The following is a 115343-nucleotide window of genomic DNA, read 5'->3' as shown; positions in this document are numbered from 1 at the left end:
TCGTAACACAACACCGTTTTCAGCTGACTCAGCGTTTCTGTTGCTGGCGCATGACTGACTTGTCCTTTCACTTGTCCCATTGGTAGGGAAGCGGTTTGACTCAATGTCTGGAACTCATGGCCGTTCGCAATTACAACCGTTGAGTGCTCAAATGTTTGACCACTCGCCGTTAGTAGCCAGAACTGACGCTTTTCATCCCAATCTAATGCCTCAACATGGTGTTCAAACTTCGTTGAGAGTAACGACGTCTTCTCCAATTGTTTAATTAACCCGCGAGTTAACTCGGCAGGGCACAGCCACCCTCCCATTGGGTAGTGCACAGACGCCATATCAATAGGTAACCCGATAGTGTTCGCAGTCTCCTCGGCGGACAGCTTGTGAATGAGCTCTGGAGTGAAGTTACCCGCAAGCATTTTCTCCAGTTTGTCTGTGGATTTGTCATCCCACATCAACTGAGTTACGCCACACCAGTCATGATCAAAATCGATCTCTTGTGCTGCTTGTTCAACAAACTGACGTGCGAACAAAAATGCAGGAGCAAACACTCGTGAAACACCCGTGTGCGGGCCATTAAGCAGTGGATAAACGGCTCCTTGTCGATTGCCTGAAGCTCCTTTGGCTGGTTGTTTGTCTTTACAGTAAAGGGTGACGTTTTGGCCACGACGAACTAACGTTTTCGCTAACGCCGCGCTAGCTATACCACCACCAATGATGGCAATCGAATCAAGATTGCTAGATGCTGAGCGATTGAACCAAGGGAGATGGTTCGACTGCTTTTCACGTTGCTCCATAGAGCCGGCGATCATTTCTCGCTTAGTGCCGAAACCTTTCACCTTTTTCATTGTAAAGCCAGCTTCGTTCAAACCACGACGTACAAAGCCTGCTGCGGTAAACGTGGCAACTGTACAATCTTGCTTGGCTAGCTTTGCCATGTTGTTGAACAGGCCTTGGTTCCACATTTCTGGGTTTTTGCTTGGCGCGAATCCATCTAAGAACCAAGCATCAATCAAACCTTGTTCGTTGTATGGAACTTGCGGCATGCAGTCTTTAATGTCACCAAACCAAAGGTCGAGTGTGATTGCACCGTCTTCTAAAACAATGCGATGACACTCCGGCACAGCGGCAGGATAGTGCTTTTGTAACTTTTCCGCGTACTCAGCTAGCTCAGGCCAAGCTTCATGCGCCTTCTTTAAATCGGCTTTGCTTAATGGGTATTTTTCAAAGCTAATAAAATGCAGCTCTTTCAATGTTGCGTCCGGATGCTGACGACGAAACTCACTAAACCACTGGCATACTGCTAAGAAGTTTAATCCCGTGCCAAATCCTGTTTCACCAATGACAAAACGTCTTTGGTCAAATTCCTGCCATCTTTCTGGGAGATGATTTTGTTTTAAGAAAACGTAGCGTGTCTCTTCAAGACCGTTTACGTTAGAGAAGTAAACATCATCAAATTGGTCTGAAACCGGAGTACCAGCTTCGTTCCAACCAAGTTCTGCGTTTTTTATTGAAGTCATAATGGTGCAAATTTGTGATTTGGCGCGGTAAGAATGGGGCGATTGTACGAATTTATGGGAAAGCTGACCACTTTTGTTGACTATCTTAGTTATCATCTAGCGGATTTTTGAATTATAGGAATGTCATAATGAAACGAGTCGTAATCACCGGTATGGGTATTGTTTCAAGTATCGGTAACAACGTCGAAGAAGTTCTAGCGTCTCTTAAAGCGGGCAAATCTGGCATCACTGCATCTGAGCAGTTCAAAGAACACGGTCTTCGTTCGCAAGTATGGGGTGATCTAAAAATCAACCCGGCGGAACACATCGACCGTAAGCAGATGCGCTTTATGGGTGATGCGGCTGCTTATGCATACCTATCAATGGAGCAGGCAATCGCAGACGCTGGTCTTACAGAAGAGCAGGTTTCAAACGATCGTACCGGTATCGTTGCAGGTTCTGGCGGTGCTTCTGCATACAATCAAACGGTAGCGACAGACACGATGCGCGCCAAAGGCGTAAAGCGAGTTGGTCCTTACATGGTTCCTCGTACTATGTCTTCTACTGTTTCTGCCTGTCTTGCTACGCCATTTAAGATTCGTGGCGTGAACTACTCAATGAGCTCTGCATGTGCAACATCTGCACACTGTATCGGCCATGCTATGGAGCTTATTCAACTAGGCAAACAAGATATTGTTTTTGCTGGTGGCGGCGAAGAGCTAGATTGGTCTCAAACTATGATGTTTGATGCGATGGGCGCACTGTCAACCAAATACAATGACACGCCAGACAAAGCATCTCGTACATACGATGCAGACCGTGACGGTTTTGTTATCTCGGGCGGCGGCGGCATGCTGGTTATTGAAGAACTAGAGCACGCACTGGCACGTGGTGCGAAAATCTACGGTGAAATCGTAGGTTACGGTGCGACATCAGATGGCTACGACATGGTAGCGCCATCAGGTGAAGGCGCAATTCGTTGTATGAAGATGGCGATGCAAGACGTTGATGGTGTGGATTACATCAACACGCACGGCACATCGACACCAGTTGGTGACGTGAAAGAGCTTGGTGCTATCCAACAATTGTTTGGTGAGAACAGCCCTGCAATCTCTGCAACAAAAGCAATGACTGGCCACGCACTCGGCGCAGCGGGCGTGCACGAAGCAATTTACTCAACACTTATGCTAGACAAAAACTTCATTGCTCCAAGCATCAATATTTCAAACTTGGACGAAGCAGCACAAGGTCTGGACATCGTGACAGAAGCACGTGATGCAGAGCTAACGACCGTAATGTCAAACAGCTTTGGCTTTGGCGGCACAAACGCAACTTTGGTTATTAAAAAGTACCAAGGTTAACTGAATTTGTTGGCGCCTTGCGAGAGTACTGTAAACGCCAACAATCCAGTTTCCAGAGCTTGATCAGTCACACTGATCGAACAGACGCAGACTCTATCCCATGGAGAGCGGGATAGGATCCTTTTGTTCTGGAACTTTGCCCGGCTATTTAGCCGGGCTTTTTCTTTTCTCTGTTTCTGCTTTTCTCTAGGCTTCCCGTCAATCGATTCTATAGGAGTTACCTCCTTGAGGTTTATTGGTGTTATATCTTGAGATTTTTCGGGAAAAGGGCACAATCGCTTTAGTTTCGCATCTTGCGAATAAACGAACTCTTACAAATGGATGTTAGAACGCTGGCGTTATGAAAATTATTGTTGATGAAAATATGCCGTATGCTGAAGAGCTATTCAGCCAACTCGGTAACGTAATTCTAAAACCAGGTCGTACACTGACCGCCGATGATTTAGTGGATGTTGATGCCCTAATGATTCGCTCAGTCACCAAAGTGAATGCTGACCTGATCAGCAAAGCAAACAAGCTGAAGTTTGTTGGTACGGCCACGGCAGGCATGGATCATGTTGACCAAGCACTTTTAAAAGAGAAAGGTATTTTCTTCACTGCGGCGCCAGGGTGTAACAAAGTGGGTGTGGCGGAATACGCGTTCAGCGTGATGATGGTGCTCGCTCAGCAACAAGGTTTCTCGGTATTTGACAAGACGGTAGGTATTATTGGTGCAGGCCAAGTAGGTAGCTACCTAGAGAAATGTTTGAAAGGCATGGGTATGAAAGTTCTCATCAATGACCCATTCAAACAAGAGTCTGGTGATCCTCGTAGCTTTACTCCGTTGACAGAACTGATTGAAAGCTCAGACATCATTACACTACATACGCCAATCACCAAAGATGGCCCATACCCAACGCATCATTTGATTGATGAGAAGGTATTAAATGGTCTCCGCAGCGATCAAATTTTGATTAACGCGGCTCGAGGTCCCATCGTTGACAACGCTGCTTTGAAGCAACGTCTTTTGAAAAATGATGGCTTTACAGCGGCACTCGACGTATTTGAATTTGAACCAGAGGTTGATATGGAGCTTCTGCCTCTGCTAGCATTCGCAACCCCTCACGTTGCAGGCTACGGCTTGGAAGGGAAAGCTCGCGGTACAACGATGATTTTCAACAGCTACTGTGAGTTCTTAAATAACGAATTACGTGCGCATGCCAGCGATTTACTGCCAACCGCGCCTGTTCCTACTATGGTATTGGACAGAGCTTGGGACGAAGCAACACTGCATAACATCACGCAGTTAATCTATGATGTGCGTAGAGATGACGCTCTTTTCCGCCGTGAAATCAGTAAGCCAGGCGCTTTTGACCTGATGCGTAAAAACTACTGGGATCGCCGTGAATACAGCGCTGTCACGCTAGTGGGTAACAAAACATGTAACCTTGCTCCATTAGCAGAACTAGGTTTTCAGATTGAGGTAAGTCAATGAGCCAGCAATATAATGTTGCCATTTTAGGTGCGACCGGTGCGGTCGGTGAAACAATTTTGGATGTGCTTCAAGAGCGCAAATTCCCAGTAGGCGAAATCTTCCTACTCGCGAGTGAGCGCAGCGAAGGCAAGACTTATCGCTTCAATGGTAAAACGGTACGCGTTCAAAACGTAGAAGAGTTCGATTGGTCTCAAGCGCATATCGCACTGTTTTCTGCTGGTGGTGAGCTATCAGCCAAGTGGGCTCCAATTGCCGCTGATGAAGGCGTGATTGTTATCGACAATACATCACACTTCCGTTACGAGTACGACATTCCTCTTGTTGTGCCAGAAGTAAACCCAGAAGCGATTGCAGAGTTTCGTAACCGTAACATCATCGCGAACCCGAACTGTTCAACCATCCAAATGCTGGTGGCACTAAAACCAATTCACGATGCGGTGGGCATTGAGCGTATTAACGTATCAACTTACCAATCGGTGTCTGGTGCAGGCAAAGCGGGTATCGATGAGCTAGCAGGTCAAACGGCGAAGCTGCTAAACGGTCTGCCTGCAGACAAGAAGCAATTCTCTCAACAGATCGCGTTTAACTGTATTCCACAAATCGATCAAATGATGGAAAACGGCTACACCAAAGAAGAAATGAAAATGGTGTGGGAAACACAGAAGATCTTTAACGATCCATCAATCACAGTCAATCCAACGTGTGTACGTGTTCCTGTATTCTACGGTCACGCAGAAGCACTTCACATTGAGACTCGTTCACCTATCGATGCACAAGAAGTCGTTAACTTGCTTGAGCAAACTGACGGTATCGAAGTGTTCCACGGTGAAGACTTCCCTACACAAGTTCGCGATGCGGGCGGTAAAGACCATGTAATGGTTGGCCGTATCCGTAACGATATCAGCCATCATAGCGGCGTAAACCTGTGGGTTGTTGCTGATAACGTGCGTAAAGGCGCGGCAACTAACGCGGTGCAAATCGCAGAAGTTCTGATCCGCGATTACTACTAAGTCGCTTACAGTTCATTTCAAAGCCTCGCACAGTGCGAGGCTTTTTTGTACGAACGAAACAAAATAGTGTGAGATTAGTACGAATATGGCGAGAGCCACACATTTTTTATTCTCAACGCTATAGTTTTGCATGCGATATCCGATATATTTAACCGATCACCATTTCAAATTGTATTTAGCACAAAACTGAGCCTTCTATGCGTCAAAATTATAAGCGTTTGTTAGCAGCCCTTGTGTTGATGAGCGCGACTCAGACATCATCAGTGGTTCAAGCCGAAGGAATTCGTCTTGTTGGACCGTCTGGTGAAGTGCAATCATCTCCGAGCTATGCTGAAGATATTGAGCGAGCATTACCTGCTCCTCCTGCGAATACTCAACCGTCACGTTTCTTTGGTCCGACTGGTGAAAATCAAACACTATGGTCGATCGCTTCAGAATTACGACCTTCACGCGGTGTTACCGTTCAACAAACGCTTCTTGCCATTTACCGAATTAACCCTCAAGCGTTTGAGAACCAAAACATTCATGAATTGATCCCAGGTAGTCGGCTACGAGTACCTTCTCTAGAGCAAGTGCAAAGCGCGACCACAGCGCAAGCTGTTGCGATTATGAAGGCGCATGAAGCTAAGTTAAAACAGCCGAAGCCGACAAATAGAGCGACGCCAGCACAACGAGTCACCGAGCAACCAAAGCCACAAATTAAAGTAGAACCCAAGCCTGCGACTAAGCCAGAGACAGTGGCTGCAACGGAGCCAAAACCAACTCCGAAAACAATACCCGTCATCCCTGCGCCACCAGTAACCACCTCTCCGCAGGGAGAAAAGCAGGTCAGTGCGCTAAAGGACAAACTTCAAGGCTCACAAAGTGAATTAGAGTCATTAGAAGAGAAGAACCATCGTCTTCGATTGATGCTGTCAGAAGTGCAAAGCGAAGTCGAAACTTTGAAAAGCGAACTGAATGACGAAGAACGCATTCGCTCAGAAGTCGAGAAACTGCTTGCTGAAGAGCGCCAGCGCCTTGCTGAACAACAACGCATGCAACCAAGCACCATGGACAAAATTTTGTCTAATGGTTGGCTTGTTGGTCTTGCGGCATTAATTCCTGGTGCTTTGATTGCGTTGCTAGTTGTTATGCTTCTTGGTCGACGCTCTAAAGTGAAAGAGGAAGAAGCGGCTGAACAGGAACAGCAAAACGTTGATCCTCTTGCAGCGCCAATCGGTTTAGCGGCGGCGGATGAGCTGGATGAAGAGCTCACGCTTGATGATGAATTGTTTGCAGATGAAGATATCAACACACAGTCTTTACAAGAAGAGAAGTCAGATTTAGAAGAAGACGTCTTTGCTAACCTCGACGATGAAGAACTTGATTTCAATCTGGAAGGGGACGATGACCCATTTGCAGATATTGGCGATGACGGTGACCTAGATGTTGGTCTGGATGAGTTTGAGTCATCGAACAATGGTATCCAAGTCAACGGCGAAGAAAAAGCGCTTGGTTTAGAAGAAATGGAGCGAGCCTTAGATGAGGTTGCTCCAGAACTAGAAGTGCTCGATGACGATGAGTCTGGCTTCGATCTTTCGGATGATGCGAATGAGAAATCAGACTCGCTTTCAGACGACGCATTTGCCGAGTTACTTGCAGCCGATGAGCCGTCAGAAGAGTTACCAAGTGACACTGTCGACCAGGATATGCTTGATGACTTGTTTGCTGAACTTGGCAATGATGACTTCGATTTAGATACTGATGAGCCTGAGTTAAAACAGCCCGTTTCGGATGATGACTTTAGTGTAGGAGAGGCATCTGACGACGATATCGATAAGCTATTGGCCCAGTATGAACAACCGGCTAGTGAATCGGAAGTTCGAGAAGCTGACGCCAATGAAGGTCCTGTTCTAGATGAAAACAGTACAGAGCTACTCGATGAACTCATTGATTTTGATGAAGATGATACAGACGAGTTTGATCCATTAAACGAGCTAGAAGCAATCTCTGGTTTTGAAGGTGATGACTCGATCGAAGAGTTAGACGCAGATAGCACAGACTTACTGGATGAACTCATTGATGATGTTACCTCTGAACTTGATGAAGAGACTGAAGCTGATTTAGATCCGTTTGATGATCTGATTCGAGAGGACGAGAGCCCAGAGCAGAATAAATCGGAAGAGGAAGAGTTACTGAAATCACTTGGTTTTGGTGAGCCAGACGCCGACGAAAAGCCATCTTCCGTAGTTGAGTCAGAACAAACTCATGAAGATCAGGACATTGAGTCTGGATTGGACATCGACGCTTTATTAAGTGAAAGCCAACCAGACACGCAACAAGCTGCAAAAGAGCAACCATTAACCGAGCCAGAGGCTGCTTCAGAGCCATTTAGCAGCGATGAATTTCTTGGTGATTTAGAGGACCTCTCACCAGAGAATGATCCTTTAATGAGCGAGCTAGACGACCTATTTGAGTCAGACAGTGAAGAACTTCTGCCAACAGAACAAGAAAAAGCGGATTTTTCTGCTGAACTTGACGCTCTATTTGATAGTGAAGACGATTTACCGCAGCAAGTTGAAAAAACACAAACGGAGATAGAGGAAGCTTCATCACTACAACAAGAGGCTACCGATACTGATTCAACACAAGAACCATCCGTGGAGTCCGATGCTGAGGTACAGCCTCACGTTGAGCGAGAGGAAGACATTCCAGCCTTCACGCCGACACCAAATACAATAGAAAATGAATTCGGTGTTCCACAAGAAGAAGATTGGCTACTGGATGAACCTGAATTGGAGCCGGAAACTGAGTCGACCAACGATTCAGAAGATGAATTCAATTTTGATGAGCTAGATCTTCCAGAATTCAGCGAAGAAGATGCTCTAGCATCTATGGCTGGCGAACCTGCGTTAGAAACGTCCGAGTCCGTTGAACCAGAACAAATTGAAGCCGACTTGCCAGCTGAGTCCGAAGAAGAGTTCAATTTTGACGAGCTGGATCTTCCTGAGTTTAGTGAAGAAGACGCATTGGCGTCTATGTCGGATGAGCCGGAGTTAGAAACGTCCGAGTCTGTTAAACCAGAGCAAGTCGAAGCTGACTTACCAGCTGAGTCCGAAGAAGAGTTCAATTTTGATGAGCTGGATCTTCCAGAATTCAGTGAAGAAGACGCATTGGCGTCTATGACGGATGAGCCGGAGTTAGAAACGTCCGAGTCCGTTGAGCCAGAACAGGTTGAAGCAGACTTGCCAGCTGAATCAGAAGATGAATTCAATTTTGATGAGATCGATTTGCCAGAGTTCAGTGAAGAAGATGCACTGGCGTCTATGGCTGGCGAACCTACGTTAGAAACGTCCGAGTCCGTTAAGCCAGAACAAGTTGAAGCCGACTTGTCAGCTGAGTCCGAAGAAGAGTTCAATTTTGACGAGCTGGATCTTCCTGAGTTTAGTGAAGACGACGCATTGGCGTCTATGGCTGGCGAACCTGCGTTAGAAACGTCCGAGTCCGTTGAGCCAGAACAAGTTGAAGCCGACTTGCCAACTGAGTCCGAAGAAGAGTTCAATTTTGATGAGCTCGATTTGCCAGAGTTCAGTGAAGAAGATGCACTGGCGTCTATGGCTGGCGAACCTGCGTTAGAAACGTCCGAGTCCGTTGAGCCAGAACAGGTTGAAGCCGACTTGCCAACTGAGTCCGAAGAAGAGTTCAATTTTGATGAGCTCGATTTGCCAGAGTTCAGCGAAGAAGATGCCTTGGCGTCGATGGAAGAAGAGCCAGAATTACCGAGCTCTGAGACTGCAGATATAGAACCAATCTCCGGTGAGGATGAAGAGTTAAGTTTTGACGACCAAGATCTTCCAGAGTTCAATGAGGAAGATGTTCTCGCGTCAATGAACGAGGGTGCGCCAGAGAGCCCTAAGGTTGAAGCAGAGACATCGAGACCAGCTATTCAAGCCGATAACGATCATGATGCTTTGTTTGAAGTATTTGCGCAGCAAAACGGCTTTGATACTGACCCAGAAGTGCAGCCAACAGCGACAGAGGGTGAGCCGCTCAGTAATTTGGATGATGAATCATCAATGGCTAACCTTCTTGCGGAAGACGCAAACTCAGAAGTATTTGAAGGTAAACTAGACAGTGACACCATCGCAAGTGCAGGTATGGATTTTGAAACCATGCTTGATGTTGGAGATGATTGGGATGGCTTTAAACCCGCTGCTGATAACGTAAGTTCTACTGAAGAAGTGCCTGAGGACCAGCGTGATGTTTGGAATTCGAGTGATGCACTAAGTCAGCCAGAGATCGCGCAAGAAAACTGGGCAGAGCAAAGCGACTTGGATGACTTCGACCCGAAGAAAAATCAATTTATGACGATTGATGAATTGATGGCTCAGGTCGACAGAGAAGGTGGTGAGTTCGAAGAAGAAGACCTTAAGCTCGATGTCGGATTGAACGAGTTTCCAGATGTTATCGGTGAGATCGGCGATATTGACGTAGATAGCAATGCTGAAGCGGCTGGGAAACTGGATTTGGCTAAAATCTATCTCGAGATGAACGATTCTCAAGGGGCGATTAAACTACTAGAAGAGGCGATTGTTTACGGTGAGGATGATATTCGCCGCGAAGCAAAAAGCCTGATTGACGCCATTAATGGCCGATAAACCGAAACAAAAGGGTAGCGTTTGCTACCCTTTTTGTGTCCCGTTAGTATGATGCTACCTTTATGTCACCCTTGGTGAAACTGGCAACTTGAGGTGACTTGAGTATATACTTCCCGCCCCATTTTAGAGTTCGAAGGTTAAGATGAGAATCGCATTAGGTATCGAGTACAACGGTACAAACTACTTTGGTTGGCAGCGCCAAAGAGAAGTGAAAAGTGTCCAAGAAGAGCTAGAGAAAGCATTGTCCGTCGTCGCTAATCACCCAGTTGAAGTTCAGTGTGCTGGTCGGACAGACGCAGGCGTGCATGGCACGGGACAAGTTGTGCACTTTGATACCAACGTTACTCGAAAAATGGTAGCTTGGACCATGGGCGCAAACGCGAACATGCCAAGCGATATAGCGGTTCGTTGGGCTAAGGAAGTTTCAGATGATTTCCATGCAAGATTCTCAGCGACAGCGCGCCGTTATCGTTACATTATTTTCAATCATGCTTTACGTCCAGGCATCTTAAACTCGGGGGTTAGTCACTATCATGGTGAGCTCGACGAGCAAAAAATGCATGAAGCAGGGCAGTTCCTGCTCGGCGAAAATGATTTTACGTCGTTTCGCGCGGCGCATTGTCAGTCTCGCAGCCCATTTCGAAACTTGATGCACCTGAACGTTACGCGCCATGGAAACTATGTGGTTATTGATATTAAAGCTAATGCGTTCGTGCATCATATGGTTCGTAATATCACAGGTAGCTTGATAAAAGTTGGACGTGGCGAAGAGAGTCCTGAATGGATCAAGTGGTTATTAGACGCCAAAGATCGCAAACTAGCGGGTGCGACAGCGAAAGCGGAAGGTCTGTACCTGGTAGATGTAGACTACCCAGAAGAGTTTGGGTTACCTGAAGTGCCGATCGGTCCACTGTTTTTACCAGATAATTTGAACTAATTTTACAAACTTATTTCAAAATATCGGTAGTGTTTACATTGAATGTGAACGGAAAACATACGCTATTTACGATATCAAAAATAGGTACAACCAGTTTTTTATCTACAGTAGCTGCAAGATATGGTTTAATCCGTCGGTATTATGTCGAATTTATATCTTTCGCAATGAAGCGGAAGAGTTGAGAGAAAAGGTCTTCCATGAGTTGGCTTGAAAAGATTTTAGAGAAAAGCAATCTAGTAAGTTCACGCAAAGCTTCTATCCCAGAAGGTGTGTGGACTAAATGTACCTCTTGTGAACAGGTTTTATACCATGCTGAACTAGAGCGTAACTTAGAAGTTTGTCCAAAGTGTAACCATCACATGCGTATGAAAGCGCGTCGTCGTTTGGAAACATTTTTAGATGAAGGTAATCGAGTTGAATTAGGTTCTGAACTTGAGCCACAGGATAAACTGAAATTTAAAGATTCTAAGCGATACAAAGAGCGTATCTCTGCTGCACAAAAAAATAGCGGTGAGAAAGATGCGCTAGTTGTGATGCAGGGTGAATTGCTTGGTCTGCCGCTTGTGGCGTGTGCGTTTGAATTCTCCTTTATGGGTGGTTCAATGGGTTCAGTCGTTGGTGCTCGCTTTGTGAAAGCAGTGGATGCAGCCATTGAAAATAACTGTGCGCTTGTTTGTTTCTCAGCAAGTGGTGGTGCTCGTATGCAAGAGGCTTTAATGTCTCTTATGCAAATGGCAAAAACCAGTGCTGCGCTTGAGCGTTTATCAGAAAAAGGTCTGCCGTTTATTTCTGTTCTAACTGACCCTACAATGGGTGGTGTATCAGCAAGTTTGGCTATGTTGGGTGATATCAACATCGGTGAACCTAAGGCCCTCATTGGCTTTGCTGGTCGTCGTGTAATCGAGCAAACTGTACGTGAAGATCTTCCTGAAGGTTTCCAGCGTAGTGAGTTCCTGCTTGATCACGGTGCTATTGATATGATCGTTGACCGTCGTGAAATGCGTCAGCGCGTGGGTGGTCTTATCGCTAAGATGACTAACCACAAGTCTCCTTTGGTGGTTTCGGTTAACGAATCTCCAAATGAAGAGCCATATTCTGTACCAGAAGCGGACGAAAAAGGGTAAAGTATCAACTAACATAAAAACCAAAGAATTTAATGGTTAAAGTTAGATGACCCAAAACCCAATTCCTCAAGCCACATCTTCATTAGAGATGTGGCTTGATTATTTAGCAAATATTCATTCCTCAGCAATTGATCTAGGCTTAGACCGTGTCCAAGCGGTAGCAAACAAAGCCAATCTTACCAAACCAGCTCCAACCGTAATCACCGTTGCCGGAACCAATGGCAAAGGCTCAACGTGTGCGTTAATGGAAGCCATTTTACTTGATGCTGGCTATTCAGTCGGTGTTTATAGTTCTCCGCACCTGATTCGTTACAACGAGCGTGTACGCATTAATGGCGTTGACGTTGTAGATGCCAAGCACTGTGAAGCATTCGATTATGTAGAAAAGCAGCGTGGTGATGTTAGCCTTAGCCTCTTTGAATTCGGTACGCTTGCTGCGCTACGTATTTTCCAAGTAGAGAAAGTTGACGTTGTCTTACTTGAAGTAGGACTTGGCGGCCGTCTAGACGCCACTAACGTTGTTGACCATGATGTTTCTGTTATTACGAGCTTAGCGATCGATCATGTGGATTGGCTTGGTGATGACATCAATGTTATTGGTTTTGAAAAAGCGGGCATTTACCGTTCAGGGAAGCCAGCAATTTGTGGTCAACCGACGCCACCAGCGACCGTGGCGGCTCATGCTGACGATATTGGTTCTGAGTTCTTCCAAGTAGGTATTCAGTACGATTACCAACTAACTGATAATGGTTGGAAATGGAGCAGTGGGGCATTTGAGTTAGAGGATTTACCAATCCCATCGCTACCATTACAAAATGCAGCCACTGCACTGATGGCACTAGGGGCTTCGGAATTGCAAATCACTGACATAAATATTGTCAATGGCTTGAATAATGCGCGTTTGGCGGGGCGTATGCAAGTACTGCATCACGAACCTGAAATAGTCCTTGATGTCGCTCATAACCCGCACTCTGCTGAGTATTTGGTAGAAAGAGTGAAGCAACAATATCTGGGTAAGAATATCCATATTGTGGTTGCAATGCTGCATGACAAGGACATTAAAGCAACCATTGAAGCGCTAACTCCAGTTGCAACACAATGGTATCCAGCGTCGCTTACTGGACCGAGAGCGGCGACCGCTGATGAATTGTGCCAATACTTACCTGATGGGCAAGTTCATTTTGAAAACCCTGTTGACGCCTTCGAGAGTGCGAGAAGCCACGCAAAGGCAGGAGACGTTATTCTGGTGGTTGGCTCATTCCATACCGTCGGAGAGGTATTGGAACATTGGCAATCAAATAATAAATAAGTAAAGGTATTTTGATGGCAAGTAAATTCCAAAGTCGTTTAGTCGGCACCATCATTCTAGTCGCAGTCGGAGTCATTGTTCTTCCCGATGTGCTAGATGGTAAGAAACTGCACTACAAAGAAGAATTTGCCAGTATTCCTATCAAACCAGAACTTGATAGTGATGTGGAAAACTTCGAAATATTAGAGCCAGTGGAAGACGACATTACGTTACCGGATTCTCCGGTTGAAGCTGTAGTGCAAGAACGTGAGGATGCTCAAGTAGCCGTTTCTGAGCCCGAGCCAGTGCCAACATCTAAACCTGAGGTCATCAAACAACCAGAGCAAGTTGAGGTCGTCACTCGTCCTGTTCAAGAGAAAAATCAATATGAAGATTCAGCTTGGATCATTCAGTTGATGGCACTTAAGAATCACGAAAATGCTGTCGCGCTTGTCGCGGATTTGCAAAAGCGTGGTTATCAAGCTCACACAAAGAAAGAAAACGAGTTTACGAGAGTGATTGTTGGCCCTGATGTGTCAAAAAGTAAACTTGAACGACAAGTTCAAGAATTACAAAAAATTACAGGCTCAAAAGGTCAATTGCTTAAATTTAAGCCATTAAATCCATAAGAAAACGTTTGCGTCAGCATTTTTTCTGTTAAAATGCGCGCCAACTTAAGATGAAGAAAAGATGAATTGGATAGATTTTATCATTTTAGGTGTGATCGGATTTTCAGCTCTGATCAGTTTAGTTCGCGGTTTTGCTAAAGAAGCTTTGTCTTTGGTGATTTGGTTCGGAGCGTTTTTTATCTCCAGTAATTACTATGCCAAATTGGCGGTGTACTTCACCAACATCGAAGATGATATGTTTCGTAACGGAGCGGCGATTGCGGCGTTATTTGTCGCAACCTTGGTAGTTGGTGCAGTGGTGAATTACGTCATTGGTCAACTGGTACAAAAAACAGGGCTATCAGGTACGGACCGAATTCTCGGGATTGTATTTGGTGGTCTACGCGGAGTCTTAATTGTTTCTGCGGTGCTGTTTTTTATGGATGCGTTTACTGCATTCCCAAGCTCGGATTGGTGGAAAGATTCACAGTTGATCCCTGAGTTCAGCCGTATCATCGCCCCATTCTTCGAGCATTTACAAGCAACATCAAGTTTTCTGTCTGGCACTATCTAGTAGTGCCAGCTACTGTCGCAAATCGAGGATTAGGACATGTGTGGTATTGTTGGAATCGTGGGCACAACGCCTGTAAACCAGTCTATTTATGACGCGTTAACGGTGTTACAGCATCGTGGCCAAGATGCCGCTGGTATTTGTACCATAGAAAGCAATCGTTTTCGTCTACGTAAGGCGAACGGTTTAGTCAAGGATGTATTTGAAGCAAGACACATGCAACGCCTGCAAGGCGAGGTCGGAATTGGTCATGTTCGTTACCCTACAGCAGGCAGTTCAAGCGCTTCAGAAGCTCAACCTTTCTACGTAAACTCTCCTTTCGGTATTACACTTGCCCACAACGGTAACTTGACTAACGCTAACGAAGTTCGTCAGAAGCTGTTTGAAAAAGATCGCCGTCATATCAATACCACTTCAGACTCTGAAGTATTACTAAATGTACTGGCGCACGAAATTGACTCAGTAAAAGGAAATGTCACGACCGAAGACGTATTCCGCGCAGTCACCAATGTTCATCGCACAATTCGCGGTGCTTATGCTGTGACAGCTATGATCATTGGTCATGGTATGATTGCATTTCGTGACCCACACGGTATTCGCCCGCTGTGTTTAGGTAAGCGTGAAGTTAACGGCAGAGCAGAGTACATGGTTGCGTCTGAATCGGTGGCATTGGATGCGGTCGGTTTTGATTTCGTCCGTGATGTTGCACCTGGTGAAGCGATTTACGCAACGTTTGACGGTGAGCTTTACACGAAGCAGTGTGCAGATAATCCTAAGCTCAACCCTTGTATTTTCGAGTTCGTGTACTTTGCTCGTCCGGATTCGTTCATCGATAAAATTTCGGTATACAGCGCTCGCGTTGAAATGGGTAAAAAGCTGGGCGAACGTATTCGTGAAGATTACGCAAACCTTGATATCGATGTTGTCATTCCTATCCCTGAAACGTCTTGCGACATTGCACTGCAAATCGCTCAAGCGATCGATATCCCTTATCGCCAGGGTTTCGTGAAAAACCGTTATGTTGGACGTACGTTTATCATGCCTGGCCAGCAACAACGTAAGAAATCAGTACGTCGCAAGTTGAATGCTATTCGTTCGGAATTCAAAGGTAAGAACGTGTTGCTGGTGGATGATTCTATTGTTCGTGGTACAACGTCAGAGCAGATTATTGAGATGGCTCGTGATTCTGGTGCCAAGAAAGTGTACATGGTCTCAGCGGCTCCTGAAGTTCGTTTCCCGAACGTATACGGCATTGATATGCCAAGTGCTACAGAGCTTATTGCCCATGGCCGTGACAACGATACAATTTGTAAGCAGATTGGTGCCGATGCGCTTATTTATCAACGTCTAGAAGATTTGGTAGAAGCTGTAGGTCTTGGAAATCAAGACATTACTCAGTTCGATACTTCCGTGTTTAACGGTGAATACGTAACGGGTGATATCGACCAACAATACCTAGATTTTTTAGATGGTCTTCGTAACGATGATGCGAAAACACAACTTGAAATCCAACAGGACTTAGCAAACCTAGAGCTTCATAACGAAGGCGCATAGGATGCGCTTTCTTAAGTCGTAAAAAAACCAGAGCTTCGGCTCTGGTTTTTGTTTTCGCTATCTAATTAGTGAATGTTATAAGCGATCACAAAGTCAATAAAGAGGCGAACTTTCTCTGGCAGGTGATCTTTGTGGTTGTAAAGCATATAAATGTCGCGCGGGTTTGCACTCCAATCTGGCAGTATGCGTACCAAATCGCCGCTCTCGATGTACTCTTTGATCATGACATCTGGCATTAGTGTGATGCCTAAACCTTCGGAACAAGCGCTGCGCACCACATTGAGCGCGTTTGCTTGAAAACGACCACGATCAACATTCACCACAGACTCGCCTTTGCTATTAATCAAGGTCCACTTAATAAGCGGGTACCCTTTTAGCAATGAATGGTTAGAGAGCTCTTCTGCATGATGTGGCGCAGGATTCGAGGTTAGATAGTCAGGGCTTGCAACGAGAATATCCTTCACTTCGCCAATCTTACGCGCGATGAGGCTAGAGTCGCGTTGCGGTCCCACTCGAAAAATTACATCCCATTCAGTAGGGTCAAGCTTGTCCGCATTATTCTCTGTCGTTAGCTCAATGTTGATGTCCGGGTACTGCTTCATAAAGCTGTTGAACATCGGCATCATCATTCGTTTAGTTAAGTTGTAAGGCGCGGATATCTTAATTTTGCCGGATGCTCCTCGGCAGTCGTCAGTGATTTCCTCTGCTGCGGTTGTTAGCCTTTGTAGTAAAGGAGAGCACTCATGGTAAAAACGTTCCCCTGCTTCAGTGAGCGAGAGTTTGCGAGCATGACGGTTCAATAGTCGAAGATTGACAGAGTCTTCTAGCGCTTGAATGCGTCGGGTGATGGTCGCAACCGGGATCATGGTTTTTCGCGAAGTTGCGGTGTAGCTCCCATTTTCGACAACCAGTCGAAACAGGTTTAAGTCATCTAATTTCATATTTCCAGACACATTAAATTACCGATTACGGTTAATTTATAATTAACTTTGTGATCAAAGCTTGCTTTAAGTCAACATGTTGCATCATTTGAACACAGCAACCCTGTTTGAGTAAATACTGTTATACGCCGTAATATTTGTATTAATGCAGTTTCCGAGCTAAGTTTTATAACAAGGCGAAGCGGCCTCAGGTCTTGCTGTGACACGTTTTGCTGGAAGTAAACACAACAAAAATAATGACTTAATAATAAATCTGTTTTTTTGACTGAGCTTTGTGAGGGATAAAGGTATGTTTAAGACTCACAGTCAAACGGCAATGGTCTCGGCACAGGAAGTGATTAATCAAAAACTAATAATGTTGGTGGACGATGATCCAATATTTCGTAAAGTAACCAATGCCTATTTAGAAAGTCAGGGTTTTAAAGTAGTAGAAGCAGAAAACGGCCTAGAAGCGCTTCAACAACTCAGGGAATGCCAACCCGATCTTATCTTATGTGATTTATCGATGCCGGTCTTAGATGGTATCGAGTTCGTCGAAGAAGTTAGTCTCGAATATCCATATATGCCGCTTATCGTGGTATCAGGCACGGATGAAATGTCCGATGTCGCGAAAGCGTTGCGATTTGGTATTAAAGATTTTCTTCCTAAACCGATAGGTAATTATGAGCACCTATCTCAGGCGATAGAGAATACGCTGGAAGATACCGATAGCCACTTCTCAGAACAACGTGACTTTTCAAGTCAGTGGTTCAGGGTTGATGATGGTGGTGAAATCCCGGATGAACAAGAGCTGTATTGGCATCTGGAATATTTGCAACAGAATCCGAGTGCGGCAAGAGATTTACTGCAAGCTCTATTGCCAGAGAAGGATGCTGCTCAGGGAGATTGGCGCTGCTCGTACCGTTTATTGCAATCGACGGATGTGATGCCCTTGGTTTTCGATTATCGTTGGTTAATGAATGGTCAATTTGCGTTTTATCTCGTTGATTCTGCTTCCCAAGCTAATGATGGAGTTGCGACGACATTGCTCGTTAGGGCATTGTTTGACGATTATCTCCGTAACTTGAAAAGTTTCAGTGCTGATCTCAAGGACATGGTAGGGATCATTGAAAAAGGAATTGAGTGTTCGGAGTGTGCGGGTGCAGTCAATGCTGTGTTTGGTGTCGCCGACCTCGCTTCATCCTCGGTCTCTATATTGCCTGCGGGTTTAGATAGCCATTGGTCTGACGGAAATACGAATCAACACATCGCAGCAGGTAACCGTTTAGGGGGAGGAAGTATGAAAAACTTCATCACCCGCGATTTACCGCTTAGTGTTGCAGGACAGTTGTCTATCGGGTGTTTAGGTTCTTCAAGTTTTAGTTTAAGTATTACCCGGAAATCCCGACTAGTATAATTATGACTTGCAAACCAATAAGCAGCGTCCTTACGCTGCTTATTATCTTTTTAGAACCACCAAAACAACATACGTTTAGTTTAATAACCTTACTTTTTACTGGTGTTTAGATTTGGCTGTTTAATGTATAGTCAGCGCTTAAAACAATAATGACCCATTTGTGCAACGATAATTTAACGCTGTGCCTTGGGAGAAGCAAAGTCAACTAGTGAGAAGACACATCATGGCAGACAAAGATTTTAAAGAGCCTTATAATATTTTTTACTTTTTAGGTTTTATTGCAGTTCTTTTGATCCCAACACTTCCTGCAACGCTAACCTGGCTTCGTGTAATGAATGGTTACGCAGGCTTTTAATCTAGCTATTTTGTACCGGAGTTCACCATTCGTATTAAGCGTTACTTTTTCAATACTGTTGGTGGACTCTGTATTGTGCTCGGCATAGCCGGCATAGCCCTTCCACTTTTACCCACCACACCTTTTATTTTGCTTGCTAGCGCATGTTTTATGCGTGGTAGCCCCGCATTTCATCAATGGTTACATAACCACAAAACGTTTGGACCCATTCTCGACAATTGGCATAAGCATCGGGCTGTTACTTCAAAAGTAAAAAAGCGTGGTGCGATTTTTATTGCGCTTAGTTTCATGGTTTCAATCGTTGTTGTCCCCCTCGTTTGGGTAAAAATTGGTCTTTTAGTGATGCTAATCGTTTTACTCAGCTGGTTTATGCGTCTGCCTGTGATTGAGTTGGTTGCTGACCGAGAAGAAAATCACTAAGATTGTAGAGAATAGTGTGCCCGCTCTTCGAGTGGGCGTTTGTATTTTCAGCGCCTGTGACTTTTACGAAAATAAGCACATAGTGGTGAAAACCTATTGTTCGTTGCCCTCGTGATACTGCGATTAGAGAGGGCGATGAGCCAATCTAAGTAAATCGGTATTATGACTACAGAAACAATTTCACTGATCAAATCTAGCATCAAAAGCATCCAAGACTACCCAAAGCCAGGCATTCTATTTCGTGATGTGACGAGCCTTCTTGAAGACGCGAAAGCATACCAAGCGACGATCAACTTACTTGTTGAACGTTACAAAGATATGGGCTTTACCAAGGTTGTGGGTACGGAAGCCCGTGGCTTTCTATTTGGCGCGCCTTTAGCGCTTGAGCTAGGTGTTGGTTTTGTACCAGTGCGTAAACCAGGCAAGCTACCACGCCCTACTGTTGCTCAATCTTATGAGCTTGAATACGGCGTTGATACACTAGAAATCCATACAGATGCCATCGTTGAAGGCGACAAAGTACTGGTTGTCGACGATTTATTGGCAACGGGCGGTACTATTGAAGCGACGACTAAGCTGATTCGCCAACTGGGTGGTGAAGTTGAGCACGCTGCGTTCGTTATCAACCTACCAGAAATCGGTGGCGATAAACGTTTAGAAGCACTAGGTCTAAACGTGTACAGCATCTGCGATTTTGAAGGACATTAATACATTCAATGAGTTATTTAGCTTTAGCGCGAAAATGGCGTCCTAATCAGTTTGACCAAGTTGTCGGACAAAAACATGTCCTGACGGCGTTGGAAAACGCACTGGCGCAAAACCGTTTACACCATGCTTATCTGTTCAGCGGGACTCGTGGTGTGGGTAAAACGAGTATCGGTAGGCTGTTTGCCAAAGGCTTGAACTGCGAAACCGGCATTACCGCGACACCTTGTGGTAAGTGTGATACTTGTCGTGAAATTGATGAAGGTCGCTTTGTCGATCTTCTTGAAATCGACGCAGCATCACGTACTAAAGTTGAAGACACTCGTGAACTGTTAGACAACGTTCAATACAAACCTGCTCGTGGACGTTTTAAAGTGTACCTCATCGATGAGGTGCACATGCTATCGCGTCACTCTTTCAATGCGTTGTTGAAAACCCTGGAAGAGCCGCCAGAGTATGTGAAGTTCTTACTCGCAACAACTGATCCACAAAAGCTGCCTGTCACTATATTGTCGCGTTGTCTTCAGTTTCATCTGAAACCAATCAGCGTTGATGATATTCACCAGCAACTTGATTACATCCTAGGTCAAGAGCAAGTTTCAGCAGAGCCAAAAGCGTTGGGTATGATCTCACATGCTGCAGATGGCAGTATGCGTGATGCTCTTAGCTTGACTGATCAAGCAATTGCATTAGGTAACGGTGCGGTGCAAGCCGATATTGTCAGCCACATGTTGGGGACGATTGATACCGACCAAGCGATTCACTTACTAGAGTCAATCAGCAGCAAGAAACCTCAACAAGCTATGGATAAAATCCAACAATTAGCGGCAAATGGTGTTGAGTGGGATGGTTTGTTGCAGCAAGTCGCAACACAGTTACACCGAATTGCGATGTATCAAGCGTTGCCCGCGTCGTTAGACCGAGCACAACCAGATGCAGAGAAAATTGAGCTGTTGAGTAAAGCTCTAAGCCCGCAAGACGTTCAGCTTTACTATCAAATTGCATTAAAAGGTCGTGAAGATTTGACCCTCTCGCCAAATGGGCGAGTCGGTTTGGAAATGATTGTGCTGCGTATGTTGGCGTTCCGCCCATCAAATAACAGTGGGGCAAATGTTGTTTCTAGTAACTGCGAGCCAGCGTCATCTCCGGCTCAAAGTACCAGTCAACCAAAGGCTGCGCCAGCTCAGACAGCCGCGGCTCCTCGAGCTCAGCAGCCGAGTCCAGCACAAAGCTCACCACAAGTGGCGCCTCAACCTTCATCCAGTTCACAACCTGAATATCACGCGAGTGGATATGAGACGGTTCCGCCACAGTATGATATGGCGCCGCCGATGAGCGAAAACCCTGCACCGCAGCATGAAACGCCACCTCAACAAGTGCAAGAGAGCGTTTCAACACCGGCGCGCGGTGGTCTAAGCGGTTTACGTCACCAATTACGTTCTCAGCGTCAAGGCCTACAACAGAACACTCCTCAAAATGGTGGCTCAAAAAAGCCTAAAGCGGCATCTGCACAACCAGAATCGGTTATCGACCGAGTAGCGCAATTGCATGGCAATTCCGCGCAGGTGTCGCCAAACTCAGCTCCGAAGTCGACGGAGCCACAAGTTGAGGAAGCGTATCGCTGGCGTCCAAGCAAGCCTGTTGAGACAAAAGTAAATACAAAACTGACACCTACGCAGCTCAAGCAGGCACTTGAGCATGAGAAAACGCCTGAAATGGCACAAAAGCTCATCGATGAGTCATTAGAACATAATGAATGGGCGAAGCTCATCAGCTTAATGGAGATCCCTAAGCTGGTAGAGCAACTTGCGCTAAACTCTCATTATAGTAAGGAAGGAACAACCGTTTCGTTACTATTGAGAAGCAGCCAAGCTCATTTGAATACTGATAGAGCTCAAGCCGAATTGCTCAAAGCACTTAATACCGTGTTAGGTGAAGAGTGCCACATGAGCATCGAAATAGGGGAGAGTGGAGAAACACCACTTGAACTGAGAGATAGGCTCTACCAAGAGAAATTACAGCAAGCGCTGAACAGTTTAGAAAACGATCCAAATGTTCAATTTATTGAACGTCGTTTTGCTGCAGAGCTTGATAAAGATAGTGTGCGCCCTATCTAATAATCGAATGGAATGGGGTTGAAAACCCAAAGGTATAACCCCATTAATTGATGCAACACCTCATTAAACCAGAGAGATAAACATGTTTGGTAAAGGCGGTATGGGCAACCTAATGAAGCAAGCCCAGCAAATGCAAGATCGCATGCAAAAGCTTCAAGAAGAAATCGCGAATATGGAAGTAACTGGCGAGTCTGGTGCTGGTCTAGTTAAAGTTACTATCACTGGTAGCCACAGCGTACGTCGTGTTGACATCGATGAAAGTTTGATGGAAGACGACAAAGAAATGCTTGAAGATCTGATCGCTGCGGCGTTCAATGATGCAGCCCGTCGTGTTGAAGAAACTCAAAAAGAGAAAATGGCTTCTGTAACTGGCGGTATGCAACTACCACCAGGTATGAAAATGCCATTCTAATCTGCTGATATTTAATTAAGCGGACTTTTAATGCGTACCAGTCATATGCTGGAGCAATTGATGGAGGCCTTACGTTGTCTACCTGGGGTTGGCCCCAAGTCAGCGCAGCGTATGGCCTTTCATTTGTTACAGCGCGATAGAAAAGGCGGTTTGCAGCTTGCAGATGCGCTTAGTCAGGCAATGACAGAAATAGGTCATTGTACTGAGTGTCGAACCTTCACCGAAGAAGAAGTCTGTCACATTTGTACCAACCCAAAACGCCAAGAAAATGGTCAAATTTGTGTGGTAGAAAGCCCGGCAGACATCGCAGCCGTTGAAGCAACAGGCCAATATTCTGGTCGGTATTTTGTTCTTATGGGACATTTGTCGCCATTAGATGGTATTGGTCCAAGTGATATTGGATTGGATGTCCTTGATTACCGCTTACGTCGCGGTGATATTACCGAAGTGATTTTGGCGACAAACCCAACAGTTGAAGGTGAAGCCACTGCCCACTACATCGCAGAGCTATGTAAAGAGCACCAAGTTGATGCCAGCCGCATCGCGCATGGTGTGCCTGTCGGTGGGGAGCTAGAGCTTGTTGATGGCACGACGTTGTCACATTCGCTATTAGGTCGACACAGAATTTAATAAAAAGCCGCTGAATTCAGCGGCTTTTTTGATTTTGGGAGTTAGGAACGATTAATCGTTCGATTCTTTACCAAGAAGGTTTTTGTAGATAACCGCACCAAGCACGCCACCCACAATAGGAGCAATCCAGAACAGCCATAGCTGAGAAACCGCCCAGTCACCCACATATACTGCGACTGCCGTGCTACGAGCAGGGTTTACTGACGTATTGGTGACAGGAATGCTGATCAGGTGAATGAGAGTCAAACACAGGCCAATTGCGATAGGTGCAAAGCCTTGTGGCGCACGTTTGTCTGTTGCACCCATAATGACAATCAGGAACATCATCGTCATGACAACTTCAGTCACAAGTGCAGCGATCATCGAGTATTGGCCTGGAGAGTGTTCACCATAACCATTGGCGGCAAAGCCAGAACCCACAACATCGAATCCTGCTTGTCCAGATGCAATAACGTAAAGCACGCCACCTGCGATAAGCCCGCCGATAACCTGTGAGATGATGTAGGGAGCAACGTCTTTTGTCTCAAAACGACCGCCAGTCCAAAGGCCAACTGTCACTGCAGGGTTCAAGTGACAACCTGAAATATGACCGATAGCAAATGCCATCGTCAGAACGGTTAAACCGAATGCCAAAGAAACGCCCAACAGACCAATACCCACTTCAGGGAAACCCGCAGCCAACACCGCGCTACCACAGCCGCCTAACACTAGCCAGAACGTGCCAAAAGCCTCAGCCAAATACTTATTCATGTTCTTTCCTGATCTTTAATTAAATGACCCGCTGAACATAGTCGAGAATTGTCAATAAATTGTGAGGGAGATCGCGCGAAAACCGCAAATGGAACGCTATGTGGCAAGAGTTCTCAAGGGTGAGATAAAAAGCAGAGGGGGAAAGTGCTAAATCTTGAGTTTGCTTTGATTACTGCCTCGGAGAGAAACAACCGAGGTACTAACTTTAAACGTGTGGTCTAGAGTCGCATTACGTCAATTGTTCTAATTCAGTGATGTTGTCGAGTGCTTCTTGATTGGTGTTGCCGCATACAATCGGACACGGTTTAAAATCGTGACAGACTTTAGGGCGTTCAGGCTTACCAAATAGCTTGCACAAATTGTCGTCGTTGAGTTGCACACAACGAACACCTGCAGGTTTGCCCTTGGGCATTCCAGGTATTGGTGAAGAGATACTTGGCGCAATACAGCACGCTCCACATCCTAATCGACAATCCATAATGTAAACCTCTTAAAAATTAAGGGGGCAATTATGGTCATTTTGACGTGGATTGGAAGAGTGAAGAAAGAAAAAAATAAAAGGGCGCGCTTAACATTACGCTCCCTTTTTGGTTTTTTGCTTTTAAATCATCGTGATTATTTTAAGAAACGGTTATAAACAAACAACAGAATAAATGCGCCTAGTGTTGCGGTAATGATACTACCAATGTTGACGCCAGTGGCTCCGCCGAAACCGAGAATGCCGCCAAGGAAGCCACCTACAAATGCCCCTGCAATACCAAGTAACATTGTTGCAATCCAACCGCCCCCATCTTTTCCTGGCATGAGCCATTTAGCAAGTGCGCCGGCGATTAAGCCCAAAATAATCCAAGAAATAATACCCATGAAAACTCCTTAATGCCTTCTTGATCAATTGAGTAATGGAAACTTGTTTAAGGATAGAACAGTAAAACGAAAGTAGTTGAATATCTCCACCGTTATGTGGGAAGGATGCAAGATCTTCTCAAAACTTGAACTTTTGCGTTGAGAAGAGTATAAATCGCCCCCTAAATTCCCTTGGTGAGACCTGAAGTATGAGCACTCCATTTTGGCAAAGTAAATCGTTAGAGCAGATGACAGAAGAGGAATGGGAATCTCTCTGTGATGGTTGTGGCAAATGTTGTTTGCATAAGCTGATGGATGAAGATACTGATGAAATCTACTATACCAATGTGGCTTGTAGTTGGCTGAACAGTAAAACGTGTTCGTGTAAGGATTACCCAAACCGTTTCACTTCGGGTGAAGAGTGCACCAAGCTGACCCGAGAAGACATCGACGATTTTACTTGGCTGCCACACACGTGCGCTTACCGTCTGTTGGCTGAAAAGCAGCCTTTACCAGAATGGCATCCGTTGATTACAGGTTCTAAGTCCGCAATGCATGCGGCAGGGGAAAGTGTCCGTAACAAAGTTGTTTACGAGATTGATGTGGTGGATTGGGAAGACCATATTTTAAATCATCCCAGCCGTCCTTAGTCGAATAAAAACAAGCCTTTCATTGATTAAATGAAAGGCTTGTTTGCTATTGGGGCTCCCAACTTTGACGTCTCGCTAACGAAATGCTGCTCAGTTTATTATTTAGTGTTGTAAACTTAGGAGTATGATTTCAACGCTTTACACTTCTATTCCTGATTGTTTTGATCAGGATTGTTCCCTATGAGGTAAACATGACGTTTCATTTCCCCCAGAAACTGCGCCTGACATCTTGGGTGACATTATTCGCACTTGCCGTCATTATGTTCTCCCCAATGGCTGTTCATGCGACTGCTACTGACGATATCCAAGAGCCTTCTGCTGCCGAAATCTCAATTGACAACTTGAACCGAGAGATTGTGGATTTATCCCAAAGCCTCTCGCAAGCGAGTGGCGACGAGCGTGACGCCCTTCAACTGCAACTATTCCAAAAGAATGAAGAATTAAGAAGCCAGTTAGCGTCAGCGATTGAACGTGAAACTATCTCTCGCGACAAGCTGATCTTGCTAGTTAAAAAACAAGAACAATACTCTGAGGACGCGACGAACTATCTATCGGAAAAAATAAAGAAAGTCGTCGAGGATTTAAATAAGGCTAAGGATGAAGAGAAGCTTGCTCTTGTTAATGATTATCGAGAGCTACAGCGTTATCTTGATGTTAGCTTCGATTCGAGCTGGCAAAATCTCGCTTGGTTGAAGGAGCTAGGGGCCCAAAACGAGCGCGCAGAAGCGGAACTAAAAGATAAAATTGATAAACGTATGCGCTTACTGTCTGCTTCAATTGAGTACTTGAGTCAGCAAAGTGAGATCATTGGCTCCCAACTTTCGTCTAGCCCAGAGTCGGAAAAAGCGTCGTTGCAACTTAGTCAGCTCATTACTAAACAAAGGCTAAATATTGCGACAGAAAGCTTACGCAACCTGATTTCAATTGGTGATAAAGTCGGTTTAGAAACGTCTGAATACAAACGCCAAATTTTTGAAGTGACGGGTAATATCACCCATGATTTACTGAATACCAAAGTTGTGTGGTCAATACTGAGTCACTGGTCCAACTCGGCACTGGATTGGTTTGCCGAGAATGCACCGCAGCATATCTTCCAGTTGTTTGTTTTTGCGCTGATTTTATTGATCGCTCGTGGACTGGCTAAGTTAACGCGCAAAGTGGTCCGTAAGGCAGTTGCATCGAAAAACTTAAAACTTTCCCACTTGATGCAGGACTTCTTTATCTCGATGTCCGGCAAATTCGTGTGGGTGATCGGTATCATGGTAGGCTTATCTCAGCTTGGCTTGAACCTAGCGCCAATCCTAACCGGTTTCGGTATTGCTGGTGTGATTATTGGTTTCGCGTTGCAAGACACGTTATCCAACTTCGCGGCGGGTATGATGCTGCTTATTTATCGCCCATTTGATGTTGGTGATTTTGTGTATGCTGGCGGTGTAGATGGCAAGGTAAGCCATATGAGTTTGGTGAACACCACAATCCGTACGTTTGATAACCAAATTATTATTGTGCCTAACAGCAAAATCTGGGGAGATGTGATTAAGAACGTCACGCATGAACGCATTCGCCGCGTGGATATGGTGTTTGGCATTGGCTATGCGGATGACCTCTTAAAAGCGGAGTCAGTATTGTCTGATATCATTACCTCTCACCCTTCGGTACTTCGCACTCCAGAGCCAATGATCAAAGTTCATACATTAAATACGTCTTCTGTAGATTTTATTGTGCGTCCTTGGGTAAAAACGGATGATTACTGGGATGTATACTGGGATGTGACTAAAGAAGTGAAACTACGCTTCGACCGAGAAGGTATTTCGATTCCTTTCCCACAACAAGATGTGCATTTGCATATGGTGGAGAAGCAAGACGCTTAATCACAGGTCCCAACTAGTGGAAGGCACTCTAGATAGAGTGCCTTTTTTGATCTTCGGTTAGCGCTATAGTTACAGTTCGTTAAAGAACACCAGTTTCGGCTCGCATTCTAACAAGTTGTCGATCTGGCTAATCAAAAGAGCAAAGTGTTCTGTTTTACCATGAAGCTCAAATGCTTGTTGGTTTTTAAATTGCTCCTGAAAAACGAAGTGGCATGTATTGTCTTTATCTTGGAACAATTGATAACGAACGCAACCTTCTTCATTGCGAGTAGGTTCAAGCGCTCGGGTAAGTCCCTCTTTTAACTCTTGTTCTTTTCCCGGTTGTGCATGAAAGGTAGCCGTCAAGTGAATCATAATGTTTACTCTTTTTGTTATAGGTAACGCCCTTGGCGTTGCAGGAACTCAATTTTGTAACCATCAGGGTCGGTTACAAAAAAGAACGTTGCTAAATGCTTTTGTTGATGGTCAAAGGCTTTGATGTCACCAGTTTCAATGCCGAGAGATTTAATGCGTTTGTGGGCTTGTTCAATGTCCTCCACGCTGACGGCAAGGTGGCCGTAACCTGAGCCGTGAGTGTAGGGCTCACTTTGGTCGTGATTGTGCGTCAGTTCCAATTCAAAGCCAGTTTCTTGGTTGGCTAGATAGGTTAGAGAAAAGCCATCAAAGATGTATTGATCAGCGACTTCTAGTTCAAGTACGTCACAGTAAAATTGTAGAGAGCGGTCCAGATCACTTACTCGGATCATGGTGTGAATCATTTTTGTCATAGGTACTCCTTGATAGTCCGCACAGGTTAGCGATTTCAAAAGGAGTCTGGGTAGTACTCTAGTACGACAAATTAGAAGATGCTCAAGGGTTTATAATACGGATGCATAGCCTAGGATGGTTATTGCTCGGTTGGTTGCTATTAACTGTTAAGTTGCGCAAGTGCTTGACGAGTGGTCTCTTGAGGTTGGCGGGCGTAAGTGAGGCAAGCGCATCGAAGTAAGGAGGCAAAGTTGTTCACTTCACCATTGTATTCGAGTGCTTCTTGATAAACAGTGCTTATGAATTTAGGAACCGTCATGTTTTGAGCACTAGCGATTTCCTCAAGAATTGTCCAAAAGCTCGCTTCAAGTTTTACACTGGTCGCGTGACCATCAATACGGATAGAGCGGGTGATGAACTGATAGTTGTCTTGGGGTTGCTTAGCAAAGATTTCGCACATTTTCTTTATTCATATAATTAAAGACCCATAATTATTGTGGTGTACGATTTAAAACGTCAACTGTTTTCATGCATAAAAAAACGCTCCCTTGCGAGAGCGTTGAAACATCACGAGTTGTGAAGTAAGTGCAAGTTGATTATTTAATTTGTTGCTTCAAGTACTCGCCTAGTTGCGAGTGGTGCATGATTTTTGATACCGGAAGGATAGTTTCTGCAGGTCCCCAAGCAAATACGTTGACAGGAGTATGCGTATGAGTACCCGTCCCCCATACTGTGTTTTGCTTTGTTGCATGCTCACGCGCTAGCAAGTTGCCACGGTCGTTGTAAGGAAAGAAAGCATCAAAGTCATTGATTGTCGGTACGTTCTCTTCGCTTAAGTATTTGTGTCCAGCGAGTCGGTATGGATTTGGTTTACTTGCTAATACGCGTTCTGCTTGCTCAGGCGTAATCGAAAAATCGCTATTTGCGTTCACGACTTCCGCAAACTTCTCTGGAGTTTGCTCTTTCTTATCAAGCGCTTGGAATTCACTGATCATGCCGTAGTAACTTTTCTTTTGGTTGTATAAACCATCGAGGATCTCGAACTGACCAAAGTTGAAGTTTGGCGCGTAATCCTGATTTTTGAATGCTTCGCCGTCGCGTTTTTGTGGTTTAGGCAAGTTTGCTGATGAGTAGCTAAAGCCAAAAGAGCCGGTTTCGTGGTCAGCAGTAACAATGATCAGGGTGTCATCACGGCCTTTTGCCCACTCATAAACTGAGTTTACCGCTTCATCGAATTTAAGCATTTCATGCAGCATCGTACCTGCATCGTTACTGTGGCCAGCCCAGTCAATTTGGCCGCCTTCAACCATCAAGAAAAAACCGTCTTTGTCTTTTGAAAGAATGTCGATTGCTTTGGTGGTCATTTCTTTCAGCGATGGCTGCGTGCGTTTTGGATCGTTTTTGCTTTGACTGTAGGCAATACCATCGTTCATGCCCGAGTAAGCAAAAAGTCCAAGTAATTTGTCACCTTTAGCTTGTGTGAGCATATCGCGGCTGAAAGCTAAGCTATAGCCTTGGTCTTGCGCTTCGGCAAGCAAGTTGCGTTCGTCTTTGCGTTTCGATTTTAGGTAGACATTACCTTGAGTGAGCTTTTCAAGTTGCTCGTATGTCTCTCCCTTGTCGTTTGTCGACTTTGGAATCCAATGACGAAGTCCACCAGACATCATCACGTCTACGCCTGTTTCGAGCATATCCGCCGCAATATTGTTTTCTAGGGAGCGATGTGGTTGATGAGCGGCAAATGCTGCTGGCGTTGCGTGGGTCATACGCGTATCAGAGACGAGCCCTGTCGCTTTACCTTTACTTTTGGCTTTTTCCAAAATAGTTTCGACATGGTTGCCTTGGCTATCAATGCCAATGACTTCAGAAGCGGTAGGGATTCCTGTCGCTAGCATCGTAGCTGAGCACGCAGAGTCGACGACAATTGCGTCTTCTGGATTGGTCAGTGATGATCCAATCACACCTTCTTGAGCGAGTTTGTATAACGCTGTGCTTTCGCCTTTGTAAACCGAGTTAGGTGCGTGTTTTGCGTAGGTCTCGAGTAAACCAACTTGTTGAGGACCCATGCCGTCGCCGATCATCAAAATGACGTTTTTGATTTCAGCTGAGAGTGCGTTGAAAGAGAGGGTAGATGCAGCCACTGCCGTAACGATTGGAGATACTAAGCGCTTCATTATATTTTCCTTGTTTATTGAAAGCGCAGGCATTAAAGCAATGATTTATGAAAGTTTTGTGTCGGTAATAAAAGTTTAACCAAATTGTCGTTTTTGTTTGGTTTTGCAGAAAAAATGAGTCGCTCTCTAACGTTCGTTAGTTTGGAAAGAAGAAAGCCCACAAACGTGGGCTTGGATTACGCTTAGGAGTTGAAAGCATGGACTAAAGTTATCCATTCAGTGCCTTCACAAGAAACCTAGTTTAGGGAGCAATAAACGAGCATATATTATCGGGCCACAAGAGCGGTCGAATTCACTTACGTTTGCATCATATCGTTCTTTGGCTTATTAAATTATGGGCTGCAGTAAGTGTTTGGTTCAAATAGGATTTGTTGTCGTGACGATTATCAGACTGGTTATCAGACTAATGCCAGTATGATGCCACCAACGGTAAGTGCCGCAGAAAGGTATTGACCCGCAGAATATGAGCCATCCTCTTCTTTCTCGATTTTATCGGGGTGATCCATGCCAAGCGCACCATGTGTGAAAGATTCGACCTTTTCACCAACAGATTTATCTTCTGCTTCTATTTTTTTGCTGTCGTGCTCGATTTGTTGCAGAGCGGCAAGTAGCGCTTTGCCTTCGGTCGAAAGCGTCACCTTATTGTGTTCGACTTTCAGCGGCGAAGCACTAGTTTCTTCTTGTGCAATACTTGCTTGTTTAGAGGCGACAGGTTGTTTGGCATAGCTATTAACAGAAGTGCTTCCTACTGGATTCATCGAATACTCCTTGGAACATCGACACTCGGTCACTGAGTGCGGGTAAAAAGCAGTTATATTTTTATCGGCGGCAAAGTTTATTTCTGAAGCTATTTGGATAAAAACAGGTCTGCTTTTGCCGCTTCTAGTTTCTATTGGTGATCATAAGCAAAAAATAGACCAGCAGGAAGCAGACCCTTGTCACTCTATGAACTCGAAGCGGTGTGATGATGCAACGCAACGGCAAGGTAGTAACTTAAATTGAAGACCAGCTACTTACATTGAAGATCGTTATTGCGTTTAGTTAGATGTTGATATGCCGCCATGCGGTGAGCATCTTGTACATACCGTACTGGTGGTGCGAGAACCTCTAACTGATAGTCTGTATTATCAGAAAGCACGTTATCTGTTGGGCTAATTACAACCACTTTTAAGCTCGGGTTGCGGCTTAAGATTGATGCTGCCGTACCCAACCCTTGCTCGGTGTGAAACTTGCCCGCAACATGGACAATCTGAGCGCCTGGGTTGTCGTCTAGATAGCTAACGATAGATTCCGCCATAGTTTCATCCCAAGTAACTTGAGCTGCAAACTGTTTTTCCGTCTGCTCTGGCTTACCGTGATGCATGGATGCCATGAACTTTTCTTTGTACGGACTACTACCAGTGTTGATGGCTTGTGCAATGAACATCCGCTGATCATCATCGAGCTTGTTAATGTAATCTAGCCCTTGTCGACCAATGCATCGGACAATGCTCTTTGGTGCATTTGCTGCAATGACCGGGAGATTTTTCTGCTTAGCAAACTCCACGAGAGGGCGATAGTCGCTTTCATAATTGGGCCAAGCGTTGGCTTGTTTCATTAAGTACTGTTCGCCGATCTCCCCACGTAGGTAAGCGTCAACAACAGGTTGTTTGTCGCGGGTAAATTGTTCCATAGATAACGCGAGTGAGCGGTCGTAGGACGTAAGTTGTTTGAGCATATCGGTTTGAAAGCGATGAATGCCGGCGTGTGTGTGCCATTCACCAATAAGAATGACATCTGCTTGTTGCAGCTCAATTGGCAGTTTGCTTAGAGCGATGTGCTCGCCAGAAGGGGTGTATAGTTGGTAGTCGTAAAAACTAGTGACTTCCGCTGAGGTTGCGTGAGAGTTGGTGTGCGTATATGAAGAGCAACCAGTAAGTAAGCCTGCAAAGAGCAAGCTCAAAGTAGAAAAGCGCATTGAAAAGCCTCCAAAAATGTCCGGATGATATTAATGGAGGCTGAGCAATGAATCAATATAAATGATAACTATTTGCGTTTGTTGTTTTTTTGACGTATTAATTGAGTGTTTTTTTTGCGATATACACGCAACATAAAATCAGCCTCACATTGGAAAAGTGTAGCGGATTTCAACTCTTCACGAAGAGCATCGGTTGCTTTCCATGCGAATGGCGTCATTTGCAATAAATCGACTGCGGCTCCGTTTTTCAAGTCCATAACATAGTTAAGATGCTGCTGGTGCTCTAATTCAAACCCTTCAATATGTTCTGGTTCTTCATTGTGAAGACGAACTTCTTGATAAATCCGCTCACGCAGTTGGTATAAGTGGCGACTAGCAGGAGTAACCGTGACAACAACGCCGTCGTTTTTTACAACGCGCTGCAGCTCCTCAGCTTTACACGGGGCATAAATGCGCAAAATGGCATCTAAGGATTCATTTGCGAAGGGAAGTCGGTGACTAGAAGCCACACTAAAGTTGCAGTGCGTGTAACGCTTCGCCGCGTAACGAATGGCAACTTTGGAAATGTCTAAGCCATAAATCGTGGCATGGTTCGCTTGTGTTTCTATCGTCTTTTGTACTTGATCTGTGTAGTAACCTTCACCACAACCAATATCTAATAATTGATGGGTGCTCCCCTCAGTGTATGTTGCACACAGCTGCGCCACTTCTTGGCGCATTGGGTTGTAGTAATCTCCTTCGAGGAATCGACGACGAGCTTGCATCATCTCTTTGTTGTCACCAGGATCTTTAGAACGTTTGTGGTGCGCTGGCATCAAGTTAACGTAGCCTTCTTTTGCTAAGTCAAACTGATGATTGTTTTCGCACTTAAATGTTTTTTCATTTAACGCTAGAGCTTGGTGGCATAGAGGGCATTGATAGTTCATGACGATCTCGAACAGAAAGTAGGGCGGCAAATTCTATCAAAAAGCATGGTCTCAAGTGAAACAAAAAGAGCCGACTGGGTCGGCTCTTATTAAGTATTAGTGGAAGAAGTCGACTTGCTCTTTCAAGTTTCGTGCTTGTTGTTGAAGTTCAATGGCACTTTGCGAGGTTTTTGCGCTCGTGTTGCGGCTTTCTCGGTTAAGTTCACTGATAGAATGGGCATTTGCTGCAATTTCTTGTGAAACTTGAGCTTGTTCTTCTGAAGTCGCTGCAATGGCGTCGGCTTGAGAGGCTATCGACTGCACTTGTACTGCGATGGCTTCTAATGCTGTGCCCGCGTCTTGTGCTTTGTCCAAGACCTGGTTTGCACTGCGTTGGCTGTCTGTCATCATATTAACTGCATTATGAGTCGACCCTTTTAGTTTCTCGATAATTTCCACGACATCTTGAACTGAGCTTTGGGTTCGGTGCGCAAGTGTGCGCACTTCATCTGCTACAACTGCGAAGCCACGCCCTTGCTCACCTGCTCGTGCTGCTTCAATGGCGGCATTCAAGGCAAGTAAATTGGTTTGCTCAGCAATTTCATCAATCATTTTAGTGACGGTTTGAATACTCTCGCTATCGCGATTTACTTGCTCGATAGCCGTTGCTGATTGATCCAATTGATCGTTAAGTTGAGCAACGTCGATACATACGCCTTCAACAATCGCGAGACCAGACTGACTATCGGTATTTGCTGAGCGTACGTTTTCCGCAATGCTTTCGACTTGTTGTGCGACAGATTGAGCGGAAGAGGCCATTTCTTCAATCGCTGTCACAACTTGCTCGACTTCTTGTTGTTGTCGGTCGGCTTGGGTCAAATTGCTATGTGCATCGTTGGCAACGCTGGTGGAGTTGCTCTCCACTAAGTCGCTTGTTGAACGGATCTTACCAACGAGTTCATTGAGCTGACTTGCCATACTGGCGACACCCGAGCTCAGGTTCGTAATTTCATTCTTTGATGCTTTACGAGACGCTGGAATGTTCAAGCTGACTTCGCCGCCCGCTAAGCGAGTCATGTATGAGTTTAGAGTTGTGAGAGGTTGTAAGCTGCGATTCAAGAAAAGCGTCAGTACAACAAAAGTAATGATTGCCGCTACCGAAGAAATGATGGCAATGAGTGTGAGAAGCGTGTCGCTACCTTTTGTTACTTCTTTGATAAACGTACCACCTAGCAGTTTCCAGTTCCAACCTGGAACCTCTGTGTAGACAAGATACTTTTCGCCTACGTTACCTTGGTACTCGAAAGGGTAGCGAATTAATCCACTAGATTGTTCGAAAATCTGGCCAAAAGGCTTGTGACCATTGTAGTCGGCGACTTCTAGTATTGACGAATCTGAGCCGCTTTTTGCTGGATGAAGTAGGTATTTACCAAGATTGTTTTCGTCGTTATCAACGATAATGGTGTAACCAGTGTCGCCCCATTTTATCTCTTCGAGTGCATCGAATAAGGTTTGTGTCGCTTGGTCTACTGGTAAGCCAATAAACGATAGGCCTGCTACCTTTCCTGTCGCATCTTTGATTGGGGCATAGTAGGTAATGTAGCGCTCGCCATACAATTTAATTTGAGCGTAATACGGTTGTCCTGCTTTAAGTTGCTGATAACCAGGATGGTTGATGCCTAGCGTGGTTCCGACCGCTCGCTGACCTTGTGGATCTTTTAGGGAGGTGGACACCCGAATAAAGTCGTCACCCAATGGTGCGAATAGCGTTGCTATAGCGCCGGTATCACGTGTGAAACTGTCGACCAACTTGGTGTCATTAATTAAGCTTTCACTGTATTGAGTGATGTTTGGTACTTCATGTCCCATGAAGTCAACCGTGTAATTTTCGACATAGACACCGGCAAGGTAGCCATTGCGAAAAGTAGATTCGAGGACTTTAGCGGTGTGCAGGTAAGCATCGAATTGGCCAGCAATAGTTTTTGCCATTGATTCTACTTTAGATTGGTGTTCTTTCAGTGTGCTTTCCAATAGAACATCGGAAGCGTTGCGGTAAACAAGCGCTGCAATACTGCTGAAAGCAATGAATAGACACAAAGTGATCACCAGTTTCAACTGGAATCCGACACTTTGATTTCGGTATCTCTCTAACATAGACTAATTCCTGATATTTTTATTATTTATGAGTTTTGTATCGGTATGCTATCGGTTTATATGATCAATTTTTTTGATATTTATTAATGAAACCGTCAAAAGTGACCAGTAACCAATAAGTTAGTAAAGATAGGACCATCTAAGCAGAGCTTTTATTACAAAAAAAGCCGGGTATCCCGGCCTTTATATGGTGATTCTTACTGCGCTGAAATGACAGTGACAAGTTCATGTGTCTCACCTGGTTGGAGGGTTTGACCTTGCTCAATACTTGGTGCATGAACAGCAGACTCCACACACAACATGGTTTGATAACCATCGTCAGCCATGTCACCCATGCTTTGCGCACCTTCTGCCCAAGGGTTCCATAATACTGCTGAGTTGTGGCCTTGGTTGTGTACGCTTAGCGTACGATCCAATACCGGGTCTTTTACCAAAATTTTCGCTTCTGGTTGCGTGTAAACGCGATCAATGGTGTCAGTTAGTTGTAGAACATTACCACCTTGGCATACCGCATCAGCTTTCAAGCTATCAATGTACTCGGCACCCATGCCTGTCGTTTGTGCTTGCTTAATGTCTCCAACGTTTAGGTAAGTATGTAATGCGCCAGAGAAGGTCCAAGCCTCGTCATCAATGTTCATGACTTTGAGCGTCACTTTTAGCTCATCGCCCACTTCAATCACCAAACGAGCGTCAAACATATGGGGCCAAATATCGTGGATTTCTTCTGTCGGGAACAGAGCAAGTTCAACAATCACACCGTTATGGTTCTCACGATGTTCAACCAACTCCCATTCTGCGGTGCGGGCAAAGCCGTGAGCTGGAGCAGCAATACGCCCAAACCAAGGCCAACAAACCGGAATACCACCGCGAAGAGCAGCTTTACCATCGAAGACAGCTTTTTCGCTCATCCAGATCAGATCTTCTTGACCTTTAGGCGTGAACGACACGACATGACCACCGTGTAGCGAGATGCCTGCCGTTGCTTTGTCATGAATCACGCGGACGATTTTTATCTGATCAACTTCAACGATAGTGACGTTATCAGATAGCACCGTTAGGGCTGGGAGAGTTTTTAAATCCATGTGTAGTTTCCTATCGCTGGGGAGAGCTTTTAGACGCGCTTCGCACATTAAATGCAACATCGAGCCTGCATTCTCTCAAATTCCAGATACAAAAAAGGCGACTCTAGAGCCGCCTTTTCTTTAACGAAGTTATTCGCTAATTGCTAACTTTCTAATTACTTAGAGATGTGAGCGATTAGGTCTAGAACTTTGTTTGAGTAACCGATTTCGTTGTCGTACCAAGATACAACCTTAACGAATTTGTCAGTTAGCGCGATACCAGCTTTAGCATCGAATACTGAAGTGCAAACTTCGCCGATGAAGTCTTGAGATACAACTGCATCTTCAGTGTAGCCTAGAACGCCTTTTAGTTCGCCTTCAGAAGCTTCTTTCATCGCTTTACAGATGTCTTCGTAAGAAGCACCGTTAACTAGGTTAACAGTTAGGTCAACTACAGAAACGTTAGCAGTTGGTACGCGGAAAGCCATACCAGTTAGTTTGCCGTTTACTTCTGGAAGTACAACGCCTACAGCTTTAGCAGCACCAGTTGAAGATGGGATGATGTTTTGAGAAGCACCACGACCACCGCGCCAGTCTTTAGCAGAAGGACCATCTACAGTTTTTTGAGTTGCTGTAGTTGCGTGAACTGTAGTCATAAGACCAGATTCGATACCGAACTTGTCGTTAAGAACTTTAGCGATAGGCGCTAGACAGTTAGTAGTACAAGAAGCGTTAGAAACGATGTCTTGACCAGCGTAAGTGTCGAAGTTTACGCCGTTAACGAACATTGGAGTAGCGTCTTTAGAAGGACCAGTTAGTACAACTTTTTTCGCGCCAGCAGTGATGTGCTTACGTGCAGTCTCGTCAGTTAGGAAAAGACCAGTTGCTTCAGCTACAACGTCAACACCGATTTCGTCCCATTTTAGGTCTTCAGGGTTGCGCTCTGCAGTAACACGTACAGTTTTACCGTTAACGATTAGGTTACCGCCTTCAACTTCAACAGTACCGTTGAAACGGCCGTGAGTTGAGTCATACTTAAGCATGTATGCCATGTAATCTACATCGATAAGGTCGTTAATACCTACTACTTCGATGTCGTTGCGCTCTTGCGCTGCACGGAATACGAAACGACCGATACGGCCAAAACCGTTAATACCTACTTTGATAGTCATTATAGTTGCTCCACAACTTAATTTCTGATTAAAGATAACTGGTAGTAAAATTACAGAATCCAGTAAACATCTGCAAGTGATAATCGGACTTAACTTGTTTAAAGTCAAAAAAAAGCGACGCTTTTTTTAACAATTCTTTGCAAATGTACGTTTTTTAAACTTTTAACTGATTCTTCTGCAGCCCAGTTGGCGTAATATAACTGGTGAGATAAGTGCTCTTATCAAATTAATTACGCATGGTGTCCTGGTGAGAAAGTATGTGCTACAACTGTTAAGAGAAGCAAGTTTTTTGCTAAAAAAGTCAATACCAAGAACAGTAAATAAGGAGCCGAAAGTCGTGGAACAAAGCGGGAAAAAAGTGACGAAGTCAGATGAACAGTGGCGTGAGCAACTGTCTGATGAAGAGTTCCGTGTTTGCCGAGAGCAAGGTACAGAGCCTCCTTTCAGCGGTAAGCTACTGCATAATAAGGAAACTGGTGTTTATGCTTGTACTTGTTGTAATGCCCCTCTCTTTGTCTCTGATAACAAGTATGACTCTGGCTGCGGATGGCCAAGTTTTGATGCGCCTATCAACGATCAAGCGGTGCGCTATTTAGAAGATCTAAGTCACGGAATGGTACGTACAGAGATTCGTTGTGCAACGTGTGATAGCCATCTAGGGCACGTTTTTGAAGATGGCCCACAGACCACAGGAGAGCGTTTTTGTGTTAATTCTGTGTCGTTAATTTTCAACAAATCAGAATAATAACGACAAAATTGTGCTCGAGATTGTTTTATCCTTTCAGGATGATTCAAGCTCAACAGTGATCTGAGTGTCGCTCGACTTAAATAAAAACTCCCGCTCATTGCGGGAGTTTTTCGTTTATATCTCAGTGGGTATCATTGTTGGGGAATAGATACCTTTCTCTATGGCTTTCGCCACCGATTCGGCTAATTCATCCAACTGCTTATATCGCTCTGGATGACTGAAATTGAACATACGTTGGAGCTGCTTTTCATCAGCAAGCGGTACGTCGAATCTCTTCGCGACCATTGCCCATAGATACGCTTGCTCTTTGTCTCCAAGCCCTTGATGAATACTTGCCATTGACTTGAGAATGACCGGATTGATGTTGTCTTCATCAGATAAAGACAACGCGTTATTAAGAAGCTCCAGGGTTTTCTTGGTATCTCGGTTGGTATAAAAAGTGGCTAATGCATATTGCATCTCAGCATTATTTAATTGGGGAGACCCTTCCATTTGTAAAAATGCGCGCCGAGCTTGAGTATCTCCCGTTTGAGACCATAAGAAATACAAAGTAGCCGGGTCTTCTGAGCCTTTTAACTCGTTTACGATGCGCTCTAGCTCATCAATACTGTGTACCAATGCATTAAAGCGTTGTCTTTTGAGAGCACTTTGATCAATAGGGGTGATCTGGGAGGCGAGTTCTAAGCATTTCCTATATTCAGCGACCAGACCGTATTCGATGATTTGGTTGGCCTCTGATGGGTTTTTCAATTGCTCAAACCGATGCCAAACCAAATTTGTTCTTGGAATTCGACATTGGCCGTCATCCATATTGAGCTGCTCGCAACGTAGCTCTGGTGTTTTTTGGCACAACTCTTCGGTTGTCACGTTACCTTCAAAACAGCCCGATAGCGCAAAACATGCGAGGCTGAGAAGTAACCAGTTTGTTCTTTTCATGGCTTTGCTTGTGATCCGTTACACCAATTCATTTTCGTATTCTTGACTCAGTTTCTTAACCCGTTATGTTCTGTAAATAGAATGTAATAAGAAGGTACACTATGGACGCAGAACAACTATTACAAGCGATGACTCCAGAAGTTTATGATCGCTTAGTCTATGCAGTAGAAACGGGAAGATGGCCTGAGGGTACAACACTTTCTAAAGAGCAGCGAGATTCGTGTATGCAAGCTGTGATGTTGTATCAATCAAAACATAATACTGATGCGCAGCATATGACGGTTGCAGCCGGTGGTGAAATCAGTTTTAAATCAAAACAAGAGCTTAAAAAACAATTCAGCGGAGAAGAGAGCGATATTGTTCGTGTCAATCCGAACATTGATTAATCCTTACGCCTTATTTCTCAAAATTTTATTATTTTGATTTTGAAAGAAAAAAGCCCAAATTGTATTGGGCTTTTTAGATCGCAGAAAGCTTGAACTTACAGGCTCATTTCACCACGCAGTACTTGTTGCATTCTCTCTTTTACTTCTTCGTAAGAAAGGTTTTGGCTTAGAAGGTAGTGTAGTTTTGCCAGCGCCGCTTCGGGCGTCATGTCAAAGCCACTGATAACACCAGAGTCTGCGAGCGCACAACCTGTGGCATATCCGCCCATATTCACTTTACCTGCCAAACACTGAGTCAGGTTGACAACAATAACGCCGCGCTCAGAGGCTTCTTTCAGGTGACCAAGCAGCTCAGGGTTCTGAGGAGCATTACCGACACCAAAAGTCAGAAGAATCATCGCATTCACGGGCTGACGAAGCGTGTTGCGGATAACTTCGTGTGAAATACCAGGGTACATGGTGATCACACCGATTGGTTGTGGCGTGATGTTGTGAACCTTAAACTCACCTTCTGGTTGTGCACCAACGGTTACGCTGTTGCTAACTTGAATATTGATCCCAGCTTCCAATAGTGGAGGAAGGTTTGGTGAAGTAAAGGCATTAAAACCGTCTGCATGAGATTTTGTGCTGCGGTTACCACGCATCAATTGATTATTGAAGAACAAAGTTACTTCGTTGATCGGGTAGTTTGCCGCAATATGTAGCGCGTTTAATAGGTTTGCTTGGCCGTCAGAACGCAGCTCTGCGAGAGGGATTTGTGAACCCGTTACAATCACTGGCTTACCAAGGTTTTCAAGCATGAAAGACAATGCGGACGCTGTGTACGCCATGGTGTCAGTACCATGTAGGATAACGAAACCATCGTATTTGTCATAGTTGTCACGAATATCATTCGCAATCTGCTGCCAGTCAGCAGGTGTCATATCTGATGAGTCAATCAGAGGGTCGTATTCGTGGATGGTGTAATCCGGCATTTCAGGACGATGGAATTCGGGCATGCTTGCTAATTGCTTTTCCATAAAGCCAGCAACAGGCACATAGCCGTGGTCGGATTTTTGCATTCCGATGGTACCACCGGTGTAAGCGATGTAGATGTGTTTTCTAGTCATCGTTTTTTCTTTCGTGTAGGGGAACAGAGGCGGGGATTATATACCTAAATAACCTTGAGATGCGAGGCTATACGCACAGCATCAGAAAGTCATCTGAGGAGATGCAAAGCCTAATAAAAAGGGCACTTCAAGTAGAAGCGCCCTTTGTAATATTGATGGAAAAACTACTGCACTTGGCAGTTCAAACAAAATGCGTATTGACCTTTAGGATCGTTGAAGCTTTGGAGCAAGCTTGCGTCTTGTTCGAATTGTTGAGCTACGGGTTGAAGACTTTTTGGTAGCAAGCTTGTTGCATCAATACCTAGAGAGACTTTCACCTGTTTCATAAACTCTTGCAGAAATAGTTCAGTAGGTGAAAGAGGCTCTTCTACCCAGTAAATGCCGTAATCGGTCACGTTCGCTAGTTTCGCCGCTAGCTCTACAGCATCATCAAAGTCACCCATTTGATCGACAAGACCAAAGGATAGTGCATCTTGGCCAGTCCAAACTCGACCTTGAGCAACTTTGTCAACTTCCTCTAGAGACATATCGCGATTCTCGCCAACTAGAGAAATAAAGCGCTTGTAACCGTGTTCGATACCTAATTGGAACACTTGAGACGCGCCCTCAGAAAGGCCAGTGGTAATACCGTCACCTGAGAACGGCGATGTGCCAACGCCATCAGTATTAATACCTAACTTGCTAAAGCCTTTTTCAAACGTGGTGATGACACTAAATATACCAATGGAGCCCGTCAGGGTTGTTGGTTGAGCAACGATTTTGTCTGCGCTCATTGAAATCCAATAACCACCAGAAGCGGCCAAACTCGACATGGATACAACAACCGGCTTACCTGCTTGCTTCAGAGCTTCTACTTCGTTACGAATCACTTCAGAAGCAAAGGCACTGCCTCCTGGACTATCTACTCGTAATACGACCGCTTTCACTTTTTCATCATTGCGTGCTTGACGCAGCAAGCTTGCGACCGTGTCACCACCAACAGTTCCGCGAGGTTGTTGACCGTCCATAATCGCGCCACTGGCTAGAACAACGGCGATGTCGTGCTGAGGTAGTGTGTAATCGGGACGAATCGTTGCAAGGTAGTCGTAGTAACCAATCGCGTTGTAGCTGTCTTTGCCGTCGCTACCAAACTGTTTTGCGAATAGAGTGCGAATGTCTTGGCGTGTCGCAAGTTCATCCACTAGCCCCAATTTGACTGCGAGCTGAGCAATATCGCCATTTACAGACTTCATCTCGTTAATCAGTTCATCCATGGTTGGATTAAGCACTTTCGCATCAATGTTTCGGTTTGTTGTTACGTCATCAACAAAAGCACTCCACAATTGAGTAACCCAGCGTGTTGCTGACTCTTTCGCCGCATCGGACATGTCATCACGAATAAACGGTTCGATAGCGGATTTATAAGTACCTACGCGAAAAACATGAGTAGAAACGTCAAGCTTTTCAAGTAACGTTTTGTAGTACATTGAGTAAGCGCTGTAACCTTTAATCAATACACCACCATCAGGTGCCAGATAAACTTTGTCAGCGTAACTTGCCAAGTAATATTGGCTTTGGTTGTAGAAATCACCTACGGCGTAAACGGGTTTGCCTGACGCTTTAAATTCGTTCAACGCTTTCGCGATGTAACGTAGTTTCGTGAGATTTGTTTCTGGCATGTCTCGCAGTGCTAGCACTAATCCAGACACTTTAGGATCGTCTTTCGCGTAGCGAATAGTATCAACGATATCGAAAAGGACGTTTTCTTTCGGTAGCTCATTACCCAAAAGGGAACCAGCAAAAGAGTCCATTGGGTTTACATAACGTCTTTGTTCGACAATTGGGCCTGAAAGGTTCATCACCAATGCCGATTCTTTTTCGACGACAGGTTGACCGTCTCCGGTATAAGTAAAGGCAAAGTAGAAAACGGCAATCATCAGCAAGAAAATTAGGTTTGCCAGTGCGAGTCTGATGAAAGTGATACTTTTCCATATCCCTTTAAATATCAAACCAATAAATTTGAAGAGTTTTTTCATCTTGTCTCCATAACGAGATAGTTACGCCGAGTCTAACAAAGTATGGGTTCTTATCTCTAAGATCTCAAAAGATAACATTTTTTTAGCTTATCACGACCACTCAACAATTGGCATATTTTCACACGAGATTGATCGGTGTTACAAAAATGTAAACGCTTGTTTGATTTTTTGGTTGAGCAGGCTTAATCTGGTCAGACCATGATAATAACAATGGATGTTAAGTGATGTCTGCCATGTACCCAAACCTATTAAAGCCACTGGACCTCGGTTTCACACAATTACGAAACCGAGTTCTGATGGGATCAATGCACACGGGCTTAGAAGAGCACAAAGAAGGATTACAGAAGCTCGCTGCTTTTTATGAAGAACGCGCGAAAGGCGGTGTCGGACTGATTGTAACCGGAGGTTTTTCTCCTAACTTACGCGGTCGTTTACACCCGTTGAGTGCTGAATTCAGCAAGCCAAAACATGCTAAAGCCCATAAAGTTGTGACAGAAGCGGTGCACAAGCACGGTGGTAAAATTGCGTTGCAAATTCTCCATGCTGGGCGTTATGCAATGCATCCATTCTCGCAAAGTGCATCTGGCATTAAAGCGCCAATTGCAAAGTTTGCTCCGAGTGAAATGAGCGACCGCCAGATAAAGAAAACCATCGACGCGTTTGCTAATAGTGCGGAGTTAGCACAGCTTGCTGGTTATGATGGCGTCGAGTTAATGGGCTCGGAAGGTTACTTGATAAACCAATTCTTATGTAAACGTACTAATATGCGTTACGACGAATGGGGTGGCAGCTATAAAAAACGTATGCGTTTTCCGCTAGAAATTGTTAAAGCGGTACGCAAGGCGGTGGGTGACAAGTTCATCATCATCTTCCGTCTTTCTATGCTGGATCTTGTCGAGCAGGGCAGCACTTTTGAAGACGTTATCGAATTGGCGAAAGCACTTGAAGAGGCTGGCGTCACGATTATTAATACGGGTATCGGTTGGCATGAGGCTCGAATTCCGACCATTGCGACTCAAGTACCACGTGGTGCGTTTACATGGGTTACGGAAAAAGTTAAACCTCACGTTTCGGTTCCTATTATCACTTGCAACCGTATAAATACGCCAGATGAAGCAGAACGCATTTTATCTTCAGGTCATGCCGACATGGTTTCGATGGCGCGCCCATTCTTGGCCGATCCTTACTTTGTTGCTAAAGCCGAACAGGAAAAAGCGCAGCTTATTAATACGTGTATTGGTTGTAATCAGGCGTGTCTAGATAACGTGTTTAAAGGTAAGCGCGCCAGTTGCTTAGTGAACCCTCTAGCGTGCTATGAAACCGAAATTGTTGTTGAACCAGCCTTTAAGAAGAAAAACATTGCAGTTGTTGGTGCTGGCCCTGCGGGCTTGGCTTGTGCGACCACACTGGCTGAACGTGGCCATAAGGTTGATTTGTTCGAAAAGAACGACCGCATCGGTGGTCAGTTCCGTCTTGCGATGCAGATCCCTGGTAAGGAAGAGTTTCGAGAGACGATACGATATTTCGCTAACCGTATTGATGAAACAGGCGTGAATCTGCACTTATCGACGGAAGCGAACTATGACTTACTCACAGAATATGATGAGATAGTGATGGCATCGGGTGTTGAGCCACGTAAAGTCAATATTGATGGAATTGATAACCCAGAGAAAGTCGTCGACTATCAAACTCTCATTCGAGACAAAACGCCAGTCGGTGAGAAAGTGGCTATCGTAGGTGCTGGTGGCATTGGCGTAGATGTCGCGACCATGCTCACAGAGCCAGTTGGACAAACGTTGGATGACTGGTTGCATGAATGGGGAATCGACAAGGAGATGTCTCAGCCGGGCGGTTTATACCCTTACCCTGATGCGGTCAGCGATAAAGAAGTCTGGGTACTTCAGCGTCGTAAAGGTCGTGTAGGTAAAGGTCCGGGTAAAACGACAGGTTGGATCCATAAACGTACCCTTGAAAAACGGGGCGTACATTTAGTCGGCGGCGTGTCTTACGATAAAATTGATGATCAAGGTTTGCACATTCATGTAGACGGAAGCGCGCAGGTACTTAATGCAGACAAAGTTATCATTTGTGCTGGGCAAGAGTCTGTACGTCCGTTTGAAGATAAATGGTCTGAACTTGGAGAGAAGATTCATATCATTGGCGGAGCTGACCATGCGGGTGAACTTGATGCTGTGCGTGCGATTCGTCAAGGTGTTAAATTGGCGGTAAAACTCTAGCCTTTTAATGTGTGTTTACCATAAAAGCTGCGCTTTGAGCGCAGCTTTTTTGTATAGAACTAGTCACTGATATCTGGCAGTTGTTTGGCCATTACCACGCCAGCAAAAGTAATAAAAGAGAACACTAACACCACAGCTGAAAGGCTCAAGAAGTTCGACATAACACCAAGAGAGCTCATTAGAAGCAGCATTATCCCAACCACTGTGTTACTCACGGCTACATAGCTCGTCCGTTTGTCACCTTCTGCGATATCAACTAAATAGGTTTTTCGTCCGACTCGTATTCCGTCGTGGGCAATACAAACACAAAAGTAAAGCAGAGGAATCACGAATAGGAAGCTTTGGCTAGCGGTGACCCATGTATCGCAAACAAATAACACAACACCAAGTAGCGCGCTCATCATTGCGCCTATGACCATCACACTGCGGCTAGAGCGATCGGACATTCTTCCCCAGAAAGGACCTGACACAAAGGAGGCTAAGCCACTCGCAAACATAAAGAGAGCTAGCACCCAGAGCTGTCCACCCAGAGATTGCTGTGCCAGCACAACGTAGTACGGTGCACTCAGCGCAGAACATAAAAATAGTGTCCGCGTGATAACGAATCGACGAAAGGTCACGTCTGTCTTAAGTAACGCGAGTTGTTTAAATGCTTCGAGGACGCCATTTCGACCACCGTCTACCTCACCGGCATACTCATTAATTCGCGCATAGACTAATGCCGCGATGAGCCATATGACGCCCGCTAAGCCTAAACTCAGACCGTAAAAGCGCTCTGTCGGCTCTACGTCCCATAACCAGGCTAGTGCCAGAAGGCTAGCGAAAAGCAGCGTAACCAGGCCAGCAGCGCTTGAAGACCAGCCGTTGACTTGACCTCGTTGGTTTTTAGGGATGGTTTTGCCCAATACATCTTTTGATGCGACGGAATTTAAACCGCGTGAGAGGCTGAAGATCACAAGACATGCAATCACACCATAACCCGCAGCTGCTCCTGTTAGAGTTAATGCGACCAATCCGATTGCAAATATGGAAAGAGCCTGCAAGATGCTGCCAATTACCCAGACCCATTTTCTTACTGGAATGCGTCGGATGTAGTGCGCGATGCTAAGTTGTGGGATAAGGGATCCTGACTCACGAATAGGAACCAGCCAACCAATTAAATAAACCGGTGCCCCGAGACTTTGTAGTATCCACGGCAACGTGGCTTTAGGGTTGATTAACGCATCGCCGACCTTCGTTAAAAACTGAGCGAGAATGATTTTAAGAAAGTTGCCGGGAACTTGATGACAAGCTGATTCAGGAATCGCCTTACAGGCACGGGCATCTTCGTCATTAACGATCTTTTCGTAAATGCTGTTTTGTTTGTCCTTGTTCATCAACCTGCCTATGTTCAACTTATTCATTTCGCGAATAAATTAACATTAAACCCAGATTGATGTTAAGTGAAGCACGTTATCAAGCCCACAGAAAACCGGTTGTTATTCGCAGGAGCAGATTGTGCTAAAGTGGCGTAAACAAAATAACAACGATATTCAATAAGGATTCTTTCATGGACGCTCTCGATCTTTTGCTCAATCGCCGATCTATCGCGAAGTTATCCGCGCCTGCTCCAGAAGGTAAAGCACTTGAGAACATCATTCGTGCTGGCCTTCGTGCGCCTGACCATGCGGGATTAACCCCTTGGCGTTTCGTTATCGCACAGGGCGATGGTTTGAAAAAACTGTCAGATATATTGGTAAAAGCGGCAGAAGCTGAAAATAGTGATGAAGCGGTGGTCGAAAAGGTAAAGAATGCCCCATTTCGCGCACCAATGGTGATCACGGTGATTGCTAAAGTAACAGAACATGAGAAAGTACCAGCACTAGAGCAACACTTATCTGCGGGATGCGCTGTACAAGCGATGCAAATGGCAGCCGTAGCGCAAGGCTTTCAAGGGTTTTGGCGCTCAGGTAAGTGGATGTTCCATCCAGAAGTTCATCAAGCATTTGGTTTAGAGGGTGACGATGAGATTGTTGGTTTCTTGTACTTAGGCACGCCTGGTTGTACACCGATGAAAGTTCCTGAGCGTGACCTTTCTCAGTTTGTTGAATTCCTATAACTAAAAACTTAAATAAACTGACTGTTTATTTATACAGTTTTTCTTGATTTATTAGGGCTACATTCGATAATGTGGCCCTAATTATATTTATTTCCAAAACGTTATGTCTCGTCTGTTTATTGCTGAAAAACCAAGTTTAGGCCGTGCGATTGCCGCTGCACTGCCAAACCCTCAAAAGAAAGATCAAGGATTCATCCGCTGTGGGAACGGGGATATCGTTACTTGGTGTATCGGCCACTTACTCGAACAAGTCGAACCCGACGCTTACGATGAGCGTTATAAAAAGTGGAATATGGCAGATTTACCAATTGTTCCGCAGCAATGGCAGCTCAGACCGAGGAAAAGTGCAAGTAAGCAATTAACAGTGATTCGTAAATTGCTCAAAGAAGCTAACGAAGTCATTCATGCAGGAGACCCAGATCGAGAGGGTCAGCTGTTAGTTGATGAAGTTCTGGACTATTGCAAGTTATCTAAAACCAAGAAGGAATCTACACAGCGTTTGTTGATTTCCGACTTGAACTTACCTGCGGTTAAACGTGCTCTCAGTTCTATGCGCAGTAATCGCGAGTTTATCCCACTTTCAGTTTCAGCATTGGCCCGCTCTCGGGCTGATTGGCTGTATGGTATGAACATGTCTCGTGCTTATACCTTGCTTGGTCAAAAAGCAGGGTATCAAGGTGTTCTCTCGGTAGGGCGAGTGCAAACGCCAGTTCTTGGCTTAGTGGTGCGTCGTGATGAAGAAATCGAAAACTTTGTCCCGAAGGACTATTTTACCCTACATGCTCTGATCCCATATCAAGATGCCAATGGTACTTTTGATATTCGTGCTCGTTGGAAGCCAAGTGAGGCATGCAAGCCTTGGCAGGACGAAGAAGGTCGAGTATTAAACCGTAAGTTGGTAGAAAATGTTGCAAACCGTATTGCAAATCAACCCGCAAAAGTGACAGAGTCGGAACAAAAGCAAACCAAGCAATCAGCACCATTACCTTATTCGTTATCTGCTTTACAGATCGATGCCGCGAAGCGCTATGGTATGAGTGCGCAACAAGTACTAGATACTTGTCAGGCATTGTATGAAAAGCACAAGCTGATCACTTACCCGCGTTCAGATTGTCGCTATTTACCGATGGAACACTACTCACAAGCAGGGACGGTGACAACTGCTATTGCGAATAACGCAAAAGAGTTGCAAGTTGCCGTTCAGGGAGCAGACTTAACATTAAAGTCCAAAGCCTGGAACGATAAAAAAGTGGATGCGCACCATGCGATTATCCCTACACCGAAGCAAGCTAATGTGAATGCGCTTTCCGGCAATGAGATGAAAGTGTATCAATTGATTGCGCGCCAGTACCTCATGCAGTTCTATCCGGCGGCGGTTTACGCAGAAGCGAAATTGGTTTTCGATATCGCTGGTGGTACGTTTGTCGCGAAAGGTCGTCAGTTAGTTTCGCCGGGTTGGAAAGCGCTAATGGGCAAAACTGACAAGGAAGATGAAGGTATTGATGCCGTGCCACCGCTACCCGAAGGCACCGTGTTAACTTGTCGTGAAGGGGAAATAAAAGACCGAAAAACCGAGCCACCAAAGCATTTTACCGAGGCATCGCTGTTGCAAGCGATGACCGGGATCGCCCGTTATGTTGCGGATAAAGAACTGAAAAAAATCCTTCGTGACACTGATGGGCTAGGCACGGAAGCGACTCGCGCTGGTATTTTGGACACGCTGTTCAAACGCCAACTGCTTACGCGTCAAGGTAAGTCAATTCTCAGTTCTCCTGCGGGAAGAGGTCTCATTCATGCCTTGCCAGAAGATTCAACATACCCTGATATGACGGCTCATTGGGAGCACCAGTTACAAGGTATGGCAGAGAGAAATCAAGCATATCAGCCGTTCATGCAAGCACTGGAACAGCGCATTGATAGCTTGATGGCACAAGTAAAAGCAGGGCCTATCCCTGATTCATTACGTCATCTACCCAAGGTGGAACGTCCTGCGTTTAAACGTAAAAAGCGCAGTTATTCAAAGAATGGTGGCGCGACTAAATCTCGTGCAACCAAAGGTAAGCAGGCATAGGACAAGCGCGGTGTAATTAAACACCGCGCATGCTTGAAAATAGATTACTCGAACAGGTCACCGTGGTTTTGGATCGCGCCTCTTACTTCACCTTGAGTTAACACGCGTTTGTCCAGTACCTCTTTCACCTGGTTGCCCAAGTCAACTAATGTATCTCGATTCGCTTGAGTTTGGCGTTTACCAGCACTTCTCAAGCAGTAATTTAGTTCGTGCTCTTCGCTAAAATTAACCAAATCCCTATCTGCTGCCATCGTGCTTTCTCCTTATTTGTTCTACTTTTCCCTAAGTCTGGATTGGATGTAGATAAATTCAAGTTAGATTGCGCGAATTATGCTGGTGGATCACTGATGAACATTATGTTTGCCAACCAAGTCACGATTATGAAGCCTGGCTTTGATGGTATTTGGTTTAGTGATGGTTGTGTCTTAATGCTGCTACCAAGGTAACTCAGTACCATCGTAGTTAATAAATCGACCTGAAAGCTGCGGTGTGCTCAGTTCTATCACGTTCGCTAGGCCTAGCGCGGAGGTTTGCGTATCTATCAAAGCATTTGGCCCGCCCATCGCCGTTTTTACCCAACCAGGGTGAAGCGCTAAAACGGTAAATCCTTCAGGTGTTAAATCATTACTTAAGCTTTTCACAACCGAGTTAAGCGCCGCTTTCGATGAGCGATAAATATAGCCGCCGCCGGACGTATTTTCGGTCATACTGCCGACTTTTGATGAGATACAAGCAATCTTTTTCATCTTGCCTTGTTGTAAGCGAGGGTAACAGTACTCAACCAGTTTTAACGGAGCAATGGTGTTTACTTCGAAGACTTTACGCCATGCTTCTACGTCAGTATTTCCAAAGCCATATCCCTTGGGGCCGTAATATCCTGCATTATTGATGAGTAAGTCGATGGCAGGGAGTTTATCGGCAAGCTTAGCGACTTGTTCGTAGTGCGTGACATCCAGTTCGTGCAAAACTAGATTGCTGAATTGTGAGGCTAGAGTTTGTAGTTCTGAACTGTTCTCTAAGGAACGGCTAGTAGCATGTACTTGGTGGCCTTGCTTCAGGTACAGCTCAGTTAAGCTAAGGCCAATGCCGCGATTTGCTCCGGTAATAAAGACGGTTTGACTCATACAAACACCTATGTTTTTTTGATTTCAGTTGAAAGTCATTGTGTTAGCTAAGCACAATAAAATCAACCAACCACCACGCACCAACAACAAGAGATGAAAATAGGGACAGAGCACAAAGAGAGCCAAACAGTGCGCCGAGAATAGCAAAGAAAGTAGAATTCATATGTATATTAAATTTAATTGATATTGAAAATTATTATCAATTAAATTGCGTTTTATTCAACCCTTGAAGTTGATACTATTTCGTTACCATTGTTATTAAGAATTTCTCATGCTGCCATTTATCTACGACCCGATTTATTCTCAACTTGAGTTGCCAGAGGGGCATCGTTACCCAATTATGAAATACCAGTACCTCTATGAATCGGTATTGGTGCATATAGAGAAAGATAACTGGAAAGAGCACGCGCAGTTTTTCCAGCCCGAAGCATTAACTGTTGGGGAAGTAAAACGTGTTCATGACGAGGAATACGTCGAGTTACTTGTTAGTGGAAACATGCCAGCTGCGAAGATGCGCCGAATAGGTTTTCCTTGGAGTGAGTCTCTCATTACCAGAACGCTAACTTCAGCAGCGGGCACGGCTCTGACCGCAAAAAAGGCACTTGAGTACGGTGTGGCCATTCATTTGAGTGGTGGGTATCACCACGCACACAAAGAGTTTGGCAGTGGTTTTTGTTTATTTAATGACTTAGTGATCGCGGCCAGGCAAGCGCTCGAAGTCGAGCATGTCGATAAAGTATTGATCATTGATAGTGATGTTCACCATGGGGATGGAACAGCAACTTTATGTGACGATGAGCCAGATATCATCACGCTTTCTTTCCACTGTGATAAAAACTTCCCAGCGAGGAAGCCTCAGTCTGACCTCGATGTGCCTTTGGTGCGAGGGACAGGTGATGAGGATTTTTTAATGGCGTTTAAAGAAGTGGTCGATATGGCACTTAATCTTCATCGCCCTGATTTAGTTATCTACGATGCTGGTGTCGATATACATCAAGACGATGAGCTTGGATATTTTGATGTGTCGACTCAAGGGATTTTAGAACGTGATAGATTTTTAATGCAAACAGTGAAATCTCGAGGTATCCCTGTCGCAGCTGTCGTTGGAGGTGGATATCGAACGAATCATGCTGACCTCGTCCCAATCCATTTGCAGCTTATCAATGCCGCTAAAGAAGTCTTTATTGATGAGTAGATACAACTAGATGTAAATATCAAATTGATCCAACACTGGAACGAACGAAAAGGGCATTAATTTTTTGTGGGTTCTTTCGGAGTGTGGCGGAGTGCTTAGTTGCGTTCAAGAAGTGGTAAGTGATTTGTACAAATCTTTTTAAGTCTGGAGATGCGAAAAAGCCCGCTAATTTCTTAGCGGGCTTTTTCTAAAAGTGGCGGAGAGATAGGGATTTGAACCCTAGATACGCTATTAACGTATGCCGGTTTTCAAGACCGGTGCTTTCAACCACTCAGCCATCTCTCCGTTGTTGAGGCGAATAATATAAGGCTTTGAAAATGTTGTAAACCCCTAGTTGAACTGATTGGATGTTTACTGCGCAAATTTGTGGTTTGTGTTGTTTAAATAAACAAAAAACTCCCCCAAAAGGGGAGTTTGAATAGTATATGGATTGCTAGGTATTAATCGTTTTTAGAGTAAAAACGCTGTAACTCAGTTAAACCTTGCATCAAAACTGGCAACTTCGGTGCATCATCTCGAAGTCGTTTGTAGTTTTTGTCATACAGCTTGTAGTTGCCAAACTTATCGATCACTGTGGTTTGTGAGCTAGTAATTAAGGCAAGCTCGCGAGTATCGCCCGCCAAGATCCAGCGACGACGACTTTCATCGAATAGGTTGCGACCACTACTGTAATCATATGGGTTGGAAGATACGCCGAGCATATCTTGCAACAATGTAACCGAGAGGTCCAAGTGACTTGTGCTGTGATTAAATTCGCCAGCCAGCATTCCAGGCCAATGGATCACCATCGGAACTTGTAATTGATAACGGCTGTAGTTGCTGTTTGCTCCCCAGCTGTTCGTATTGGTTTCGTTAAATTCACTACCGTGATTAGAAGTGATGATTACGATGGTGTTTGTCAGTTGTCCCGTCGTTTCTAGTTCATCAATAATACCGGCGATAGTTCTATCCGCCGACTTCACTGCATATTCATAAGCTTTTTTGAATCGCTCACTTGCGGGCATTTCTTCGTCATTATTTGAAGGAATCGATTCAAAATTATCAACGGTGGTGACTTCGATGTAACTAAACCATGGCTGACTTGCTTTCTCTGCTAACCATGTATTCCAGTTTGCGATAGATTGTTTATCGGTATGAGCTTGCGTGCCATCTAGGTCTTCCGCTAAGTTCAAGTCGCGGAAAATAATTTCTGAGTAGAGATCATCTTCAAACCCACTGCCACTGAATAAACCAAAGTTGTAGCCCTGATCTTTCAGTACATCGAGCAATACTGGGGAAGCGCCTTGCGCCTTGATGCTTGATGCATAACTGGTCGGTAAGCCATAGAACAAACCAAAGGCCCCGTATGTATCATTACTTGAGCTGTAATGATTACGGAAGTTCTGATTGTTTTCAGCAAACTCATAGAGGTTAGGCATCTCTTCTTGGTTCAGCGCATCCGCTCGTAAATTGTTTATGCTGATCATCAACACATTGAGCTTATTAACTCGGCGGTTAAACTCAAGCTTTTCAAGAGGGTAGTTGACTAACTCTACGTTGCCTTCGTTTTCTGCTAAACGTTTTAGGTATTCCTCACGGTCAAGTAGACCATGTTTTTCCATAAAACTCTTCGCCGTCATCGGGTAAGACAACGGGAAGTTTGAACGCTGGCTAGTAATTGGGTTGTAAAAATACGCATCTGCCCAAATGTAAACCAAATGGCTGGTCATAAAGCTGAGGAAAAAGACGGCCGCGAGAGGGCGTCCTACGTGCTTATGAGATAGTTTGCGCTGTTTTCGCCATACCCATTCGGATAGTGCGAGTTGAATAAGGAAGATCAGCGGCATCACAACAAATAAATGTTGTAGGTCAGTGCTGAGCGCACTTTTGTCTTCGCTGAATAGTAACTCCCAGACAACGGGAGTTAAGTGCAAATTGATCGACTGATACGCTTGGGTATCAATTAATAATATGGTTTGCCCAACGGTTGCGAAAATCACTGCCACCAAACGGAACAACTTCCGCGATGGCAGGATAAACGTCAACGGGAATAGAACAAGCAAGTAAAGTGCGAAAACTAGAAAGCCAAAGTGACCAACCCAAGAAACCGCCAGATAAAACTGACCAAGTAACGTCTCGGGCCAAGGAGACTGAACAATGTAGCGTGTGCCTATCAACATCGATGCAACGATATTGAAGAATGCAAACCAGTGACCCCAACCAACTAGTCGAGATACACGTTCGCCGTATGAGTTTCCGCTGTCTACCATGTATGTGTTCTATTGTCCGTGATTAGTGTGTTTTTGGTGTTTCTAAAGAAGACATTAGCGCCTGAGCAAATTTTTCAGCAATCGCTTTGCGTTGTGAAGCAGCAACACGTTGATTTAAGACATTGGTTGCGATATTTCCGGCAATCATTAGCGTCAACTCAGGAGAAGCAGCATGTTTTTCAAGAACTGTTGCTACTTCAGCAAGAATTTTTTCTACTTGCTCGTCAGTATATTTAGATGTAATCGGCATAAAGACTCTAATAATGATAGTAAAAGCGGCTTATGATAACCTACAATGCCCATCAACTAAAACCTTGTAGCAAGATAAAATCACTATGAGTCTTCATCTTTCAAACGTTATTCTGCATCAACTGTGCAAAAACGATCAGGACGAGCTGGTTGTAAACTTTCGTCCAGCATCATTAGAGAACGATGCATCTACAGAAAACTTAGTCGCTGAGCTTCACCGAGTATTCCATTCTAAAGCTGGTAAAGGTTTTGGCGCTTTCCAGTCAGACAGCGAATTTCAATTTTGGCTTCAAGAAATGCGCAAAGGAGAGCGAGATTTTTACGACTTCTCACAAATTAGTGCAAATCGCTTGAAAGAAGAGTTGATTAAGTACCCATTTGCGGATGAAGGTATCTTGGTTTTCGCTGAGTATCAGAGTTTAGCAACGGACTACTTGTTCATCGGTATCTTACCAATGAATCAGAGTTTAAAAGTGACCGAAGGTTTGGACATCAGTGCGACAGATTACTTAGATATCACCAAAATGGATATTGCCGCACGCATCGACCTGTCGAGCTACGAGACCGACAAGGAATCCAATCGTTATCTGCAATACATTAAAGGACGCGTTGGCCGTAAAGTGGCGGACTTCTTCCTAGATTTTCTGCAAGCGGATATTGGCTTAGATACTAAACAACAAAACTTAGTGTTGATGCAGGCGGTGGATGATTTTTGTGCTGACTCGAAGCTAGAAAAGCAAGAAGTGAACGAGTACAAGAAACAAGTTTACGACTACTGCAATGAGCAAATTAAATCCGGTGATGAAGTTCAAATCTCAGAGCTTTCTGGAGAACTTCCTCCAAGCCAAGATGGCACAAGCTTTATGGATTTTACCAAAGAGCAAGGGTACGAGCTTGAAGAGTCTTTCCCAGGTGATCGTGCGACGGTTCGCAAACTGACTAAATTTGTTGGAGCTGGTGGTGGTTTGAATATTAGCTTCGATAGTCTCTTACTTGGCGAGCGTATTTTTTATGATCCAGAGACGGATACCTTAACGATTAAAGGGACGCCTCCAAATCTAAAAGATCAGTTAAGTCGCAATTAAAATCATATCGTTAAAAAAAGAGAGCAAACGGCTCTCTTTTTTTATGTGAATAAGAAACATCCATAGTATATGCTTGTAATTAATGGAGATATGCGAGGGGCAAGTGTTGCTGAAGCTAAAAGAAGGAATACGGCGGTTTGTTTGGTTCTGGTTCGTTTTGTGGTGTGTTTTAGCACTTGGCATTTGGCTGCAAGCCAAACAAACGATTCAAACGATTTCGACTGTAAATGAGTTAGGAAGTAAAGTTGAAGAAGTCAGGCACTTTTTTAACTTCGATCTGCCTTACCGTGTTAAACACGTCGACCAAATTTCACTGAAACTTCAGTTGGCTTATGCAGTTCGCTTACAGCTTGAAAGTGAGTTTTCTGAAGGGAAAATCACACCAGACATCACTCAATTGCTTTATACGACCGACCGATTTTTAGAAAGTGCTCGAGCTTTTGTGAGAAGTGACAGTGAATTGGTTTCGTTAGCAGAACAGTTACGAAGCAGCCGTGCTCGAACAGAAAACTCTGAGCAAATTCAGGCAATGTACTATCGCTTAGGTGCGCTTGTTTTTGAGTCTGTCTTTAGTGACTCTGCAACGAATAGCGATACTTACCGTGACTTAGACCGACTTTTTATTGAATCAGAGACGCTCTCTCCCGAAGAGCGAAGCGCTCTTCAGCGCCAGCTTGCTCAAACCTCAAGCGCACTATCTGCTCAGGCACAGGGCAGTTATTTATCCAATCACCTGCTTAATCCAGATTTCCCGAACCAGTTAACTTCGATAAATGATCAGTTGGAACAGAAGCTAATGACTTTTATTGTTTGGTTGTCTGTAATCAGTGGTTTGCTCCTTTTCCTCATTTCATGGGGAGCCTTCTCCCCAAAAACGATTCAACCGATACCACTACCCAGAACCGATGATAAAAAGTCAGAGCAAGTTGGCGATGATGAAAATGGAGCTAACGCTGTTCCCTCAGCTCAGTCAGAAAATTTTCAAAACGTCCAAATGAACGAAGAAAGTTGTAATGAGGTGAATTCATCACAAGTGGAAGTAGTGGAACGTGAGCCGTACATAGATATCAATAAAATGTTAGATTCTCTGTCTGGTGACGAGGGCGCTGTGCGGATGTTACTGGAGGTCTTTATTCAGGATCACTCTGGCGATGGCACTAAAATGTATCAGCTGTTAGAAGAGGATAAAGAGCAAGCGCAAAGAGCCGCACACAGTCTTAAAGGGGTCTCAGGGAGTTTAGGTGCAATGCCATTGCACTGTATTTCGGGTGATATTGAACTGTTGATTAAACAAGGGCAAAAAGTGCCGGAAGAGAAGTTGGCATGTTTAGATGATGTCCTAAAACAAACCATACTTTTTGCTAATAATGTTCTCAATAGTAAAAAGATAACAGAAGCGCTAACAGATTGATATTGCTCTGACTTAATGTCATAAGAGTTGAGGTAATAAAGGCTCGAACTATATGACTTAGTTCGCTTTATTCCTGTTCTATACAATTTGTTAAAGGTGTTTTCATGTCCGTTCGCCGAATGTCTTCAATGATGTTGATAGGGCTGGTTATGATGCTTTCAGGGTGCTCCCTACTCGAAGTCAAGATCGAGAGTCAAACCGTCCCTCTTACCAAACAAGAGCTCAATATGCGTCTTTTAACTCGTGAGTATGCGCAGCAGTTTTTTGCTCAGGTTGAGCAAGCAGCAGACGCACTACACGAACAATATGAGCCTCATGATAAAGTTCATCAATCTTATATTTTACTTTGGAAGATAAATGCTGAAGAAGGCATCCAAGCTTCTGCATACCAAGTGTCCCCAATGGCTGCACTGATTGATACATGGACTTTCACGCTACAAATGGAACAGTTTTTTACTACCGCTTCTGGTAATGAGCTCTTTGCGTCTGATGAGGCCAAGTTAGTTTCCGTTTATTTAGCGAAAGAGGTAGATAAACTGGCTCAATCTTTATTGAAGAAAGAAGCATACATCAAGACACAAACGTTTGTTGCAGAGTTCGCCAAGCAGCATCCATTCGCTGATTTAAGCATGATTAGGACTCCGGCTTACCGTGGGTGGTTAGATGCAAACCAAATTAGCGAAGAGGAAGCCGTTACAACGCTAGGCACGATGCCAGAAGCACTTGGGGATGTCTCTGATCGTCTAAGTCTGGTATCAGAACAGACACCAAAAATTATGACGTGGAAAGCGCAGTTGTTGGCCTTGAATAGCTCTGCCAGTATCGAAAAAGTCAATGCGGCGCTCAATAGTTTGCAAGTTACCGCTGATTCGATGAGGGATTTTATCGATAACAACCCAGAGTACATGCGTTATTTGGCAGAACAAATGGCGCTGGAGTTACAACCTTTGGTTGACGATATCGATCAAAGGACGGAGGCGCGTTTATCTCAGTTGGGTGAAGAACGCCAAGCTATAGAGCTGATGGTTGCCAGAGAACGTCAAGAAATCGCACAGATCATTACCCATGAGCGCGAGAAGTTTGCTCAAGATATGGATCGAGTGTCGCAAGAGGTTGTGAATCTCGCAATGACTAAGCTGATTGAACTTGTCAAAAGTACCATCATCTACTTTATTCTGTTCATTGCCGTTATATTCTTTGCACCGCTTGGCTTGGGCTATTGGTTTGGGAAGCGTGCAGCCGTAAAAACGCCAGTAAAACAAAGCTAACGATTTGCTTTGGAAATAAAAAAAGAGCGCTTTAAAGCGCTCTTTTTTAGTATTGAATTCGGAAGGGAGGTTCTTCCTATCTCTACGAAGTTAAGCGGTTTGCTGCTTCAATTCGCCTTCAGCTTCTTCAACTGCTTCTGCTGTTGGTTCGCACTTATCAACAAACCAACCCATGTAAGAAGTGAAGATCGTTACGATGATACATACAAAACTCAGCCACATGAACGGGGCATAAGACAGTGTAGCAACACCCAAAATACTGGCCATGTAGATACCGTTGTCACTCCAAGGGACCATACCTGAGGTTAGCGTGCCGCCAAATTCTGCGTTACGAGACAAATTCTTACGTTTGTAGCCTAGACGGTCATAGTTCTTCGCACAGATTTTTGGGGTCAGAATAAGTGAAACGTACATCGCTGAACCAAATACGTTGCCCATAAAGGCCGTACCAATTGTGCTTGTTGCCAATGAACCTGCACTTTGAACGCGTTTTTCAAACAGCTTCGCGATAGTCTCTAGCACGCCTACTTTATCTAGTAGACCGCCAAAACCAAGGCCGAATACGATAACCGCTACCGACCCAAGCATTGAAGACATGCCGCCACGGTTAAGGATTGAGTCAATGAAATCTACGCCAGATGAGATTGCAAACGGAGCCCAAGCCGTGTTGAACGCGGTTAGGAAATCGACATCTTGGATCATCACTGCCCAAATAATACCTAGCAGAGAACCAAAACTGATCACTGGGAATGAAGGCATACGCATCGCTAGAAGTGACAATACGATGATCACAGGAACAAATGAGTAAGGGGTGATGTAGAACTGCTGTTCCATCGCTTTAATGACAGAGTCTACCTGGCTCATGTCAACTTGACCTGCGTAGTGGAAGCCAAATGCAGTAAACATAATGCCTGTAATAATGTAGCTAATGAGTGCTATCGGCAACATGCCTTTAATATGTTCCATCACTTCAACGTTAGACATAGATGAAGCAAGGATTACTGAATCCGATAGAGGCGACATTTTGTCACCAAAGTAACAGCCTGAAAGTACGGCACCTGCAGTGATTGGCGCAGGAACACCAAGACCTTGACCGATGCCCATCATTGCAATACCTGCCGTGCCAGCCGCACCCCAAGATGTGCCAGTCGCTAGCGCAGTCAATGAACAGATGATCATGGTCGCGAGCAAAAAGATGGAAGGGTGGATTGCTTTAAGGCCGTAGTAAATAATGGTTGGAACAATACCACCAGAGATCCAAGTACCTACAAGCGCGCCAACGGCCAAAAGGATTAAAACGGCTCCAAGTCCATTGGAAATGCCATTTAGTGCTGCTTTTTCCAGATCTTTATACTGATGGCCAAGCTTTATGCCCAATATCATGACAATGAACCAACCGATGTATAGCGCTAGCTGAATCGGTAGGTCTAGCTTGGCTGTGAACGAAAATGCCAGCAGGAGAAATAAACCGAGCGAGATAAATACCTGTATCAAGCTTGGTAGGCGTGGTGTAACTTGCTTCATATGTGCCTCTGTCAATCTTGGAGCAATAGAGGAAGGCGCTCCTTGTTGTAATCGCGCATAACATACATTAACAAAAATTATATTTCGAACATTTGGTGTTTTATCTTGATGTTCGTCGGTAAAAACGTTTGCTTGTGAAATTAACTGTTAGTTTGTTTTAACTTTTTTGGTTTTAAATGTTGTGTAATGTGAAATTATTGTGCTTCATGTGTTATTTTCTCATTGAGTGGTAAGACCAATTAGGGGGCTAAAGTGCTTTCCCTACTTGAAAAATGGTTAAAACCGCAAACCAAACACTAAAAAATCTCGTGTAACCCGGTTTTTCAGAGGAAAAGGTTAAAAAACGCGCTTATTTACAAAATAGGGGTTGAGATTTTGCTGTGAAAAATTAACTATGGGGTAGGTTTTTTAATACATGGAGAGTTAATACGATGAGAGTTGGTTTAGTTGGTTGGCGCGGTATGGTTGGTTCAGTCCTTATGCAGCGTATGGTTGAAGAGAAAGACTTCGACCTAATCGAACCAGTATTCTACAGTACTTCTCAAGTTGGTATTCCTGCTCCTAACTTAGGAAAAGACGCAGGCTTACTGCAAGACGCGTATGATATTGAAAGCTTAAAACAGCTTGATGCGGTAATCACCTGTCAAGGTGGTAGCTACACAGAAAAAGTTTTCCCTGCACTTCGTCAGGCTGGTTGGAAGGGCTACTGGATTGATGCGGCCTCTACGCTACGTATGGCTGAAGATTCGATCATCACACTTGATCCAGTGAACTTAAAGCAAATCCAACAAGGCATCCACGGTGGCACGAACACATTTGTCGGTGGTAACTGTACGGTTAGTTTAATGCTAATGGGGCTAGGTGGTCTATTTGAGAAAGGCCTTGTTGAGTGGACAAGCGCAATGACTTATCAAGCCGCATCTGGTGCTGGTGCGCAAAATATGCGTGAGTTGATCTCGCAAATGGGCGTTATCAATGACTCTGTGAGCTCTGAACTTGCAAACCCATCAAGCTCTATCCTAGATATTGATAAGAAAGTTGCGGATACAATGCGCAGCGGCTCTTTCCCTACCGATAAATTCGGTGTGCCACTAGCTGGTTCGTTGATCCCATGGATCGATGTGAAGCGCGATAATGGTCAGAGTAAAGAAGAGTGGAAAGCGGGCGCTGAGGCGAATAAAATTTTGGGTTCTCAAAGTTCACCTGTTCCAATTGACGGTACTTGTGTGCGTATTGGCGCGATGCGTTGTCACTCTCAAGCACTTACTATCAAGCTTAAACAAAATGTACCAATGGACGAAATCGAAGAAATCATCGCCACTCATAACGATTGGGTGAAAGTGATACCTAACGACCGTGACATCACTGCTCAAGAGCTAACGCCGGCAAAAGTTACGGGCACAATGTCTGTACCAGTGGGTCGTCTACGTAAGATGGCAATGGGTGATGATTTCCTAAATGCTTTCACTGTTGGTGACCAACTGCTTTGGGGTGCTGCGGAGCCATTGCGTCGTACTCTGCGAATTATTCTGTCTGAGAAAGCATAATCACATCAATCCTTTATTTGATGACAAAATAAAAGAGCTCCTTAGGGAGCTCTTTTTTCATGCGTCGTCTTCCGTTCGAACGACTCTTTTGTCTGGATCGGCCAGTTCACTACCACAATGTTTACAGTAAATTGCGTCAGAGTCGTGCCCTGCGTGGGAGCAGTTTGGGCATTTCACCAATACTTTGTGCGATTGCATCTCTTGGTGCAGTTCGGCAGTGAAAATACCTGTAGGTACCGCCAAAATGGAATAACCCAGTAACATGGTGAGTGATGCAAGCCCTTTACCTAGGTCTGTTTGGGGGACCAAGTCGCCATACCCAACCGTTGTGATGGTCACGATCGCCCAATAAATACTTTTAGGAATGCTAGTAAATCCGTTTTCAGGTCCTTCAATGATAAAAATCAACGAGCCGAAAATCGTTACCATAATGGCGACGGAACTAAAGAAGATAAAAATCTTTCTGCGCGCCATAAGCAGTGAACGTAAGAGGATATTGGACTCTTGGAGGTATCGGACTAACTTGAGTATGCGGAATATTCGCATCACTCGCAGCGCCCTGATCACACCCATAAACGAAGCGGATGGGAAGAAGAGTGCTAAATAGGTGGGCAAAATCGCAAGTAAATCGACGACACCATAAAAACTCTTTGCGTAGGCGGCAGGTTTAGGAGAGCAATAAAGCCTTAGAAGGTATTCAATCGTGAATAGGCCAGTAAATGTGTATTCAATAAACTTCAGCTCTTTTTCCCACTCGGCCCGAACGGAGGGTATCGAATCTAACACCAGTACGATTAACGAACTGATGATCGCGATAATGAGAGCAATATCGAACGTTTTACCAGCTTTGGTATGAGTACCAAAAATGGTGACATATAGAGTATGTTTAAGAGAGTCAGTCGTCATGACAAAGCGATCCATTGTTGAATCGCTCTATCATACAATTTTATAGAAACTCAGGCTAATCCTGGAAATAAGTTGCGTAAGCCATTCGCAATGAACTCTATGCCAAGCGCGCCCAATATCAAACCCATGATACGAGTAATGACGTTGATTCCAGTTTGACCTAGAAATCGTACGATCAATGGGGCAGAACGGAATAATAGCCATGAACAAAGGCAGAACAAACCAATCGTAATACTAATGCCCACGGTATCGAACATGCTTGGGTAGCGTGCACCATAAACAATAGTCGAACTGATTGCACCAGGACCTGCCATTAAAGGCATTGCAAGAGGGACCACACCAATCTGTTCACGACTGACGTATTCCGTTTTCTCTTGTTTGTTCTGCTTATCTTCCCCCAGTTTACCGCTCATCATCGAGAATGCGATGCTAAGTAATAGCAACCCGCCAGCGACACGAAACGAATCCAGAGAAATACTGAACATGTCTAACAGTAACTGACCAGCAAAAAGCGAAATGATCAGGATGATCGCAACAGCCACATTTGCTGTTGTTGCCGTATTGCGCTTTTCGTCGGGTGTCATATGCCCGGTTAGTGACACAAACACAGGCATGATACCAACAGGGTTTACTGCGGCGACCAAACCGAGAAAAAACTGCAAGAAGATAGCAAGTTCAAAAGTTTGCATGTTGCGTACTCATCAAAGTTCACATTAGTAAAAAGGAGAAGGGGTAATTTGGGCGTAATGTAAGGCAAAAGTTAGGTTGTAAGAAATGAAAAAAACTAACGCATTCCCTGCCATTTAACTGAGAAAAACTAATTCTTTAATAAACTGTATCTAATCTGGAAAGGAAATGTTACGTATAAAGTTGCTGATAAATTGCACTGTTTTATATAAACGTTAACATTCGCACATTTTTGATAAAAACCAAGGTGGTTTGTAGAGAGATGTATTCGGTTCGATATACTCTCAGTAGCACAAAGAATTGGGCCTACATGTAATTTTGTTGGTCAAAAATGAAACTTTTTTACAGGTTGTTGTAGTTTCTTTTATTTATTTGTCCATTTGCTTCTTTTTTACTCAATAAAAAATGAGAGTTAATTTATTGGTTTATCAGTGATTTATGTCATTTTGGTGTGATGAGGCACCACTTTGGTAGTATTTAGGTGGTGAGAACTGATCCAAGTCAATTTTTTTCACACTCTGAAATATTATACTCAGTCCTGAAAGCAATTTACTAAGACGTTTGTTTTCTAAGTGACTGATAAACAGTAAAAACGATAAGTAATAGCCTTAGTAAAAAGTTTTTAATATTTGTTAATTTTAGGAGATTCCCTATGCCTGTAACTAATATGGCTGAACTAGATGCAATGGTTGCTCGCGTTAAGAAAGCGCAAGAAGAGTTCGCTACTTACTCTCAAGAGCAAGTAGATAAAATCTTTCGTGCAGCATCGCTTGCAGCTAACCAGGCCCGTATCCCGCTAGCTCAACAAGCGGTAGAAGAATCTGGTATGGGTATTGTTGAAGATAAAGTAATCAAGAACCACTTCGCTTCTGAGTTTATCTACAACAAATACAAAGACGAACAAACGTGTGGCATCTTAGAAGAGGATGACAACCTAGGTACTATGACTATCGCTGAGCCTGTAGGCATCATCTGCGGTATCGTACCAACGACTAACCCAACTTCCACAGCGATCTTCAAATCTCTAATCTCTTTGAAGACTCGTAACGGTATCATCTTCTCACCACACCCACGTGCGAAAAACTCAACTAACGATGCAGCTAAACTCGTTCTAGATGCAGCAGTAGCAGCAGGCGCACCAAAAGACATCATCGGTTGGATCGACCAGCCTTCTGTTGAGCTTTCAAACGCTCTAATGAAACACGATGACATCGCGCTTATCCTTGCAACTGGTGGTCCAGGCATGGTTAAAGCCGCTTACTCTTCTGGTAAGCCAGCAATCGGTGTAGGTGCAGGTAACGTTCCTGTTGTTATCGATGAAACAGCAGACATCAAACGTGCTGTTGCTTCTATCCTTATGTCTAAGACTTTCGACAACGGTGTAGTATGTGCTTCTGAGCAGGCTGCAATCGTAGTTGACGAAGTATACGACGAAGTGAAAGAGCGTTTTGCTTCTCACAAAGCGTATGTCCTAAGCAAAGCAGAAGCTGATAAAGTTCGTAAAGTGCTTCTTATCGATGGCGCGCTAAACGCGAAAATCGTAGGTCAGCCAGCAGCAGCAATCGCTGAAATGGCAGGCGTTAAAGTTCCAGCAGACACTAAAGTTCTTGTTGGTGAAGGTCTGGGTAAAGTATCTCACGATGACGCATTCGCTCACGAGAAACTATCTCCAACTCTAGGTCTATTCCGTGCTGACAACTTTGAAGACGCGGTTGCTCAAGCGGTAACTATGGTTGAGATTGGTGGTATCGGCCACACATCTGGTCTTTACACTAACCAAGATACTAACGCTGATCGTATCCGTTACTTCGGTGACAAGATGAAGACAGCTCGTATCCTAATCAACATCCCGACTACTCACGGTGGTATCGGCGACTTGTACAACTTCAACGTTGCGCCATCTCTAACGCTAGGTTGTGGTTCTTGGGGTGGTAACTCTATCTCTGAGAACGTAGGTCCTAAACACCTAATCAACAAGAAAACTGTAGCGAAGCGAGCTGAAAACATGTTGTGGCATAAACTACCTAAGTCAATCTACTTCCGTCGTGGTAGCCTTCCAATCGCGCTTGGCGACCTAGAAGGTAAGAAACGTGCATTCCTAGTAACTGACCGTTTCCTATTCAACAACGGTTACGCAGATGACGTAGTAAGCCTACTGAAAGCTCAAGGCATGGAAGTTCAAACATTCTTCGATGTTGAAGCTGACCCAACACTGTCTGTAGTAGAAAAAGGTGCGGCTCAAATGGCTAGCTACCAACCTGACGTTATCCTAGCGCTAGGCGGTGGTTCACCAATGGATGCAGCGAAAATCATGTGGGTAATGTACGAACACCCAGAAACTCACTTTGAAGAACTAGCAATGCGCTTTATGGACATCCGTAAACGTATCTACAAGTTCCCTAAAATGGGTAAAAAAGCTGAGCTTGTATGTATCACTACAACTTCAGGTACTGGCTCAGAAGTTACTCCATTCGCGGTTGTTACTGACGACAAGACTGGTGCTAAATACCCACTAGCTGACTACGAAATCACGCCAAACATGGCAATCGTTGATGCGAACCTAGTAATGAACATGCCTAAGTCTCTAACAGCATTTGGTGGTTACGATGCAGTAACTCACGCTCTAGAAGCTTACGTTTCTGTTCTTGCTAACGAATACTCAGATGGCCAAGCTCTTCAAGCACTTAAGATGCTAAAAGAGTATCTACCATCAAGCTATGCGAACGGTGCAAATGACCCAATCGCTCGTGAGAAAGTACACAACGCAGCTACTATCGCTGGTGTTGCATTTGCGAACGCATTCCTAGGTGTTTGTCACTCAATGGCTCACAAACTGGGTGCTGAGTTCCACTTGCCACACGGCCTAGCTAACGCACTACTTATCTCTAACGTGGTACGTTACAACGCGAACGACAATCCAACTAAACAAACTGCGTTCTCTCAATACGACCGTCCACAAGCACGTCGTCGTTACGCTGAAGTTGCTGACCACCTAGGCCTAAGCCAAGAAGGTGACCGTACTGCTCAGAAGATAGAACGTCTACTAGCATGGTTGGATGAACTAAAAGTTAACCTAGACATCCCAATGTCTATCCAAGCGGCAGGTGTTGCTGAATCAGATTTCGTAGCGAAACTGGATGAGCTAGCGGTAGAAGCGTTCGATGACCAATGTACTGGTGCGAACCCACGTTACCCTCTAATCAGCGAACTTAAAGATGTATTGATGGCTTCTTACTACGGTAAAGCATTTGTTGAAGGCGAAACTTTCGAAGGTACAACTGTTATCAAGAAGAAAGCAGACCAAGAAGCAGCAAAAGCAGCACCTAAAGCAAAGAAAGAAAAAGCTGACGCGTAATTAAAAAATCGAGTGAGCAAGGTTTTCGCTAGCACGGAACCTTAATCGGGAAAAGGTTAAAGCCCCAGTCAAATGACTGGGGCTTTTTTTATTTTGGTTCAGGAGTTACATCTGGCTTGGGAAAACAGAGTTGCTGTGTATGCTTACACTTCGGTCGCAACTACTCGGCCACTGAAGTATTCATTCGCGACGATGTATGCTGTGTTGCGGACTAGTTCGTCTTGGATCTCAGCCCAGTGCCTCTCGTTGAGCTCTTCTTTTGTATGATTTACCGAGGGAATAACGCCGCCCACTCGAATGTTGAATGGTGTGAGTTCTTTTGCCCAGCTGTGAGTAAAACCTGACACCAACGCCGCCATGCTTTCAACTCCCGTAAAGTCTTCATGGTTGTCATGAGAAATGACGTTAACAATGACGCCTTTCTTGTTTCTGGCTCGAAAGCGCTCTGCTCCTACTTGGCCGTAGGTATAAAGGAAGCGTGCCGCAGACGACAAGTGATCAATGTAAGTACTCATTGGTTCTGGCGCCATTAAGCCAGGCATAGGAGAGCTGGTCCAGCAATTAACAATCACATCTGGTGTCGCACGTAGCTGTGATTCTATCTGGTCAAACAATAAGTTAATGGACGTTGTGTTATCACTACACACATTCATCGCATACACTTTGTCAGTGAAAGCGCTGATTTGCTCATAGCTCGCTCTCAAAGCGCTAGAATTTTGGTCACAAAGAATCAACGTTGCTCCAAGGTGAGCAAAGTGATTTGCACAGGTTCTTCCTATAACCGAACCTGCAGACGTGACGAGAATAATTGATTCTTTGATATCCATAGCACCTTCACTGTATCCATATGTGAAAAACAATACACCAGTGGTTTGTGCTAATAGCATGGTTGAAATTCGTTGAGTTCAGTGTGAAAGGCTTCAAACTAACGCTTTCGAGTGAGGACTATTGTGCGGTAATTTGTAAGACGTCACATTTCTGACGTGTAGGTATTGCAAGCTATTGGATAAAAAGCGGATCTCTATGCTTTAGCTTGAATTTGATGCTGACGTTGAGCCGTCACTAGCTGATTATATAGCCCAGCATCTGGGATCAGTTGTTTGTTGCGTTCGCCCAATCTGCGTCGCTCATGACCAGATAGGTTGTGATAAACCTCCTCTGGTAGGTTGAATGTGTCTTCAGGCAGGTAAGTCAGCGCATCTGGTTTTAGGTAATGGCTCAGCTTTGCGGAAGGCAATCCTGCATCGTGAAACTGTTTCGCTTGTTCAGCTGCGAGTTCATAGCTGCTGCTATCAGAACGAAGAGCTTGAGGTTGCGATAAACCCAATTGTTGGCGAAGAATACTGTCACTGGTGATGACTTCCTGGACCTCTTCAACTGGGACCACATCGCGAACATCATTAGAGAACATAGACAGAATCAGCGAGAAATCCGCACGACGACCTTCGTGTACGGCATGGTTAATACCATTACCGAACTGAAGTTCGTTGATAATTGCAGCTTTGTCTAACGTATGAATTTGCATGATGTTCCTCGCTCGATGCTCTTTTAACGGCGTGGATAAGAAGAACTTTAGTAAAAGAGGGAATTATTTAAAGGTGCTAGGGAAGGCGAAAAAAAAAGCCCGCTAAATAGCGAGCTTTTGAATAAGACTAAATTGAACTTAGGGGGAAGTATATTACTTCGCTAGGTTCTCAGCTACGAAGTCCCAGTTTACTAGAGCCCAGAAGCCGTTCATGTAATCAGGACGTACGTTGCGGTAATCGATGTAGTACGCGTGTTCCCATAGGTCAACAGTTAGAAGTGGTGTTGTACCTTCTTCTGTTAGAGGAGTAGCAGCGTTAGAAGTGTTAACGATCTCTAGAGAGCCATCAGCTTTCTTAACCAGCCAAGTCCATGAAGAACCGAAGTTGTTGATTGCTGAATCAGTAAACTTCGCTTTGAATTCTTCAAAAGAACCGAATGCTGCGTTGATTGCGTCTGCAACTGCGCCAGTTGGCTCGCCGCCCGCATTTGGAGCAAGACAGTGCCAGTAGAACGTGTGGTTCCAGATTTGCGCTGCGTTGTTGAATACGCCACCAGTAGAAGTCTTGATGATCTCTTCTAGAGTTTTGCCTTCGAACTCAGTACCAGGGATAAGACCGTTAAGCTTAACAACGTAAGTGTTGTGGTGCTTACCGTGGTGGTAGTCTAGAGTCTCTGCTGAGATGTGTGGTTCTAGTGCGTCTTTCGCGTAAGGAAGAGCTGGTAGTTCAAATGCCATTACTCGATTCTCCATTGATTTGAAAGGATGACCTTTCGATTGCTTCCAGTGTTTTTTTATAGCTATGTCGCCTTTAAGGCTGACTTGGTAAGTATTTTAGCAAGTTTTTACTTTATTAAAACCCCGATATGAAAATATTTTAAGAGGTTAGCAGTGGTGAAGTGCTGCATTGCTCGCCAATGAGCAACCTAAAATTAAGCCTTATTAATTATATGGTTTTTATTCTGTCGTTATTGAGTAGAATGTGGCAAATAAATAAAGTTCAAACCCATGAATGAGGAAGCGATGGAAACTATCGACAAAATCAAACAGCAGATCTCTGAAAACTCAATCCTGCTGTACATGAAAGGATCACCGAAACTACCTAGCTGTGGTTTCTCTTCTCAAGCGTCACAGGCACTAATGGCATGTGGTGAGAAGTTCGCTTACGTAGACATTCTGCAAAACCCAGATATCCGTGCTGAGTTACCAAAGTACGCGCAATGGCCAACTTTCCCTCAACTATGGGTTGAAGGTGAGCTTATCGGCGGTTGTGACATTATTCTAGAAATGTTCCAAAAAGGTGAACTGCAGCCTCTAATCAAAGAAGCAGCAGCGCGCGCTGAAGATCAAGCTGAGTAATTCGTAAATACTCACATTTAGCGATAGAATACGAAGGAGCCGTACTGGCTCCTTTTTCTTTTTAGGTTAGTGGAATGAACATAAAGCTTTATTATGTACCGCAATCCTCCAGATTCCCTATAAGCCTTGTTATCCCTTGTTATATAAAGACTCTAGCAATGAGCTCAATATGATTGTGACCGATGAATGACGACAAAAGACGACCTCTGTCGCCATTTTGTCGCCACGATTAAAGGTGGTATTTGTAAGTGGAATGCGATTAATAGTGTAGAGAACTTGTGAGTAAGTCATTGATATAAAGACATAGCTTTAACTTGTTCAGTGAGTACAATGTAAGGTTTGAAACGTTTTTACTAATTAGAGATTATACGATTTGAAATATTTAAGCCTTACAATTATTACACTACTTAGTTTGAGCGGCTGTTCAGCCTTTCATTTTGGTAGTGAGACACCTGAAGATAAAGCATTGAAATTATGTGGATTAGGGATTAGTCAGCAAGCTCGGGACATTTTAAAATTATCTATACAAAGGGCATCTAGTACTCCAGGTTTCGATTTTGTTGCTGAAGCGAATAAACAAATAGATACGCAATCAGTATCTTTGCTAAAGCAAGCTGATTTAACTGATAACGAAAGCTTAAAAATTGTTGTGGAGGAGATACGTGCAGCTAGAGAGTGTGCGGTCAATAGAGTAGCTATAGAGCTACCCGTATCTAAAGCTTCATTGCAAGAAGCTTGTCGTAAGGATGTAGAGAGAAAGTTGTCACCAGATGGCCGAAGAGGTGCTCTTCGAAACTGGAATACTGCAGATGGTCAGTTAATTGGTAGTCGTGAAACGGTAGAGATGTATGGCGAAATCGGTAGTGGTTGTAGTGTTACAAGGCTAATTGCCATGTGTGATTTTTCAGGGAATACATTTAACGAATCCGTCATCAGAAAGACAAAGTCTGATTGCTGATAGTACATATCCAGAATGCAATCCAACTCTAGATATCTAGAGAGGCAAGCGGATTGAATCTAACCGCATCACTCAAATGGTTTGGCGAAAAGTGGGCGTAAATCATCGTGTGATCGATTTGTTGATGACCGAGGATTTCCTTTAACACAAGAATGTTGCCGCCATTCGTCATGAAGTGACTCGCGAACGTATGACGCAAAACGTGAGTCGCTTGTCCTTCTGGCAAGTGGGGCAGGGCTTTCGTTAGCCATTTGTAAGCCACACCATAACCGCACGTGAAAAGCCGATCATTCGTTGGCTTATAGATTTGGTTATACAACTCTTCAGAAATCGGCACCGTTCTGTTTCGCTTACCTTTGGTATTGTTGTAGGTAATGCGGTATTTCGTCAGGTTAGACCCCTTCAGATAAATCGCTTCTCTGATACGTGCGCCAGTCTCTAAGCAAACTTTATATATCCTCGTTAACTCATCGCCAACTGGGCTTTCCTGTGCCACGTCGAACAGGTGACGAATTTCTTGTTCGGTCAAGAACACCAGTTCGGATTCCGGCTTTTTGATTGCCTCAATACCATCAACCGGGTTGGGCAGTTTCCATTCTCCAAGCCTTATCAACTTATTGAACATTGCTTTCAGCAACCCAAAATCCACGTTGTTCGAAGCGATAGAAAGCTCTTTATGTTTTTGCCCTCTACCTTTGTTGGAGCGGCTAGAGCGATATGTAGCGAGTTGCTTTGCGTTAAGCTGTGAAGCGATCGGATTACCCAAGTCAAAAACCATGCTTTCTAAACGTAGGCGAGTATGATCGCCAGACTTGAGGTTCTTACCATGCAGCTTAAACCACAACTTCACTAAATCAGATAGCCTGCGATGATCGGGCTTACTTCCTAACCACGGCTTGTCATCCACTTCTTTCATTAAGTGGAATTCAAAAGCAGTCGCTTCGCCTTTGGTAGCAAAGCGTTTACGAACGCGTTTCCCCGTTCTGCCTTGCGGATAGCATTCGCAAAGCCATGGTTTTTTACTGCCGTCTTTAAGGTTTCTAATTGTCATAGTTTTATTTGCCCTCCACTGTATGTACATACAGTTTATTCGTATGGTTTACGCTATGCAATGTTCCACATCGGCTCAATCGAACATAATCTGATTGACGTTTTACAAGAAACGAACAGCGCTTGACCATGTGCGAATTATTTGCCAATAAACATCATAAATAGATTGCCAGGGCGATCCGACCTGGTATGATTGCCTGGCGTTTAATTTGATGGTAATGACTAACAATGGAAGCAGGTGAAGTTCTTGTAATCGATCTTTTTGCTGGCCCCGGTGGGCTTGGTGAAGGTATATCTTCAGTTACAGATGAGAGTGGAATTAACCCATTCAAAATAGGCGTATCTGTTGAGAAAGAACCAGCTGCACATAAAACTCTTACCACGCGCGCTTTCTATCGAAAAATAAAAAATTCAGAAGAAGGCTTAGTCAGTTACAACGAATATCTGAACGATGTTATTTCTCGTACTCAACTGTTTGAACGATTTCCCAATCAAGCGGAAGAAGCGCAGCAAGAAACGTTGTACAAGCCTCATGCTTTGGGTGATGACAACCAAGTTATTCATCAGAGAATTAAAGAGCTCGTCGAGTCACACGGTGACCGCCCTAAAGTAGTTATCGGAGGGCCACCGTGCCAAGCTTACTCCTTAGCTGGACGTTCCCGAAACGCGGGTATTAAGGACTACAAAGCTGAAAATGATGATAGAAATTTTTTATACAAAGAGTATTTAGAAGTACTCTCCATTGCTCAGCCCGATGTTTTTGTTATGGAGAACGTGCGCGGTATTCTTTCAGCCAAGGTTAATGGCAAAGAGATGTTCCCACAGATTCTAAAAGATCTGCGCAAACCAGGCCGTGTGACTCGCATTCGAGGAGCTGGATATAAGATATATTCGCTTGTTGTTGAGGCGGAAAACCCCAACAATCCAAGTTATGATTCTGCCGACTTCCTTATAAAAGCCGAAGATTATGGGGTGCCTCAGGCGCGTCATAGAGTCATTTTATTAGGGGTTCGCGACGATATTAACAAAGTGCCTAGTACGCTAGTTCCAAATAAAAGCCAAGTAACAGTGGAACAAGTGTTGGCAGATTTACCCAAGCTTAGAAGTGGATTTTCTAAGCGTAAGGATGATACTAGTGATTGGGAAAAAGTGGTTTCACAAAATGCTACTCACGTAAAACGCTTGCTGAAGAAGCAATTTAGTGGCGCAAAAAATTTAGATTTGAGCCCGTTCAAAAAGTTAACAAGAGCTGCATTTCAACCTGTTAATCAACCGATTCAAATGCCGGACCACCTAATCGCATGGTATCGTCAAAATGAACCTAGCTGTGTTCTAAACCATGAAACACGTGGTCATATGGAAAGTGACTTGCTTCGTTATGCTTACAGTGCTGCCTATACTCATCTATCAGGAGGCACATCACCTAAATCTCGTGATTTCCCTGAGGACTTAGCCCCTGCTCATGACAACTGGACATCGGGTGCACATGCCGATCGATTCCGAACTCAAGCCGCGAACAAATGCTCAACGACTGTCACTAGCCATATATCCAAAGATGGTCATTATTTCATTCACTATGACCCTAGGCAGTGCAGAAGCTTAACTGTTCGTGAAGCAGCTCGTTTGCAGACATTTCCAGATAATTACAAATTTGAAGGAAATAGAACACAACAGTATGTTCAAGTCGGTAATGCTGTGCCGCCTTATTTGGCACAGCAAATTGGTAGGGTTGTAATAGATTTACTCAGTCAAAGCGAATAATTCCAGGGCGCGCTGCATGCTGGGAGGCCTTAAAGCTAATATCTGATAATATCTGATCTTTTAGCCTAAATACTGGCTTCCCTAGCCATTTGTTAAATTCAGGAATGGCGCCAACTTGATACATAAAGCTCACTTTGACGATATACTCTTGATCATTCACCATAATGTTAGGTAGGCGATAAATTCCTGAATGAGCAGTGTTGCTACTACCGTTTCTAAATTTTGTAAAGCACTCATGCTCGACAGGTATCATTGCGGATAGAAAGTATCTATTTAACTTAGTTTTTCGCTGAGCTTGGTCGCATTCAGCTGAAAGCTCGATGAACCCCAGTTTCGTTGCTTCATGCGCAGCTTTTCTAGTCGCTTTAGTTCCCTGGCCCGAGTCTAAAAATTCTTCGTTAATTAGAGTTTTAATATTCCGACCAAGGTTTTTGGTTAACTTAATTTCATGTTCAGGCGTACTAAGATAGTCTGCGTTAAATTCAATCCAGCTGCCACGTTTATTTTTAGGATCATTTTCATCTAAGGTTTCGACGTGATAAAAGGAATTTAGGTACGCTTTAACATCTTTGTCCGCATTAAGGCGAGTCCCAATTCCTACAGCAGCATTCAACCATACTGAACGTTCAATATGTTGGTACATCGACTGTATATGATCGTGAAGTACTGGTTCTAGGCCTAATTCGATTGCAATTTCTGGATCATCTTTAGCGTTCTTGACACCAATAGTTTCATTACCTATCACTGCTAACATTGATTGTAATTTATCAGTTGTTTTACTTTGAAAGTCGGGCAAGTCCTCTGGTTTGCTGCAGCGTGCTAAGCTGAATAAAGAATCAGTGGTATTTTGTGCCGCTGTAGATACTCTATTTTCCCAACTAAATAGAGCATCAAAGATGCCGCTTTCTTTGAAAAGCTCTTTAATTCTTTCATCTAGACCTTGCTGACCAGAGTTAAATTGTGTTTTATCAAGCACTCCCCAATGAATAGGATAAGGAACGTCTTTATAGCGTTCATAAATTACTTCCATGACGGGAGCAACAGTACTTGCATTGCGAGACCAAAAATAAAGAAGAAATGGACCTTGTATTGGAAGAGCTTTTAACACCTCGGCAATCGGACCTGCTAATTGCTTATCATCAAGCTTTTGGAGCTCTTGCAAATTAAGATCAGAAATAATAACGCGAGGCTTTATCATGTCTAATTTTACATGGTCGATTCCAGTTTCGTTATCCGGATCTTGTCCTTGGTAATGAATCGGGAAGCAAGGGTAGCCAGCTCGAGTAAAGCTTTCTTGTAGTGTATCTAAATCTTCTTTTGTATCATCTATAAGTACGATGCCTGGTAAACTAATCATTTATTTTTTCCTAGCTAAAAATCATTACCACTGCTGCCCCCTGATATGCTTCAGGTAGGTCTAAATCCTCTGGGTCACAAATTTGAAGTCTACCACCGATTGTCTCCATCACTTTATCGGAGTAGTAAAGCCCAACCCCCATTCCCCCAGGTCGAGAGGTTTTGAAAGGCTGTATTGCTTCTTCTGGTGTTAAGCTGAATCCAGGCCCGTTATCCATTACAACCAATGCCGGGCCCTCTTTGAACCAGTTAGGGAGACTATCTATACGTATAGCTGGTTTAAAATCACCACCTTCTCTTTCAGCTCTTAAATTTGTCCAATGTATAGAGTTGTCAATAAGGTTGGTGAGAGTAGCTTGAAGTAAGCCGAATGGAGCAGTTACTTCAAAAGATTCTGACTCATCTGTGTTTATAGGGCATGAGATAGCAATGTTGTGATGTTGGAATCGATGCTGATTTAGTTTAATTATCTTTTGCGTTAGTGCTTTTATGTTGAATGTCTTCAACTCATTTCGGCGTAATAAAGGAGCAAAGCCCTCGAGTAGTTCTGCGAGGTGCTCTGCTCGTTTAAGAAGTGTTTCATAATCGTCAGATTGTCGAATTGATTCATTCAGGTCATCAACCCCTCTCTCTACCTCATGGAATATGACTGCTAAGTTAATGCCTGCTATTCCAGAGCTTAAAGTCACTTCGCGCATTTGATGGTAATCAGATTCAATCTGTGCAACTTTACCACTCATTTCTTCTTCAAGGTTATGAGCTTTGATTGCCTTTTTGATACCTTCGATGCTTTCAGCAAAACGAGTCGTAGCAGGTGATGCGTCTTTAACATCGCCTTTTAGGTAATCATCGAGGGCTTCACGATCTTTTCTGTGTTTTAAGTGGAAATCTTCAATTACACTAGCAACTATCCAACGATAACGTTTATAAGTATCGTTTTCGTCGAATCCCTCTCGGTTTGTTTTCTCTTTTAAACCTTCGCTGTCTTCTAGGTTTAAATCTATCCCTCCGATAACCATACCGGTATCGATTTTCTGACCAGGCATGTTTATTCGACCAGCATTTAGACCAAGCCAATCATCTTTACCTTCACCATAGTTAAAAACACGAATGCCATCTCGATAAACACGTATGCCAGATTGTTCCTTCAAGTACTCTTTGATCAATTGTGGTGAGCCTATTGCGCTCAATACCGAGCCAGTTTTCATAAAGATATAAAAAGTACCTGAAATAGGTCCAATTCCTTTCAAATCTTCGGGCTTGAGCAATAATGTTTCGCGAACCTTTTTATCACGAGCCAGTTCTTCTTCTTTACTTGGTTCCAGCAACTCTAGCTGTTCGTCGTCTTTTTCTATTGATGACGATGCTAATTCCTTAAATGTTTGGGGGGGGGTAAATGAATAATTAGAAGAAAACCTACCTTTTTCATCAATAATGAAGTCATAGGTCCATAGAGCTTTATCTAGGATATCTTGGGCTTCAAGTAAATCTGAGATGTCTTTTTCTCTTCCAGGTACAGTTAGAGTAACATCAAAATCCGAGACAGTTTTGAAAGGAGAAATAAGGCTTGTTAATAGGCGTTTAAGGCGTCTTAAATCCCCGCGAGTCCAATGCGTATTATTGAGATCGCCAATTTCGATGCGCGTTCCTGTTTCTGATTGAAAAAACTCGGGCTTATCTAAAGGGGTAATGGTTACACGAGTGTCTTCAATATACTCAGCTTCATTGATTAGTTTTGGCCAATCGATGGTAATTTTATGCTCAGTGGAATCTTTAGCTCTTGTGTTGATTATAAGTTGTTTGCCCAACTTATGTACCGCTAGGCGACCAACCCCTTTTTCTCCCAAAGGTAGTCGACTAAGTGGAGGTGGTGTCCTAACTTTGTTTTCACTGCGCTTGCTGTTTGTTCCAATTTCCATCCATTTATTAATAATATCTTCTTTGGTCATTCCTGACCCTGAGTGATCCCAAATTATTATATTTGGATGCTCGCACTCTAGGTTGAGGGTAACATCGACACTAGTCGCGTTCGCATCGTATGCATTTTTTACTAATTCGAAGACAGCTAATCGATCATCACCAATTAGTTCATCACCGAGAAGCTTTAGTAAGTGGGCGTTGGCTCTAAATGGTGTAATTAACGGTTTTTCATTTTTCATTTATGTACCGCTCCTTAGCGCATTGATTATATTAAACATATTTGTACGTTCAGATTATAGATTAAACGCTACCAACAGTTGTCTTGGTGCAGTGGGCTAGCAGAGAATTATTCTTTTCTTAATGTCACCGCCACGCGGCCAATTACTTTGATATCTTCTTCCGATACTTCAACCGTTGCGTTGCCAAACACCACTGCTAGTTTGTTTGGTAATCGTTGAATGTGGTTGATGGACAGACGCCCATTCATATCAATCAAATACTCGCCACTCACTGCATCGTTCTGTTTTTTATCTACCAGAAAGCGGCCGTCGTTCGTTTCGATCTCAATGGTGTTGGCGGCTTCTAAATCCCAAGAGTTAAACATGCGTTGTGCGTATGGGATTTCTCCAGTTGGCAAAAGTTGACCGTTCGTGAGGCAGAAGCTCTTAATCGCTACGACGGCTAGCTGAGGGTTATGTAACTCTGGACTAGATGAAGTTACCTCTGCTTCAGGTGCTTTTTGATTGCCCCAAAAAGAATGGTGTAATTCGGCTTCAGGATAGTCGTTGGGAAGAATCAGCTCTTTAACCGGGATGCCCGTACGTAAATGAGTTCTTACAACTAGTTCGTGTGAGTTTCTGTTGTGTGAGTTCCAAGTACTAAAAGTGGTTTTAGGTACACCATATATCTGTGCCAGTTCTCCAAGAGAATTTACGCCATTGATTTCTTTTAGTTTGTCAGTGAATGCCTCGCCTTTGATGTAATCAAAAATAGCCAATTCTGCACTCATAATCGTTCACCATAATGTGATTGATTTCATTTTTGTACGAAAATACGTTGACCGTACGAAAAATCGGATCAATACTAAACTTGTTTTCGGATGTTACGCTGACCAAAGCAAGAGACAACCGAAGAAGATAGATATAAATACAAGGATATCACCATGTTAACGTACAAGATACCTCCACTAAGTCCATATGTGACTTACGAAGAATACTCTCGCCTTACTGGTTTGCCGATGGGCACTATCAAACAATATGTGACTGAAGGTCGCGTCATCATCAAACCAAAAGATAAACGTCGAGATAAGCCATTGATTAACATGGTTGCTATGCACGAAATGGCGGCTCGTGAAGCCATTGCTGCGCTGGGCTAAGTCATGGGTTTTTCCTCTCTTATTCCAACCAAAATACACTGCCCAGTGTGGCTAAATGAGTTGGTTGTCATTCACGTACCGCTTTTCATGTAAGAGTGTGGATCATGGACGCAAATATCGCTATGTGCGGATTTCGCGAACGCAAACAGCAATCTTTTAACGCTGCATGCTGCGACTTCGCCATCAATCACAATATGGAAAACCTGGCTCCACGCATTGGCCTTACTGGGAGAATGCTGCGTAACAAGCTCAACCCAGAACAGCCGCACAAACTGGACCCAGTGGATTTGGCATTGCTGAGCAAAGAATCCGGCGATTACACCATTGTGAATACACTTTTTGCTGACCTGGGTGTGGTGACGGTTCAGTTACCTCAAGGCGGGGAAGAGAAGAACCTTTTAGAGCGCACGTTACTTAACAACCAATATTCAGGTGAGCTGTCTAGCGATGCAATGCACATGTGCAGTGCAGACCGCTTACCTCGCAGTCAAAAACGCAAAACCATAGCTAAGGTTCAAGCGGCCATCGGCAACTTAGTTTTGTTCGTCAACGATTTAGAAAACCGTACCACCGGCTTTCAGCCACTCATGCAGATGGGCACAGATTTCCTCGCCAACGGTGCGCCACTTCCGGGCTTAGCCTAAGGAGACCCAATGAGCCAGTTAACTATTCAAAGAGAACAACAAAAGCAAGTACCCAACGCCAACGAGAGCATTGCCGCTTGTAAAGCCTTGTTCAATGGTTCCGCTACACGCGGCAAGTTAAAAAAATTGTGGGACGCTATGCCACCACGTTTTCGCGGTATGGTTTTAGTCGCCGGTGATCTGAAAGCCTCGGAGCATGTGCGAGAGTTTGAAAGCTTTAATGATTTGGAGCTTCAAAAAATCCGTAGCGGCATGCAACAGATTAAAGAAATCGCGACGTTGTTCGATCGCAATCTTGGTGACGTTCGACGCCTCAAGCATTACCAATTCAATAGTACCCATTAATTCTCCAAGCCTTTGCCCCTGTAACAGGGGGCTTTTTTCGTCTTAGCGTAGGAGCATAAAAGATGAATCTAAATGAAGTTGCAAACAAACTCGCTATCCAAACGACCATCAATAGTCTGTTCGCTTTGGCGCTGGATAGTGCAGACATTATCAGTATTCGTATCGAGTACTCTTCAAAAATGAGCCTTCTCAACGTGATTGTGTTTGATGAAAACACAACGAATCACGCTCACAACGTTGTGTTGATTGATAAAGAGCGTGCGCTTGAAGAGCTACTGAACATTGAAGATTACCTGATTGAACGCATTGCCGTTCACCGCGACCAAATAGAATCGGAGGATGCAGCATGAGTATTAGTTCGAGCGAAGCCAACCGGTTAATTGAAATGTTGAAAGAACGATTGGAAGAGTGTTGTGACTGCATTGAAGCTGGCTATGAGATTACGCGTTCTGCTGGATACACGACTATCGATGCAGAGTTAACGGTGGAAGGTGGGCGCTCTTTCATTGATGAGGCGACTCGCTACTTAGAAGAACAGGATCGCGAGTCATGCAATACGCCGCAATAATGCTTTGTCCAGCTGGCGGTGTTATCCGCCATGAAGAAACTCAAGAAGTTGCCAATGTAATGGTTGGCGACTTCGACTCACTAGACCAAGCCATCGAACAAGCATGTGTTTCCCTTAGCTGCACTCATCTAAGCAAAGGCGTGTTGAGCAAGGGCAACCGGAAGGGCGGCTTTATGTTGGTGACAACTCAGAAGTTGGAGGCGGTATGAAGCACCAAAAGTTTACCGCTTTCTCTGTAGGTAAAGACAAATTACGAATGGATTATGAACCAATCTGATCTTCTCTATATCGGTGGGGCAGTGATGCCCCTGGACCGAATCAGGAAAAATGACGCCAGCTATAATGCTGGTTTTTTAGGTTCCAAAATTTACTCAGACCAAGAACAAGCGCTTCTGGATAGCGGAATGGTCAAAAAAATAACGATATATGACCGCGTTCCCAATCGAAAGTCTAAGCGTGAGCGAGATCTTCAAGAGCGAACTTACTTCTATAAATCTGTAAATTACCTCTCGGAACACGACCGCGAAGCGGCGGCGAGAATCGCCGAAGAGTATAGGCTAGTCAAAGGGCGCAAAAGTCCGACAGAGAAATTTCGCCACAGAAAAGACAAGCAAATTAAGCAATTGATGAGTCTGAGCAAGTCTCTACGCCCTAAAAGTATCATCAGCAATGCCGACGCCAACTTCAGCCATGATGCTTTGTATGAAACGAACGAGCGCTCCAAACCTGCCATTCTCAATCAGAATGGAAAACGAGGACAAGGCGAACCTAAAAAGATTCCTATTTCAATGCAGCTAATGCACCGGTCTTGGAATGAAACTTATAAGTTTCAGGCGGTAACCGAAACGCCATCTAGTGCTGCGCCTTCGGAAAACAGTGGTGAGAGATTCTCGGAAAAGTTGACGTCCCGTTCTGTTTCTAAAATCTTTGAGGCAGGGGCTTACACTGCAGCTTGCCATGGTGGTTTCTCTACTTTTCTCACGCTGACTTTCACCAAGGCACAACGAATGGCTATATTCGGTGGAATGTTGGATGGAAGTGAGTGTGTCAGCATGGGGTCGCATCATCCAATAATCTATAAGCGCAACATGGTGACAGTACATCCTAAGCGTGGTGAAAAGAAAGTTGACCAACCAATCACGGATATTGGTGGAGAATACTGGCTGTTTCCAACCTTAGATAGTAAGCGTGTTAAAGCTATGAACCAGGGCAGTGTCATAGCCGGGCCGTATTGCGATCTTAAACAAAAGCCCAAGCAAGAGTTCTCGATGGAAAAAACCTTAGAGACAACGATAGGTAAAGAAGTCTCTCGTTTTCTTGATGGCGCAAAGAAAATGTATCAACGCGGCTGGGTTGCGGATCATACCATCCAAGTTGACAAAGATAGTGGACGAAAGTACTGCGACTTATCCCAGGAGAAGGTTGCTAAACATGCTCAACCCAGCGATGTTGGGCCGACTAACTTACCTGCTGATTTCCATTACATATGGGTAGCCGAGTGTCCAGCCAATGAAGATGGAGAGCCTAATCCACACGTTCATATTTTGCTACGTTGGACAGTACCAGAGCATCTCTTTAGTCCTTGGGCCAAGCGACTTGAAAAGATATGGGGGCATGGGTTTGCGAAATTAGAGCGAATCAAAAAGCCAAAAGCCGCCGGTTCTTACATTATCAAAGCAGTCGGTTATGCCGCTAAAGGTGAAAATGCTGACCAAGGGCTAATCAAGGGAAATCGATACAATATCGCGAAGTGCTCAAGAGCTCCTGCCTGGGAAACTCTTGCTTCGTTTGAAGCTGGCAATATGACCGCAATAATTAAGGAGTTAGGCTACAAACTTGAGCAATGGAAAAAGCCAATTAAGCGGCAAATCCGCAAGCTACGAAATGCCAAAGAGCAAACCATCAAGGCCAAAGCGATCGCCAAAAAGCAGCAGAAATCTGAGGAATATCAGAACAAGCTTTATCAGAGAATCATCCGTTTGGAAAAGCAGGCCGAAAAGCTGAGTCAGAACTTACATAGCAGGGGAGTGCACGTGAATACGAGCAATCGCTTCTGCATTACGTTTGAAGGAGAACTGGCTAAGGATAAAGTAGACAAGTTTATGGTTTGGGCTGCTGGTGCAAGAGGGTGGTCATTGAATTGTAGAGATCTGGACCTGAGCGATATAAAACAAGACGCGAGCCACTTCTATCAATCTGAATATCAGCGATTTAAAGAGAATCAGTCCTATTGGCAATCACTATTACATGAACCTGTACCACACATGGAAGTTGATGAAAGTGAGCTTTCTTATTGGTATAGCATTACGGCAGATTATCTCGAAGGGCGGCTTTTTCCAATATTGAGTTAGTCCGGTTTGTGTCGTCATAAGAACTTAAAGGTTAGAGTAGTGAACCGCTATTTCTTAAAGTTGATTTAAAGTGCTATTGCTTGCATAAAAATCTGAGCTATCGGCCACATAAAGGCTATTGATTATTTGCTCGTCAGTTATGTGAATGTTATCCAACGGCTTTGTTTGTTCGAGGGATACGAGTATGAAGCATAATTTGAGTATAGTTGGACGAAAAACGAATCGTCCTAGTAATCCAACTGCAGCTGAGTTGGCCTTAGATCGTTTTGATGCGTTAGTCGACGATTTCTATAGCAAGTATCGTGTGGCTCCACCTGCGGGTGAAACTGAACAGCAAAGAGCAAAACGATTGCAGTTTGAAGCACAAGACTTGAGGTTTTTGAAAAAAATGAGGATTGAACTCATTGCTCATGCTCGAGTTGAAGATATGCAAGCTAAGTTGCAATCGTACTCTGCAGAAAACTTAAAAAAAAATGCGAAAGAGTTGTTCGTTGAAAAGCATCATCCGACGACGAAACTAGCTAATAATCTAACCGCTGCAGGAGAGCCTAAACCAACTAAAAACCATGAGCCTCACCATATCATTCCTGGCTCGGGAAGGTTTAGAAAAGCAGAAATGAGAGCCGCAAGATTAAATTTGCACATGCATAAAATTGGCATAAATGCTCCCGTAAATGGTGTTTGGTTAACAAATTATGCAAAACATACGGACTTTAACTGGGAAGCACCTAAGTCTCCGGCTCACCGTTCGATCCATACATTTAATTATGAAACTTGGATTAGTTCCAAATTTTCGAAGGGTATTCCGAGTAAACAGCACTTTGAGGCTAACTTACTTCGGGTCAAAATGGAGTTAAAGAGTGGCACCTACCCTAAAGAGGCCTTGGAAGCTAAGAATGAAGTTTGGAAAGGATGATGACGGTTTATAAAATTACAGATGATTTAACTAAGTTTCAGTCGGTATGTTCTGGCCCAGATGAAATAGCTACCCAGTTGGGGGATTTCGCCTATTTTGAGAGAATCTTATTGCAGGCTGTTGAAAATAAATCTCTGAAAGATATTTGGAAGCCTGCGGAGGTCGAGTTTGAAGATATATTAACCGATAACTCTGTATTGCCTGATATTAGCTTATGGTTACGAACATATCTTGTTTTATCTCCGAGGGCATATGAAGCTCTAAATAGTTGCTTATCTGAAAGCGGAGATTTTTTACCTGTCAACTATCAAGGTGAACAATGGTATTTATATACATCGCTGACTTTTGGAAAAGAAGATAGACAAAAGTGTGTAGAGAAGATCTCATATGGAAGCCCTGATGGGTTAGAGGTTCTTGAATTCATTGATGATGATGTGAAAGATAAAGTGATCTTTAAATCAAGATTAGAAGGGGTCAGCAACTTATACTGTACAGAGAGGTTCAAAGCTATGTGTGAACAAAATCAGCTTAATGGACTCGTATTTTCTTCTAATCTGACAGATCCATTCAGTTAACGAATAACTTGATTTTAAACAACCCGTCCGCAAAGAAAGCAGAGCGAGAGCTCTGCTTATATTCAATATCAGAAACCTAGGGTTTAATTCTCGGAGTTCTGTCAATAACTGTACGGAGCATCGCGAGGTCCAGGTCAGCGATCAGCTATCCCGAATACTTGAACCTATGAAGGATAGGGCAACTTCACCACCAAATATTGATGAAACGGCACTGGCCACGCTGCTAAAAGGCAGTTCAATTAGCATCGATGATAAAAGAAGTATCCAAATCCGCTCTGCGGAGGTAGACGAACACGGCAACATAAGGCCCGCGCAGCTGGTCGAAGCAAGCCGTGCACCTGCAGATGATCTTAAATGGATGGATTTTGAAGGTTGGGACCAGGCATTGGCCCAACCAGAGCAAGAAGAGTATCAACAACCCGACCTGTCGTTCTTCCCAGAGATGGAAGAGGGCTGGCCGTTGGGTGAGGGATGATGACCATTTTGAGTAACCGCATTGATTACAAAACTCTAAGTATTTACGTAGATACTTAGGGCTTACACAGACAGACGACGGAATGAGTTAACAATATTAAGCTTTAAGAGGGTTAGCTTCTTTGTAAAGTTCGTCCCAACTTTGAGGGACCTTGCCTTTACTTAGCATTTTTTCAAAGACTTTATACACGTCTGTTTTTGCGCCAGCTTGACGCATGGTTGAGTCATCATTTAGCCAAGCGTAAATGATGGCCTTAGGGGCATTGCTGTGAAATTGAAAAAACAAACGATAGCGTGGTGGCAGAGACTTCTTTTTCACTCTGCGCCAAGATGTGTTTTGTTTACCAAGCGTTAAGCCTTGGCGGAAATCAGCATGATCAGGGTCTGAAGGTACATTTTCTAAAATATTCTTACGTACGGCTTCGAGAAGTTTGTACTTTGGATGAGAGAAAAAACCATCAGGATCATTGCGAGAGATTTTCTCGACTTCTGTCACTAAGTCTTCGAGAATGTTTTGAAATATAACAAGGGCGTGCAGCTCATATCCGTGATGAATGGGTACTTCCAATGTGTCCAAGAACTACCCCTCCAGAATTTCTGCACGCGCTTTTGCTTGCTCCGCTTTGTGGCGTAAGGCATTCATGCGATCTAAAAGTGAAGTAGACAACGGTTTTACGTTACCTTCTACTTTAACTTCACGGTCAAGTAGATCGATGAACTTATCTTCGATTTCGCGGTTACGTCTGCGATCATGTAACTGCACTACTTTAGTCATGATTAGGCCTTTGAAGTTAAGATTTTTACGAGGTTACGAGAAAAAGATTTAAAGAAATCTTTAAATCTTTAGAGCAATTCTCGACCATTCTTACGCATTCGTCAATCCCATAGACCGAATATGTGCCGAATATACCAGCTGCTATCAGTATCACTCAACACCACTCGCATTGACTAAGCCTCTGCCACTATTATAGATTACCCCTGTACTGACAAAATCCAGTGTCGGGATTGGACCCCCGTTTTATTTTCACAAAGGCACACATAAAAAGTCAGCACTTACTTTCCATAATACCCATTTTGATATTGTCTAAAAACACAATCGGATTTGGCTTAAAGCCTCCCAAATTAGTACGGCGCTAGGTTATGTACGGCAAGATTCAGTTAGTTGCATTTATGAACGTAATGCAGATTAATTCAATAGTAGAGACTGAGACCGTCAAGTTAACGGCCTCAGGAAATTACCAGAAAACCGTGCGTATTTTTCATTGCGTGGCGCTCACCTTATCGCCATGTTCGCGAGAATGTCGATAGCCAAGCAGTTTAGAAAGTGGGTATTAGACCTGCTTGACCAAGAGACCACAGATCTACCAAGTAACGTTTTGTTTTGCGGATAAGAACCAACGACTAGTCGAACCAATGAGAAGCGCTTGCCCGATGATAGGTGAAGTGAGTTACTTTGAATCAACCAACATTGATGATTTGGGGGATACAGGTGATCAGCTTCGCTGCAAGATGTAATAGTTGTTCTGAATTTTTGTGAACCTTTCCGCAAAAGTAAAGTAAGACCCAAGTCGTCAAAAATGACCGAAGTCGGTAGTTTGGTACCGTAGTCGGTCATTCTTATTGACTTCGGTAGTTTGTTTATGGTCATGATTTTAAAAGGTTTTTTTATTAAAGTTTTTGGTTGGGGGTTTTGAAAGGCAAAAAATGTCCTATTTGATTAAAAATAGAGACATTTGCGTCTAATTCTGTCGAATCTTGGTGTTATTGACATGCCAGCCAGAAAATGGACTATTAACTCACCCTCCTTACGTTTTCTCCCAAGTGCAATTTTTAAGCACAATTGCGCCGATATCATACTCAAATCAAAAGTCGCTAATCTCTAGATGCGGACAGATAGAATCAGATTCGAGTTGATAAGGTGCTCTCAAACATTAACGGGAGACCATATGAAAACTAAAACGAACAATGATCAACGTCGTGAAAACATCAATACCACAAAAACCACCGTAGAAACCTGTATGAATATACAGTATATTTCAATGGTGATTAGTAAGGGTGTTGATATGTCGAATGAAAATCAAAACGATATCATGTTATCTGCTTTAGAAATCGTCATTGATGGTGTGGCTAATAGTGAGGCGACGGAGAGAACTCGAGCAGCTGGTGCGTATATCGCAGGCTTAATACTTGCGGATGCAAAGGGGCAATTAGACACCAAAAAACAACAAGCCATCTTGAGTATTATCGAGATGGCTTGCGAAACGGAGAGTGCTGCTTTTATGTCGTAGTAATTTACAACATAGATAATTGATGTTTGAGCTGTTGCCGTGCCTCTGGCGGCAACGCCTTACATAAATTGAATGCCAGTTGGCTTGTCGTTTTCGCTGATGGGCTCAACGTATGGCTATAAGACAAATTCATCACAAAGGTGTGCCCACATTCAGGGTCACTGCAGCTGCAATACAAATCTGAATGGCTGTTAGTTAAGCGGTTCGATTTTTGGATTCGACTTTTGCTGCCACACTCCGGACACAACACTCTCATATAAAACACCTAGCTTATTGACTGACTTAATAATCATACGTCAAAAGACTGTGTTTTTGTACAGTTTTAAAGAATGGTTTAGGCCGTATCTCCATGTGTTAAATTGAAATTAAGGCGCAAATGCTTAGGTACTTCTGGGTCTGAGTTCACCTCATCCATAATCAGCTCACAAACGGGGATGATTTCATCCTTGGCGTATTCGCTGCCTATCTTAGTTGGATCGCCTAAACTGGTTGTGCCTTGAGGAATAATACCAGCTTTACCAACAGGGAATCGGTGGCCGACAAGAATGTCCTGCGCGGTAATGTTCTTAATGCGTTCGAATTCATCTTTAGTCGCGATATCACCGACCGGAATCAATTGAATCCCTTTCTCTTTGCCGTTCGGAATATTCACAAACATACTGCGGAAGTTACCCACGCCTTTAGAACTGGCGATCTTCTGCTTCAACATTTCTTCATCTTCTTCACTAAGGTTTGGGTCAGTGGCGTAGAAGATAAAGCCCATGTGTGCGCCGTTCTTATAGTAGCGACGGCGGAACAAAGTCGCGTCTTTATTCAGCAAGCTGCTCTGAATGCTGCCAAGATAATCCGCCAAACCGTAGATTTGTTGCTGCGGGTCATACTGAGGCAAGAAAATAACATCTTCCTTGCGATATTCACGTTGCTGGTTGTCGCGCTCCAAAATGACGAAATTGCCGTTTTTGCGTCGGCGCAGGTACATGCCAGGTAATGGATGCAAACGAACCACACGTTTGAAACCATCGCGAATTTTAAGAAATGCAGCATCGCCAAAGGTGAAGTAATCACGGCAAAAGGCTTGGATGTGTCGGCGGCGAGTAGCACCTCCATTTAGGAAGCGTCCGGCTACGTAGTTTGCCCGAGCAATCAACAATGAACCATGATAGGCGTTGGCCCGAGCGATATCGGCTAAGCCACTGCGTGAAATAGGAGGCTCCCAATAGTCGTCACCATCGTTGTAAAACAAATCTGAATAGGTGGTCATCCAACTATTTGAGTCGATGGACTCTGATGAGGAGTCGATGTGATAGACCGACTCTGGCGCGTGTTCTTCTTGTTTGACTAAAGTGTTCATTTGCTCGGTCATGCTGCAGTGGCCCAGGTTGATTTAGTTGGTGTTGAGTGATCTAACGGCTCGTTAATGATGGCGTGAGAGATTGCCCAAAATGCATCGGCGTGTCCGGTCGTTTCGCTTCGTTCGGCCTTAAAGGTCATAGCGTTACCGCTAGCGGTTGGCACGCGCTTAATCGCCATAAATGCCATCGCAATGTCTTTGTGCTGCGCATCGAACTGCAAGCGTTTGGCTTCTACGACGTCAATCATCTTCATTACCAAGCGGTTCTTATTTTCGTTGCTGTAGTGGATGGCGTGAGCTTCACGTGGGTATTTCTTTGAAATTAAGTCCCAAACACCGCCGCCAATACCAGTGGTGTCGACTCCGATGTAAGTCACTTTGTAGCGCTGAAAGACTTTGTCTATTTCCGCTACGTGATATTGGAAGTTCAGGCCTTTCCAGTAGTGTTTTTCTAATACACGGAAACGTTCACCCGCGACGACAGGCGGAGCGACAACCACCAAACAGGCATTGTCTCGGGTGCGGCTTGGGTCATAACCCAACCAAACTTCCCGAGTGGCAAAAGGGCGTTTGCTATTTGGTTTGAAGTCTTGCCAGTGAGCGGCATCCACCATGCCTTTTTCAAGGTCAGAGAATTTAAAGACAGACAATGAACCATCGACAAATACGCACATGAATAGGTTTTTGAAGTCGTCATCGCTGTATTCTTCGCGTAGTTCGTCAATGTCGAATAGGTCACAACCACCATTCGCGGCATCTTCAATGGTGACAACATAACGCCACTGTTTGTCTGGGCAAAGTCGGCCATCGTCTCGGAATTCATCAAAAGTCGGGAATTCGATATGGGCGCGTGAGTCTTTGCCTTTGCGCCACTGGTCACCAGTCCAGAACGGGTAAGCCTGATGCATTTTAGAAGACGGCGTAGAAAAGTAGGTTTTGCGCCACTTCTTATGTGTTGCCATTGCCGAAGCCAGTTTGTTCAGCTCGTCGAACTTAGGTATCCAGAAGTATTCATCGACATAAACGTGGCCGTGATAACTCTGTGCGGTTTTGCTGTTGGTGGACAAAAAGCGCAGTTCGGCACCATTGGAGAGAATGATAGGGTTGCCGGTTAACTCGATATCTAAAAACTCTTTCGCAATCGCAATGATGTAGCTGCGGAAAACTTCAGCCTGTGCGCGTGATGCAGAAAGAAAGATTTGGTTATCACCAGTCAGAATCGCATCTTCTAAGGCTTCACCACTGAAATAGTAGGTAGCACCAATCTGGCGAGACTTGAGAATATTACGAATACGCTGTTTGATGTTGTTACGCATCGTGTGCTGGTATTTGAACAGCGATTCGTGCCAGCCTCTAAAGCCATCTTCTGTCAGGTGCTCAATGCTGTTTTTCTTGCGGCTTTTTTTACGGTTGCCATTACTGCTGCTTTGTTTTGATGAGTCACCATCACTCTTTGGTGAGCTGCCTGGCGAAAGGTGTCGCTCTGCTTTGGCTTTTGCATCAGCGTGAGCTTTTAACAGCTTAACGTGGTGATCGATTAGCTTGTCCATTTCCTTGAGCTGTTGATCGGTTTTCTCATCCTTATCTATCAGCACCGCTAAACGGCGGTTAATCATCTGCTCTACAGACAATTCATCCAACAACAAAGCCCAGCCGAATTTCTCCGCCCAGGTATAAAGGATGCGCTCACTATTGAGGTTCAGTTGCGCTGCAATTTCTTTCGGAGGAACACCGCGTAAATAGAGCTTTTTCGCGGCTTCTCTTATTTCATCTGAATATGCCATAGCTGCATCATACGCGCCGAAAACTTGCAGATGACCTAGATAAGTTCCTGAAAATTCGGATTTTGGTTAAATCCGAATTGGTAGGAATTGAAGTGGCTGAAAGCGGTTATTCAAAGGCGTATTGTTTGCTCACACCGATATGTGAATGACAAGTTTGAGTACCAAAATGCCAAAGATTAGTGACTGGAAAATCATTGCTACTGAAGGGCCAACCGTAGACGGGCGCAAGATTACCCGTGATTGGATTGAGCAAATGGCGGCAAGCTATGACCCGAAAGAGTACACCGCACTAATCTGGCCAGAGCACCGTCGATTCTATGGCTACGGTGAAAACTGGGGCAATGTTGTTGAGCTTAAAGCTGAAGAAGAAGATGGCAAATTACGTCTGTTCGCGAAGCTTGAGCCAAATGAATTCATGTTGGAAGCCAACCGCAAAAAGCAAAAGCTGTTCACATCCATAGAGCCAAATCCCGATTACAAGGGCGAAGGGCGTTGCTATTTAATGGGCCTAGCTGCGACTGACTCCCCAGCCTCCACTGGTACCTCGCTCCTTCAATTCTCTCGTCAATCTGGCCAAACAACCGAATTAGAGTGCAGTGCATTGGAAGAAGTCGATTTTTCCGAGTGCTTCACGCGCAAAGACCGCTTTTTCGCGGCATTTAATGAATTTTTCTCTTCTGGCGATGAAGAGCCAGAAACTCCATCAAAAGTAGAGGACACCGATGTGACCGAAGAGCAACTTAAAGCAGCACTGAAAGAGCAGTTTTCTGCATTCAAAGGCGAGTTCAAGCAAGAACTGAAAGAAGAGTTCAACTTGCAAGACGAGCCAGAAACACCAGAGCTAGAAGAGCAGGGCACAAGCGTTGAGCAGTTCTCTGCCACTCTGGACGAAAAGCTAAAACCGTTAATTGAGAAAGTGAACGGTCTCGAAAACCAATTCGCTGAACTTTCACAGGAAGTACCAGGCCAAGAGCCGAACCCATCGGGTACCAGTGAGAAGTTCTCATCTGAGGAGATTTTTTAATGCTGAATGCACTATCTACCACCTACCTACAAGAGTTTTGTGCAGCGACGTTAGCAGCAGCAAATGCTCCGCAGGGTACTCAGTCATTTAACCTAACACCACCAATGGAAACCAAGCTTCGTCAGGCGATCATGGAGTCTGATGCTTTCCTTGGCATGGTCTCATTGCTGCCAGTTCAGCAAATTAAAGGTCAGGTTGTTGATGTGGGTGATGATGGCCTGTCTACCGGTCGTAAAGACAGTGGTCGCTTTAGCGTTGAAGTCGGTCAAAGTGGTAATACTTACGAGCTGACAAAGACGGATTCTGGCGCACATATCTTGTGGGAAACCATGACTCAGTGGGCAAACTCAGGCTCAAAAGGCCAATGGTTGACCATGATGAAAAATGCCATCTCTCGCCGTTTCGCATTAGACATGTTGCGCGTTGGCTTTAATGGTACGTCTATCGCAGCTAACACAGACCCAGTCGCTAACCCGCTTGGTCAGGATGTTAACAAAGGTTGGTTAACCATTGCGAAAGAGAAGAAAGCGAGTCAAGTTCTTGCTTCAGCCCAACTCGACCCAACAGGCGCAGCCGCGGATTCATACAAAAACCTAGATTCGTTGGTTCAAGACCTGATCAATACCACGATTGCACCAGAGCACCGTCAAGACCCTGATCTAGTGGTTCTCGTCGGTTCTAACCTGGTCGCAGCAGAGCAGCATCGCTTACTGGAATCAGCAAACACACCAACGGAACACAAAGCCGCGCAGCAGTTAGCCAAAACCATTGCGGGTAAAAAGGCCTATACGCCGCCGTTCTTCCCTGCCGATATGGTTTGGGTAACCAACACTAAAAACCTGCAAATTCTTACTCAGGAAGGGACGCAGTGGCGCAAGCAGAAGAATGACGAAGACGAGCTTCGCTTCAAGCAAAACCACATCCGTATGGAAGGTTATGCAATTGGCAATCTAAATAAGTTCGCTGCGATTGAAGCGGTCACCGTTGTTGAGCCTGTAGCTTAAGGAGTGATGCATGGTTAGCCCATTAGCAAAACAGCGTCGACAGCTCATTGAAAAGCAGGCTAACCAGTCTGCACCGGGAGTGAGTTCCGGTGCAGATACCGACAGCCTGCACATCAAGCTGATTGAGTTTGAAGAAGACCGCAAGTATTTGCGCTCATTAAATGCCATCGCTGATCGAATTAAGCACAAGCGTGAAGCGCTGGTACCGAAGTACAAGCCGTATGTTCAAGCCTACTTAGAAAGTGGCGAAGCGTTCGAAAACCCAATCTTTACCAACTTGGTGGTTTGGCTATTCGACATTAAAGAGCTGGATACCGCAATCGAATGGTGCATGAAAGCCATTGAGCTCGACTTACCTACACCAGAAAACTTTCGTCGTGACTGGCCGACGTTCTGTGCTGACGAAGTGTTGGCATGGGCGGAGAAAGAATCGGAACGTGGTCATTCCATCGAGCCTTATTTCTCCCAGGTATTCGAAAAGGTAGAGAAAGAGTGGCGCTTGCACGAGAAGGTTCACGCCAAGTGGTACAAGTTCGCTGGTTTATACCTGATTCGAAATGAAGAAGGCCAACCGCAAGCCACAGCGGTTGGCAACGTAGAAACATTGGAAAAAGCCTTGGCTCTGCTTCAACACGCGCACGATAAGAACAGCAAAGTGGGGGTGGGTACCCAAATCAAGAAGATTGAAGCCCGTATTCGCGCCATTAACGAAGGCAAGAATCTGTAAAGACTCCTACGCCACCGCGCCTCGGCTGGTGAGGTAAGAGAAGCCAACCGGCTAACTCGATACCGTCGACCCAGTGGCTAGAGGCGCCCTAATTTAAATAAGCAAGGAACCGTTATGAGCTTTGGCGGAAATGTTAACAGCGCAGTCGATATCGCCATACCAGGTGAAGGATGGCCGGATTTATCCACGGCTGAATTCCGCAGTTTACGTCGTGTTCCCCATACGTTTGATAACGAATCTTTGAACTACGCGGTGACCATCGCCGCGCTGAATATTCAGGAACGACTGGAAAGCTTGATCGTAGATGGCGAAAAGCCAGTGCTGAGCAATCCGAAAATCATGCTCTACAAACGTGCGGTTTATGGTCGGGCTCACGCCGAGCTGATGAAAGAGTTTGCGACTCAAGACCGCCGAAAAGAAGGCGAAAGCGTGGCAACGGATGAACCGGAACAAGAGGCACGTTTTCTCGCCCAAAGTAATAAAGATGTGCGTGCGCTCCTTGGCCGCAGTGCGAATGGGATTGACTCGATATGAGCGAAACCACTTACAACAAAACCAAGCTGGAACACCTGACGGATTACATCGTCAGTCACCTGAATTCCAATGTGCTCGATAACAAAATCGATGCCTGGCAGGAAAACGGCTCCATCGTGCCAAACGGTGAAGACCGAGGGAACGGCGGTTATATCGCTTGTCATTGGAAGTACAACGCAGTGATCAGTATTGAAGAGTTTCCGCACCGACTTCTCGACCCTCGATGTTTACTTGCTTTGGTTGCCTGTTGGCTGAGCGATTACGACACCACGCGTAATGAAGATGAGTTAGGCGACCCAGACCTTTCGGTTGATGTGATCAGCTGTGAGGTAGCCGACGTTGCCATTGAATTGGAAATGATGGAGCCGATTGAGCTGATCCCTGACCCCGCGGGAATGATCACTTGGCGAGGGGAAACCTACCGAGTGCAGGCCGTTGAAATCTACACCGCAGAAGAAGCGGAGTTGGTGAATGAAGCCGCAAATTAAGGTCAATGATCGCGATGTGCTCAACATGCAGGAAAAGCTGGCCATGCTGGCTCTGCCACCTAAAAAGCGAGTCTGGATACTGAAAACCCTTGGCCGTTGGGAAACGACCAATACCGGAAAGCGCATTCGGTCCCAAAAAGACGTTAACGGACGCGCTCTGCAGCCAAAGAAAGGAAAGAAGAAAGGCAAGGTTTTAAAGCGGATGGCAAAGGGCTTAACGCCTTATGTGAGAAACGCCAACCAGCTTGATTTGACTTGGAGTAACAAGTTAACCGCAAAAATCGCAGCAAGGCACCACCTTGGTCAAAAGCAAAAAATGACCAAGCGCCAAATGCAAAAGCGATGGGGTAAACCGGATTACTCAGCACCTTGTAGCAAGGGGCAAGCGAGAAAGCTAAGAGAACTGGGCTACACGGTACCGAGAAAAAGCGGTAAAGGGCGAAAGAAGCCCAGTTTGCGTGAGTTGATGGCAACCATTACTCACGGACAAGCAGGACAACTTATTCGAGAACTCTCTAATCAGCCAAATATCACCAGTTGGGATATTCCATTAGCAGAGCGTCAGATTCTCGGTAGTAAAGAACGTGAAGTGAACCGCCAGCTCATCAAGATATTTGAGCAGGCAAAACAGAGGAAATAACCAATGGCAACCGGAAAGGTAGAGGTTAACAATCTCAATTTGGCACAAGGCGGTATCCCTGAGATAGAACGTCACGTGCTTTTCATCGGGCGCACTGACAAGGCAGAACTGCAAGGCAAAGTGACCCGCATTAATAACATGACCAACCTTGACGAAGTTGTCGCCGATGATGCGCTTGGTCTGAATGTGAAAGCCGCCCAGCTCAACGGCAAACAAAACTGGACGGGTGCGATTGTTGGTTTAGCCGATGGTGAAACATGGCAAGACGCCGTTGATTTGGCGAACCTGACCGACTCATTTGAAGGCATCGCCATTTGTGACCCAGTCACGGTCAAAACTCAGTTTGATGATATGCAGTCGAAAGCAACCGAGCTGACTAGCAAACTTGGTCGTTGGGTGTTCTTCCTCGCCGCTTGTGCGGGCATTGATTCAACCCCTGATATAGGCCAAACGTGGGCAGAGTACGAAACCACAATGCTTGATCTGGTGAAAGATGTTTCTGCAAACCTCGTTACACCTGTTCCTCAGCTTAACGGCAATAACCTGGGTGTTTTGGCTGGTCGTTTGTGTGACCGAAGTGTCACGTTAGCAGATAGCCCAATGCGTGTCGCAACTGGCTCAGTCTTGAGTTTGGGTGACATGCCAACGGACAACGCAGGCAAAGCATTAGAGATGAGCACCATCGCTACGCTGGCAGACGCACGTTACTCACTGCCGCAATGGTACGCCGATTTAGAAGGGGTGTACTGGTCGGACGCAACGACTTTAGAAGCAAAAGGCGGTGATTATCAGTACCTCGAATACGTTCGTCCGGTTCACAAGCTTAACCGCCGAGTACGTATCAAAGCGATTCGTCGTATTGCAGACCGAATTCTTAACTCAACGCCAGCGAGTATTGAGCTCAACCGCACTTACTTCCGCAAAGACATGCGAGATATGTCGAAAACGACAGAAGTTGGTGGCATCACCTTCCCTGGTGAAATCATGCCGCCAGAAGATGGTGACGTCACCATTCAGTGGATGACCAAAACCAAAGTGTCGATCGGTTTGATGGTTCGCCCTCATAACTGCCCGAAACACATCGTGGTCAACATCGCGCTTGATCTTACTAACCCTGCAGATTTGGAGGCGTAATCCATGAGCATGAGAATTTCTGGCAAGAACATGCATTTCTCTTTGGGTGACTACAAGCTCAAAGCTCAAAAAGTCACGTTATCCATTACCGATAATTCTGCCGTCAATAAAACCTCTGGCGTGCCAGATGGTTGGATAGATGGTGACGTTGAAGCAAGTGGTGAAATGGAGCTGACCACGCAGCAATTCAACCTACTCAGCAAAGCTGCGAAACAAGCCGGCTCTTGGCGAGGAATGCCTGATTTTGACGCGTTGTTCTACGGCAAGATTGATAAAGATGAGCTCAAAATTGAAGCCTTCGGATGTCGTATCAAAATCTCTGACCTACTTGATGCCGATTCGAATGGCGGTAGTGCATTAGTTCACAAGCTGCCATTCGAGGTGACAAGCCCAGACTTTGTCAGCATCAACGGTGTGCCGTACCTACGTCCGGATGAAACCGAAGACTTGGTTCAATAACAAGGAGGCATGATGGCAGATGTTATCGACCATGCCTGCGGTCTTGAAACCCAATTCACAGAAGTGGCGCTTGCCAACCAACTGGCAAGGGCTAAGCGAATTGAAGAACGGGAAAGCGCACATGAATGCGGCGAATGTGGCGACCCAATCCCAGAAAAACGCCGCCAAAAAGTACCAGGTTGCATCTACTGTACCCAGTGTCAAAGCGAATTGGAGCGAATGACCCGATGAATTTAGCAAAGCTCTTTGTTGAGAAAATCATGAAGCCAGTCCTTGACCATTTAGATATGGCATCCGGTGGTAAAGGCACAATGAACACTCAGGCGGCGATTAATCTGATCCTGATGATTATTGCCCATGAGTCCGGAAAGTTTACTTACTCAAAACAAGTACGTGGTCCTGCATTGGGCTTTACCCAAATGGAGCCAGCCACCTTCAATTGGCTTGTCGAGTGGTTAGGTAAGAGTCGTCCTCACTTGTTGGATGCACTGTCGATGTTTGGCCCCGTTGAGCACTTGGACCCTCGTTACATGGTGATCTCGCCAGAGTTCGCAGTAGCTGCCGCACGACTCAATTTAATTCGGTTCCCCGAAGCCTTGCCAGATGCCGATGACCTAGAAGGTTTGGCTCGGTACGCGAAGAAGTACTGGAACACAAGCGCAGGTAAAGCGAGCGCAGAAGATTACCTGCAGGCATATCAATCGCTAATCGGAGAAGCAGCATGAATTTCTTAACAGGAATCGTTGGCAAGACATTGTTGGAAGTACTGAAAGGTCTGTTCTTTCAAATTGGCTGGTCAATCATCCTTGAACGTTTCGCCACACGCCTTGTGGTATGGGGCTTAGAAACGTTGAAAGGTCTCAGCACAAACGATGTTCTGCAAGAGACGGTTGACGACATCATCAATGCATTACAAGGCAAACGCTTGAAAGAAGTTCCACAGAAGGAATAGCGATGGACCCAACCTGGTTATCAGCACTGGTTGCGCTTGCCACCCTTTTGGTGATGTTAACCGGTGCTCTTATCAGCAAGCTGTTTTCACTCTCTAAAGAGCTTGCTGAATACAAAACCCATGTGGCCGAGTATTACGCCAAAAAAGACGAAGTGAATGACGGATTTGAACGTCTGGAACGCCAGTTGGAAAACGGCCTCACAAGAATTTACGAAACACTAAAGCGAGAAGCAGCATGAGCAAATCAATTGTTTTAACCGTTGGCGAAGTCGACCTTGAGTTCATCCCAACGCCAGCCGAATACGACGAAGCGCAAAATACGACGATGCAAGGTGACATCAGTGGTGCAGCGCATAACTTCTTGATGAGTTGCGTAAGTGAAGAGTCCAAAGATGCACTACGCGAAATCACCAAAGAAAACCCAGGTGCAGCCACACAGATTTATGGTGCGGTACTTAAAGAGTACACACCTAAGTTGACTATCTCGGTAAAAAAATAGATGGGCTTGTCGCTGCTATTGATAGCAGCGACAGGCAACAGATGTATGCGTGGCGCCGCAAGTGGTTACCCCATGAACCAGACTCTGAGCAAAACTTTGCTTACGCGATTTGGCTAGAGAAAAAACACTGGGAAAACATGCAAGCTGTCACCGCTAGCGGAGTAGCTAAGGCTTTCGGTGCTTAAGCAGACTAACCTAGAGAGAATTGTTGATGTTACCAGAAGCACTCAGATTTCAAGTTGGACTGATTGACCAGATTTCTAAACCTCTGGGCAATATTCAACGCAATTTGAATGATGTCACCAATACCTATCGTCAGGGTACTCATACCATGATGGCTGGTGCCGCTGGCATGGTGGGTGCAGGTTTTGCACTGCAAAATGCATTGATGCCTGCGATTGAAATGGATCGTGTTCTGGGCGAAGTGAAATCATTGGGTGTGGCTGATGAGCAGCTTCAGCAGCTGAGTGACACGGCGCTTAATTTTGCAGTGGATTACGGTAAATCTGCCACGGAATTTGTGGCGGCTTCGTATGACATTCAATCCGCAATTTCAGGGTTAGCAGGTAATGAACTTTCCGAGTTCACTCGCGCTTCTGGTGTGCTGGCTGCGGCAACAAAGGCCGATACCTCAACCATTACCAACTACGTCGGCACCATGTACGGCATTTTCCAGAATAGCGCCAACCAAATGGGCAAAGCGAACTGGGTAAACATGCTTGGCGGCCAGACTGCCAGAGCGGTTCAGATGTTTAAGACCACCGGTGATCAGATGTCGGCGGCGTTTACCTCTGTAGGTGCTTCGGCTACCTCCGTTGGTGTGGGCATGACTGAACAAATGGCGATCCTTGGTACGTTGCAATCCACGATGAGTGGTAGTGAGGCGGGTACCAAATACCGAGCTTTCCTTGCAGGTGCGGCAAAAGCGCAAGATGCGCTGAATATGTCGTTTACCGATTCACAAGGTCAGTTGCTACCGATTGTCGATATTTTGAATCAAATCAAGGGCCGATATGGTGACACGATTTCGGTCGCAGAAGCGGCAGAGTTGAGCAAAGCATTTGGTACCCAAGAAGCCACGGCAATGATTCAGCTCCTGATGCAAAACACGGATGGACTTGCTAACTCAATCAATGACCTCGGAAAAGTGCAAGGTCTAGATGTTGCCGAGCAAATGGCCGGAGCAATGACCGACCAATGGGAACGCCTAGAGCAAGGGGTGTTTGCGGTTCGTGCTGCATTTGGACAAGCCTTGCTGCCAGTGATCCTCCCAGTGGTGGAAATGTTTGCCAATGGCGCAAAAGAAATCATGCTCTGGACGAAGTTGTTTCCAAACATCACCAAGTACATTGGCCTCGCGGCAGTCGCTTTACTCGGTCTGGTCGCTGTAGGCGGAATGATAACCGTGCTTACAGGAGCAGTCACAGTCGCATGGGCTACCTTCGGCCTTGGTGTGACCGCAATCAAAGGCGCAACACTGGCTATGTGGTCATTCTCTAAAAGCACAATGGCGGCCATGTGGTCAGTAGTCAAACTCACCGCAGCCTTGCTTGCCAATCCAATTACTTGGGTAGTTATCGGTATCGTTGCAGTCATCGCTGCAGTCGCTGCATTGGTCTACTACTGGGACGATTTAAAAGCGGCATTCCTCACCTTCACCACCATGGCAAAGCAGGGATGGAATGACTTCCTGTTTGCGATGCAAAACACAGCGGCATTCCAAGCGGTTACAGGCTTGGCTGAAAGCATGCGAAACGCGTTCATGAGCGTATTTAACTGGATTATCGGTAAGTACAACCAAGTTATGGACATGGTGAAAAGTGTCACTAGTTGGATACCAGGCTTCGGCGGTGATGATGAATCTACTCAAGTGAAATCTAAATCGGTTCAAAGCGCTACGCCTCGTGCACAAATACAACCAGGTGGCGCAGCTAAGAATATTGCCAGCTACCAAACGAGCTCAACCAATTACGGTGGAGTGGCGATTTATCCAACCTACATGAACAGCCCGCAAGACATGGCGAGTGAAATAGAAATGGCGGCAGGCTAATGGCGGATTACAAATACCAGGACATTTTGATTGAGAACGGGGATGTGGTGCTTGATGCAGGCCGCAACCCAATCTTGATTCAAGACCGAGCGGTGATCGCCCAAGACATCAAACACGCCATCATCGAGAGTAACTTAGCGGTGGATTTGATCGCTGAGCGAAGCCCGTCAAAGAAAGCCGATATCCGCACCAAGTTGGAATTGCTCGTTGAAGAAGACGTTCGATTGGTACCAGGTACCGTGCGTTTGGATGAACCGACCGAGGGCACGATTTACGTGTTTGCCGACACCATGGACTTTGGCGAGTTGCAATTAGAGATAGTGAATAACGGAGAGCGTTAATGACTGATATTCCAAAACCAGACTATTCCGAACTGGTGAAGCAATCCGGCATCCCAACCGATGAAGCAGGGTGGAAGAAAGTACTCAAAGACGAGATGGACAAAGAAGGTTCCATCATCTCAAACGACTCTCCGTTCTCTCCATTTTGGCGCCTTATTGAAGCCACGGTCGTGAAAGTCACGATGTGGCTCATCAATACCTTATTGGTTGGCTATGTCTTACCGAACATGTTTGTGGCAACGGCCGTTGACCAATGGCTCGACTTGTTGGCGTGGCAATGCAAACTCACCCGTAAAGGAGCAACCAAAGCCAAAGGTATGATCGCCTTTCAACGTTCCGCGGCTAAAGGCCCTGCGTTGGTGATCCCCAAAGATACTTGGGTTCAAACCGAACCGATTAACGGCACGATTTACCGGGTAAAGGTGCTTGCCGATACCACGATGCCGGAAAATGACACCATGGTGATGGCAGAAGTCGAGGCAGAGAACGAGGGCGCGGCTTACAACCTAGGTGAAGGGTATTACCACATTTTGCCAACAGCTATTCCGGGCATCGGCGCGGTGACCAACCCTGCCGAATGGTTGAATGAAGCGGGGGCAGACAAAGAGAGTAATGACGAACTCCGCCTACGTATTCGTAACCAGTGGAGCGCAGTAGCAAGATGGCACATTGATGCGGCTTACCGTTCACTGCTCACCAGTCGCGCAGGCATCAACGACGACAATGTTTATTTTGAGCATAACGCGCCGCGTGGACCAGGTACCGCAAACGCACTCATCCTTTTAGACACTGGTGAACCATCCGCAGAAATGTTGGCGGATTTGAATGAGTACATCCGTGTCGAAGGTCAGCACGGTCATGGTGATGATCTGCAAGTGCTTGCCATGCCAGAAACGACCCACGATATTGTCTGCCGAGTTTGGCCGCTTCGTTCATTAACGATGGAAGACCGAGACGCCCTGCGCGTAAAAGTGGAGCAGTTTATTGGTGCCGCTTTCCGTGAGAACACCGACTATTCGCCAACGGTCACTAATCCAGTTCTACGATTCAGTTTCTCAAGGCTAGGGCAGGAGCTGCATGCACAGTTCTCAGAGATTGAATCACTCGAATTTGATAACGCCGACATCATCAACAATTTGACGGTACCGCGAATTAATTCTCTGGGGGTGACGATTGAAAATTCCTGAGATTAACCTGCGTTACTGGATGGGCAGAGGCGAGCTGGCTAAGTTCGCCCGAGCCATGCGCAACTACTGGGAACATGTGAGAGCCGCATTTGAAATGCCACTGCAGCAACATGATCCGTTAACAGCCCCAATGGCATTGGTGAACATTCTTGCCTGGCAACGCGATATAGAACGATTAGGCCAAGAGCCAGAAGCGCTATTTCGAATTCGTGTGGCTCACGCTTATGGATTCGCTCGCGATGCGGGCACGATAGCAGGCTGGGAAGACATGTTTGAAAAGCTCGGTTATCCGCACATTGGACAAGACGAGCGTTTGGCCAATGTGGATTGGGATGTGATCAGTCTAAAAATCCGCGACGGCGATTTAACCAATGTTCCCAAGCTGCTAGATACAGTAATCAGACAATACGGCAGAACCTGCCGCCGCTATCAATACACCAGTTATGTCGAAATGCCGTTGGCCGCGCGAAGCAAGAACGTCGAAGCGCAATACAACACGTCTCACGTTAAGACTAGGCTCAACGTTGGCATGCTTCCCAGTGTGCTGAACGTCGACTGCGAATATTACCAAGCCACAGTGAAGGGTTAAGGAATTACTAAACATGGCAAATACCACTGACAAGTCAATTTTAACCGCCGCAGGTAAAGCACTGTTGGCACAGCTCAACGCTGAAGAAAAACCACTTATCATCGACAAGATGATATTCGCCAACGTACCAAACCGCCCAGAGTTTCCGCAGCCAGATGATGTGGTACCGACGGATGATATTGTTCACCAAGAGCAGGTTGAGCAACGCGGCCGCCTTTCTGCAGACTCGGTGATTTACAGCACCACTTTGACCAGCGATGTTGGTCCGTTTGAGTTTAACTGGACGGGTGCTTACTGCTCTGAATATGGCGTATTAGTCACGATTGACCATCACGCGCTTACACCTAAAACAGCCGATGAGCCGGGTGTCGCGGGTAATACTTTGGTGCGTTCGGTTGTCCTTGAATACAAGGACATTGCCGAAATCACCAACATCACGGTGGATGCATCCAGCTGGCAATACAACGCCACTGATCGAATGAAGAAGATGGACAGCGATGTAGCGCAATCCATTATCGACCAGAACGGCAAAGACTGGTTTATCGAAGATGGTTTCTTGGTGACACCATCGGGCAGTGCATACAACATCAAAGCGGGTGCCGGTTATGTATCAGGTAACCGAGTGAGCATGGAGTTTGACCGAAGCGTTCAGGTACCCAATAAGCCATCGTTCATCTATATCGATGCGCACCGCGAAGGCACACCAACAGGTGAGCAGGTGACTTTGTTTGATTTCGTTATCACGGCCGAAGAGAAAGACGATTACATCGACTCATCGACTAGTAAAGACATCCCACATTTCGTGTGCAAAATTGCAGAGGTTCTGGCCGATGGGTCTGTGAGTGATTTGAGACCGGAAAATAAAAATATCGAATGGAGCAAAAAAGAGTTTATTCGAGCGAAAGGTGGGGATGTTGGCGATATTTTAGCTAAGAAAACGATCGCTGATAACGATGTTAAATGGATAAAGCTGTCAGATTACGTGATGATAAATCATCCATCAGTGACATTGGGAGAGCAAAGCAAAAAGATTCTGTTACATCAAGGTGATGGTTCTTATCAGGTTATAACCAAGAAGGCTCGAAATGTTTCAGGGTATGTAATGATGACTTATCAGAAAACGAGTGCTGCACCTGACGCGAGTAATGAGTTTGGTAATTCACATCATAGGCCGACGTTCGTATACGAGATATCACATGCAATTGTCGGAAGACTTAAAACAGATGCAGCGGTAGCGGAACTTATTGACCTAACGACCCAGTTCAACAGTGACGTATTAGGATTGCCGAATCTTGGTACTGTTGATTACTCAAAATACCAAGACGATGAAGCAACGAGATTTAATGGATTAAAGCCATGGAATATTTTCCGCGATGGGGACTATGTTCAATATCTTCTTAGTGGGGAATACTCGTTGTTATTTGCTCGTTCACCTGGTTCATCAGGACAAGTCGTTATTGAAGAAGAGTTACCTGATGGCTCGTTCAACAAGGTTGATGAGCTCAGCTTGAAATATAATCACAATAACAGTGGTAAAGATGCGGCTTTTGTTTATAAGGGACAAACGTCGAAAAACAAACTCTCAAAAATACGGGTTAGAAACCTAGAGCCGACAACACACTGCTATCTATATGGTGCGAATATCATGCATTTAAATGAGATGGGTAAAGTGTTGCCGACTCATGATACCGCAGCGTATATCAGAAATACTGGCTTTACTTACATCGAGGCCGCTGGGGCAAATGACTTCGCGTTCAAACGCAAAGATGCTAAGTGGTTTGGTTCATATCATGGTGGGCATCATAACGAGACCGTGAAACGACACCTCTCCAATGGCGTTTTTGAGCAACATACAGGTGGTTACTTTGAAATAACAGAACGTTTGATGTTTTCTTCAGTATCGGAGCTACATTCGAAAGACGTTAAACAATACGATGTTTCCGCAGAAACTCAGTTTTTCGATGGGGGCTACATTAATCTAGTGTCGATTAATTTAGCAGAAGGAAAGGTGGGGGTGCTTTGCACTGACGTTTATACATCAATGACCTGTACGGATACTGTGTTTACACACTTAGAGTTCCCAAGATACTTGGATGTCTCGTTATCACCAAGTAGCAAGGTGTTGTTGGGAAACAACAACATGGTGACGCAGTTAAATCCAGACAACAACACCAAAGTGACGAGCCAGATGACTTTATTCACTACCACCCACAACCAATATGGCGGGTTAAGGATCGATAAAGCGGGAGCGTATAACAAAGTTTACTATGGTCCAATTTTATCCGATCAGTCTGAAAATTTTCCGCCAGTAGTTTTATCGGATTTATCCTTTGTCGCTACGAAAGAATTTTATTAGTCATGCTTACTCTAAACGGCACTCAAATCTCACTCAAGAACCTGCGCATTAGCGTTCGCCAACAGCTCGCCGGACAAGATATGTCCGGCCAGTCCTCATCGACCGACCAAGCCGAAACGGGTAACAAAGGAAAAGTGTTGTCCGTGAGTGGCGTGATCCCATTCAACAAGAGTGAAACCCTAAGTAACCTTTTCACCATGGCAGGTGGGCAAGATAACAGTGCCCGCCAGATTTACCGCATCAGCAATAACACGGCCAATGCGCTAAAAATTCGCCAGGTGAAGTTCCAAGGCACGATTCGAGCCGATGAACAAGAGAGTAACCGACAATGGAACGTCGCTTTCGAGTTGGTTGAGCACTTGTCCGTTCCTGAGCGTGTTGAACAACGACAGGAAGATAAGCCAGCAACACAGCAGCAGGTGCAAGGGGTAACCACTCCGGTTGAAACGGGGCAAAGTGAAGATGTTCCGCCGGATACCAGCGTTGAACTAACGGGTATCATGAAGTTTCTCAAGTCACTAGACGAAATATTGTCATAGGGGGAGGTAATGGAACCAAACCATAAGTTTGTATGCCGAGCCTATCTTGGTAGTCAAAAGGTAAAAGCAAAGAACCATCGCATTCTCTTTGATGTGAATACACCTAGTCGCTGCTCGATTTCCGTTGAAGGCTCTCCAAAGGTAAACACCATCATTGCCGTAGATATCGGGTGGGGCGACAGCATATCGAGAGTATTCCTCGGTTATATCGAGCGGGTGCAAGCATCGGAAAAAGGATGGTCAGAACTATTTTGTCGCGAGTTGGCGGCATTGTTGTTTAAGCCGCTTGATATCACGCTTCGCCACCCGACCTTGATGCAATTACTTAGCGATGTGACCAACAAAACCGGACTGCAGTTTGTGGTACCTGAAGCGGCCTACAGTAAAACGTCAATCCCTTGCTTTTACAGTGATGGTAATGGCTATCGAGTGATGGACGAGCTGTCTCAAGCCTTCGGTATTGATGACTTATTTTGGCAACAGCAGGGTAACGGCCAAATCTATGTAGGCACTTGGAAAGACTCTTACTGGGCAGATAAGCCAGTGACTATTCCAGATAGTCTGATGACGGGGCACACGACGGCCAAGTCAGTGAAAATACCTGCGAGCCCTAAGTTAAGACCTGGGGCAGTCGTCAATGGCTTGCGTTTGGTGGGCGTTGATTTCCAAGGAACAGAGGTGAAGCTGACATGGACGTAAATGCAATAAAGCGGATCATCTTCCGACTGTTTCCAGAACTAACAGGACGCTGGCATTTGCCTCGTTGGGGCAAGGTGGTTGCTTTGCCTGAGCTGCCAGAAGAGGGCGACATGTCTGATCGCTTTTATCCGCATTATGCTGTGGATGTTCAGCTGCTCGATGAGAAGGGCGTGGAGTTCAAAGACAAATCACCACTTCAGGCGGTACCACTTCCAATACCAGGTGTTGGTGAATATGCAGGAAGACTGGAGCCACCGGCAATCGGAAGCATTGTAGAAATAGGTTTTATGTTCGGCCAACCGGATAAGCCTTTTATTCGTTGTGTGTTGCCATTGGGATTCAAGTTACCAGCGATTAAGCAAGGTGAAAGCCGTTACCAAAAACGCCAAGGTGTTTACCAACTGGTAGATGAAGCGGGCAACTTCGAAAGCAAGACAGACAAAGACAACATCACTGAATGTTTAAACCAACGCATCAAAGTGTTGGAAGACAAAATAGAAGAAATAACAAACAACAAAACCACTACTGCCAAGAAAATCATAGAAGTGGCTGACCTCATCACCATGAATGGCGGTAAAGGTGTTGTGCAAGGTGACTGCATTTGTGCTTACACAGGCAAGCCTCACTCTGATTTGTCATCGACAGTTAAGGCAGGTAAATAAACATGGCAATGAGTAAAGCATCTCTCAAAGAAAAGTTAGAAAGCGAACTCCAGGCACAAGGGTTCGTTCTAACAGGTGAATTCGCCATGGCAGGAAAGATGGCAGAAGCGATCGCCAATGCGGTTTATGACGAAATCACACAAAATGCGGAGGTTCCCGTTACTGGAGGTAGCTCAGCTGGTACTTACAAAGTTACTTAAACCCTACCAATTAAATAGATCTTACACTTTCGCTGATAAGTAACGAATACTGCGAACTGTCAGATTGATGGTGTTTATCCTAGCTCGGTGGTGAGAGGGGGATTAATTCGGCTTTCGCCTAAACAACTGTATTGTACCACCACGTTTTGTTTGTTCATCCACAACCTCAAACATCTCAGTCGCTAATAGAAGCTTTTTTAAAGACTTATAACCATAACGCTCCTTCATACCATCTGCTTCGTCACGAAAATTATTTTTTAATAGCTTTCCAGCTAACGGAAGGGAAGACCAGCCATCTGTTCTTGATATTTGAGAGGCTATTTCACATAGAATGATTACAAGATCGCTTTGTTGAAGCCATATCAACTCAAATTTTTTTTCAAATGCTTCCGATTTTATATAGTCACTCGTAGCACGTCTTAGTTCGTCAAGCCCCTTCAATGTGCTTTGCAAAAAACGGATTTCAGTGGTTACACGCTGATTTTGTTTATCTAACTCTGACGATAACTTTTCAAGAGTCTCACCTGAGCCAGGGTCTAACCTGGGTAAAAAGTGATGTATTAGCTGATTACGCTCTTCGCGCAACTCGGAAAGTAAGTTGCACTTTTCTGCATAGTCATTTGGTGTGAGTTGAGTTGCGAATCGAAAAGAAAACTGCGGCTCATCTGAGTCTTCAAATTCAGTATAATCAATGTCACCTGTAGTAATAGACTCTTCTGTATATTGTCGGACAAGGTGCCCAAGAGTCAGTGTTTTTATAGAATCCTTCTTCTTACAAATGGCCGGGTGAAGTCCCGACATCCCTCCAGAAAGACTTTGATTAGATAATATTGTCTTTAACAAGTGCTCTAGAAGTTGGAAGCTCAACACATTTCTACCAATTTTTTGTTGAACGTTCTCCAAAGATATTTCAAGTTCCATTTTATTCTCGTATCACCATAGCCAATACCATTATAGACACTTTGTTTCATTGCTAACATTTAGTCAGCTAGGATTAAGAGCTGAACCTGAGATAGCAATGAATAGGGCTTAGCCGAATTTAAACCATAGGGCGGCTAATTACTCAACATACTCTTCTGACGAAATAGAACCTTTCGGTGACGTAATCCGCACTCCTCCTCCCCACCTGCGCGCTTTTCGATCTGGTTTTTTCGCAATTCTCAAATGTCGAAATTCACCTGCCTACGTGACACGGTAGATATCAAGCTAAGCCTTAGCCATAGCGGGGTTCGAGAATCCCCAAGACCTCTAAGAATCGCTTCTAGAGCCATTATAGAAATTTCAAAAGTTGAAAAGAATTTCAGGAAATTGCAATTTTAATGATCTGGAAAGATCAGGTGGCGATTGGTAAGTGTTTGAAAATCATGGGGTGAGTGTGTTTTTTGTCATAAATGAAGACGATCAAAAGAAGAAAGAGACGATCAATTGTGAAGCTTACAAAGCCTTGTATAGATTGGCTTGAAGGCGAATTGCCAAGATAAATAAGTTTTTCAATTTATGAGACTGTATAATTACTCTGAGATTTTGAAATGACTTTGAAGTTAACGGTAAGAAATCGCTGTTTTCGTGGGGAGTGCATGAGAAGAGCCAAAGCCTGCTTCTTTGCCGGACAGCTCGTTAACTTCGAAGTCTAAACCAAGCAATTAGATTTAAATGTGTCGCCACTTCATCGCCACTTAATGTTTTTGTTTGATTTAAGTAAATGATTTTAAAGGTTTAATTATTAAAGTGGATATAAAGCTTTACTACGTGCATGACCCAATGTGCAGTTGGTGTTGGGGTTACAAACCAACGCTGGATAAACTAAAACAGCAACTGCCAGGAGTGATTCAGTTTGAGTATGTGGTTGGTGGTCTTGCGCCAGATACTAATTTACCGATGCCGCCCGAGATGCAACAAAAACTCGAAGGTATTTGGAAGCAGATTGAGCGCCAGTTAGGCACTAAGTTTAACTACGATTTCTGGAAGCTTTGTACGCCAGTTAGAAGCACTTACCAATCTTGTCGTGCGGTTATTGCAGCGGGCTTTCAAGACTCTTATGAGCAGATGCTAGAAGCGATTCAGCATGCGTATTACTTACGTGCGATGCCTCCTCATGAAGAAGCCACTCACTTGCAACTAGCGAGAGAAATTGGCTTGAATGTTCAGCAATTCAAGAATGACATGGATGGCTCTTTCTTAGAGGGTGTGTTCGAAGATCAATTGAGCCTTGCAAAGAGCCTAGGTGTGAACTCTTACCCTAGCTTGGTTCTTAAAATTAACGACGCTTATTTTCCGATTGCCATCGATTACCTGTCGACAGAACCAACCTTGAAGCTGATTCGTGAGCGTATTATTGACAATATGCCAGCGCAATAACCACAGTTATGAATAACAAAAAGCCGCTCATTGAGCGGCTTTTTCGTAACTAATGTATATCCATCCAAACAATAGTATTAAAGCACCATTGCTGCAATCCAACCAAAGATGATTAGAGGGATATTATAATGGATAAAGGTTGGAACGACTGTTTCCCAAATGTGCTCATGTTGACCGTCGGCATTTAGACCAGATGTAGGGCCTAATGTAGAGTCAGAAGCTGGAGAGCCTGCATCACCTAACGCCGCTGCAGTACCTACCAGTGCAATCGTTGCCATCGGCGAGAAACCGAATGCTAGCGCAAGAGGCACATAGATAGTTGCAAGGATTGGAATCGTAGAGAACGATGAACCAATGCCCATTGTTACTAATAGGCCAACGATCAGCATCAGTAGTGCAGCTAGAGGCTTATTGTCACCGATGCTGGTTGATAGCGATTGTACTAGTGTTTCAACACCGCCAGTTTGCTTCATTACTGCTGCAAAACCTGCCGCTGCGATCATGATGAAGCCAATCATTGCCATCATGTGTACACCTTTAGTGAACACGTCGTGCGTCTCTTTCCATGCGATAACGCCGCCGAAAGTGAACACCATAAAGCCAGCTAGAGCACCGATAATCATTGAACCCGTGTAAAGCTGAACACCCAAAGCAGCGACAATACCAAGTGCCGCAACTAAGATGTGCTTTTTATTAATGACGTGATCGGTTTCGTCAACGACAGTCAACTCAGTTTCTTTGTAGACACGCGGTTTACGATAGCTCACAAAGATAGCCAGTAATAGACCAAACAGCATCCCTGCACCTGGCAGTAACATGGCGGTTGGGACTTGGCTTGCAATCACATTCTCCAAACCGTTGTCATGTAGGTTCTTTAATAGAATGTTGTTTAAGAAAATACCGCCGAAACCAACAGGTAAGATCATGTAAGGTGTGATCAAACCGAAGGTAAGAACACACGCGACCAAACGTCGATCGAGCTTAAGTTTCGCAAATACGCCCAAAAGAGGTGGAATCAAAATTGGAATAAAGGCGATATGGACCGGAATTACGTTTTGAGATGACATAGTGACAAGAACGAGCGCGACTAACACCGCGTACTTTAACCCGGTAGTTGACGCCGAGTTTTCTTTACCATTTAAGCGCTTGATAACACTTTTGGCCAGTAGATCCGTGATGCCTGATTTCGAGATGGCAACAGCGAAAGTACCTAACATGGCGTAGCTTAGCGCGATAGTTGCACCGCCACCTAGACCACTTTCAAATGCGGCAACCGTATCCCCAAGGCTCATGCCTGCGACTAGGCCGCCTACGATGGCACTAAACGTGAGGGCAACCACCACGTTTACGCGCATCAATGCTAACACGAGCATGACGCACACTGATATAACGACAGGATTCATACTTTTCCTAATATGTTGTGTTTACTTATTATTCTTCGTCGACAAGCGGCCAACCGCCGAGGGCCTTCCATTTGTTGACAATACCGCAGAATAATTCTGCTGTTTTTTGTGTATCGTAAAGCGCAGAGTGTGCTTCACGGTTATCAAATTCCATCCCGGCTGTTTTGCATGCTTTAGCGAGAACTGTTTGGCCATAAGCAAGGCCACTTAATGTAGCCGTATCAAAAGTAGCAAAGGGATGAAAAGGGACTCTTTTTAGTTTACAGCGTTCATTTGCTGCGTTTACAAAACCCAAGTCGAATGCTGCGTTATGAGCAACCATAATTGCACGTGAGCAATCTGCGGCTTTTTGTTCTTTGCGAATAAGCTTATAAATTTCCTTTAGCGCCTCTTGCTCAGAAACAGCACCTCGAAGAGGGCTGAAAGGGTCACGAATACCATTGAATTCAAGCGCTTCTTTTTCTAAGTTAGCGCCTTCAAATGGTTCCACATGAAAATGAATGGTGGAGGCCGGATGCAACACGCCATGTTCGTCCATTTTCAACGTAACGGCACAGATTTCTAAAAGTGCATCAGTTTGAGCATTGAAACCAGCGGTCTCAACGTCTACTACCACAGGGAAATAACCACGAAAGCGTTTTTTCAAGGTTAGAGCTTCATTTTCTAGTGTCATGTTGGCTTATTTTTGTGTGACAAAGGCTGCATTATTGCAGATTATACCGATGAGAAAAACCGCAATTTAAGAGAAAACCGGAATTCTATTTTGCATCCAATCAATAAGTTTGTATTGCATATTATGTAGACGTTTATTCGCCATACTTTGCATCATGTAAACCGATAAAACATGAGGAAGTAAAACGCTAAGTGGCGGTTAAGGTGATTGGAACACGGTGGCTCACATTAATGGCAGTGTGACAGATAACCCTATATTGGCGAGATTTTTGCATGCCGGTTGAAGTGGTTTTATTGATGCAAATTGACGGCAACAGACTGCCGTTTAAGAGACAGTATTAGATGAAGAAATGGCTGATTACCAGTGGTGTTGTATTTTCGTTGTTTAGCACAAGCAGCTTCGCTTTGATGGGCAAACGTTATGCTGCAACTCCACAGCAATCTCAATGGGAAATGGTGGTCAATACACCATTAGAATGTCAGCTTGTACACCCCATTCCAAGCTTTGGAGATGCGGTATTTTCATCTCGTGCGAATAAAAAAATCAATTTAGACTTTGAGTTAAAAATGCGTCGTCCGATGGGAGAAACACGTAACGTCAGTCTCATTTCTATGCCGCCACCTTGGCGGCCAGGTGAACACGCCGATCGAATTACAAACCTAAAGTTTTTTAAACAGTTTGATGGTTATGTCGGAGGGCAAACAGCATGGGGCATTTTGTCTGAGCTGGAAAAAGGCCGTTATCCGACTTTTAGTTACCAAGATTGGCAGAGCCGAGATCAGAGAATTGAAGTCGCATTGTCATCAGTACTATTTCAAAACAAGTACAACGCGTTTAGCGACTGTATTTCCAACTTATTGAAATATAGTTTTGAGGACATTGCTTTTACGATTTTGCACTACGAAAGACAAGGTGATCAGTTAACCAAGGCTTCTAAAAAGCGTTTATCACAAATTGCAGATTATATCCGACATAATCAAGATATCGATCTCGTGCTGGTGGCGACGTACACAGATTCAACCGATGGTAAAAGTGCGAGTCAAAGTTTATCAGAGCGACGTGCAGAGTCACTTCGTGACTATTTTCAGTCTCTAGGGCTACCGGAAGATCGAATTCAAGTGCAAGGGTACGGCAAGCGTCGTCCTATTGCAGATAACGGTTCCCCAATAGGAAAAGACAAAAACCGCCGAGTCGTGATATCTCTAGGGCGAACCCAAGTGTGATGCTTATAAAAACGCCGAAGCTGAAAGTTTCGGCGTTTTTGATTTACTGACGTTGTTAATAATATTTTAGTGGTATTTTGCCAAGCACCTTTCGGTGATTCCTGCTGTATAATTTGAATGTTAGTTTAAGCGGAATTTGGCAATGACTTCGCAATTGGTTGCGGTATCTATTTTTTCAACCTGTTTGGCAATAGCTGGATTAGGGTGACGCTTCATAAAGTCTATCAACGCCTTAGTACAGCATCCTATCGAGTCGATAAAGCTTGCACACTCTTTATTTGGGCATTGTGGGATAAGTGTTAAGACTTTCTCAGAGGCCAGTTGAAGGTATTTGAGTTCATAGTCAGTATCTCCGGCCCAACGCCAGAACTGAGCTAAGTTATGACAAGAAATCACAGAAATTAATAATCGCTCGTCCGCCTCAATTTCCACACATTCGCTAATATCTTCACTCAGGCTTAGGGCTTGCTGGTAATGAAGAATGCTGCGAACAGGGTCATCTAGTTGAAGTGCCGTATCGGCTAGAAGTGTGTGTTTTTCCCATTCACTGATCATTATCGTAATCCCGCATATCGAAGTTGCGGATAAATCTAAACGATAACCATTATCAAGTAAAGAGTTTTGTTTATAAAAGGACAGGCAGATCGCAGACCTGCCTGTAATCGGAGTTCAACTTGCAGTACAAGTGATTATTAGAAGTGCCGCTTAGCCTTCAAGACCTGCTGAAGCTTGCTTATTTTGAATAAGCTCAATCATATAACCATCTGGGTCTTTTACGAATGCAATGTGCGTGCTTCCGCCTTTTACTGGACCTGGCTCACGCGTCACATTACCGCCCGCCGCTTTGATAGCGTCGCAAGTTGTGTAGATATCGTCAACACCAATGGCGATATGACCAAAAGCGGTACCTAAGTCATACTCAGTTTTACCCCAGTTGTAAGTCAGTTCGATCACTGCACCTTGGGATTCGTCACCATAACCAAGAAACGCTAGCGTGTATTCGTACTCTTTATTTTCGTTAGTACGAAGCAGCTGCATGCCCATAACTTCAGTGTAAAACTTGATGGATTTGTCTAGATCACCTACGCGAAGCATAGTGTGGAGAATTCGACCGTTTGACATTTTTTGCTCCTAGCTTTGATTTACAAATAGCGTTAGCTATCTGGGTATACTTTCTCTTTATATTCGCACAAATCTTCGATAATGCAGCTACCGCAGCGAGGCTTTCTTGCTACGCACGTATAACGACCATGAAGAATGAGCCAGTGGTGCACATCGAGTTTGAATTCTTTTGGCACAACTTTTAATAGCTTCTGCTCGACATCATCAACCGTTTTTCCCATCGCAAATTTAGTGCGATTCGACACGCGATAAATGTGCGTATCGACGGCAATAGTTGGCCAACCAAAAGCGGTGTTGAGCACGACGTTTGCGGTCTTGCGACCTACGCCTGGTAGCGCTTCTAACGCTGCACGATCTTCAGGAACTTCACCATTGTGTTTTTCCAACAAGATCTTACAAGTCTTGATTGTGTTTTCTGCCTTTGAGTTAAACAAACCGATGGTCTTTATGTATTCTTTTAAGCCATCGACTCCCAAATCAAGAATGCTTTGAGGTGTATTCGCTACAGGGAAAAGCTTGTCGGTGGCTTTATTGACGCTTACATCGGTTGCTTGAGCTGATAGTAATACAGCGATTAGCAGCTCAAAAGGGGAGCTCCAGTTAAGCTCAGTTTGAGGATTCGGATTGTTTTCTCGTAATCGCTCAAGAATTTCGATTCTTTTTATTTTGTTCATTGCTGACTTCCAATACCGTCTCTGCGGTTTATGAAAAAGGCTCCTATGACAGAGCCTTATCTTGTTATGCGTTAGTGACGCGAGCACGTTCTATGGTTGGTTTTTCTTCTTTTGGTTGACGTGCCTGAATTGAATTATCTATGACATTTTTGAGCGCTATCAACAGCCCAACACCGATAAATGCACCAGGTGGGAGAAGCGCTAACAGGAAGCTATTGTCAAATTGGAAAACTTGAATCCGTAGAGCTGAAGCCCAGTCTCCTAGGAGAAGGTCTGCTCCGTCGAATAGTGTGCCATTACCAATTAATTCGCGCATGGCACCTAAAACAACCAAGACGCTCGTCATACCAAGGCCCATCCACAAACCATCTAGCGCAGCGGGTGCAACATCATTTTTTGACGCGTAAGCTTCTGCTCGGCCAATAATAATGCAGTTCGTTACAATCAGAGGAATAAAGATACCTAGAGACAGGTACAAACCGTACGCATAGGCATTCATTAACAACTGAACGCAGGTAACGAGTGAGGCAATGATCATAACGAATACAGGTATACGGATCTCTTTTGGCACATAGTTACGAATAAGAGAAACTGTTACGTTGGATCCAACTAGCACGAGTAAGGTTGCAATACCAAGACCTAATGCATTGGTTATCGTGGAAGAAACCGCTAGCAGTGGACATAAGCCCAGCAGTTGTACGAGAGCGGGGTTGTTACTCCACATACCGTTTTTCATCAGTAATTTATTCTCATTCATTACTGCTCTCCTTCACAGCCTAACGGCTGGTTAAGAATGTCTTCACGAGATTGGTTTACGTAGTTAACGGTATTTCGCACCACTTTTACGACGGCTCTTGGCGTGATCGTTGCACCAGTAAATTGATCGAAATCGCCGCCATCTTTACGAACTTTCCACGAATTCCAATTGTTTTCCGTGACTTGTTTTCCTGTAAAGCTCAGGATCCAGTCGGTGACACGAAGATCGATTTTATCGCCCAGACCAGGGGTTTCTTGGTGGTTTAGGACGCGTGTCCCCAAAATATTGCCCTGATTATCAATCCCAGTAATCACTTTTATCTCACCATTGTAGCCATCTGGCGCGATAGATTCTATTGCGATTGCTGTTGGTTCACCATTCTTCGTGGCGAGGTAGGCTGGCATCGCACGTAATGTCCCCAGATCTGGAGACGTGACCATTGTACAAGCTTGCGTGAGTGCGTTGTCATGCATGTTTTCTGGAATGACTTGATTCAAAACAGAAAGTAATTGTTTTTGCTCTTGTACCTTGATTTGGTCTTTTGTTAGGTACTGAGTAAGGGCGACTAATCCGGTTGTTGCACATGCAAATATCGCGAGTGTCAGACCATTTTTTCTAATAGCGGTTAACATGTTTACCTCAGTGACCGTAAGTTCTAGGTTTGGTGTAGTAATCGATCAGTGGCACACACATATTTGCAAGCAACACTGCAAATGCAACACCATCTGGGAAACCGCCCCAACTGCGAATGATAAAAACCAAAGCACCAATAAGCGCACCGAAGATTAAACGTCCTTTGACGGTGGTAGACGCCGAAACGGGATCGGTTGCAATAAAGAATGCGCCAAGCATGGTTGCACCAGATAACAAGTGTAAAATTGGCGACGCAGTTTCCCCTGGCGTCAGCAACGTGAACACTAGGCTAAACAGAGTCAGACTCGCAAGGAAACCTGCTGGAATATACCATTGGATGATACGCTTTTTGATCATGACTATGCCGCCAAGAAGGTAAGCAAGGTTTACCCATTGCCAACCAATACCACCTAAGCCATCAAATATTGGCTGCGACATTACTTCGCTTGGAGTGGCACCTGTAAGAATGCCAGTCTTAAATGCATCAAGTGGTGTCGCCATTGTCACGCCGTCAACTCCTGAGCGAACTTGCTGAAGTGATAAGCCGTCGTAATCATAGCCCGTAAAAATTAAAGAGAGTGTATCTGCAAAATTTACATGATCAGGTATGAGTGATGTCGGTGCACTCCAACTCGTCATTTGTACTGGGAAAGAGATCAACAAGACCACATAAGCGACCATTGCAGGGTTGAATAAGTTTTGTCCAAGGCCACCATAGAGGTGTTTAGCGATTACTATCGCAAAAATAAGCCCGATCACCATAATCCACCACGGAGACCATGGTGGTATAGCAACGGCTAACAACCAAGCGGTAACTATTGTACTGTTATCACGTAGCGCTCTCATTGGTGAGCGTTTACGACAGATCATGACTAAGGCTTCAAGGGATACAGCGACTGCAATGGCAAAAATCAGTTGAATAAGCGTACCCCAGCCAAAGAAGTAGGTTTGAGCTACTAAACCTGGAAGTGCGCAAAGTGCCACCCATTTCATTAAATCTGGCGTACTACGACGACTGTGGGTATGCGGTGAACTGGCAATAAAAAACGACACTACTCGTTCTCCTCAGTATTATTTTTACTAGCTTCTTGTTGCGCTTTGCGTGCCTTCGCGCGCGCAATTGCTGCGGCAACCGCGGCTTTCTTCGGATCCACTTCTGGTTCTTCGGAGGTTGCTTCTTCAACAGGCTCTGTTTGCGTTTCTTGCTTCGCTTTGCGCGCTTTGGCTCGAGCGATGGCAGCAGCCACGGCGGCTTTTTTCGGATCGTCGGTTTGCTCGGCACGTGCTTCAGCTTCTTCCGCTTCAGTTGAGTCTGCTTGTTTCGCTTTACGAGCCTTCGCGCGCGCAATTGCTGCGGCAACCGCGGCTTTCTTCGGATCCACTTCTGGTTCTTCGGAAGTTGCTTCTTCAACAGGCTCTGTTTGCGTTTCTTGCTTAGCTTTACGCGCTTTGGCACGTGCAATGGCAGCTGCCACGGCGGCTTTTTTCGGATCTTCGGTTTGCTCGGCTGGTGCTTCAGCTTCTTCCGCTTCAGCTGAGTCTGCTTGCTTCGCTTTTCGCGCTTTGGCTCGAGCAATTGCAGCGGCAACTGCGGCTTTTTTCGGATCGTCGGTTTGCTCGGCAGGTGCGTCAGCTTCTTCCGCTTCGGTTGAGTCTGCTTGCTTCGCTTTGCGCGCTTTGGCTCGAGCAATTGCAGCGGCAACTGCGGCTTTTTTCGGATCGTCGGTTTGCTCGGCAGGTGCTTCAGCTTCTTCCGCTTCAATTGAGTCTGCTTGCTTCGCTTTTCGTGCTTTGGCACGTGCAATCGCAGCAGCCACGGCGGCTTTTTTCGGATCGTCGGTTTGCTCAGCAGGTGCTTCAGCTTCTTCCGCTTCAGTTGAGTCTGCTTGCTTCGCTTTGCGTGCTTTGGCACGTGCAATGGCAGCAGCAACCGCGGCTTTCTTCGGATCGCCGTCTTGCTGTACAGACGTTTCCGATTCTACAGATTCAGTTGAATCTTCTTGTTGTGCTTTTTTCGCTTTAGCTCGGGCGATGGCGGCCGCAACTGCCGATTTTTTATCATCAGCGTTATTGTCTGGCGTTTCGCCTTGTTCTTTTTGCGCTTTACGTTCGCGAGCAAGACGTTTGCGTTCTTCGCGCAGTTTTGCCATTTCTGAGTTATCAGGTTCACTAGAGCCTGCTTTAGCTGCTGCCGCTTGTTTAGCCTTCGCTTTGGCAATGGCTGCCGCTACGGCGGGTTTTACTGCTGGCTCTGCTTTTTCAGTGGTTTCTGTCTTTTGAGCTTTCACTCGTGCGATCG

At 44.8% G+C, this 115343-nt stretch carries 116 protein-coding genes, 1 tRNA gene and 1 pseudogene (2 of these 118 cut by a window edge); 69 read left to right on the top strand and 49 right to left on the bottom strand.

What is annotated here, in order from left to right:
- On the bottom strand, positions 1 to 1514 hold the 5' portion of the coding sequence (gene mnmC, locus R7Q48_RS08375; RefSeq protein ID WP_256902983.1) for a bifunctional tRNA (5-methylaminomethyl-2-thiouridine)(34)-methyltransferase MnmD/FAD-dependent 5-carboxymethylaminomethyl-2-thiouridine(34) oxidoreductase MnmC. Its footprint begins 505 nt before the window's first position; the window shows 1514 of its 2019 coding nt (coding positions 1-1514); the start codon lies at positions 1512 to 1514; its stop codon lies beyond the left edge, outside the window.
- A 128-nt stretch (positions 1515 to 1642) separates the two neighbouring features.
- Here mnmC and fabB point away from each other — a divergent pair, with 128 nt between their 5' ends.
- The 10 genes from fabB to purF all read left to right on the top strand — a co-directional run bounded on the left by fabB (position 1643) and on the right by purF (position 16057).
- Positions 1643 to 2854: a beta-ketoacyl-ACP synthase I gene (fabB, locus tag R7Q48_RS08370; protein ID WP_005380557.1), complete on the top strand. Its 1212-nt coding sequence runs from the start codon at positions 1643 to 1645 to the stop codon at positions 2852 to 2854.
- Between the two features lie 340 nt (positions 2855 to 3194).
- Positions 3195 to 4328 carry a 4-phosphoerythronate dehydrogenase gene (locus R7Q48_RS08365; RefSeq protein ID WP_017820801.1) on the top strand — a complete coding sequence of 378 codons (1134 nt, stop codon included), beginning with the start codon at positions 3195 to 3197 and terminating at the stop codon, positions 4326 to 4328.
- Positions 4325 to 5338 (top strand): aspartate-semialdehyde dehydrogenase, encoded by a 1014-nt coding sequence (locus tag R7Q48_RS08360; protein ID WP_005380562.1) that lies wholly within the window; start codon positions 4325 to 4327, stop codon positions 5336 to 5338. The genes R7Q48_RS08365 and R7Q48_RS08360 overlap by 4 nt, the downstream gene beginning before the upstream one ends.
- 197 nt (positions 5339 to 5535) lie before the next feature.
- Positions 5536 to 9975, top strand: coding sequence for a FimV/HubP family polar landmark protein (locus R7Q48_RS08355; protein WP_318132249.1), 4440 nt, complete (start codon positions 5536 to 5538; stop codon positions 9973 to 9975).
- Between the two features lie 142 nt (positions 9976 to 10117).
- Positions 10118 to 10912 (top strand): tRNA pseudouridine(38-40) synthase TruA, encoded by a 795-nt coding sequence (gene truA, locus R7Q48_RS08350; RefSeq protein WP_256902981.1) that lies wholly within the window; start codon positions 10118 to 10120, stop codon positions 10910 to 10912.
- A 197-nt stretch (positions 10913 to 11109) separates the two neighbouring features.
- On the top strand, positions 11110 to 12036 hold the full coding sequence (gene accD, locus R7Q48_RS08345) for an acetyl-CoA carboxylase, carboxyltransferase subunit beta (RefSeq protein ID WP_005380583.1): 927 nt from the start codon (positions 11110 to 11112) through the stop codon (positions 12034 to 12036).
- Between the two features lie 46 nt (positions 12037 to 12082).
- Complete coding sequence (folC, locus tag R7Q48_RS08340) at positions 12083 to 13345, top strand: bifunctional tetrahydrofolate synthase/dihydrofolate synthase (protein ID WP_005380586.1); 1263 nt, start codon at positions 12083 to 12085, stop codon at positions 13343 to 13345.
- A gap of 14 nt (positions 13346 to 13359) precedes the next feature.
- Positions 13360 to 13953, top strand: a complete 594-nt coding sequence (locus tag R7Q48_RS08335; protein WP_005380588.1) for an SPOR domain-containing protein — start codon at positions 13360 to 13362, stop codon at positions 13951 to 13953.
- Between the two features lie 61 nt (positions 13954 to 14014).
- Positions 14015 to 14506, top strand: coding sequence for a CvpA family protein (locus R7Q48_RS08330; RefSeq protein ID WP_005380590.1), 492 nt, complete (start codon positions 14015 to 14017; stop codon positions 14504 to 14506).
- Positions 14507 to 14542: 36 nt separating this feature from the next.
- Complete coding sequence (purF, locus tag R7Q48_RS08325) at positions 14543 to 16057, top strand: amidophosphoribosyltransferase (protein WP_005380592.1); 1515 nt, start codon at positions 14543 to 14545, stop codon at positions 16055 to 16057.
- Between the two features lie 65 nt (positions 16058 to 16122).
- Here purF and R7Q48_RS08320 read toward each other — a convergent pair whose 3' ends face one another.
- Complete coding sequence (locus R7Q48_RS08320) at positions 16123 to 16998, bottom strand: LysR family transcriptional regulator (protein ID WP_005380599.1); 876 nt, start codon at positions 16996 to 16998, stop codon at positions 16123 to 16125.
- Between the two features lie 289 nt (positions 16999 to 17287).
- On the opposite strand from R7Q48_RS08320, the gene R7Q48_RS08315 reads away from it, so the two are divergent.
- The 7 genes from R7Q48_RS08315 to recR all read left to right on the top strand — a co-directional run bounded on the left by R7Q48_RS08315 (position 17288) and on the right by recR (position 23033).
- Positions 17288 to 18394 (top strand): response regulator, encoded by a 1107-nt coding sequence (locus R7Q48_RS08315; protein ID WP_005380606.1) that lies wholly within the window; start codon positions 17288 to 17290, stop codon positions 18392 to 18394.
- 223 nt (positions 18395 to 18617) lie between these two features.
- On the top strand, positions 18618 to 18749 hold the full coding sequence (locus tag R7Q48_RS08310; RefSeq protein WP_005380608.1) for a hypothetical protein: 132 nt from the start codon (positions 18618 to 18620) through the stop codon (positions 18747 to 18749).
- Between the two features lie 33 nt (positions 18750 to 18782).
- Positions 18783 to 19169, top strand: a complete 387-nt coding sequence (locus R7Q48_RS08305) for a YbaN family protein (protein WP_080276930.1) — start codon at positions 18783 to 18785, stop codon at positions 19167 to 19169.
- Positions 19170 to 19331: 162 nt separating this feature from the next.
- On the top strand, positions 19332 to 19877 hold the full coding sequence (gene apt, locus R7Q48_RS08300) for an adenine phosphoribosyltransferase (protein WP_005380615.1): 546 nt from the start codon (positions 19332 to 19334) through the stop codon (positions 19875 to 19877).
- Positions 19878 to 19885: 8 nt separating this feature from the next.
- A complete protein-coding gene (gene dnaX, locus R7Q48_RS08295; RefSeq protein WP_053306682.1) occupies positions 19886 to 21991 on the top strand; it encodes a DNA polymerase III subunit gamma/tau in 2106 nt (701 codons plus the stop codon).
- An 82-nt stretch (positions 21992 to 22073) separates the two neighbouring features.
- A complete protein-coding gene (locus R7Q48_RS08290) occupies positions 22074 to 22403 on the top strand; it encodes a YbaB/EbfC family nucleoid-associated protein (protein ID WP_005380618.1) in 330 nt (109 codons plus the stop codon).
- Positions 22404 to 22433: 30 nt separating this feature from the next.
- On the top strand, positions 22434 to 23033 hold the full coding sequence (recR, locus tag R7Q48_RS08285) for a recombination mediator RecR (protein ID WP_005380619.1): 600 nt from the start codon (positions 22434 to 22436) through the stop codon (positions 23031 to 23033).
- A gap of 51 nt (positions 23034 to 23084) precedes the next feature.
- Here recR and aqpZ read toward each other — a convergent pair whose 3' ends face one another.
- The 3 genes from aqpZ to R7Q48_RS08270 form a co-directional block, all read right to left on the bottom strand.
- Positions 23085 to 23783, bottom strand: a complete 699-nt coding sequence (gene aqpZ / locus R7Q48_RS08280; protein WP_054866366.1) for an aquaporin Z — start codon at positions 23781 to 23783, stop codon at positions 23085 to 23087.
- 229 nt (positions 23784 to 24012) lie between these two features.
- Positions 24013 to 24261 carry a YkgJ family cysteine cluster protein gene (locus R7Q48_RS08275; protein ID WP_017820793.1) on the bottom strand — a complete coding sequence of 83 codons (249 nt, stop codon included), beginning with the start codon at positions 24259 to 24261 and terminating at the stop codon, positions 24013 to 24015.
- A 137-nt stretch (positions 24262 to 24398) separates the two neighbouring features.
- Positions 24399 to 24647 (bottom strand): GlsB/YeaQ/YmgE family stress response membrane protein, encoded by a 249-nt coding sequence (locus tag R7Q48_RS08270; protein WP_005380625.1) that lies wholly within the window; start codon positions 24645 to 24647, stop codon positions 24399 to 24401.
- Between the two features lie 188 nt (positions 24648 to 24835).
- Between R7Q48_RS08270 and R7Q48_RS08265 the strand changes: the two genes are divergently transcribed.
- Entirely contained in the window at positions 24836 to 25276 is a 441-nt protein-coding gene (locus R7Q48_RS08265; protein ID WP_074191653.1) for a YcgN family cysteine cluster protein, read from the top strand.
- A 191-nt stretch (positions 25277 to 25467) separates the two neighbouring features.
- Positions 25468 to 27147, top strand: a complete 1680-nt coding sequence (locus tag R7Q48_RS08260) for a mechanosensitive ion channel family protein (protein WP_005380681.1) — start codon at positions 25468 to 25470, stop codon at positions 27145 to 27147.
- A gap of 69 nt (positions 27148 to 27216) precedes the next feature.
- Here the strand turns inward: R7Q48_RS08260 and R7Q48_RS08255 are convergent, their stop codons facing one another.
- The 10 genes from R7Q48_RS08255 to gap all read right to left on the bottom strand — a co-directional run bounded on the left by R7Q48_RS08255 (position 27217) and on the right by gap (position 37317).
- The gene (locus tag R7Q48_RS08255; protein WP_256902980.1) at positions 27217 to 27501 is read right to left on the bottom strand and encodes a putative quinol monooxygenase; all 285 of its coding nucleotides are present in this window, start codon (positions 27499 to 27501) and stop codon (positions 27217 to 27219) included.
- A 17-nt stretch (positions 27502 to 27518) separates the two neighbouring features.
- On the bottom strand, positions 27519 to 27914 hold the full coding sequence (locus R7Q48_RS08250; protein ID WP_005380685.1) for a VOC family protein: 396 nt from the start codon (positions 27912 to 27914) through the stop codon (positions 27519 to 27521).
- 140 nt (positions 27915 to 28054) lie between these two features.
- Positions 28055 to 28354, bottom strand: coding sequence for a ribbon-helix-helix domain-containing protein (locus tag R7Q48_RS08245; RefSeq protein ID WP_005384938.1), 300 nt, complete (start codon positions 28352 to 28354; stop codon positions 28055 to 28057).
- A gap of 136 nt (positions 28355 to 28490) precedes the next feature.
- Positions 28491 to 30068, bottom strand: coding sequence for an alkaline phosphatase (locus tag R7Q48_RS08240; RefSeq protein ID WP_005380687.1), 1578 nt, complete (start codon positions 30066 to 30068; stop codon positions 28491 to 28493).
- A 398-nt stretch (positions 30069 to 30466) separates the two neighbouring features.
- Positions 30467 to 30826: a hypothetical protein gene (locus tag R7Q48_RS08235; RefSeq protein ID WP_053349598.1), complete on the bottom strand. Its 360-nt coding sequence runs from the start codon at positions 30824 to 30826 to the stop codon at positions 30467 to 30469.
- Positions 30827 to 31077: 251 nt separating this feature from the next.
- Complete coding sequence (locus R7Q48_RS08230; protein ID WP_053349599.1) at positions 31078 to 32025, bottom strand: ChaN family lipoprotein; 948 nt, start codon at positions 32023 to 32025, stop codon at positions 31078 to 31080.
- A 68-nt stretch (positions 32026 to 32093) separates the two neighbouring features.
- Positions 32094 to 32951: a 23S rRNA (guanine(745)-N(1))-methyltransferase gene (gene rlmA / locus R7Q48_RS08225; RefSeq protein ID WP_256902979.1), complete on the bottom strand. Its 858-nt coding sequence runs from the start codon at positions 32949 to 32951 to the stop codon at positions 32094 to 32096.
- A 96-nt stretch (positions 32952 to 33047) separates the two neighbouring features.
- Entirely contained in the window at positions 33048 to 35084 is a 2037-nt protein-coding gene (locus tag R7Q48_RS08220; protein ID WP_025767192.1) for a methyl-accepting chemotaxis protein, read from the bottom strand.
- Positions 35085 to 35281: 197 nt separating this feature from the next.
- Positions 35282 to 36166, bottom strand: coding sequence for a D-hexose-6-phosphate mutarotase (locus tag R7Q48_RS08215; RefSeq protein ID WP_017820788.1), 885 nt, complete (start codon positions 36164 to 36166; stop codon positions 35282 to 35284).
- Positions 36167 to 36321: 155 nt separating this feature from the next.
- Complete coding sequence (gene gap / locus R7Q48_RS08210) at positions 36322 to 37317, bottom strand: type I glyceraldehyde-3-phosphate dehydrogenase (RefSeq protein WP_005380697.1); 996 nt, start codon at positions 37315 to 37317, stop codon at positions 36322 to 36324.
- Positions 37318 to 37654: 337 nt separating this feature from the next.
- Here gap and msrB point away from each other — a divergent pair, with 337 nt between their 5' ends.
- Entirely contained in the window at positions 37655 to 38062 is a 408-nt protein-coding gene (msrB, locus tag R7Q48_RS08205; protein ID WP_005380698.1) for a peptide-methionine (R)-S-oxide reductase MsrB, read from the top strand.
- 117 nt (positions 38063 to 38179) lie between these two features.
- Here msrB and R7Q48_RS08200 read toward each other — a convergent pair whose 3' ends face one another.
- Complete coding sequence (locus R7Q48_RS08200) at positions 38180 to 39001, bottom strand: DUF2989 domain-containing protein (protein WP_053306675.1); 822 nt, start codon at positions 38999 to 39001, stop codon at positions 38180 to 38182.
- A 101-nt stretch (positions 39002 to 39102) separates the two neighbouring features.
- Between R7Q48_RS08200 and R7Q48_RS08195 the strand changes: the two genes are divergently transcribed.
- Positions 39103 to 39387 (top strand): YeaC family protein, encoded by a 285-nt coding sequence (locus tag R7Q48_RS08195; RefSeq protein WP_005380700.1) that lies wholly within the window; start codon positions 39103 to 39105, stop codon positions 39385 to 39387.
- Positions 39388 to 39482: 95 nt separating this feature from the next.
- Here R7Q48_RS08195 and ansA read toward each other — a convergent pair whose 3' ends face one another.
- On the bottom strand, positions 39483 to 40496 hold the full coding sequence (gene ansA, locus R7Q48_RS08190) for an asparaginase (RefSeq protein WP_017635822.1): 1014 nt from the start codon (positions 40494 to 40496) through the stop codon (positions 39483 to 39485).
- A gap of 164 nt (positions 40497 to 40660) precedes the next feature.
- Positions 40661 to 42511, bottom strand: coding sequence for a signal peptide peptidase SppA (gene sppA / locus R7Q48_RS08185; RefSeq protein WP_005380705.1), 1851 nt, complete (start codon positions 42509 to 42511; stop codon positions 40661 to 40663).
- 224 nt (positions 42512 to 42735) lie between these two features.
- Here sppA and R7Q48_RS08180 point away from each other — a divergent pair, with 224 nt between their 5' ends.
- Positions 42736 to 44748 (top strand): NADPH-dependent 2,4-dienoyl-CoA reductase, encoded by a 2013-nt coding sequence (locus R7Q48_RS08180; RefSeq protein ID WP_005380708.1) that lies wholly within the window; start codon positions 42736 to 42738, stop codon positions 44746 to 44748.
- A 59-nt stretch (positions 44749 to 44807) separates the two neighbouring features.
- On the opposite strand, the gene R7Q48_RS08175 is transcribed toward R7Q48_RS08180, so the two are convergent.
- Positions 44808 to 46124 (bottom strand): MFS transporter, encoded by a 1317-nt coding sequence (locus tag R7Q48_RS08175; protein ID WP_256902978.1) that lies wholly within the window; start codon positions 46122 to 46124, stop codon positions 44808 to 44810.
- A gap of 173 nt (positions 46125 to 46297) precedes the next feature.
- On the opposite strand from R7Q48_RS08175, the gene R7Q48_RS08170 reads away from it, so the two are divergent.
- Positions 46298 to 46846: an NAD(P)H nitroreductase gene (locus R7Q48_RS08170; protein ID WP_005380711.1), complete on the top strand. Its 549-nt coding sequence runs from the start codon at positions 46298 to 46300 to the stop codon at positions 46844 to 46846.
- A gap of 103 nt (positions 46847 to 46949) precedes the next feature.
- Entirely contained in the window at positions 46950 to 48917 is a 1968-nt protein-coding gene (locus tag R7Q48_RS08165; RefSeq protein WP_017821143.1) for a DNA topoisomerase III, read from the top strand.
- 44 nt (positions 48918 to 48961) lie between these two features.
- Here the strand turns inward: R7Q48_RS08165 and R7Q48_RS08160 are convergent, their stop codons facing one another.
- On the bottom strand, positions 48962 to 49168 hold the full coding sequence (locus tag R7Q48_RS08160) for a hypothetical protein (protein ID WP_005380717.1): 207 nt from the start codon (positions 49166 to 49168) through the stop codon (positions 48962 to 48964).
- Positions 49169 to 49351: 183 nt separating this feature from the next.
- Positions 49352 to 50041: an SDR family oxidoreductase gene (locus R7Q48_RS08155; protein ID WP_054575561.1), complete on the bottom strand. Its 690-nt coding sequence runs from the start codon at positions 50039 to 50041 to the stop codon at positions 49352 to 49354.
- Between the two features lie 271 nt (positions 50042 to 50312).
- Here R7Q48_RS08155 and R7Q48_RS08150 point away from each other — a divergent pair, with 271 nt between their 5' ends.
- The gene (locus R7Q48_RS08150) at positions 50313 to 51236 is read left to right on the top strand and encodes a histone deacetylase (RefSeq protein WP_256902975.1); all 924 of its coding nucleotides are present in this window, start codon (positions 50313 to 50315) and stop codon (positions 51234 to 51236) included.
- A gap of 194 nt (positions 51237 to 51430) precedes the next feature.
- Here the strand turns inward: R7Q48_RS08150 and R7Q48_RS08145 are convergent.
- The 3 genes from R7Q48_RS08145 to R7Q48_RS08135 all read right to left on the bottom strand — a co-directional run bounded on the left by R7Q48_RS08145 (position 51431) and on the right by R7Q48_RS08135 (position 53735).
- Positions 51431 to 51521: transfer RNA gene (locus R7Q48_RS08145), tRNA-Ser, on the bottom strand.
- 155 nt (positions 51522 to 51676) lie between these two features.
- On the bottom strand, positions 51677 to 53485 hold the full coding sequence (locus R7Q48_RS08140) for a DUF3413 domain-containing protein (protein ID WP_005380721.1): 1809 nt from the start codon (positions 53483 to 53485) through the stop codon (positions 51677 to 51679).
- 22 nt (positions 53486 to 53507) lie between these two features.
- On the bottom strand, positions 53508 to 53735 hold the full coding sequence (locus R7Q48_RS08135) for a YejL family protein (protein ID WP_005380722.1): 228 nt from the start codon (positions 53733 to 53735) through the stop codon (positions 53508 to 53510).
- Positions 53736 to 53820: 85 nt separating this feature from the next.
- Between R7Q48_RS08135 and yejK the strand changes: the two genes are divergently transcribed.
- The 3 genes from yejK to R7Q48_RS08120 all read left to right on the top strand — a co-directional run bounded on the left by yejK (position 53821) and on the right by R7Q48_RS08120 (position 57498).
- Complete coding sequence (gene yejK, locus R7Q48_RS08130) at positions 53821 to 54819, top strand: nucleoid-associated protein YejK (RefSeq protein ID WP_151515024.1); 999 nt, start codon at positions 53821 to 53823, stop codon at positions 54817 to 54819.
- 82 nt (positions 54820 to 54901) lie between these two features.
- Positions 54902 to 56230: an Hpt domain-containing protein gene (locus R7Q48_RS08125; RefSeq protein WP_213987310.1), complete on the top strand. Its 1329-nt coding sequence runs from the start codon at positions 54902 to 54904 to the stop codon at positions 56228 to 56230.
- Between the two features lie 104 nt (positions 56231 to 56334).
- On the top strand, positions 56335 to 57498 hold the full coding sequence (locus tag R7Q48_RS08120) for a chemotaxis protein (RefSeq protein WP_213911059.1): 1164 nt from the start codon (positions 56335 to 56337) through the stop codon (positions 57496 to 57498).
- A gap of 90 nt (positions 57499 to 57588) precedes the next feature.
- Here the strand turns inward: R7Q48_RS08120 and nhaC are convergent, their stop codons facing one another.
- Positions 57589 to 59022, bottom strand: coding sequence for a Na+/H+ antiporter NhaC (nhaC, locus tag R7Q48_RS08115; RefSeq protein ID WP_005380726.1), 1434 nt, complete (start codon positions 59020 to 59022; stop codon positions 57589 to 57591).
- A 431-nt stretch (positions 59023 to 59453) separates the two neighbouring features.
- On the opposite strand from nhaC, the gene asd reads away from it, so the two are divergent.
- Positions 59454 to 60569, top strand: a complete 1116-nt coding sequence (gene asd, locus R7Q48_RS08110) for an aspartate-semialdehyde dehydrogenase (protein ID WP_005380727.1) — start codon at positions 59454 to 59456, stop codon at positions 60567 to 60569.
- A 57-nt stretch (positions 60570 to 60626) separates the two neighbouring features.
- Here the strand turns inward: asd and R7Q48_RS08105 are convergent, their stop codons facing one another.
- Both R7Q48_RS08105 and R7Q48_RS08100 read right to left on the bottom strand, forming a co-directional pair.
- A complete protein-coding gene (locus R7Q48_RS08105; RefSeq protein ID WP_005380728.1) occupies positions 60627 to 61490 on the bottom strand; it encodes an ion transporter in 864 nt (287 codons plus the stop codon).
- A 35-nt stretch (positions 61491 to 61525) separates the two neighbouring features.
- On the bottom strand, positions 61526 to 62164 hold the full coding sequence (locus R7Q48_RS08100; RefSeq protein WP_005380729.1) for a YchE family NAAT transporter: 639 nt from the start codon (positions 62162 to 62164) through the stop codon (positions 61526 to 61528).
- Between the two features lie 650 nt (positions 62165 to 62814).
- On the opposite strand from R7Q48_RS08100, the gene adhE reads away from it, so the two are divergent.
- Entirely contained in the window at positions 62815 to 65517 is a 2703-nt protein-coding gene (gene adhE / locus R7Q48_RS08095; RefSeq protein WP_005380731.1) for a bifunctional acetaldehyde-CoA/alcohol dehydrogenase, read from the top strand.
- Between the two features lie 143 nt (positions 65518 to 65660).
- On the opposite strand, the gene R7Q48_RS08090 is transcribed toward adhE, so the two are convergent.
- From R7Q48_RS08090 to sodB, 3 genes are all read right to left on the bottom strand, one after another.
- Positions 65661 to 66404, bottom strand: coding sequence for an SDR family oxidoreductase (locus R7Q48_RS08090; RefSeq protein ID WP_005380732.1), 744 nt, complete (start codon positions 66402 to 66404; stop codon positions 65661 to 65663).
- Between the two features lie 134 nt (positions 66405 to 66538).
- Complete coding sequence (locus tag R7Q48_RS08085) at positions 66539 to 67042, bottom strand: VC2046/SO_2500 family protein (protein ID WP_033907342.1); 504 nt, start codon at positions 67040 to 67042, stop codon at positions 66539 to 66541.
- A 153-nt stretch (positions 67043 to 67195) separates the two neighbouring features.
- Positions 67196 to 67780 carry a superoxide dismutase [Fe] gene (gene sodB, locus R7Q48_RS08080; RefSeq protein ID WP_005396533.1) on the bottom strand — a complete coding sequence of 195 codons (585 nt, stop codon included), beginning with the start codon at positions 67778 to 67780 and terminating at the stop codon, positions 67196 to 67198.
- A gap of 285 nt (positions 67781 to 68065) precedes the next feature.
- Here sodB and R7Q48_RS08075 point away from each other — a divergent pair, with 285 nt between their 5' ends.
- Entirely contained in the window at positions 68066 to 68401 is a 336-nt protein-coding gene (locus tag R7Q48_RS08075; RefSeq protein WP_017635833.1) for a Grx4 family monothiol glutaredoxin, read from the top strand.
- Positions 68402 to 68774: 373 nt separating this feature from the next.
- Positions 68775 to 69359, top strand: coding sequence for a hypothetical protein (locus R7Q48_RS08070; protein WP_318132248.1), 585 nt, complete (start codon positions 68775 to 68777; stop codon positions 69357 to 69359).
- Positions 69360 to 69387: 28 nt separating this feature from the next.
- On the opposite strand, the gene R7Q48_RS08065 is transcribed toward R7Q48_RS08070, so the two are convergent.
- Entirely contained in the window at positions 69388 to 70410 is a 1023-nt protein-coding gene (locus tag R7Q48_RS08065; protein ID WP_318132247.1) for a tyrosine-type recombinase/integrase, read from the bottom strand.
- A gap of 227 nt (positions 70411 to 70637) precedes the next feature.
- Between R7Q48_RS08065 and R7Q48_RS08060 the strand changes: the two genes are divergently transcribed.
- Positions 70638 to 72170: a DNA (cytosine-5-)-methyltransferase gene (locus R7Q48_RS08060; RefSeq protein WP_318132246.1), complete on the top strand. Its 1533-nt coding sequence runs from the start codon at positions 70638 to 70640 to the stop codon at positions 72168 to 72170.
- Here the strand turns inward: R7Q48_RS08060 and R7Q48_RS08055 are convergent.
- The 3 genes from R7Q48_RS08055 to R7Q48_RS08045 all read right to left on the bottom strand — a co-directional run bounded on the left by R7Q48_RS08055 (position 72154) and on the right by R7Q48_RS08045 (position 76455).
- Entirely contained in the window at positions 72154 to 73527 is a 1374-nt protein-coding gene (locus tag R7Q48_RS08055; protein ID WP_318132245.1) for a hypothetical protein, read from the bottom strand. The two genes, R7Q48_RS08060 and R7Q48_RS08055, sit on opposite strands and share 17 nt — an antisense overlap.
- Positions 73528 to 73537: 10 nt before the next feature.
- Positions 73538 to 75685 carry an ATP-binding protein gene (locus R7Q48_RS08050; RefSeq protein ID WP_318132244.1) on the bottom strand — a complete coding sequence of 716 codons (2148 nt, stop codon included), beginning with the start codon at positions 75683 to 75685 and terminating at the stop codon, positions 73538 to 73540.
- 107 nt (positions 75686 to 75792) lie between these two features.
- Positions 75793 to 76455, bottom strand: a complete 663-nt coding sequence (locus R7Q48_RS08045) for a helix-turn-helix domain-containing protein (RefSeq protein ID WP_318132243.1) — start codon at positions 76453 to 76455, stop codon at positions 75793 to 75795.
- A gap of 153 nt (positions 76456 to 76608) precedes the next feature.
- Between R7Q48_RS08045 and R7Q48_RS08040 the strand changes: the two genes are divergently transcribed.
- The 10 genes and pseudogenes from R7Q48_RS08040 to R7Q48_RS07995 form a co-directional block, all read left to right on the top strand.
- Entirely contained in the window at positions 76609 to 76821 is a 213-nt protein-coding gene (locus tag R7Q48_RS08040) for a hypothetical protein (RefSeq protein ID WP_017821157.1), read from the top strand.
- A gap of 104 nt (positions 76822 to 76925) precedes the next feature.
- Positions 76926 to 77465 carry a phage regulatory CII family protein gene (locus R7Q48_RS08035; RefSeq protein ID WP_318132242.1) on the top strand — a complete coding sequence of 180 codons (540 nt, stop codon included), beginning with the start codon at positions 76926 to 76928 and terminating at the stop codon, positions 77463 to 77465.
- Positions 77466 to 77474: 9 nt separating this feature from the next.
- Entirely contained in the window at positions 77475 to 77810 is a 336-nt protein-coding gene (locus R7Q48_RS08030) for a hypothetical protein (protein WP_318132241.1), read from the top strand.
- Positions 77811 to 77872: 62 nt separating this feature from the next.
- Complete coding sequence (locus tag R7Q48_RS08025) at positions 77873 to 78160, top strand: hypothetical protein (RefSeq protein ID WP_318132240.1); 288 nt, start codon at positions 77873 to 77875, stop codon at positions 78158 to 78160.
- Entirely contained in the window at positions 78157 to 78378 is a 222-nt protein-coding gene (locus tag R7Q48_RS08020) for a hypothetical protein (protein ID WP_318132239.1), read from the top strand. Before R7Q48_RS08025 ends, R7Q48_RS08020 begins: the two co-directional genes overlap by 4 nt.
- Positions 78360 to 78587 (top strand): hypothetical protein, encoded by a 228-nt coding sequence (locus tag R7Q48_RS08015; RefSeq protein WP_318132238.1) that lies wholly within the window; start codon positions 78360 to 78362, stop codon positions 78585 to 78587. Before R7Q48_RS08020 ends, R7Q48_RS08015 begins: the two co-directional genes overlap by 19 nt.
- A 54-nt stretch (positions 78588 to 78641) precedes the next feature.
- Entirely contained in the window at positions 78642 to 80729 is a 2088-nt protein-coding gene (locus tag R7Q48_RS08010) for a hypothetical protein (protein WP_318132237.1), read from the top strand.
- A gap of 184 nt (positions 80730 to 80913) precedes the next feature.
- The gene (locus R7Q48_RS08005; protein WP_318132236.1) at positions 80914 to 81645 is read left to right on the top strand and encodes an AHH domain-containing protein; all 732 of its coding nucleotides are present in this window, start codon (positions 80914 to 80916) and stop codon (positions 81643 to 81645) included.
- Positions 81642 to 82220, top strand: coding sequence for a hypothetical protein (locus tag R7Q48_RS08000; RefSeq protein ID WP_411979275.1), 579 nt, complete (start codon positions 81642 to 81644; stop codon positions 82218 to 82220). The genes R7Q48_RS08005 and R7Q48_RS08000 overlap by 4 nt, the downstream gene beginning before the upstream one ends.
- 16 nt (positions 82221 to 82236) lie before the next feature.
- Positions 82237 to 82695 (top strand): annotated as a pseudogene (locus tag R7Q48_RS07995) (replication endonuclease); the annotation flags it as partial.
- 96 nt (positions 82696 to 82791) lie between these two features.
- On the opposite strand, the gene R7Q48_RS07990 reads toward R7Q48_RS07995, so the two are convergent.
- A complete protein-coding gene (locus R7Q48_RS07990; protein ID WP_140133639.1) occupies positions 82792 to 83271 on the bottom strand; it encodes a type II toxin-antitoxin system YhaV family toxin in 480 nt (159 codons plus the stop codon).
- Between the two features lie 3 nt (positions 83272 to 83274).
- Entirely contained in the window at positions 83275 to 83469 is a 195-nt protein-coding gene (locus tag R7Q48_RS07985) for a hypothetical protein (protein ID WP_140054708.1), read from the bottom strand.
- Between the two features lie 1171 nt (positions 83470 to 84640).
- Between R7Q48_RS07985 and R7Q48_RS07980 the strand changes: the two genes are divergently transcribed.
- Positions 84641 to 84982 (top strand): hypothetical protein, encoded by a 342-nt coding sequence (locus R7Q48_RS07980; RefSeq protein ID WP_308383019.1) that lies wholly within the window; start codon positions 84641 to 84643, stop codon positions 84980 to 84982.
- Between the two features lie 4 nt (positions 84983 to 84986).
- On the opposite strand, the gene R7Q48_RS07975 is transcribed toward R7Q48_RS07980, so the two are convergent.
- The 3 genes from R7Q48_RS07975 to R7Q48_RS07965 form a co-directional block, all read right to left on the bottom strand.
- Positions 84987 to 85238 carry an ogr/Delta-like zinc finger family protein gene (locus R7Q48_RS07975; protein WP_079765352.1) on the bottom strand — a complete coding sequence of 84 codons (252 nt, stop codon included), beginning with the start codon at positions 85236 to 85238 and terminating at the stop codon, positions 84987 to 84989.
- A 78-nt stretch (positions 85239 to 85316) separates the two neighbouring features.
- Positions 85317 to 86345 (bottom strand): phage portal protein, encoded by a 1029-nt coding sequence (locus R7Q48_RS07970; RefSeq protein ID WP_140133641.1) that lies wholly within the window; start codon positions 86343 to 86345, stop codon positions 85317 to 85319.
- Positions 86342 to 88117 (bottom strand): terminase large subunit domain-containing protein, encoded by a 1776-nt coding sequence (locus R7Q48_RS07965; RefSeq protein ID WP_318132235.1) that lies wholly within the window; start codon positions 88115 to 88117, stop codon positions 86342 to 86344. The genes R7Q48_RS07970 and R7Q48_RS07965 overlap by 4 nt, the downstream gene beginning before the upstream one ends.
- A 166-nt stretch (positions 88118 to 88283) precedes the next feature.
- Here R7Q48_RS07965 and R7Q48_RS07960 point away from each other — a divergent pair, with 166 nt between their 5' ends.
- The 23 genes from R7Q48_RS07960 to R7Q48_RS07850 all read left to right on the top strand — a co-directional run bounded on the left by R7Q48_RS07960 (position 88284) and on the right by R7Q48_RS07850 (position 104201).
- Positions 88284 to 89141 (top strand): GPO family capsid scaffolding protein, encoded by an 858-nt coding sequence (locus R7Q48_RS07960; RefSeq protein WP_025536111.1) that lies wholly within the window; start codon positions 88284 to 88286, stop codon positions 89139 to 89141.
- On the top strand, positions 89141 to 90145 hold the full coding sequence (locus tag R7Q48_RS07955) for a phage major capsid protein, P2 family (RefSeq protein WP_140058927.1): 1005 nt from the start codon (positions 89141 to 89143) through the stop codon (positions 90143 to 90145). The genes R7Q48_RS07960 and R7Q48_RS07955 overlap by 1 nt, the downstream gene beginning before the upstream one ends.
- A 10-nt stretch (positions 90146 to 90155) precedes the next feature.
- The gene (gene gpM / locus R7Q48_RS07950) at positions 90156 to 90872 is read left to right on the top strand and encodes a phage terminase small subunit (protein ID WP_078230721.1); all 717 of its coding nucleotides are present in this window, start codon (positions 90156 to 90158) and stop codon (positions 90870 to 90872) included.
- Positions 90873 to 90986: 114 nt separating this feature from the next.
- Entirely contained in the window at positions 90987 to 91406 is a 420-nt protein-coding gene (locus tag R7Q48_RS07945) for a head completion/stabilization protein (RefSeq protein WP_140058924.1), read from the top strand.
- Entirely contained in the window at positions 91403 to 91894 is a 492-nt protein-coding gene (locus R7Q48_RS07940; protein WP_140188084.1) for a phage tail protein, read from the top strand. Before R7Q48_RS07945 ends, R7Q48_RS07940 begins: the two co-directional genes overlap by 4 nt.
- Positions 91878 to 92534, top strand: a complete 657-nt coding sequence (locus R7Q48_RS07935; RefSeq protein WP_318132234.1) for a virion morphogenesis protein — start codon at positions 91878 to 91880, stop codon at positions 92532 to 92534. Before R7Q48_RS07940 ends, R7Q48_RS07935 begins: the two co-directional genes overlap by 17 nt.
- A 3-nt stretch (positions 92535 to 92537) precedes the next feature.
- Positions 92538 to 93668 (top strand): DUF2586 domain-containing protein, encoded by a 1131-nt coding sequence (locus R7Q48_RS07930; protein ID WP_318132233.1) that lies wholly within the window; start codon positions 92538 to 92540, stop codon positions 93666 to 93668.
- Positions 93669 to 93671: 3 nt separating this feature from the next.
- A complete protein-coding gene (locus tag R7Q48_RS07925; RefSeq protein ID WP_318132232.1) occupies positions 93672 to 94127 on the top strand; it encodes a phage protein in 456 nt (151 codons plus the stop codon).
- Between the two features lie 12 nt (positions 94128 to 94139).
- A complete protein-coding gene (locus tag R7Q48_RS07920) occupies positions 94140 to 94358 on the top strand; it encodes a TraR/DksA C4-type zinc finger protein (protein WP_069515543.1) in 219 nt (72 codons plus the stop codon).
- The gene (locus R7Q48_RS07915; RefSeq protein ID WP_140311600.1) at positions 94355 to 94852 is read left to right on the top strand and encodes a hypothetical protein; all 498 of its coding nucleotides are present in this window, start codon (positions 94355 to 94357) and stop codon (positions 94850 to 94852) included. The genes R7Q48_RS07920 and R7Q48_RS07915 overlap by 4 nt, the downstream gene beginning before the upstream one ends.
- Positions 94849 to 95079, top strand: coding sequence for a hypothetical protein (locus tag R7Q48_RS07910; protein ID WP_025605241.1), 231 nt, complete (start codon positions 94849 to 94851; stop codon positions 95077 to 95079). The genes R7Q48_RS07915 and R7Q48_RS07910 overlap by 4 nt, the downstream gene beginning before the upstream one ends.
- A 2-nt stretch (positions 95080 to 95081) precedes the next feature.
- Positions 95082 to 95318, top strand: coding sequence for a hypothetical protein (locus R7Q48_RS07905; protein ID WP_025589374.1), 237 nt, complete (start codon positions 95082 to 95084; stop codon positions 95316 to 95318).
- Positions 95315 to 95578, top strand: coding sequence for a putative phage tail assembly chaperone (locus R7Q48_RS07900; protein ID WP_078230715.1), 264 nt, complete (start codon positions 95315 to 95317; stop codon positions 95576 to 95578). The genes R7Q48_RS07905 and R7Q48_RS07900 overlap by 4 nt, the downstream gene beginning before the upstream one ends.
- Positions 95579 to 95619: 41 nt before the next feature.
- Positions 95620 to 95763, top strand: coding sequence for a DUF6890 family protein (locus tag R7Q48_RS07895; RefSeq protein WP_176133529.1), 144 nt, complete (start codon positions 95620 to 95622; stop codon positions 95761 to 95763).
- Positions 95764 to 95789: 26 nt separating this feature from the next.
- Positions 95790 to 97628, top strand: coding sequence for a phage tail tape measure protein (locus R7Q48_RS07890; RefSeq protein WP_318132231.1), 1839 nt, complete (start codon positions 95790 to 95792; stop codon positions 97626 to 97628).
- Positions 97628 to 97969, top strand: a complete 342-nt coding sequence (locus R7Q48_RS07885) for a DUF2590 family protein (protein WP_025589745.1) — start codon at positions 97628 to 97630, stop codon at positions 97967 to 97969. Before R7Q48_RS07890 ends, R7Q48_RS07885 begins: the two co-directional genes overlap by 1 nt.
- On the top strand, positions 97969 to 99156 hold the full coding sequence (locus R7Q48_RS07880; protein ID WP_193269384.1) for a baseplate J/gp47 family protein: 1188 nt from the start codon (positions 97969 to 97971) through the stop codon (positions 99154 to 99156). The genes R7Q48_RS07885 and R7Q48_RS07880 overlap by 1 nt, the downstream gene beginning before the upstream one ends.
- Entirely contained in the window at positions 99143 to 99745 is a 603-nt protein-coding gene (locus tag R7Q48_RS07875; RefSeq protein WP_318132230.1) for a phage tail protein, read from the top strand. The genes R7Q48_RS07880 and R7Q48_RS07875 overlap by 14 nt, the downstream gene beginning before the upstream one ends.
- A gap of 13 nt (positions 99746 to 99758) precedes the next feature.
- Positions 99759 to 102101, top strand: a complete 2343-nt coding sequence (locus R7Q48_RS07870; protein ID WP_318132229.1) for a phage tail protein — start codon at positions 99759 to 99761, stop codon at positions 102099 to 102101.
- A gap of 2 nt (positions 102102 to 102103) precedes the next feature.
- A complete protein-coding gene (locus tag R7Q48_RS07865; protein WP_318132228.1) occupies positions 102104 to 102640 on the top strand; it encodes an adenine glycosylase in 537 nt (178 codons plus the stop codon).
- Between the two features lie 9 nt (positions 102641 to 102649).
- The gene (locus R7Q48_RS07860; RefSeq protein WP_318132227.1) at positions 102650 to 103339 is read left to right on the top strand and encodes a hypothetical protein; all 690 of its coding nucleotides are present in this window, start codon (positions 102650 to 102652) and stop codon (positions 103337 to 103339) included.
- A complete protein-coding gene (locus R7Q48_RS07855) occupies positions 103330 to 104001 on the top strand; it encodes a hypothetical protein (protein ID WP_318132226.1) in 672 nt (223 codons plus the stop codon). Before R7Q48_RS07860 ends, R7Q48_RS07855 begins: the two co-directional genes overlap by 10 nt.
- Before the next feature lie 2 nt (positions 104002 to 104003).
- A complete protein-coding gene (locus R7Q48_RS07850) occupies positions 104004 to 104201 on the top strand; it encodes a hypothetical protein (protein ID WP_140311606.1) in 198 nt (65 codons plus the stop codon).
- A gap of 102 nt (positions 104202 to 104303) precedes the next feature.
- On the opposite strand, the gene R7Q48_RS07845 is transcribed toward R7Q48_RS07850, so the two are convergent.
- Positions 104304 to 105122 (bottom strand): OST-HTH/LOTUS domain-containing protein, encoded by an 819-nt coding sequence (locus tag R7Q48_RS07845; RefSeq protein ID WP_140311607.1) that lies wholly within the window; start codon positions 105120 to 105122, stop codon positions 104304 to 104306.
- Between the two features lie 807 nt (positions 105123 to 105929).
- Here R7Q48_RS07845 and R7Q48_RS07840 point away from each other — a divergent pair.
- A complete protein-coding gene (locus tag R7Q48_RS07840; protein WP_053304219.1) occupies positions 105930 to 106559 on the top strand; it encodes a DsbA family protein in 630 nt (209 codons plus the stop codon).
- A gap of 77 nt (positions 106560 to 106636) precedes the next feature.
- On the opposite strand, the gene R7Q48_RS07835 is transcribed toward R7Q48_RS07840, so the two are convergent.
- Positions 106637 to 107962, bottom strand: a complete 1326-nt coding sequence (locus R7Q48_RS07835) for a Na+/H+ antiporter family protein (RefSeq protein ID WP_005384889.1) — start codon at positions 107960 to 107962, stop codon at positions 106637 to 106639.
- Positions 107963 to 107990: 28 nt separating this feature from the next.
- The gene (gene rnt / locus R7Q48_RS07830) at positions 107991 to 108635 is read right to left on the bottom strand and encodes a ribonuclease T (RefSeq protein WP_005384888.1); all 645 of its coding nucleotides are present in this window, start codon (positions 108633 to 108635) and stop codon (positions 107991 to 107993) included.
- A gap of 341 nt (positions 108636 to 108976) precedes the next feature.
- Here rnt and motY point away from each other — a divergent pair, with 341 nt between their 5' ends.
- Positions 108977 to 109858: a flagellar protein MotY gene (motY, locus tag R7Q48_RS07825; RefSeq protein ID WP_005384887.1), complete on the top strand. Its 882-nt coding sequence runs from the start codon at positions 108977 to 108979 to the stop codon at positions 109856 to 109858.
- A gap of 120 nt (positions 109859 to 109978) precedes the next feature.
- On the opposite strand, the gene R7Q48_RS07820 is transcribed toward motY, so the two are convergent.
- The 7 genes from R7Q48_RS07820 to rsxC all read right to left on the bottom strand — a co-directional run.
- Positions 109979 to 110413 (bottom strand): DUF2753 domain-containing protein, encoded by a 435-nt coding sequence (locus R7Q48_RS07820; protein WP_005384886.1) that lies wholly within the window; start codon positions 110411 to 110413, stop codon positions 109979 to 109981.
- Between the two features lie 150 nt (positions 110414 to 110563).
- Positions 110564 to 110980 carry a lactoylglutathione lyase gene (gloA, locus tag R7Q48_RS07815; protein ID WP_005380739.1) on the bottom strand — a complete coding sequence of 139 codons (417 nt, stop codon included), beginning with the start codon at positions 110978 to 110980 and terminating at the stop codon, positions 110564 to 110566.
- Between the two features lie 32 nt (positions 110981 to 111012).
- The gene (gene nth / locus R7Q48_RS07810) at positions 111013 to 111654 is read right to left on the bottom strand and encodes an endonuclease III (protein WP_005380743.1); all 642 of its coding nucleotides are present in this window, start codon (positions 111652 to 111654) and stop codon (positions 111013 to 111015) included.
- Positions 111655 to 111718: 64 nt separating this feature from the next.
- Positions 111719 to 112411, bottom strand: a complete 693-nt coding sequence (locus R7Q48_RS07805; RefSeq protein ID WP_005380745.1) for an electron transport complex subunit E — start codon at positions 112409 to 112411, stop codon at positions 111719 to 111721.
- Complete coding sequence (gene rsxG / locus R7Q48_RS07800) at positions 112411 to 113043, bottom strand: electron transport complex subunit RsxG (RefSeq protein WP_047103464.1); 633 nt, start codon at positions 113041 to 113043, stop codon at positions 112411 to 112413. The genes R7Q48_RS07805 and rsxG overlap by 1 nt, the downstream gene beginning before the upstream one ends.
- 7 nt (positions 113044 to 113050) lie before the next feature.
- On the bottom strand, positions 113051 to 114097 hold the full coding sequence (rsxD, locus tag R7Q48_RS07795; RefSeq protein ID WP_053349609.1) for an electron transport complex subunit RsxD: 1047 nt from the start codon (positions 114095 to 114097) through the stop codon (positions 113051 to 113053).
- A protein-coding gene (rsxC, locus tag R7Q48_RS07790; RefSeq protein ID WP_213903986.1) for an electron transport complex subunit RsxC crosses the window boundary here: on the bottom strand, positions 114097 to 115343 show its end. The gene runs 1504 nt beyond the window's last position; only the last 1247 of its 2751 coding nucleotides appear in the window; its start codon lies off the right edge, out of view; its stop codon occupies positions 114097 to 114099. Before rsxC ends, rsxD begins: the two co-directional genes overlap by 1 nt.

The organism is Vibrio sp. 378 (assembly GCF_033339435.1).
This window is presented reverse-complemented; position numbering and strand designations above follow the sequence as displayed.

Coding starts and splice junctions, on each gene's coding strand:
- fabB (WP_005380557.1), top strand. CDS start 1,643: ATGAAACGAGTCGTAATCACCGGTATGGGTATTGTTTCAAGTATCGGT.
- R7Q48_RS08365 (WP_017820801.1), top strand. CDS start 3,195: ATGAAAATTATTGTTGATGAAAATATGCCGTATGCTGAAGAGCTATTC.
- R7Q48_RS08360 (WP_005380562.1), top strand. CDS start 4,325: ATGAGCCAGCAATATAATGTTGCCATTTTAGGTGCGACCGGTGCGGTC.
- R7Q48_RS08355 (WP_318132249.1), top strand. CDS start 5,536: ATGCGTCAAAATTATAAGCGTTTGTTAGCAGCCCTTGTGTTGATGAGC.
- truA (WP_256902981.1), top strand. CDS start 10,118: ATGAGAATCGCATTAGGTATCGAGTACAACGGTACAAACTACTTTGGT.
- accD (WP_005380583.1), top strand. CDS start 11,110: ATGAGTTGGCTTGAAAAGATTTTAGAGAAAAGCAATCTAGTAAGTTCA.
- folC (WP_005380586.1), top strand. CDS start 12,083: ATGACCCAAAACCCAATTCCTCAAGCCACATCTTCATTAGAGATGTGG.
- R7Q48_RS08335 (WP_005380588.1), top strand. CDS start 13,360: ATGGCAAGTAAATTCCAAAGTCGTTTAGTCGGCACCATCATTCTAGTC.
- R7Q48_RS08330 (WP_005380590.1), top strand. CDS start 14,015: ATGAATTGGATAGATTTTATCATTTTAGGTGTGATCGGATTTTCAGCT.
- purF (WP_005380592.1), top strand. CDS start 14,543: ATGTGTGGTATTGTTGGAATCGTGGGCACAACGCCTGTAAACCAGTCT.
- R7Q48_RS08320 (WP_005380599.1), bottom strand. CDS start 16,998: ATGAAATTAGATGACTTAAACCTGTTTCGACTGGTTGTCGAAAATGGG.
- R7Q48_RS08315 (WP_005380606.1), top strand. CDS start 17,288: ATGTTTAAGACTCACAGTCAAACGGCAATGGTCTCGGCACAGGAAGTG.
- R7Q48_RS08310 (WP_005380608.1), top strand. CDS start 18,618: ATGGCAGACAAAGATTTTAAAGAGCCTTATAATATTTTTTACTTTTTA.
- apt (WP_005380615.1), top strand. CDS start 19,332: ATGACTACAGAAACAATTTCACTGATCAAATCTAGCATCAAAAGCATC.
- dnaX (WP_053306682.1), top strand. CDS start 19,886: ATGAGTTATTTAGCTTTAGCGCGAAAATGGCGTCCTAATCAGTTTGAC.
- R7Q48_RS08290 (WP_005380618.1), top strand. CDS start 22,074: ATGTTTGGTAAAGGCGGTATGGGCAACCTAATGAAGCAAGCCCAGCAA.
- recR (WP_005380619.1), top strand. CDS start 22,434: ATGCGTACCAGTCATATGCTGGAGCAATTGATGGAGGCCTTACGTTGT.
- aqpZ (WP_054866366.1), bottom strand. CDS start 23,783: ATGAATAAGTATTTGGCTGAGGCTTTTGGCACGTTCTGGCTAGTGTTA.
- R7Q48_RS08275 (WP_017820793.1), bottom strand. CDS start 24,261: ATGGATTGTCGATTAGGATGTGGAGCGTGCTGTATTGCGCCAAGTATC.
- R7Q48_RS08270 (WP_005380625.1), bottom strand. CDS start 24,647: ATGGGTATTATTTCTTGGATTATTTTGGGCTTAATCGCCGGCGCACTT.
- R7Q48_RS08265 (WP_074191653.1), top strand. CDS start 24,836: ATGAGCACTCCATTTTGGCAAAGTAAATCGTTAGAGCAGATGACAGAA.
- R7Q48_RS08260 (WP_005380681.1), top strand. CDS start 25,468: ATGACGTTTCATTTCCCCCAGAAACTGCGCCTGACATCTTGGGTGACA.
- R7Q48_RS08255 (WP_256902980.1), bottom strand. CDS start 27,501: ATGATTCACTTGACGGCTACCTTTCATGCACAACCGGGAAAAGAACAA.
- R7Q48_RS08250 (WP_005380685.1), bottom strand. CDS start 27,914: ATGACAAAAATGATTCACACCATGATCCGAGTAAGTGATCTGGACCGC.
- R7Q48_RS08245 (WP_005384938.1), bottom strand. CDS start 28,354: ATGTGCGAAATCTTTGCTAAGCAACCCCAAGACAACTATCAGTTCATC.
- R7Q48_RS08240 (WP_005380687.1), bottom strand. CDS start 30,068: ATGAAGCGCTTAGTATCTCCAATCGTTACGGCAGTGGCTGCATCTACC.
- R7Q48_RS08235 (WP_053349598.1), bottom strand. CDS start 30,826: ATGAATCCAGTAGGAAGCACTTCTGTTAATAGCTATGCCAAACAACCT.
- R7Q48_RS08230 (WP_053349599.1), bottom strand. CDS start 32,025: ATGCGCTTTTCTACTTTGAGCTTGCTCTTTGCAGGCTTACTTACTGGT.
- rlmA (WP_256902979.1), bottom strand. CDS start 32,951: ATGAACTATCAATGCCCTCTATGCCACCAAGCTCTAGCGTTAAATGAA.
- R7Q48_RS08220 (WP_025767192.1), bottom strand. CDS start 35,084: ATGTTAGAGAGATACCGAAATCAAAGTGTCGGATTCCAGTTGAAACTG.
- R7Q48_RS08215 (WP_017820788.1), bottom strand. CDS start 36,166: ATGGATTTAAAAACTCTCCCAGCCCTAACGGTGCTATCTGATAACGTC.
- gap (WP_005380697.1), bottom strand. CDS start 37,317: ATGACTATCAAAGTAGGTATTAACGGTTTTGGCCGTATCGGTCGTTTC.
- R7Q48_RS08200 (WP_053306675.1), bottom strand. CDS start 39,001: ATGAAAAGAACAAACTGGTTACTTCTCAGCCTCGCATGTTTTGCGCTA.
- R7Q48_RS08195 (WP_005380700.1), top strand. CDS start 39,103: ATGGACGCAGAACAACTATTACAAGCGATGACTCCAGAAGTTTATGAT.
- ansA (WP_017635822.1), bottom strand. CDS start 40,496: ATGACTAGAAAACACATCTACATCGCTTACACCGGTGGTACCATCGGA.
- sppA (WP_005380705.1), bottom strand. CDS start 42,511: ATGAAAAAACTCTTCAAATTTATTGGTTTGATATTTAAAGGGATATGG.
- R7Q48_RS08180 (WP_005380708.1), top strand. CDS start 42,736: ATGTCTGCCATGTACCCAAACCTATTAAAGCCACTGGACCTCGGTTTC.
- R7Q48_RS08175 (WP_256902978.1), bottom strand. CDS start 46,124: ATGAACAAGGACAAACAAAACAGCATTTACGAAAAGATCGTTAATGAC.
- R7Q48_RS08170 (WP_005380711.1), top strand. CDS start 46,298: ATGGACGCTCTCGATCTTTTGCTCAATCGCCGATCTATCGCGAAGTTA.
- R7Q48_RS08165 (WP_017821143.1), top strand. CDS start 46,950: ATGTCTCGTCTGTTTATTGCTGAAAAACCAAGTTTAGGCCGTGCGATT.
- R7Q48_RS08160 (WP_005380717.1), bottom strand. CDS start 49,168: ATGGCAGCAGATAGGGATTTGGTTAATTTTAGCGAAGAGCACGAACTA.
- R7Q48_RS08155 (WP_054575561.1), bottom strand. CDS start 50,041: ATGAGTCAAACCGTCTTTATTACCGGAGCAAATCGCGGCATTGGCCTT.
- R7Q48_RS08150 (WP_256902975.1), top strand. CDS start 50,313: ATGCTGCCATTTATCTACGACCCGATTTATTCTCAACTTGAGTTGCCA.
- R7Q48_RS08140 (WP_005380721.1), bottom strand. CDS start 53,485: ATGGTAGACAGCGGAAACTCATACGGCGAACGTGTATCTCGACTAGTT.
- R7Q48_RS08135 (WP_005380722.1), bottom strand. CDS start 53,735: ATGCCGATTACATCTAAATATACTGACGAGCAAGTAGAAAAAATTCTT.
- yejK (WP_151515024.1), top strand. CDS start 53,821: ATGAGTCTTCATCTTTCAAACGTTATTCTGCATCAACTGTGCAAAAAC.
- R7Q48_RS08125 (WP_213987310.1), top strand. CDS start 54,902: ATGGAGATATGCGAGGGGCAAGTGTTGCTGAAGCTAAAAGAAGGAATA.
- R7Q48_RS08120 (WP_213911059.1), top strand. CDS start 56,335: ATGTCCGTTCGCCGAATGTCTTCAATGATGTTGATAGGGCTGGTTATG.
- nhaC (WP_005380726.1), bottom strand. CDS start 59,022: ATGAAGCAAGTTACACCACGCCTACCAAGCTTGATACAGGTATTTATC.
- asd (WP_005380727.1), top strand. CDS start 59,454: ATGAGAGTTGGTTTAGTTGGTTGGCGCGGTATGGTTGGTTCAGTCCTT.
- R7Q48_RS08105 (WP_005380728.1), bottom strand. CDS start 61,490: ATGGATCGCTTTGTCATGACGACTGACTCTCTTAAACATACTCTATAT.
- R7Q48_RS08100 (WP_005380729.1), bottom strand. CDS start 62,164: ATGCAAACTTTTGAACTTGCTATCTTCTTGCAGTTTTTTCTCGGTTTG.
- adhE (WP_005380731.1), top strand. CDS start 62,815: ATGCCTGTAACTAATATGGCTGAACTAGATGCAATGGTTGCTCGCGTT.
- R7Q48_RS08090 (WP_005380732.1), bottom strand. CDS start 66,404: ATGCTATTAGCACAAACCACTGGTGTATTGTTTTTCACATATGGATAC.
- R7Q48_RS08085 (WP_033907342.1), bottom strand. CDS start 67,042: ATGCAAATTCATACGTTAGACAAAGCTGCAATTATCAACGAACTTCAG.
- sodB (WP_005396533.1), bottom strand. CDS start 67,780: ATGGCATTTGAACTACCAGCTCTTCCTTACGCGAAAGACGCACTAGAA.
- R7Q48_RS08075 (WP_017635833.1), top strand. CDS start 68,066: ATGGAAACTATCGACAAAATCAAACAGCAGATCTCTGAAAACTCAATC.
- R7Q48_RS08065 (WP_318132247.1), bottom strand. CDS start 70,410: ATGACAATTAGAAACCTTAAAGACGGCAGTAAAAAACCATGGCTTTGC.
- R7Q48_RS08060 (WP_318132246.1), top strand. CDS start 70,638: ATGGAAGCAGGTGAAGTTCTTGTAATCGATCTTTTTGCTGGCCCCGGT.
- R7Q48_RS08055 (WP_318132245.1), bottom strand. CDS start 73,527: ATGATTAGTTTACCAGGCATCGTACTTATAGATGATACAAAAGAAGAT.
- R7Q48_RS08050 (WP_318132244.1), bottom strand. CDS start 75,685: ATGAAAAATGAAAAACCGTTAATTACACCATTTAGAGCCAACGCCCAC.
- R7Q48_RS08045 (WP_318132243.1), bottom strand. CDS start 76,455: ATGAGTGCAGAATTGGCTATTTTTGATTACATCAAAGGCGAGGCATTC.
- R7Q48_RS08040 (WP_017821157.1), top strand. CDS start 76,609: ATGTTAACGTACAAGATACCTCCACTAAGTCCATATGTGACTTACGAA.
- R7Q48_RS08035 (WP_318132242.1), top strand. CDS start 76,926: ATGGACGCAAATATCGCTATGTGCGGATTTCGCGAACGCAAACAGCAA.
- R7Q48_RS08030 (WP_318132241.1), top strand. CDS start 77,475: ATGAGCCAGTTAACTATTCAAAGAGAACAACAAAAGCAAGTACCCAAC.
- R7Q48_RS08025 (WP_318132240.1), top strand. CDS start 77,873: ATGAATCTAAATGAAGTTGCAAACAAACTCGCTATCCAAACGACCATC.
- R7Q48_RS08020 (WP_318132239.1), top strand. CDS start 78,157: ATGAGTATTAGTTCGAGCGAAGCCAACCGGTTAATTGAAATGTTGAAA.
- R7Q48_RS08015 (WP_318132238.1), top strand. CDS start 78,360: ATGCAATACGCCGCAATAATGCTTTGTCCAGCTGGCGGTGTTATCCGC.
- R7Q48_RS08010 (WP_318132237.1), top strand. CDS start 78,642: ATGAACCAATCTGATCTTCTCTATATCGGTGGGGCAGTGATGCCCCTG.
- R7Q48_RS08005 (WP_318132236.1), top strand. CDS start 80,914: ATGAAGCATAATTTGAGTATAGTTGGACGAAAAACGAATCGTCCTAGT.
- R7Q48_RS08000 (WP_411979275.1), top strand. CDS start 81,642: ATGATGACGGTTTATAAAATTACAGATGATTTAACTAAGTTTCAGTCG.
- R7Q48_RS07985 (WP_140054708.1), bottom strand. CDS start 83,469: ATGACTAAAGTAGTGCAGTTACATGATCGCAGACGTAACCGCGAAATC.
- R7Q48_RS07980 (WP_308383019.1), top strand. CDS start 84,641: ATGAAAACTAAAACGAACAATGATCAACGTCGTGAAAACATCAATACC.
- R7Q48_RS07975 (WP_079765352.1), bottom strand. CDS start 85,238: ATGAGAGTGTTGTGTCCGGAGTGTGGCAGCAAAAGTCGAATCCAAAAA.
- R7Q48_RS07970 (WP_140133641.1), bottom strand. CDS start 86,345: ATGACCGAGCAAATGAACACTTTAGTCAAACAAGAAGAACACGCGCCA.
- R7Q48_RS07965 (WP_318132235.1), bottom strand. CDS start 88,117: ATGGCATATTCAGATGAAATAAGAGAAGCCGCGAAAAAGCTCTATTTA.
- R7Q48_RS07960 (WP_025536111.1), top strand. CDS start 88,284: ATGCCAAAGATTAGTGACTGGAAAATCATTGCTACTGAAGGGCCAACC.
- R7Q48_RS07955 (WP_140058927.1), top strand. CDS start 89,141: ATGCTGAATGCACTATCTACCACCTACCTACAAGAGTTTTGTGCAGCG.
- gpM (WP_078230721.1), top strand. CDS start 90,156: ATGGTTAGCCCATTAGCAAAACAGCGTCGACAGCTCATTGAAAAGCAG.
- R7Q48_RS07945 (WP_140058924.1), top strand. CDS start 90,987: ATGAGCTTTGGCGGAAATGTTAACAGCGCAGTCGATATCGCCATACCA.
- R7Q48_RS07940 (WP_140188084.1), top strand. CDS start 91,403: ATGAGCGAAACCACTTACAACAAAACCAAGCTGGAACACCTGACGGAT.
- R7Q48_RS07935 (WP_318132234.1), top strand. CDS start 91,878: ATGAAGCCGCAAATTAAGGTCAATGATCGCGATGTGCTCAACATGCAG.
- R7Q48_RS07930 (WP_318132233.1), top strand. CDS start 92,538: ATGGCAACCGGAAAGGTAGAGGTTAACAATCTCAATTTGGCACAAGGC.
- R7Q48_RS07925 (WP_318132232.1), top strand. CDS start 93,672: ATGAGCATGAGAATTTCTGGCAAGAACATGCATTTCTCTTTGGGTGAC.
- R7Q48_RS07920 (WP_069515543.1), top strand. CDS start 94,140: ATGGCAGATGTTATCGACCATGCCTGCGGTCTTGAAACCCAATTCACA.
- R7Q48_RS07915 (WP_140311600.1), top strand. CDS start 94,355: ATGAATTTAGCAAAGCTCTTTGTTGAGAAAATCATGAAGCCAGTCCTT.
- R7Q48_RS07910 (WP_025605241.1), top strand. CDS start 94,849: ATGAATTTCTTAACAGGAATCGTTGGCAAGACATTGTTGGAAGTACTG.
- R7Q48_RS07905 (WP_025589374.1), top strand. CDS start 95,082: ATGGACCCAACCTGGTTATCAGCACTGGTTGCGCTTGCCACCCTTTTG.
- R7Q48_RS07900 (WP_078230715.1), top strand. CDS start 95,315: ATGAGCAAATCAATTGTTTTAACCGTTGGCGAAGTCGACCTTGAGTTC.
- R7Q48_RS07895 (WP_176133529.1), top strand. CDS start 95,620: ATGTATGCGTGGCGCCGCAAGTGGTTACCCCATGAACCAGACTCTGAG.
- R7Q48_RS07890 (WP_318132231.1), top strand. CDS start 95,790: ATGTTACCAGAAGCACTCAGATTTCAAGTTGGACTGATTGACCAGATT.
- R7Q48_RS07885 (WP_025589745.1), top strand. CDS start 97,628: ATGGCGGATTACAAATACCAGGACATTTTGATTGAGAACGGGGATGTG.
- R7Q48_RS07880 (WP_193269384.1), top strand. CDS start 97,969: ATGACTGATATTCCAAAACCAGACTATTCCGAACTGGTGAAGCAATCC.
- R7Q48_RS07870 (WP_318132229.1), top strand. CDS start 99,759: ATGGCAAATACCACTGACAAGTCAATTTTAACCGCCGCAGGTAAAGCA.
- R7Q48_RS07865 (WP_318132228.1), top strand. CDS start 102,104: ATGCTTACTCTAAACGGCACTCAAATCTCACTCAAGAACCTGCGCATT.
- R7Q48_RS07860 (WP_318132227.1), top strand. CDS start 102,650: ATGGAACCAAACCATAAGTTTGTATGCCGAGCCTATCTTGGTAGTCAA.
- R7Q48_RS07855 (WP_318132226.1), top strand. CDS start 103,330: ATGGACGTAAATGCAATAAAGCGGATCATCTTCCGACTGTTTCCAGAA.
- R7Q48_RS07850 (WP_140311606.1), top strand. CDS start 104,004: ATGGCAATGAGTAAAGCATCTCTCAAAGAAAAGTTAGAAAGCGAACTC.
- R7Q48_RS07845 (WP_140311607.1), bottom strand. CDS start 105,122: ATGGAACTTGAAATATCTTTGGAGAACGTTCAACAAAAAATTGGTAGA.
- R7Q48_RS07835 (WP_005384889.1), bottom strand. CDS start 107,962: ATGAATCCTGTCGTTATATCAGTGTGCGTCATGCTCGTGTTAGCATTG.
- rnt (WP_005384888.1), bottom strand. CDS start 108,635: ATGACACTAGAAAATGAAGCTCTAACCTTGAAAAAACGCTTTCGTGGT.
- motY (WP_005384887.1), top strand. CDS start 108,977: ATGAAGAAATGGCTGATTACCAGTGGTGTTGTATTTTCGTTGTTTAGC.
- R7Q48_RS07820 (WP_005384886.1), bottom strand. CDS start 110,413: ATGATCAGTGAATGGGAAAAACACACACTTCTAGCCGATACGGCACTT.
- gloA (WP_005380739.1), bottom strand. CDS start 110,980: ATGTCAAACGGTCGAATTCTCCACACTATGCTTCGCGTAGGTGATCTA.
- nth (WP_005380743.1), bottom strand. CDS start 111,654: ATGAACAAAATAAAAAGAATCGAAATTCTTGAGCGATTACGAGAAAAC.
- R7Q48_RS07805 (WP_005380745.1), bottom strand. CDS start 112,411: ATGAATGAGAATAAATTACTGATGAAAAACGGTATGTGGAGTAACAAC.
- rsxG (WP_047103464.1), bottom strand. CDS start 113,043: ATGTTAACCGCTATTAGAAAAAATGGTCTGACACTCGCGATATTTGCA.